The following is a 115,343-nucleotide window of genomic DNA, read 5'->3' on the forward strand; positions in this document are numbered from 1 at the left end:
GAACTGCTTCCTGTTGGAGCCGGGGTGATATTGATATGAGCAGTTACATCGAGTCTGGTGGCCGACTCACAGCCTGATACTGTCTGCGAAGCAAAATAATGCGTACCGTCTATCAAAGGCGTATTCGCGGCCAAGGGACTTCCCCCACTTGATGCCGAATACCAATTGATCGTACTTCCTGTGGCGCTTAAATTGCCAACCGTTGAAGCCGAGCAGAAACTCTGGGAACTGCTTCCTGTTGGAGCTGGGGTGATATTGATATGAGCAGTTACATCGAGTCTGGTGGCCGACTCACAGCCTGATACTGTCTGAGAAGCAAAATAATGTGCGCCGTCTGTCAAAGGGGTACTCGTAGCCAAAGGACTTCCCCCACTTGATGCCGCATACCAGTTGATCGTACTTCCTGTGGCGCTTAAATTGCCAACCGTTGAAGCCGAGCAGAAACTCTGGGAACTGCTTCCTGTTGGAGCCGGGGTGATATTGATATGAGCAGTTACATCAAGTCTGCTAACCGACTCACAGCCTGATACTGTCTGAGAAGCAAAATAATGCGTACCGTCTGTCAAAGGGGTACTCGTAGCCAAAGGACTTCCCCCACTTGATGCCGAATACCAGTTGATCGTACTTCCAGTGGCGCTTAAATTGCTAACCGTTGAAGCTGAGCAGAAACTCTGGGTTGCATTGCCTGTTGGAGCCGGAGTGATATTAACATGAGCAGTTACATCGAGTCTGGTGGCCGACTCACAGCCTGATACTGTCTGAGAAGCAAAATAATGCGTACCATCTGTCAAAGGGGTACTCGTAGCCAAAGGACTACCTCCGCTTGATGCCGAATACCAGTTGATCGTACTTCCTGTGGCGCTTAAATTGCTAACCGTTGAAGCCGAGCAGAAACTCTGAGAACTGCTTCCTGTTGGAGCCGCAGTGATATTAACATGAGCGGTTACATCGAGTCTGGTGACCGACTCACAACCTGATACTGTCTGCGAAGCAAAATAATGCGTACCGTCTGTCAAAGGGGTACTCGTAGCCAAAGGACTTCCTCCACTTGATGCCGCATACCAGTTGATCGTACTTCCAGTGGCACTTAAATTGCCAACCGTTGAAGCAGAACAGAAACTTTGAGAGCTGCTTCCTGTTGGAGCAGGTGTAGATGCAATTGTAACAGAAGCGGTATTCACTAAATTTATTGAACAGGAAGTCCCTAATTTAATAGCTTTTACAGTAAGAGAAGTCGAACTATTCAATGCTGCAGAGGTTAGAGTTAGATTAGTACCCGTACCTGATTTTGAAGAACCACTCATTGAAGCTCCATTAAATAACTGATAAATAATTCCACTTTCTGAACCCTGAACGGTTACAGCAGCAGTTGAACCGGAACAAATAGATGTCGAAGCCAAAGTGACGTTCAGACTATTTGAAGGATTCATACATACAATTGTAACTCCTGCTGATGCACTTCCTTCACAATTTGAACCTGTAGTCGCTTTTGCTGTAATTACACCTCCCATATATAAAGAACAATCTGAAGACAAACTGCCAATAGTCCACGTACCACCCGAAACAGTGGTAGTTCCACCAACTTGAAATCCATCTACAAAAAGGCTAATAATATCTCCATTTGTTCCCGTACCACTTACTGAATTTCCACATTCGTAAACAGATGAAGTAGTGATTACTAAAGCATTTGATGATTTTGTACCGACAACAATCGAATTTGATACATTACTTAACGAAAGACAGGTTCCTAGTGCCCTGGCCGTAATAGTACTGCCAAGAGCAATACTGATTCCAGTTGAAGCAGTCCATGTTCCGTTAGCAGCAACTGTTGTAGTTCCTTCTAAAACTCCATTTTCATATACTTGTACGATTGTACCTGCCGCCTCTGCTAATGAACCGGAAACACTAGTAACAGCAGCTGTTGAACAAATAGGACCATTAACAATTGGTGTGTTTGCTTTTCTTTGTACTATTGCCATTACAGACCCGGTAGAAATACATTTTCCGGAAGCAATAGCAGTCACAGACAACGTTTGACATTCTCGGTTTGACAATGATAAACCACTAATAGTCCATGCTCCTCCAGCCGTAGTTGTTGCTGTTCCTATCTGTGTTCCGTTTGCCAGAAGATTTACAGTAATTCCCGATACATTATCAGGCGAATTTACTGATCCGGAAATAGAAGTTGTCGAGGATAGAACCGGACTTGTTGCTATAGTAGGATTTGCAGTGGCAGTAGCGCTGGAATATTGACAATCATAAGTATAACCCGACTCGCATTTTCCTGGTTCTTGATAAGTAAAAAGATAAACAGCTGTACAAAAACAGTTACCTGTCTGACACTTGAAAAGTACGGTTTGAGGATTCGAAGTTGTGGTTACCGTATTTAAATTATAGGGGGCTTCTAAAATTAACGCAACTGGATTTATAAGAGTACCATTGGCATTATAGCATCTAACAATGGTACCAACTGGTCGATTTACAGTAAGCGAATACCCCTTACTTCCTGATATCTTAGTAATATCTCCTGCTGCAGGTACTGTTGTTGACAAGGCGCAACTTACAACAGTTACAGGATTACAGTTTGCTATAGACTGTCCTTTGCCGGGGGCGGTTGATGTGGCAGTAATAATCTGTCCTGTGGTTAAAACCGGAGAAATTCCCGTAAGAGTCCATACTCCTAAACTAACAGAAGTTGTACCAATAGAAGCTCCATTCTTATATACCGTTATCACTGTACCATCAGCTTCAGTAGAGGTGCCCGATACCGATGAATCTCCCGTACTAACACCTGAAATACCCGGACAAAGTGAACGATCCGGACATACCACACCAGGAGCGCAGGGAGTATAATTATCAATAATATGTACAAAGCAATTTTCAAGACTGCCACAACTGGAATCAATACCAGCAATATCAGAAGCAGATGCAGGATTACACAGAGTCGATTTTTGAGCTCCCATATTATCAACCATTGCCATACGGATGGCTGTACTTGAATTGATGATCGTGGATAATGGCGCAAACGTAGTTGTCAGGTCACTCATCTTTACGAAAAAATCATAAAAATAATCCGGATTACTGCAACTTGTGGTCAGGGCAATCGACTTTTGATAATTTGTAGTTCCAGCATACGAAATAACAGGTGTACAATTATTATTATTTACATCATATACAAAAACGCCAAAATTTGTGGCTAACACTATTTCTATCTCAAAACCCGGATTTGAATTTGAATATTGCGGATCGGCATTAGGTCCAACTCCGCCAAATTTACCATCGGTGTCAATCAGAATACTATAACTTTTTGAATTAGGAGAACTACTTCCCATCCTCATCCTAAAAAGCCAATTACCATTACCATCTAAATAAGATTGAACAGGATCCTGATCTCCCTGATCTACAAAATCAGTAAAACTACAATTTGGTCCTGCACTAAGATCACTGTTTGGCTCTATCATAGGAAAAACCAATGATTTATATGGAATCTCACTTTGAAGCTGATCATCTGTTGTAAAACCGTTTGCAGTAGCCGACGTAAAACCATCTCCATTGGGATCAAGTACTGTAGTTCCCGCTCCTGTAGCAGGATTATAAATCATTCCCGGAGTTTGGGCAGTAACTTTACTAAAACTCAATAAAACAAACAATGCAATAAGTGAAATTTTTCTCATAATAAAAAGCTTTTATTGTACAGAATAACTTTTTTAACATAGGCCTTATAAAAAAATATCAAAACAATTTTGTAGAAATATTACTGCAATTCAAACCGTACTGTTCGCAATAGATCAATTAACTTAGCATTAAATAAATTCACTCAACAAATAGCATGTAGAAAAAAAACTGACCTTTTTATGAATCAGTTCAGGAAATAAGAAAGGGAAAAAATAGGTTGTGGCAATAAGTGATTTTGACACAATAACTTAGCTGACAAATAATAATTTATCATGCCATAAAAACAACAAATAAATTGTCGTGTTTAAAAAATCAATTTGCAGAAATGAATTAAACGATTATACTCCGCTTAATTTTTTTACATACAGTAAGCAGGTAACATTAGAATCAACTATTTTAATTCTAAAAAAATCACACTTTGGTTGTGTGAAACAAAATTCAGAGTAAATAATTCTTTTCATAGGTACAGATTTTTTTAATGATAGATTCCGGCTTGTGTAAATGTAAGAAAAAAGAACGAAAAAGCAAGTTATAATTTCCAATAAATCAGCATTTTCTTTAATATGATTATCTAATATAGAAAACAATTATGATACCTAGAGCTCTCATTTTAATTCATTTCTAAAACACTACACAATATTTCTCAATCAAAAATAAATATTTACTTTTAATTGTTTATAGGTAAAAATACGCGTTTCTTATCCTAAAAGAGAGAGAGTACTTCCGTATCTTCAAGCTTCACTCCTTTAAAATCAGCTAATCAGATATTTATTTTTATTCTTATATTTTTTTATGGAAACAAGCATTGTAATAAGAATTAACCGAAAATATGCAATTTGTATATTTGTGAATTAACAGAAATTACTAAATGATAATGCATCAAAAATAGAGAACTATGTCAATAACAAAAGAATCGGAGTTATTAGGAATGCAAAAAGCAAGTGATGCTGTTGCCTATACTCTCAAAGAAATGATAGATTATGCTCAGCCTGGAATGAGTACAAAAGAGCTCGACCAATACGGAGCAAAAATTTTATCTGATTTTGGAGCAAAGTCTGCACCACATTTGACTTATGGCTTTCCAGGTTGGAACTGTATAAGTGTTGGTAATGAATTTTGTCACGGAATTCCTTCTGTGAAAAGAATTCTAAAAGAAGGCGATCTAATAAACATTGACGTTTCAGCAGAACTTGACGGATTTTGGGCAGATAATGGAGCTTCATTCGTTTTAGGAAAAGACATTCACCAACATCAAAAAATTGTTAATGCTTCAAGAGAAATCTTAGAAAAAGCAATTAATAATATAAAGGACGGTGTTAAAATTTCGGATATTGGATACATAATGGAAACGGAAGCAAAAAGAAGAGGCTTTAAAATCATTAAAAATCTAAGCGGGCACGGAATTGGAAGAAGTTTACACGAACAACCTGATGAAATTTTGAATTATAGAAATCGTTTTGATCAAAGACGATTTAAGAAGAATGCCGTAGTAGCAATTGAGACTTTTATTTCAACTAATTCAACATATGCTATAGAATTAAATGACGGCTGGACAATGGTTGGGAACAATGGTGGTTTTATGGCACAACACGAGCACACAATTGTTGTAACGGACGGAAAACCGATAATACTAACAGAAAAAAACGGAATTTTTAACTAAAGTAGTTTTCATACATAAGCAACTTATCAAAATTGTGTAGTTTTTCAATTAATTAAAAATAACGTTTCTTTGATTTTACTGCTAAAATGGACAAAGCAGTTTTAAACCGATTCATTTTTTTGACGCTATAATTTTAAAAATGAAAAAAAAGTAAGTTTAGATGCGGGAGACAACATAAATAACAATATAATTTTTATAGTTCCTCAGTGTGAAACGCCTGATGTATCACTTAGAAAAATTTAACAAAATACTATTGATTCAATACAATAGTATCTCAAAATTGGGTTGTACTTATTATTTATTGCCATAATTAGAAATGATTGGGCACTCATTCTCTGTCTTCTTTTAATCAGAAGAAAATCTACTGTGTTACCCGATTTATCTACAGCCCTATACAAATAATACCAAATACCTTTAACTTTTATATCGGTCTCATCCATTCTCTAGCTCATTCCCGCTCTAATCTCTCTCTTTTTCATTTGAAATTCCATGATTGGAGCAAATTTAAATACCCAACGCTGAATCGTAGTATGATCAACCTGTATTCCGCGCATTTTCATTATTTCTTCAACATCCCTGCAACTCAATTTAAATCTCGATTTAAATCTCAATTTGAAATAAACAGCCTGAAGAATAATAACTTTGGGATAACAGTGACCTTTGGCATTCATTTAATATATTTTCAAGCATTGAGAATAATAGTTATTAATAGGTGAAACAGAACCCACAAATAATATTACTAATAAGAAATTAAATACTTTGTCCTAATTACTGTTTTAGCAGCAGTTTTAAGTTTTTTTGGTAGTGTCTAACTAAAAACTAAGATAATTCTTCCATTTCTAAGTCTGTAGTTTTTGTCAGCATATCCTGCTTAGATTTAAATACAATATTTAATATATACTGGCAAATAAAGTTACTCTCAACTTTATTTGGCAATTTATTTTTTGCGATTAATATCGGTTTGTCTTCTTTTTTGTCCGGAATACAGCCATGAGATCCTTTAACCAAACTGGCGTCCAATGGAATAACATTCATAAGGGTGCGAAACCCCAGTTTCTTTTTAATCAATTTAAAAAGGATGCGGGGCAAAATAAATCTCTGCTTAGGATCTAAAAACAACTCCACCGGATCATAACCTATTTTTTTATGAATTTCCACAGTACGGGCAAAATCGGGGGCCTTGTTATCCTCCATCCAGTAATAATAGGTGAACCAACTGTTATGATCTGCAACCAGAACAAGATCTCCTGAACGTTCGTGATCCAGATGGTGCTCTTTTTTTCCTTTGCTGTCCAATACTTTTGCAATTCCGGGTATCTTCTGAATTAATTCTTTGAGCTCAACAATATCTTCATTCTCTTTCACATATAAATGCGCAATTTGATGGTCTGCCAATGCAAAAGCCTTACATTCCCCGGTATCCAGTAATTCTAATCCTCGTTCTTCTCGTATTTGCAAATATCCGTGTGTGCGTAAAAATCGATTAATATGTATGGGATTGTTAACTTCAGTAATACCATACTCAGACAAAACAACAACTTCCGTCCCCTTACTTTCAAAATATTCGATTAAGTCTTTGCATACTTTGTCAATCGCTTTTACATCTTCATTGATTTCGGGTGACCCGGGTTGAAACTTTTGACAGCAGTAATCTAAATGTGGTAAGTAGATTAAAGTTAGTGTCGGATTATGCCATTGGTAAACAAGTTTTGCAGCATTGGCGATCCATTGGCTGGAACGGATTGTTGTTTTTGGTCCCCAAAAATCAAAAAGAGGAAATGTTCCCAGTTGAGCCTGGAGACGATCCCGTAAGTCAGAGGGTTTTGAATAACAATCAGGCTTCTTCTGTCCATCTGCCCAATATTGCGGACGCGGTGTCACTGTAAAATCAGCATCAGAATACATATTGTACCACCAAAACAAATTAGCACAAGTAAATGACGGATCTATTTCCCTTGCTAAATCCCATATTTTTGGTGATTGTACCAGTTTATTTGACTGTTTCCACATTTTTACCTCCATATCATTCCTGTCGTACCATCCATTTCCCACAATCCCATGTTCCGAAGGCCATTTTCCGGTTAAGTAAGTTGCCTGAGCTGAACAGGTGAGCGCCGGAAGTACTGGTTCAATAATACTTAAATTCCCCTTTTTCTTTTGCCATTGATGCAAAAAAAGATCTGGATTTTGAAGTAGGGAACTCGTAAGTCCTACTACATTTATAACGACTGTTTGCTGCATGATTTTGGTAGTATAGTTTTATATAGCCGGCATTTTTTTACCAGAAATTATATAGATTAAAATGATTTTCACATTGCACATTTTACAATCATCATTTCAAAATTTATCAAGTACCCATTTCAGCTCTCTCTCGATGGATTGATCTAAATCGGTTTGTAAATGAATCGGCAATACCTGCCAGGTATAGGTTTCGATTTCCAGATGTCTGGTAAACTCATTTTTGTGCCAACTTCGCAAAATTGTTGTAATATCATTTTGAGTAGATTGCAAGAGCTGATAATCTTCAACAAATATGGGTACATGAAAATGAGTACGAAGCTCCCGAAAATCATCACGGCTTATCGCTTCTATTCCATTTTTCAAATCCTTAAATTTGAGTAATGCTCCTTCTTTTGTTTTAATAACTGCCTGGTGCAGATAGGTTGGTTCATCAAAAGTTTTCAGGCATTTTTGGAGTTGTTCAACTGTTGTATTTTCTGAAACTGTACATTTGAGCGCGGCACTAATTTGTAATTTGCCAATATTCAAACCGTGCTTTTGCATTTTTCTGATGACCTCATCACTTTCTTCAAATCCAATGGAAAAATGGCAGATATCATAACAAAGCTGTATGTGATTACGAATATATTCTTGTGCCTGAGTTAAACTGCATAAAAGATTTTTGACTAATAATGAAGCTCCTTCCTTAAGTAAATAATCCTCGAAAAAAGCGATATATTCGTCGCTGCTTTCAATTATGCCATCGGGTTCCGGTTCTATATCCAAATGCATCATTTTACCTTTGGATTCCTGTATTTTAACCAACTGAGCCACTACTGTGATCAACTGGCTTGTGGCAGTTCGTTTTGCTTCTGTTAAACTGTTTTCAGTAGCATACCAATGTTTATAAGAAAGCGGTGAAGTCGAAATTCCTCCTTCGATATCAGGTGGCAAAAGTTGCGATAAAATGTTAAAAAGCAACTCTGTGTAATTTAATCTGTCAGGGTTTGTCCAATCTGGTAAATGAACTTTATCCTTAATGACCTCGTTATGAAAATTTCCATACGGAAATCCATTCATCGTAAATACATACATTTCGTTTTTCTGTAACCAGTCTTTAAAAATCAAAAGATGATTTTCTGCTATCAATTCAGAAGCAGCCTGATAAGAAAGCCGTAAACCTATACCAAAAGGCTTATGTGGAGAGACTTTCTTTTTAAGTGGAATACAATACGTTTTTACACTTTCAAAAACAACTTCCCAGGATTCGCCCGCATGAATATTGGTACAGTAACTTAAATGACTATTGGAACCAATTAACATACTTCTGTATTTAGCTGACAAAATGAATTGAGATACTGAACCGATTGTATAATTATCTCTTTATCCAGTGCATGTACCTCTTCACCAATACCTATTTCATTTATCAACATGATCGTAAGCCGGCCGCCAAGATGCTCTCTGAACTCTTCTAATCCTCTAATTACCTCCTCTAAATGAGCATCAAGAACCGGGTGTGTTATTGCAAAACCCAATGTTAGGAAACATTTTAAAATTCGTTCCAGACTCAGTGCATCAATTCTATGTATCAAAAAAGAGTAAGTAACATCGAGGGCTATACCAATTGCTACGGCTTCTCCGTGGGTAATTTCATAATTAGTAAGCTGTTCCATTTTGTGGGCTGCCCAATGTCCAAAGTCTAATGGACGAGATGAACCTTTCTCAAAGGGATCCCCATTTTTAGAAATATGATCGGTATGCAAAGCAGCACAACGAATAATAAGCGTTTCCATAACCGAAACTTCTCTGTTATTGAGAGCCTGCGCATTATTCTCTATCCAGTCAAAAAAAGAAGCATCTTTTATGAGCGCCACTTTTATAGCTTCGGAAATACCGGATCGCCAGTCCCGTTCCTTTAGCGTTGTTAAAAAATCAGAATCATTTAGTACTGCATACGGTGGGGCAAATGTGCCCAGAAAGTTCTTTTTACCAAAATAATTCATACTGTTCTTTACCCCAACTCCCGAATCGTTTTGAGATAAAACGGTCGTTGGTATCCGGATCAGGCGTACACCGCGATGTGCAATTGCCGCAGCATAACCTACGGCATCGAGTACAGCGCCCCCTCCTATTGCAATAAGAAAAGAATGCCTGTCTATTTTATTGTCATTGATTAATTGCAGAACCGATTCAATAACATCCAAACTATTCTTAACGGCTTCTCCTCCCTGAACGACATTGATACTATGTTCTGAAATTCCAAACTGATAATGATTAAAATAGTGAATCACATTTGCGATGAACTGACTTGTTGTTTCAACAACTCCTCTATCTATTACTATAGCAATTTTGGGCTGTTGGAAAGCGGGTTCTTTTTTGATCACATCAATAAGTGAGGTATTGCCGGTATCAAATAAAGAACGGCTAAAAATAATGTCATAATTAAATGTGACCTGAAAATTCTGCTGAAGTATCTGTTGTTGTTTCATTTTGATAAAGTATAAATCAGGTTACGGCAAACTTTTTAGATAATAAAATCGATATTGGCAACAAGGCCAGTACAAACAATGCGTATACCAGTCCTGCCGAACCTGCTACATAACTTGCATTAAGAGGAATTAGGGATAATACCCCTGTTTTTACCGCCTTTTGTATCGCAACCGGCTGATTGTAAAGGAAAGCTTTGTATTTTGCAAAAAAATTAATTCCGTACCAAAAAAGAAGAAAAGGCAGGAGCTGCCAAAATCTAAATTCAAGCTTGTATCCTATAAAAATAAACAGAACAACTACTATTGCATCGAGTAGCAGAGCAGTCAGTATAGCGGACTTATTATTTCCCGAAGCTTCTTTTTTAGCCGTAAGTGTGATGGCTGCAATAAATAAAATAGGAATAATGCCAATGTACCAATAAGTAAAAACGGCGTCATTATTGATGCTCATCCCTAAAAGCAAATTTCCTCCCCGACAAAGTCCCATGTTTAATGGACCTGCAATGGAATAATGTTTACTTATTTTATCATAAGTAAGAGCCAATACACCAATTACCGCTGCCAGCATACCACTGAGAACTGATACCGTAAAAGCAAATCCGATTCCTGCCAGTAACATAAAACTGCCCAGTAAAATAGCTTCATCTTTGCTCACCAGCCCACGTGGGAGTACTCTTTCCGGCCGATTTATGGTATCTGCTTCCAAATCGAAAATATCATTAAATACAATACCCCCTCCATACAAGCCAATTGTAGAAAGCACGAGCAGCAACACATTCTGTATCCCATTCTCATTGTTGCCATTCAAAACTAAAAGCCCGGAAACAGCAATCCCCGCAAGAATATCAGTCACTGCCGTAACAATATTTGCGGGACGCACTAAGGTTACTAAATAGAATAACTTACCTGACATCTAGTTTTCTATAATGATTTTTGGATATACAATTTCTTTAGATTCCTGTCCTCTGAGCACACTGCTTCCTTCAAATAAAGAATCCTGAGTGATGGTGATTTCATTTTTCCAGTCTTCTTCATTCATTTGCCCGCTTTGAGAATAAGCCGTTAAGGCATTTTTATAGCAGGTTAGATGAACATCCTCTTTAGCAATTCCTCTTTCAAGCATTAAAGCTGCCGTTTTAGGAACAGATAAAGGATCACTTACTCCCCAATCGGCAGAACTGTCTACAATAATACGTTCAGATCCGTACTGCTTTACAACCTCTACCATCCGTTCATTCCCCATTTTGGTATTGGGATAAATGGTAAAAGCAGCCCAATATCCGCGATCTAAAACCTGTTTGGCTGTTTCTTCGTTATTGTGGTCGATTACCACCATATGAGGAGCCACTCCATGTTCTTCCAGCACATCCATACTTCTGATGGTTCCATTTTTTTTATCCCGATGCGGGGTATGAACCATTATCGGCAAATTAAATTTCAAAGCCAAATCGATCTGTAGTCTGAAATATTTATCTTCGGCCGGAGTCTGATCGTCATAACCAATTTCTCCAATTGCCACTACTCCTTCTTTTGCTGCAAACAACGGTAATAAATCCATCACTTTTTCTGCCAGAGCTTCATTGTTGGCTTCTTTAGAGTTTAGCCCTATAGTACAATAATGCTTAATTCCGAATTGTGAAGCTCTGAATCTTTCCCACCCCACCAAGGTGCTGAAATAATCCTTAAAAGAAGAAGCTTCTGTTCGTGCCTGGCCAAGCCAAAATGCCGGTTCAATAACAGCTACAATACCTGCAGCACGCATTGCCTGGTAATCATCTGTTGTTCTGGATACCATGTGAATATGTGGGTCAATGTAATACATGTACTAAATTTTTAATAGTGAATAATATTGGGTTCCTATTTCATCCCATGTTGCCGTGCTTTGAGATAATACCTCTTCAGAAATTTCATTTTCTTTAAAAAAAGTACTCTCTTTCAGCACTTTTACCGCAGCCACTTGGGTCAATAACTCTCCGGTTCCTATTGCTTTTGTCAGATCGTCTGCTATTTCCCGGTTTACAAAACCGGCTGTCAATCTCCAAATTTCCGGTGATACTAATCGTCCTGCCGACCAGCGTTCGTGAATATAATCGTGTATAATTAAGGCCAGCTTTTCATTTTTACGTAGTTCTAAGTCAATAATTTGATACAATGGACGCCCCATAAAAAGGGCTTTCAGCACCAACTGATTCCATGCATCAACCGGCAGGTATTTTGCTGCAAAAGGATTCCCTAAGGCTATAGCATCAAACACTGCAACCATATTGGTTCTGATTCCTTCCTGAATTGTCAAAATAAATTCCTTTGCATTTTTTAAGAAAAAAAGTCCCTTATACAAACTGACTAACTCTTTTATGTCTGCCATTTCTGCCAGGTTCTTTATTGTTTCAATATTTTGATGCTCTGGAAGGTGCATCATTAACAAACTACGGCAAAGCTGCTGCAGATCCCAATTAGCTGTTGTAAAGCCGGGATACAATTCTTCCAGCAAAATAGTTTCCTGCAAGGTCCATTTTGGAATTATTGGCGAAATTTTCCTGGTAACTAAACCAAAAGTCTGAAAAAACTGTGTGTTGTTCTCAAACCAGATATGGCTTTCCATCCAATCTGATTCAGCTTCTGAAAGTTTCTGTCGAATTAGAGTTCGTATTATTTCTGCTGAATTAATTCTTATTGCTGTTGCTGTCCTATCCGTTTTCATTTTATAAATCTTTTTAGGCTCAGTTACTTTAAAATGTTTTCCCTGACAACCAGTGAATTATTATCCGGATCTCTAAAAAAGAAAAAACGATCTTCATACCCGTCATCTGAAGTATTAGAATTGATTACAACACCGTCTATTTCATCGATCACCACTCCATTGACTCTAAAATAATCAAGCGTTGCCTGAATATCCTTTACAATAAAGCTCGGAACTGTTCCTGTTTCCGGTAGTGGGTAAAAAGGAGTGTCAATATCTTTGTATAATCCCAGCATAAAACCATCTTTGTTCTTATGCTCTAAATACAGTTGTATAAAGGATTCTGTGCCAAAATTCCCATCAGAGTTGAGCGTATATCTACCATCTGTTTTAAAATCAAGGATTTCCTCATAGAATTTTTTAGATTTAAGAATATCACTGACTGATACTTTTATCACTACTGTTTTTGACTTAAATTTCATTTCTTTTTTACTTTTAAATCAACACATTATTCCCCAACAACATATTCAAAACTAGGCCCCGCTACAAAACCAGGGTGATTAGGATCGGGAATCGCCAGCAACTTAAGAGCATATAATCGCAAAGAATACATTACCCCCATTGCGGTACTAATCTTCTCTGGTTCTCCATTAAAAGTTTCATGCAAACTATTAAGCAAAGAAGTGTAGTTGTAATTAAAGAACTTACTATTAATATAAGCCTGAGAATCCTTTGGATAATCATTCATTTTAGGATTTGGCCACATATTTGGTACTAATTCAGGATTAAACGGAATTAATGGATCCCCAAACATATACCCTCCCTCAGGGTCTGCCTGTATTGTTTTACCCTTATAAATTTCTTCAAAACGGTAGTAGTGCGCCAGTTCAGGAACATTTCCATCGTCTGCAGAACTTACAAATGGATCTGTTGTTGTTCCTTCACCCTGATCAATAATGATATCTATACCTCTTAAAGCAGTTGCCTCATCGACAATAGGGAATAATAAAGATGCATCATAAAATTTTTCAAAGGTCATTTGATAGTTTGGATTTCCAACAAATATTGTTTTTCCTTCCGCTTTTGCAGCAGCTTCAAGTTCTACTATTATTTCTTTTATTCTGGTATAAAACACTCCTATGGTAATTACATTAGAGACCATCAAACGATTATGGATATCAATTGGATCTTCTGGCTCTTCAATTGACATAAAAACATCTTTCACAAGATCTAAAGAAAACTTTTTGAGCGGCACCTGTAATCCATCAACTACAGAGCCTGGTAAAGGCCCCGGGTATAGTGGTATAAAACCAGGTTTATTAATAACCGGACTTCCTCCTACAGCATTCAATATATTGCAGGCTATAGATAAATGTAGCATTTCTTCACGAACTACAGAACCTATCAGGTTTGATATTTGATCATTACCGGTCTCAAATAGCGTAAAATTTGCTGTTAAGTAGGGCGGAATTGTGGAATGTTCTAACTCAATGGCAGTTTGCAGCGCATTTTTTAGATCGGAGAGAGTCTCAATTTTTATCGTTTTTAAGAATATCATAATCAGATTTTTATTTTATGAATACTATGCTTTATTTGCTGTTGCAGTTTTATCGATGACATCTTGTAAATAGTTCAAAATAACCGTCTTTTTATATTTAGAAAGATCTCTTGTTGCAGGCATATAATTAGGATCATCAAGATCTTTACTAAAAACTAAATGCAATATTTGCGCATTTTTATCAACCACCGTTTTATCTGCCAGATTAAAAATTCCTTTTGACATCAACGGATACAAATTGGCATATTGCTGCATGATGGGCTGAATAAAGTTGTCCCAGTCAGGAATTATTTTTGGGGTTGGAGCACCTGAAAAAATCAAAAGACTAATAAAATTAGACTGATTACAATCGTCAAAACTTTGTGTGCTCAGATTATAGCTGATAGCATAAATTTGTCCATCAATGTATACTCTCGGATTTCCGGGATCGGGAGCTGTAAACCTAAGTACAGCTTTACCATTTGCATCTGTTGTAACTTCAGCGGGTTTATTTCCTGAGAAATAAGGTATTGGAGGAGTACCAACTGCAGGTACCACTGGCGGTGGTGGCGAACCCAGTAAATTTTGTGTATTATCTTGTGCCTGAATGATTGCATTTGGAAGTGCTTTTCCAAGATGAGTTGCGTAAAAATTAATTTTACACTTATCTTCAGGATCTAATCGAAATACAAATTGATCAGCACCTACATAATCAATAGACTCTGTATAAATTAATATCCCCGTCTTAGATTTTTTTAAACTAAAAACATCATTGATACTGTCTGTCATATTTGTAACAATTGCCAATGGGTATTGGTTACAAAGATCCAGCTGTTCGTCTGAAAGTGGAAAAGTAAAAATTCCTGATGTATTCATATACCAATCCAAACCTGAATAATTTATTTGTCCAATGACTGATATCCCTGTATTGGTATTGATAACAAGGTGTAAATTTTCACTTGTATTGACCCCTTCTGCATTAAATTGTAGCGCATTACCAAAATCAAGTACAACTTGTTTTAATTTCTCATCGACTAATGCGGTAGCATAATTATATTTTTGTCTTTGTCCCTGCGGTAAATATTGAGGAAGTGGATTTGGAAATAATTGTCTTCCCAATACAAAATGTTTAGGTTCTCTATTATTTGAAGGTCCTATTGAGCCAACTATTCTGCCTAAAGTAAATTGGTCTGAGGTGTGATCTCCATTAAATCTATCCACCGAAAAATGTATAGATAATTGCTTAGCACTTACCGCTTTTAATTCGTTAAGATATCTTGAGTTAGATATTTTAAAATTCCAATCAATATTCTTTATAACAGACTGATAGGTTGCCCCTGCTCCTGAACTACCTCGTAAATCAACCGATCTTGAAAACCAAATATTGCTAAATGGTGCCATCTCATAATCACCTTTCACCAGTGTATTACCCTCATTATTTACAATTCGTACCACAAACCCCCAAAGTTGAGAAACCATTTGTTGCTGACTATCTAAATCTACAATTTTTCCTGCGGTACGTGCATCGGTATCCATGACAGACATACCAATAATAGGATCTAAAAGTGGATTATCCGTACTCGTTCCGTCCTGATAGGTAACACTCGTAATTTTACAGCCTAGAAATCGCCAGTTTCCGGTACCATCCGGATTCCACCAACCATTTTCCTGGCCCGGACCGTAATTTTGATATTTTGGCTCAAATGTTTCATTGTTAAAATGTGTGGGATCATTATTTACAGTCGAAGGATCGGCCTGAAACTGACCAGAAAATGTAAGACGCGGGACGTTTAAATAGGACATAGTTTTAGTTTTGTTTTTTAAATTTTAGAATAATCAGCTTTTTAACATCAATAACATTTTTTTATATTATTTTTTAATAGTTTATGTATCAAATTTAAATCACACTCCCGTAGATCTGTAATAAAATGTTACAGGCAACTTTTTTTCTGCCATAGAGTATAAAAAACTAAGCATGAAATTGATTTTATAGCAGTTGGACAAACAAATAATAAATGTGGAATTACCTCTATTTTGTCGTAAAAAAACAACGTTCTCAATTTTTCGAATTTATCAAAAGGAATTTTTAATTTTTAAAACTATTGAAGAGTTTAATAAATAAACTAATTACAAAAATCTAGCTTAACTTTTTCTCTGCTATTTGTTTGTAAATTCAAAATAGCTATATATTGGAGTTCATACCATAAAATGGGCACAGAAACTCAAGACCATTGGTTATAAAACAAAAGAAATGGAAAAACCAAAGCAAAAGTATACATTAGAATTTAAGCTAAAGGTAGTAGAACTCAGCAACAGGTATTACAGCATCATACGGGCAGCTAAAGAAGTAAATACAAGTCCAGAGAATATCAGACGATGGAAAGTCCAACTTCAAGATGGAATACTTGGCAAGAAGAAAAAACAAGCAGCACCAAACAGGCTTCTTCAATTAAAAATTCTGAGAAAAGAGCTTACAAAAGTCCAAATGGAAAGAGATATCCTAAGGAAAGCCGCCCACATTCTATCCGGTGATACAATTACTAAATTTAAATTCATAAAACAGCATAGAGACCACTACCCAATTGCAAACACCTGCCAAATACTTGAAGTAAGCAAGATCAGTTACTATTATTGGGACAACAGAAAATCAGCAAAGAGAACTTTACTAGTTTTAATTAATATTGTAAAACTTGTCAACCTATTTTAGGCCGACTCAATCCAATAAAATTCAAGACAACAAAGAAAACAGAGCTTCTATGCGATTAAAGGTTCTTGATTCAGTATTGAAACTTATGAAAACAGAGTCACCTTATCCCAATGATATGGAAATTATTTCAATGAAAGAGGTTGATTCTATAACAAGGTCTGAAATTGCTCAACGCAGTCTAAGGCAGTCTGAAGGGACATATAAAGGCACTACCTATTACGTAGATCTCCGTATAAAACCTGAGCTCAAAAGAATAGCTTTGGATAAAAGTATAAAAGGATATGTATTATATTACAAAATGCGTTACAGGGTCAATGATGTAAGAGTTGATGTACAGGATTATGTCGTAATTTTTGATGCTGTTAAAAACAATATCATATATCATGACAATTATTTAGCCAGCCATGATATACTGGTACATCAATTAATGCTGGGCTTAGAAAATCATCTGCTCAAAACTATTAAATAGCCCTTCATTTGTATTAACAAAACATTACGGCATCATAGACAAAAAACTTATAACCATAGCCTTATTGTAATATAAAAAGTATCAATTCATACCAAAAAGATGTAGGTCGTACGCGAAAAGCTAGAAAACGAAAAAAGTTTCAGAGATCTCTTTGAAGCTTTTGCTTTGATAGAAAATACAGAACTCAGACCCTGTCATCATGTAAATTTCATTCAATCATTTGAAATCAAATGACGACAAAAAAAACGCCCATTCAAATAAAACAACCACTCCTACCAACTCCTCATTCACCGGTCAAAATCAAACTAAAAAAATCTAAATTAGCAAAATCTATTTTTAAAATTAAAAACTCCCTACTGATAATGTTACAAAAAATATATTCTAAACATTATTAAAATGAAAGATAGTAAATAATCGTACTCTGGGTTTTATGGCAAAATCATGGCACAATCTATTTTGAACAATTAAAAAAATCAGTTAATTAAAGCCCTAAGAAGATTAGGTTTGAAACTGTATTACTATTATAACATTCTACGTCTCAAATATTATTTGTTTTTCAATTGATGCCAGAAATTGGTTTATTTCAGGAAAAGAAAAAACACAAATTAGAAAAAGAAAAGCAACTAACTAAATAAATAACTATTTAATAGTCTATTTCATTTAAATAAACTCCCTGCCCCCCAGCATCGAAATTACTGCCCGAAAATACCTAGTAAAACAACCCCAAAGAGATGGCTTATAGCAAAACATGACTGCACAAATCCATACCATTGCCTGCACAAAAGGTATCGATCAAATAAAAAATATCGTTAATTATTTATGAAATAAAAATCCTATTTTTACAATCAGTAAAAACTGATTTTTATCATTCATACTAGCTCACTTTAGGCTATCTGAACAGAGGGTAATTTCAATGTCAACCTGCAAAAAACAATTTAATTAAATGGGAAAATTTATTACGGGAAAAAATCTTGAAAATGCAATTTATGAAATAATTTGGGAAGCAGAACAAAACCTTTTAATTGTTTCCCCATTTATAAAACTAGATGACTATTTTATAAGACTCTTTGATAATCATCTTAATAATCCAAACCTCCACATATTAATTGTTTTTGGAAAAAACGAACGAGAAATCAACAGAAGTTTAAGCAAAAATGATTTTGATTATTTTAGAAAATTCTTGAACATCAGCATAGTTTATGTTCCAAATCTACACGCAAAATATTATGGAAATGAAAAAAAAGGAGTCTTAACTTCTATGAACTTATATGACTACTCTTTCAAAAATAATGTCGAATTTGGAGTCTATTCTGAAACTAGCATTTTAAGTAAATTCACAAAAAATGCAGACGATGAAGCTTATCAAGCCTGTTATGACCTTGCAGAAAAAAGCGAAGCTATCTACATAAAACGACCAGTATATGAAAAGAAATTATTAAGTTCACTACTTGGTAAAAACTATATAAAATCAGATGTACTGCACGATACAACTGATAAATTTTACTCTTCACCCAATAGAAATAAATTACGTGATATTACAACATTAAATGATTTTCCTTTTGAATTGGAATTAGGGGCAGAATCAAAATCAAGACCAAAAAGAGAAGAAATTGAAAATCCAACAAATGGATTTTGTATTAGAACAGGAGAACAAATAACGTTTAATATGAAAAAGCCATTTTCGTATCAAGCATATAGAAGCTGGGCATCTTTTGGAAATGAAAACTATCTGGAAAATTTTTGTCACAAAACAGGTAAACCTTCTCACGGCAAAACATCAATGAGAAAACCAATTCTATAAAAAGAAAACTGCGACAGAAGTAAATACAAAATTTAGGATAATGAAATTGATACTTTCCCTCATCATTTCGTAAATAGATTTTCAAAAACAATTACCATCTCCTCTCAACGCAAAACTCAAAAGAATATCTGCATCAAAAAAAACACTATTGAAGTTTTACAACTGCGCTCCAAAATCTTCATAGAAAAACAGTAAAATCCAGATCTAACAAATTTTAGATTCGAAACTGTATTACATTAATAGATGCTTCAGATCTACCTTATAGATCTACAAGAGCATTCTAGTGGTTAATCTCAAATATTACCGTTTATTATTGTATTTCCAAAATCCAACTTTATCCTATACGAATACATTGAAAATTGGTACAATAAGAAAAGAAGACATTCAGCTATAGGTTATATGACAATTGAAGAATTTGATAGATTGTATTCTTTATAATTATATACTTATATCATCTCTGAAATCATTTAGAAGCATCTAGGATGATTGTTTAATTATATACATATATAAATATAATTTTAAAACAATATAATCATGAAAACACTTTCGAATCACATCCCAGAAAGTTTTACTACTGTAAAAGAAAATCAGGAAACAATTGTAGAAAATAAAATGGACAACACAGAAGAAGTTGTTAATGAAGATGAATCTGTAGAAAAAGAAAAACCGTCTGGTGGGACAGACGGCTTATAAGCTCTTTTTAATTTGCAAGAAAATAGAGCATTAAAAGAAATTTAAACAATTCTAGCAGTAAATTTTCTGCTAATTTTTCCAGAAATTTTTCCACTATTAAAAGTAGAAATGATTTGAATTTGCGCAAAAATTTTTGATTCATGATATATAAAAATTTTAAAATGAAATCTATATATCAAGCACTTTTAGTCGCTCGGGTATTTTTCTTGTTAATATTTTTTTATTTCTTTGTTAAATTTTACAAGCCCTTTATTTAATGGGCTTGCAGACTTTTTAGACCAAAACTACATCCCCAAAACTCCTTTTGAAGCACCTAGATTATCTGTGAATTGCCTTCTCAAACCGGTCATCTGATCAAACGGTGTGAAAGAGTAATTTCCGGCGATAATGATGCACTTGGTATGTCATTATCTTTTATTAAACAACTTCCTAGCTGTATTGAAAATTTAGAGTTGGTACACTGGGTATATTATTATCTAAAAAAGCTTTAAAAAGTTTCATTGAAACACTAACTAAAATTGTATTCTAAAATTTAGAATCATTCTACAGATTTTAAATCATTCTTTTACAACAGGTTGATATAATTTTATAATATGAAAAAAATATTTTAAATATGGGTATAATTAGAGATGATAGAAATCTCCACATTATTCTAAAAAAGGTTGACTTAGATATCCATAAGCTTAATGATCAAAAAATAAAAGCCTTTATTGAATTTTTAGGATTGAAATACCGTGAGGATATCCCTAAGAATTTTCTTGATTGGGAAAACATTCTTGTTGTAGTGCCAAATCGCGAAATGTTAAATGAGATTAAAAAATATAAGGATTCAATATCCCGAATTTCATTTGTTACAAACGCAAATGCAAAGCAGATTCATATTTATGATATCAATGACTGGAAAAACGCTACACAAAACAAAACAACATTACAAATAAGACAGTTTCTAAAAACTAATTTTGGAGGCGTTCCAACAACCTCTTAAGATCCGGATTGGATTAAACTACTATAAATTAAAATTATGCACGTTGAAAACCATTATATCAATAGAAGCGGGTGACTCAGGGCAGCTGTCCTGGGGGCAAACGACGGAATTTTATCTACTACCAGTTTAGCCATTGGTGTGGCAGCAGCAAGTGTCACAAGAGAGCCTATCTTACTGGCTGCCATAGCGGGTCTAACAGCAGGTGCACTTTCCATGGCTGCAGGTGAATATGTTTCGGTAAGTTCCCAAGCTGATGTAGAAACTGCAGATTTGAAAAGAGAAAAAATTGCTCTTGAAACCCTGCCGGAAGAAGAACTGGAAGAATTAACGGATATGTATATTCAAAGAGGATTAAATAAAGAACTGGCCAGGCAGGTTGCTGTGGAATTAACGGCTCATGATGCGCTTGAAGCCCATGCGCGGGATGAACTCGGAATTAATGAAATCACACAACCCAACCCGCTTACAGCAGCTTTTGCATCGGCCATATCCTTTATTATTGGTGGTTTATTGCCGCTTTTGGTGGCTATTTTTGCACCTATCAAAGAAATGGTATTTTATCAGTATGGTTTTTCGATACTCTTTTTGGCACTATCAGGAATACTGGCAGCAAAAGCTGGCGGATCACATACTTTAAAAGCGGTATTACGTATCTGTATCTGGGGTACTTTTGCAATGGTAATGTCGGCACTAGTGGGCTATATTTTTGGCGTTCAAACTGGTTAGTGAAAATATGTTTTTATCATTGGTAAGCATCATCCACAGTATGACTGAACTTGTCCCACTTCACAAAAGAACCAGATTAATTTTATTTTTGTATTTTTTTTGATTGACAAGATTTTTTTTCCATTGAAGCTTCTTAAATTTTTTTACTGAATGATCTTCATAAATTACGTTACGTATCTGTATTTGGTTTATGCTGCAATATTTTCTTAGCATTTCTCCTAATTACGCTTTGAAAACCCCTTCTCTGCCTGCTCATCAGTACTTACTCTGACATGCCGCTATAAATACAAAAACAGAAAACAAGCCGGAAAATCAATTCATGACTATATTGAAAATTTCTTTAATACCGTGCGAAGACATTTTGCTCTTGGAAATTTAACAATGGAAGAATTTCAAAGTAAATATCTAATTTCTAAAAAGCAAACCTACAAGCCTTGATTTTAATATGTTACTAATTATACTTTCAAAAATTAAATTAGTAGCATTTTGTTATTGAAAATAGATTTGTTAAAACTAGTAATTTACCCTCTATTAAGTTCTACTTTAAAATATTGTTGATTATTTACACTATTTCAACTCTTTTAATACATCTTCCAGTTTATATTTTTCCCGAACATAGTCTTCTTCTAATGAGTCAATTGTATGCTGTAGCGATAGGTCATAATGCTTAATATCTCCTGCAAACACTTTAGTAAATTTTACTTTTTTCTTCAATAAGTCAAGCTCCCGCTGAGCATCGTCAATACAAACAGTCATATATTCGCGCTCGTCCTGCGGATGAGATTCGACTTCCTCTCTCTGCTTATCAATAATTAGCTGTGCCGATTTAATTATACTGTCTGATTCTTTATTCAATGCGAACCACTTTCTAAGTAGATTATCATTGATGCCGGGCATTTCAGCTGAGTCTATTTCTATTTCATTTTCATTTGGATCTATCCAATCCTTTTTCTGGCAGCAATATAAAAGCATAATGATGGCAATTGGTATATAGAACTTTCTTTTCATAATATTACTTATTTAATTTCTTAAGAATCTTTACTTTAAAGCATTATTTATAAAGATTTTATTTTAACTCAATATCTTCAACTAGCTGATGTTTTCTTTTTACGATTATTTTCTGAGGGCAATTTTTTATCAAGCTTTCGTTGCAATGTAATACTTTCCATTACGGGCATATTCTCTGGCAATGTATTTCCGATGTCTTCAATTGCCTTACGAGCTTTTAATCCAACCGCAAAATGAATAGTATCAGCCTCGGCACTATCCTGAACATTTTCATCATTTAGCTTTTCAGCGGTTTGAGTGACACGAAATAAATTGATTGCTAATTCTGTACTATCCATATGATCGAGAATGTTTTCATCAGAATCAAGACCTCTAATCTTGCGTATCGCTTTTACATCCAAACCTCCATAAAGTCCTCTATATCCATGGTTTTGAAAAAAGGCATAATCTGCAGGGGTAACAATACCAGCTTTTCGTGCGGCTCCAGCCAACTGAAGATTTCTCTTAGCCAATTCTCTGCGAAGAAAATATCTTCGGTTTTTTACCATTTTAAAATTATTACTTTTCCGCTGCTGACTTAATTCCTGCAGACGAGCTTGTATTGCAAAATAGGCTTGTCCAAGCGCTACCGGTTTTAAAGTAGGATCTGCATTTTGAATTATAAGATAACAGCCATAGCGTGATAATTTTACGTTTACCCAATTCCTTTGCAAATCATTACCAACTGATTTTATTGCACTAAAATCTTTAAAATGTGATGCTGTCTCCTGACCTGCATTAATACAGGAAGCCTTTGCCTTATCTAGCACTTCAATAAATGAACTATATCTGGAATACCCTAGCAATTTTGCAAGATCCTTGGCACTCCAATACTCATTACCAGCCTTATCTGTTTTTTTGAGTTTCTCAAATATCGATATGCTTTTGCTTTGTGATTTATTTGCTTTCATTGTGCTTTTTATTTAAAATCTGAGATTATTTTCTAAACTTATTTTAAATTAAAATTATCTTCAATACATTTTAGCTATAATCGAATACAGCAAATATCATTTAATAATTTAAGCAGAAAAATGATTTGTATCACCTTATAAGAAAGCTATAAATATTAAAAGATGATCACAATCATTTTTAATTTTTACATGTCAAACTATCTTTAAAATAAAATTAAAAGCCATCAAAAGAGAGATTTAAAAGAAATGAAAATGGAAAAATATATTTTAAAGTTTAGTGAGATCGGAATTAACGATATTAATAAAGCAGGAGGCAAAAATGCTTCTCTTGGAGAAATGTACAATAATTTTGGTCCTCATGGTATTAGAGTTCCCAATGGTTTTGCCATAACAACAACGGCCTACAAAGATTTTATAGAATACAATCATTTAAGTTTTGCGCTAAATGAATTAATGCAACTTTTGGATAAGAAAGACTTTACCAACTTAACTGAAATTGGCTCAAAAGCAAGAAAGCTGTTACTTGATGCAAAATTCCCCCTGGATCTTCAAACTGAAATTTCAAATGCGTACTCCTTCTTATGTGAAAACAAAGAACTCGCTGTTGCCGTTAGAAGCAGTGCTACCGCAGAAGATCTAGCCAATGCAAGTTTTGCGGGACAACACGATTCACTTCTAAATATTAAAGGTACAGTATATTACCTTTGCAATAACGGTCAAAATAGATAGTATCAAAAAAATTATAAAAAATGTATTGTATAAACGACAAAGAGTATCCCTGCAGCACCAGCCTTACAATGAAATATATAGGCGGAAAATGGAAGTCAGTTATTTTGATTCATTTAATAGAAAAGAAGCGCTATAATGAATTAAGGAAAGAATTGTCTATGGTAACAGAACGAACTATAAGTCTGCAGCTGAAAGCATTGGAAGAAGACGGCTTAATTTCTCGCACCGTACACACCGCCAAACCTCCCCTAATAGTAGATTATGAGCTGACAGAATTTGGCAAAACTTTAATTCCGCTGCTCCAAAGTATCGCTCAATGGGGTAAAGAAACGGCCAAAACAAATAAACGGGTCACCATAATATAGATTACTCTATGATTATGAATAATCTAGTTAGCAATGTTCTATGTGTAAGAATCGTGACACATTAATTTATCGGTATTGAAATTAACCACAACATGTCGTGGTAACTTAAAAACTCAGCTTAAAAGCCAAAAAAGACACATGCTCCATGCGCACGTGCCTTTATTATTGAAATATTAAATCATCCAACTGATTATTCTCTGATGGTAGTTTTGTCGTTAAGAGCCATCTGTGCAATTTCATCTTTTCTTTTAAATGAAACTCCTTTGTGTCCCTGAACATATTTAATTAGATCTCGTGTAGTCTGCACCATCTGAGGAGTTCCTCCGATACGATCATGAAAGCTTATAGACAGCTGTCTTTTTTTAAACTCACTTTCTGCATACAGCTGGTCAAACTCTGCTTTCACTTGGGAGAAAAACTGATCCGTTGAAAAATTTTTGCCTTCAATAAGCAAAATATCATTACAGCGTATAGTATAAGGTACTATTACAAAATCCTTACTGTTCACCTTTATAATAAAAGGCTCGTCTCGGCTAAGGTCATCAATATGATAAGTAAATCCCAGTTCTTGCAAAATTTTTAATGTGTTTTCTCCTCTGCGCAGCCAGTTTGCATTATATCCGACAGGATTAAATCCAGTTGCCTTTTTAATGGCATCAACCCCATCTTTAATAAACTTCATTTCATCATCATATGACAGGTTGTACTGAGAGCTCCAGCTCATACCATGCGCAGCAGCTTCGTGGCCTCGATCCACAATTTCTTTTGCCAATGCCGAATTTTTAAGTACTGCAGTTCCAACCATATGTGAGGTAACTTTAATCCCCAATTTGTCCCAGTTGTCCAACATACGCGGTATACCTTCTTTGTATCCATATTGATACCAAGTTGACGCCGGTAAATCTTGATATCCTTTCTCCATATTCTGCGGAAAAGGACTTTCAGCATTACCCGGCTGTCCACCAGCTTCAAACTGCATGGAAACCGAAACAACCAGACGCGACCCATCTGCCCATTTGCTGTTTGTCTCTTTAGCAGGTATTCTAGCATCCTCCACAAATGGAGAAGCAAAAGCGGCTGAAGGAACCACAAGTCCTGCAAGTCCCACTATGCTGCTTTTCTTAATAAAATCTCTTCTATTGATCATATTTTTTACTTTTTTGAAAAAGTTTATTCAGTGTAAGTGTATTTACTTCAAAATATTGTAACAGTATACAGAAAAAAGCCAAATGAATTAATTGTGACGGAATAGCTTCCCAATTTTCTATCATCGATGTTCCAAACAGTAATAATAAAATAATTATTGCACCTGTAAGCAAAGCTGTCCTTGTGAAAAGACCCATCAAAAGCAATAGCCCAACTAAAAACTCTGCAAAAGGAAGAGCATAACTAAAAGGAATTACTATAAATTCAGGCAGGACAGATTTCTTAAATTCTATTACCAGCCAGTTACTGAAAGAATTTAATTTAAGGAGCCTGACTAAACCATGCCCAAACATGCTTATCCCGACACCAAGTCGTAATAATATATAAACTATTTTGTCCATTGCTTTACTATTTAATTAGTTTCTTTGTGTAAAACTCCCGCTCTTACATAAATGGGTAATCCGTATAACCACGTTTATCTCCACCTCCAAAAAGTGTATGATTATCAGTTATTTGATTCAATGACGCTTCAATTAGTACGCGGTTTGGATAATCTGGATTGGCAAGGAAGCTTCGTCCGAATCCGACAATATCTACAAGATTTGATTCCAGCAGCTGTTCCGCTGTTTCTGGTGTTTTGTTTCCTGTTGCGATAATAGTATTACTAAAAGTCTTTCTTAACTTTATTCTAAAATCCCTTGGAATTTCAGGCGCATCGCCCCAATCAGCTTCTGAAAGATGTAGATAGGCTATTCCAAGATCGTTGAGTCTATCTGCTGCAGTCATAATAGTATCTAATATCTGTGGATCATCCATATCTTTAAATTTGATAAATGGCGATACTCTTACACCAACTTTGTCTTTGCCTACTTCAGAGACAACTGCTTCAGTTATTTCTAATAGGAATCGTATCCGGTTTTGAATAGTACCCCCATATTGATCGGTACGGACGTTTGAATTGTTTCTTAAAAACTGGTCTATAAGATATCCATTTGCTCCGTGAATTTCTACACCATCAAATCCTGCTTCAATTGCATTTTTAGCACCTTGAGCAAAATCTTCAATTGTTTGCTTAATATCAGAATGTGTCATTTTTCTAGGTTCTTCGACAGGAACGAAAGTTGCATCCCCATTTGGAGCACCATCAAAGATATACACTGATGTATCCTTTGCTGTAAGATCTGATGGACCTGCGGGCTGTAGTCCATTTACTTTAGCGGAAGAAACTCGGCCGACATGCCACAGCTGAAGAAATATCTTACTCTCTTTTGCATGTACCGCAGATGTAATTTTTTTCCATCCTTCTATTTGCTCTTTAGCATAAATACCTGGCGTACGAGCATAGCCTTTCCCTTGAAGACTAATTTGTGTGGCCTCAGAGATTATAAGCCCAGCTGAAGTCCTCTGGCTGTAATACTCAGCCATTAAATCATTTGGCACATCTCCTTGCTCATCACTTCGGCTCCTTGTCATAGGAGCCATTAAGAACCTATTTTTTAAGTTAAGTCCTTTTAAATTGTAACCACTGAATAAATTAGGATATTTCATTTCTATAAAAATTATAACTACACAAAATTCAATCTTTTAGCTCTAAAATTATTGTAAAAAAAAAGGATACATTTGTAACAAAAATGGTTCATGAAAAGAATATTCAGCAAACACTCCATAAATGTATTTGAATTAGAATTAACAGATTGGCCGTATGGTCAGCACACCCACAACTTTTGTGAATTGATATTAGTTAGAAAAGGGCATGGACTGCATAAAATTAACGATACAATATTTACTTACAATAGAGGGGACATCTTCCTGTTAACTCCCGAAGATTCTCATCAACTAGAGATAAAAGATCCTACAATTTTACTATACATTAAATTTACTGAGCAGATATTCAATGACAAGCAAAGCTGGATTAAATCAGGCTGGTTTGAAACCAACAGCCGTTTCCTCTTTCGTTCAAATATGACCGCAGGAAGCCTAATAAAAAACAGACAGGATACTAAAAAAATATTTTTTCTCTCAAAAATGCTTTTAGAAGAATATAAATCTCCTAAGCTGCATTCTAGAGAATTAACATTAGAGTTTTTTGGTGCTATCATAGTTATTGTCTTGCGGCATCTCACCGAGCACTCTACAAAAAAAACTTTTGCCGAAAAGGAAAGAGATAAAGTAAATGACGTTTTGGCTTACATAAGATTGAATATAAACACAGAAAAAAAATTAACACTTGCAACAATAGCAGCAGAGTTTAATATATCTGCAAACTATGTAGGCGAATATCTTAAAAACCATACAGGGAATGGCTTCAAAAAGATTATAATGGAAACAAGACTGGAGCGCGCCACAGTGCTTTTAAAACAAAGTACACTGAGTATTTCTGAAATTGCAGAGAAAACCGGCTTTACAGACGCAAGCCATATGAACAAAACATTTCAAAAGTATAAAGAAATAAATCCTTCAGAACTTCGATTTAAGAAAATCTAGTTATCTCCAAAGATATTGGCTTTCTAAGCAGCAATTTAATTTTTTTTACCTATCTTAAAATTATCTTCTACAAATACCAGGTCAAATATTTTCATCTTAATTTGTACAAAAAAGCTAGACGTAACATAGAGATGCCTCCCATTTAGCCATAAAATGCTAAGGCAGTTTTTAAATATATTTCGCAAGTCTAAGTTTTATAGCAGAATTAGAGTTACCTTCATTTTTGCCACAAAAAGCTAAGGCGGTTTTGTAAAAAAGAAGTGCTTTTGTGGCTAAAGCGGTTTCGAAGGCAAAAACCTCATTATTGGCTAATAATTCATTGATTCCATTAAGCATTATCCTTCCCGATTCAAAGGCCTCTTTTTCAGGTTGGAAAGGAGAGAGTAATTTCCCGAGCAAACGGCTATTCTAAAAAAAAGTCCGACAATGCTTTGTTTGAAAAAACAGAAACAAAAAATATTTGTTACACACCACTATATGAATTAGCTAATACAGGCTTTTCAGACAAAAGGATTTCGCCCCAATCGTTCAATTTCCAAAGTACATCTGCCAATTTCTCGCCCAGCGGTGTAAGCGAATACTCAACGCGGGGCGGTAATTCATTGAAGATTTTTTTGCTTAAAATTCCGTCCTGTTCCAATTCTTTCAGATGCTGGTTCAACACACGCCTATCCACTTTTGCAATGCCGCGAAGCATTTCGCTCGGACGTTTTTCGCCTTCGTTTATACGCCACACAATCGGGATTTTCCATTTTCCGCTAATAGCATTAACAGCAAATTCCAATGGGCAAATTTTTTCTTCTATCGCTCGTTGCTTTGTTTTCATAAAATTGACTTTTTTGTCTCCTAGGGATAATTATATGCGGTATTGCATTTCTGGTTTTACTTTCAAAACTTTGCAAAAATATAAAACAATATATGAAAAATTTAGCACAGCAGATTGAAGAACTGAATGAAAATTTAGGGCATCAGCTTCCCAGAGAAGCCTTAGATGCATTCGGCAAATCCATTCAGGATTTGAGAGCCAGGAACATGGAAGGAAACAGCATCCAAACAGGCGATATGTTTCCCGATTTCAAACTGCCAAATACAAATGATGAAACGGTGCAGTTAAAAGAAATTCTAAAAAAGGGAAAAGTGATTGCAGCTTTTTTTCGTGGCAGCTGGTGCCCTTATTGCAGCCTTGAATTAAAAGCACTGCAAGACAGCCTAAAACAGATTACCGACAGAAAAGCAACCCTTGTGGCAATCTCACCGCAAAAGCTCGATTATAGCCAAGAATTAAAGAGCAATTACAATTTGGATTTTGAATTATTGACCGATAAAAACAATGCTTTGGCTAAACAGCTTGGCATTTCATTCGGGCTTCAGGACTATATCGTTCCCACTTACAGAGGTTTAGGCATTGACCTGTCGGAATACAACGAAAACGGCAACAGCGAATTGCCTATACCTGCCGTTTTTGTAGTAGATACAAATGGCAGCGTTAGGTACAAATTTGCTGATGCCAATTATATGAACAGGATAGATATTCAGGAATTGATTAAACAATTATGAACGAGATAAAAAGAAAAGGAGCAAGAAGTGCAAAGGATATTCCGACAGATATTTTAGCACAGCTAAATAGTGGTGAAATTGAAACTTCCAACCTTATGGAATGGTTAGCAGTTGACCAGCGGCTTTTATTGGAAAATTTACTTGCAGAAAATCAAAGAATGAATTATTTAAAACCCGTTCTGTCTAAAATCGACCAACTGAAAAAGCAGACTGTAAACACCATAAACGAAGCTATCGGAACAGGGATTCTTGAGCAGGCAATAAAGAATAATGATAGCGATTTCTTAACGACATTATCTCTTCACAAAGCCGATTTAGTTCGTTGCTGGGCAGCTTATACCATTGGCAAAAATGAAAATCTAAACATAAACGAAACGCTTAATCAAATTAAGCCTTTTTCAACCGATAAACATTTTGGAGTAAGGGAAATCTGCTGGCTGGCTGTAAGAGCGAAAGTCGCTCAAAATCTTACCAAAAGCATTGAAATACTTTCCAAATGGACGACAAACCAAGATGAAAATATCAGACGCTTTACCACAGAGACAACACGGCCTCGCGGCGTTTGGTGCGAACATATCGAAGAACTAAAACAAAATCCCAAATTGGCTTTGCCAATTTTAGAACCTCTAAAATCCGATTCAGCAAAATATGTACAAGACAGTGTTGGAAATTGGTTAAATGATGCAAGTAAAACACAGCCCGATTTTGTAAAGGAGCTTTGTAAACGTTGGGAAAAAGAAAGCGGTACAAAACAAACAAGGTACATTGTCAAAAAGGCATTGAGAACGGTCAATTAGTAATATTGCAACTGAAATGGCATCTCCATTAAACCATATTATTTCGGTGATACAGCGAAAAGAAAATGTCATTTCGCTGTCTGCACCTAATGCAATTGATAAAGCATTGGATGTGCTTGCTTAGCATGGAGTTGCTGTTAAGAACCAAATCTTAACTTTAGAGCATGAAAGAGAATCGAAAAGTTATGGCCGCAATTTTAAAGAGAAAACTGCCGATTCTGTCGCATCTCGAAGAATCAAATATAAAATTTTAAGCAATTTAAAATTTAGCCCGCCAGTTTGCAGAATGATTTAAACATAGATTTCCCTGGTTTGACCATCTGATTTTTTCTAAGCATATTCACAACTTCAATTCCGCTCAATGTTCTTTTGGCCGATTCAAAACTTTTGAAACCTAATCCATTTTGTATACGCCACTTTATAAAACGATGATCCTGTTCTACAATATTGTTGAGATATTTACACTGCCGGATTTTAATCTTTGAGAATGAACGTTTGTTATATACTTTGATCGCTGCGATATTAGAACTACTTTTATCAATTTTTATGACTCTTAGCCGGTAATTATTATCAATTGCTTTAATTAGAAATGACTGAGCACTCATTCTTTGTCTTTTTCTAGTCAAAAGAAAGTCAACCGTATTACCTAATTTATCTACTGCTCGATATAAATAACACCATATACCTTTTACTTTGATATATGTCTCATCCAATCTCCAACTCGCTCCCACTCTGCCTTTTATCTTCTTCATCTCTGACTCAATCAAAGGTGTAAACTTATAAACCCAGCGCTGGATCGTGGCATGATCCACAATGACTCCTCTAATCTTCATTAGTTCTTCAACATCCCGGTAACTAAGTGTAAATCTTAGCTTGAAATATACTGCCTGAAGAATTATGTATTTTGGATAACAATGACCTTTAGTATTCATCTTTTAATCGGTTTAAAGTTCTAAAGATAAAAGTTATTACCAGATGCGACAGAACCCTGCTGCAAAAATCAAAAACAGGTAAAAATACGTACATGCAAAATCAGGAATTTGTACTAATTTTAGTCTGATTTTAAAAATTTTCTATTACAAGCCGGCATTCTTAATAAAGACAAGATGCCGGATTCAGTACTCTGAGATCTGTAATTAAACCCAAACAATTATGAAAATTGGAATCATAGGAATCGGCAGCCTTACCCTTAAGCTGGCCATCCGCTCTGCCAGGGCAGGATATAAAATAACCCTGCACAATCCCCGGGGTAACAGCCTTATAAGGGAATCGGTTAAAACAATGGGCGCAACTGCGGCCCTTGGCACCCTTGAGCAGGCCGCGGCGGCAGACATTATACTTTTGTTCCTTCCAAAGGATGATCTGGAGTCTGTACTGCCAAACCTGCCTGATATGTCAGGGAAAATAATCGTACATACCAGCAGCCTGATCTTTGATCCCGGCTCGCTTTTATCGGGCATCACCCATGGTATGACCTACAGGATTACCGTCTGTTTAATTCCTGAGGCGCATATCGTAAAACTCTTTACCCCGGTGAGCCTAAAACCAGCAGTTAAAACCACAGCCCATACAAACAGGCAGGAGCTGTTTTTCATATCTAGTCATAAAGCTTCGGGAAATGGTATCCGGAATTTTCTTAAAACACTGGACTTTCTGCCCATTGACCTTACCGGTAGACTGAAGGTCCAAAATACAGCAATGAACTTAAAATCCATATCAGCGCCCCCGGCCGGCCCTTTTGCTGATCAACTGAATTAAAAATAGAGCATCCGGCGCGCAGTGTCAAAGCAAAAAAAGCCCGCCTGTGTACAGCAGGCGGGCATGAATAAAAAAAACTGAATTAAGTTAGTTAAGCTTTTGATATGGTCTGACAGAGGTTCTCCTCGCTGATAAAGGCCGCAATATACTGCTGCGCTTCATTTCGTTTACCCGCCGGGGTCTAAAAGTATTGAGATGAAACTCCTCGCCCTGGTCCCTGATATGTATAATTTCGGTGTAGCCTTTGGAAATAAGGCTTCCTTTTAATTTAATGACCCTCTGTTGCTCCTGCGGGTCCAGATCTTTTCTCACCTTGAATCGTACTTCTTTTTGCATTGTAAAAAAATCTGATGTTTATAAATGATGGTCTTTCCAGATCAAATATAATTATTAAAATGGTACGTATCAAGATCGGGGATGTTAAAAAACAAAGCCCTGCAGCTTAAAGTGCACCGTTTTGCCGCATTAAAGACAGACAGCGTAAAATCTGCAGTTATTTTTGTATTTTTGATAAAAACCAACGGCATATGTATACCCTAAAAGAAGCAGAGCAGCCTTCACAATATTATCAGGACAGGATTCTGGGAAAAGCCATTAACAAAAAAACATCAGAATCCCTTGCGATAACCGATTTAAAAATAGAAGAGCTCACAGAACAGAATTTTGATGTGATCTGCTATGCAAAATGTTCTTACAGCGTTGGCTTTTTCAGGAACATACGATCAGCGACCAAAGAATTAGGGCTCCCTGCCCCTTCACAGGTATTAGAAAACAGCCTCCAGCAGTGAAGTTTTCCCCTTGAAAATCGCATTTATTAAGCCTATGCCCATTACCGCGGATTGACTTACGTTAAGAAAAACACAATTAAAAATCTTTTTTCAGTTTCCTGTTATTTAATACGCTACATTTGTGTAAATTAAATATTTAACATGTAGGAAGGTACAGTAAAATTCTTCAATGAAGAAAAAGGTTTTGGTTTTATAACACCCACAGATGGCGGAAACGAAGTTTTTGTTCACGTTTCAGGGCTGTCGGAAAATATCCGTGAAAATGATCAGGTGCGTTATGACGTGCAGGAAGGACGCAAAGGTCCAAACGCAGTGAACGTAGTAATAGCATAATTTACTATAAAATTAGTTTATCAAGCATCTGCCTAAAGCAGATGCTTTTTTTATTTAAACACAGGCTATATGAATAAAAAAAACTCTTCATATAATGCCATGATTAAATATATCTAACGTGTTAATTCATTAATCATTCCATTGAAAATAAAACCATGAAAAGGCAGCACTGAATACCAGTACAGCCTGCCCAATATTCCCTTAGGTCTAAAAGTCGCGGCCTGGTACAATTTATTATTAATAATTTTAAATTCAAGCCACGCTTCTCCGGGCAGTTTCATCTCGGCATATAAAATTAATTTTCCTTCTTTCTTGTCAGCATATACCACACGCCAGAAATCGAGTGCATCTCCTGCATGAATTTCATGTCTACTGGTTCTTCCCCTTCTTGCTCCCACACCTCCGGCAATCTTATCCATAAAGCCGCGCAGGCTCCAGAGCCAGTCTGCGTAATACCATCCGGTTTCCCCGCCGATAGACCATATTTTAGATATCACAGCATCCCTGTCAATGATTTTTCTTTTTCTTCTGTCAATAAAGCAGTCTTTTTTAGGAACCTTTAGATAATAAGCCACACTTCCTTTAAACTGTCCGCTGATCTGTGAATCTTTCCAGCTCGAAGCCACTGCATCTTCGTTAATCTTTGTGAGTGCCCTCTGCAGCGCCATCTCGTAATTCATTGGCTTAACACTTAATAAATCATTAATCCTGCTGTCACTGCAAACGACTTCTACTTTCATACTGCTTACTAATGCCGAAGCCAGTTTAAAAGAAGTTGAAGTAATAAAATAAAGCCAGTACGATGACAATTTTGGCGTCATGACCGGCAGTGTATAAATATATCTTTTTAGTTTTTTTGCCCGGGCAAACCCCAGGAGCATTTCTTTATAGGTCAGAATATCGGGGCCGCCGATATCAAAACTTTCATTATAGGTTTTAGGGTTTAGCAGTGAGCGGATTAAAAACTCTAAAACATCCCCAATAGCAATAGGCTGGCATTTGGTATTGAGCCATTTTGGAGTAATCATCACGGGGAGTTTATTAACCAGATCACGTATAATTTCAAAAGAAGCACTCCCGGATCCCACAATAATCCCAGCCCTTAGTGTAGTGGTCGGGGTTTTTCCATTCTTTAAAATTTCCTCTACTGCTTTTCTGGATGATAAATGTTTGGATAATGATTTATCGTTTACAATTCCGCTTAAATAAATAATCTGTTTTGCGGCTGTTCTGTCTATTTTCTCCTTGAAATAACGAGCCGAAATACTTTCCAGCTCATCATAGTTAACCGCCCCTGACATGGAATGAATCAGATAATAGGCCGCATCGATATCATCAGGGATTTTTTCCACGCTTTTTGCATCTAAAAAATCAACTTCAAGAAGATGGATGTTTTTTGTATCTCTTTTGGGATAATAAAACCTGCTCTTATCCCTCACACAGCAGATTACTTCATGTCCCTGATCCAGCAGTAAAGGCAACAGCCTCTTACCAATATATCCTGTTGCGCCTGTGAGTAGAATTTTCATCTTTGTATAAATTACATTTTAAAACTGACCAGACCATAATCCATTTGAAAAATCTGGCCCGAAATTGATCCTGCCGCTTTAGAGATAAGATAATCTGCCATCTGCGCCACTTCGCGGGGTTTTAAATAATTTTTAAGCGGATGGCGCTCTATCATATTTTCTTTCATGCGCTCATTTCTGAGGATCGAAGCTGACAACGAAGTTTCGGTGATCGTAGGCGCAATGGCATTGATGCGGACTTTGGGAGCCAGTTCTGCCCCTAACGATTTTACAAGCCCCTCTACCCCGCCTTTTGCAGCTGCAATACTGGCATGAAAAGGCATTCCGAGTTTTACCGCTACGGTGCTGAAAAGCACAATCGACGGATTAGTTCCTTTTTTTAAAGCCGGCAGATAATGCTGAATGGCTTTTACAGCGCCAATAACATTAATTTCAAAATCATTTCTGAAATCATCAGCACCCAGACTTAAAATAGGTTTGAGGTTTATCGATCCCGGACAATAGATAAGGGCATCAATACTTTCAATTTCCGGAAGATCATCATGCAGAACATCAGCCCCATAATGGATTAAATTGGGATGGAAAATCTCAGGAGCAGTCCTGCTGATATTATAAACCTGCCTGTTTTCTAATTGCTGCAGCACTACGGCGCTGCCAATTCCCCTGCTGCCCCCAATAACTACTATTTTTTCCATTATTCTAAAATTTAAAGTATTGTACTTCCTTCAGATATCATCTTACTAAATAATTGATTTTCATTATAAAGATAGTGATTGTTTAACTTTTACCAAATAACATTAAACAAAATAAATCTAATTAAGTACCTTAGCACTATTACAAATGAAAAAAAGTTCGTAACAGCGTATCGATATGAATACAAAACAAAGCAGCTTTTCTGCCCTTGAACTGGACCGCATTATAGAAATGGCATGGGAAGACAGAACCACCTTTGATGCCATAAAGTTTCAGTTTCATTTATCTGAGGCCGATGTAAAGGCTTTGATGAAAAAAGAACTGAAATTCAGCAGTTATAAATTATGGCGCAAACGCGTGGAGAACTGCAGAACCAAGCATGCAGCGAAGCGTCCTTCTGAAATCGACCGTTTTAAATGCAGCAGACAGCGCGTGATTTCCAACAATAAAATTTCAAAACGAAGATGAAAAAAAGTTTCTGCATTCACAAGATATCGACATGCTGGAAAGCCGCAAAATAGCTCATCTGATCAATAGTATTGGCGGCTTTAAAAGTGTTTCGCTTATTGGAACCAAAAGCCATTCAAGAAATACGAACGTATCTATTTTTAGTTCTGTATTTCATATCGGAGCCAATCCTGCATTGATCGATGTAATTTTCAGGCCTAGTCCGCCGCAGCGCGATACTTTAAGCAATATTCTAGAATCCGGTTTTTATACCCTAAACCATATCAATGAATCGATTTATAAAAAAGCGCACCAGACTTCCGCGCGCTATGATGCCGCTGTATCTGAATTTGATGCAGTGAGCCTCACCCCTGAATTTAAAAACGGCTTTCAGGCTCCTTTTGTACAGGAAAGCCTGATTCAGATGCGAATTGAACTTAAAGAGAAAATTGATATTTCGATTAACAATACCACTATGATTATCGGCGAAATTGTTCAAATCTATATTCCTGAAGACTGCGTATCTCCAGATGGATTTGTTGATCTTGAAAAAGCCAATACCATTACCTGTTCGGGTCTGGACAGTTATCATAAAACCATACAGCTCGCCCGGCTATCTTATGCAAAACCCGATAAGGAAATTACATCATTGCTTTAAAATTGAATAAAAAAAAAGTTAATATTATGTGGTTCAAGCGTGATCTTCGTTCTACAGATCATGAGCCCCTTTTTATGGCGCAGCAGGAGAATATCCCGCTGCTTTTGCTTTATTTCTTTGAGCCTTCAATAATGACACGTAACGATTCAAATGTGCGCCACTGGAGGTTTGCGTATGAATGCTTAAAAGAAATGCAGTCTAAACTAAAATCAATTGGGGCGCATATCTATTATTTTCATGATGAAGTGCAGCCCGTTTTTGAGCAGTTTTGCCGTATTTACGAAGTTCAAACAGCCTTTTCGCATCAGGAAATTGGCACTAAAATCACATTTGACCGCGATATAGCCATGCAGTCCTTTTTTGACATCCAAAGCATTTTGTGGAAACAATCCCAGCTGCATGGCGTAATTAGAAAACTCAAATCAAGACAGGGCTGGGATGAGCGCTGGGAAAAGGTAATGCGGGCTGACCCAAAAATGATCGACCTGAATACTTTTAAATTTGAAGATTTAGATGCAGGTTTTTATCAAAACCTAAAGGGAAAAACACTTTCCGAAGCTATTACAACTCATAATAAAAACTTCCAGCAGGGCGGTGAATACTGGGCGTGGCGTTATTTAAAAAGTTTTGCCGAGGAAAGACACGTTAATTACAGCAGGCATATTTCCAAACCCGGTCTGAGCCGAAAAAGCTGCCGCAGGCTCTCGCCTTATCTGGCCTACGGAAATATCAGCATGCGGATGGACTATCACTATACCAATCAGTTTTATCAAGGTTCACCCAACCAGAAAGCCATGCTTAACTTTGTTTCCAGACTGCATTGGCACTGTCATTTTATGCAGAAATTTGAAAGCGACTGCCGTATTGAATTTGAAAACATAGACCCGAGCTTTGATGTACTGATAAAACCTAAAATTGAAAATTACATTAAAGCCTGGCAGAAAGGGCAAACAGGCATTCCCATTGTCGATGCCTGTATGAGGTGCTTAACTGCAACGGGATTTATCAATTTTAGAATGCGAGCCTTGGTAGTGTCCTTTTTTGTTTTTAATCTCTGGCAGGACTGGCGCCAGCTTCATTTTTTAGCGCTGCAATTTCTGGATTATGAACCGGGAATCCATTATCCGCAGCTGCAGATGCAGGCGGGCGTGACCGAAACGGGAACTATTAGAATCTATAATCCCATTAAAAACTCTGATCAGCATGACAGTGAAGGGATTTTTATTAAAAAATGGATTCCCGAACTCGCTAATATCCCTCCCCTCTTAATTCATGAGCCCTGGAAGTTAGGTTCGATTGATCAGCAGCTCTACGAATGTGAAATTGGAAAGGATTATCCGTTTCCGATTGTGGATATTGAAGAAACCAGAAAATATGCCAGTGATGCTATCTGTAGTATCCGAAAAAAACAAGAAAATATTCTCTAGCCATTTTTATGCGAAAAGTAAAAAAAGAAAACCTGCCAAGTAAAATCTGTCCGGTCTGCAATCGTCCTTTTTCATGGAGAAGGAAATGGGAAAAGGTCTGGGATGAAGTTAAATATTGCAGTGATAAATGCAGAATACACAAATAATATGGGCAGTAAAACTTTAAGGCTGATTCTGGGCGACCAATTGAACTGCAATCATTCATGGTTTGAAAAAACAGACGATTCTGTTACCTATATAATGATGGAAATCCGGACAGAAACGGATTATGTCACACACCACATTCAAAAAATAGCGGGCTTTTTTGCCGCAATGCGCCAGTTTTCCAGTTTCCTGGAATCCAAAAAACATCAATGTATTTATTTGAAAATAAACGATCAGGACAATTTACAGTCTCTTGAAGAAAATCTGTTTTTTATTATACAAAGAGATCATTACACAAGATTCGAATATCAGCTTCCAGATGAATATCGGGTAGATTTGATATTGAAAAATATTACTTCACAACTTTCTGTTGCTTTTAAAGTTTATGATACCGAGCATTTTTTCAGTAACCGTGATGAACTCGGAAAATTCTTTGAAGGAAAAAAAACTTTTTTGATGGAAAGCTTTTATCGTACCATGTGAAAAAAACATCAATTGCTGATCTCTGGAGATAATCCGATCGCAGGCCAGTGGAATTATGACGATGAAAACAGAAAAAAAATGCCTAAAAATCATAAGCCCACCACGCCTTTCGTTTTTAATAATAATGTTTCTGAAATAGTGCAGGAGATTTTAAAAACCGATATTAAAATGGAGTTGATACCTTTTTTGCGACTAAACGCTTAGGCAGTGTTTATCTGAGGCAGTAAAAAATGAGGATATATTGCCTAAAATTTCTGAATGGCAACTAATTTTATTCCTGCTAATTTTAACAGCATGAAAAATACAAGGAGAACCTTTACTTTAGGCTTCAAGATTCTGGCCGCATCCATGAGCATCCACTGCGGAAGAGTCTGTGACGTGGCAAGAGAACTCAACATCAGTACAAGTACCCTTCAGCACTGGAAGAAGCTTTACCAAGAAGGCAGATTTACCATAAAGAAAACTTCAGCTGAAATATCCCATAAAAATGAGCTGAAGAAGCTTCGGAAACAGATAAAAGAATTAGAAATTGAAAGGGACATCCTAAAAAAGGCTCAAAATATCTTCTCCAAGAGCGGCGGGTGAAATATGAATTCATCAGAGAAAATGCTGAAATATTTCCTGTCGAGAAGATGTGCCGGATTTTTCAGATTCACAAAAGCAGTTTCTTCCGATGGAGGAAAAGAACACCCACTGCAAAGTCTGTACGGAAAGACCATATAATAAAAGAAATTATAAGAATTTACCACTGGAGCCAGTGCCGGTACGGAAGCCCGAGAATTGCTAAAGAATTAGATTCCATCGGGATAAAAGTTTCCAGAAAATTTGTCGGGCAGATTATGAAGGAAAACCATCTGAGAAGCATTGCTAAATCTAAATATAAAAAGACTACAAACCCAACCCGTAATAACAGATCAGCAGAAAACAGATTAGAACAGATTTTTAAGGCAGCCAGAAGAAACGAAATCTGGGTATCTGATATAACCTACATCGAAACAGATGAAGGCTGGATCTATCTCACTGTGGTAATAGATCTTTTTGACCGTAAAGTGATCGGCTGGTCAATCAGCGAAACAATGAGAGCAAAAGATACCAGCATCACCTCTTTAACGAAAGCTCTTTTAAATCGTCCATTGCAGAACAATCAGGAACTACTCTTTCACTCAGACCAAGGAAAGCAATATGCCTGCCGTGAGTTTATTGCTCTATTAGACACAAATAAAATAACCCAAAGCATGAGCCGAAAAGGAAACTGCTATGATAACGCGATAGCAGAAAGCTTCTTCAAGACATTAAAAGTAGAACTGGTATACCAAAATAAATATAAGACTAAAGAGAAAGCAGAAAAATCAATAACCGATTATATCGAGAACTTTTACAACACCTGCAGAAGACATTCTGCACTCGGAAACTTAACGATCGAAGAGTTTCAGAATCAGCAGGCAATTAAATAATAGCTTTTCTTATGATGCTAGAGTTAAACTGGGTGCACAATCGATGCATTTAGATTTAACAAGAACTGATAATACTGTATTAAAACAATTTGAAGGCTCAAGTTCGAAACATTACTACTTATGATTGTTTATCTGGGAAATGAAGGTGCTCCAGAAAATGGAAAAATAGCTAAAAGAGTACCATAAAGAGAAAATTAACGGTTAGCACTGCAATGCGCCAGCTCTTGTATAGTGATACAGGCTTGATATTGTATTGAAAAATCACTGGCATCCTTAGTTCTGCGAAAACTGTATATAAACTAATGCCCCAGCGGCTGCTGTCATAATTATTAATGCCGCAAAACCGATACTGTTTGTAATCCATCCATTGACATTGGAGCCCATTATTTTTTTATTATTTGCTATGTGCAGGATCATCGCAATCAGCACCGGGGCAGTGAGTCCGTAGAGAACTGCCGTATAAATCAATGACTCAATGGGAGTAATTCCCATATAGTTCAAAGATAAACCAAGAAGCAGTGAAACGGCTATTATAACGTAAAATGCTTTTGCTTCATGAAACTTTTTTCCAAGTCCCTGCTCCCAGCCGAATGTTTCAGTAATGATATAGGAAATAGAACCGCTCAGTACAGGAATTGCGATAAGCCCTGTTCCTATTACCCCTGCTGCAAAAAGAAGATAAGCCAGGTTTCCGGCTAATGGCTTTAGCGCCAGGGCGGCCTGCTCAACGGTATCAATCTGATTGATGCCGCTTTTAAACAAAACAGTACCTGCCGTTAGAATGATAAAGTACATCACAAAACCTGAAACTGCCATTCCAAAATCGATATCCTTATTCATCTGACGGATCAGCTTTTTGTTTACAATCAGGTGCCTGGCCGTGCTTTCTTCAACTTCCACCGATGCCTGCCAGAAGAAAAGATAGGGGGAAATAGTAGTGCCGAGTATGCCTACTATAATGGCCAGAAACTTCCTGTCCAGCTTAATTTCGGGAATAAATGTAGCTTTGAGGATTTCAATAAAATCCTGCCTGTAGAAAAACGGGACAATAAAATATACCAGCATCACAATGCAGAGGTACTTTAAAACCGAAGCAATTCTCTGATAAGGCAGATAGATCATCAGTCCTAAAAGAATTATTGTAAAGAGGACACTGAAATAACCCGCATCAACAACCGGAAACAGCAGGTTTCCTACAGCCCCCATTGCCGCGATATCGGCCCCTATGTTCATCACAATGGCAGGAAAGCTGAAAACCAGCATCAGGTACAATACAGCTCTGGGATAATGTTTTTTTAGGGTTCCTGTAAGGCCATGGGATGTGACCAGACCAATTCTGGCGCACATCTGCTGAATGGCAGCCATCAGGGGAAATGCAATAAGGGCCGTCCATAATGTGGAAAGCCCGTATGCCCTATTTATGAAAATAGAAAAAGCAACGGTGCAAGAGAAGAACATCAACATAACATAATCCCCGAAAATTGGTATTTTGAAAGTAATATCCTTTATTTCTGCTTTTGGGCCAGTTACGTAAAAAATAAATTACCTTTATCCGGCATTACCACTTTATAAGAAATTAAAATTTATTTAAGCTTTAAATCCAATCCTATGAGCCAAGAAGAATTACTGGTACTAATCCGCAAAAAAGATGAAAGAGCTTTCACCCATCTCTACGATATGTACTCAAAAAGCTTATTTTCGGTCATAAATGTTCTAGTAAAAAACCGGGAAGAAGCCGAGGATGTCCTGCAGGAAGTCTTTGTAAAAATCTGGAAAAACATCGATAGTTACAGTGAAAGCAAGGGCAGGTTCTACACATGGATCCTTAATATTGCAAGGAACACATCTATTGACAAACTGCGGTCCAAAAATTTCAACAACAACCAAAAAAACCTTTCTTCGGATAATTTCGTAAATCTATTAGATGATAGCAACAAGCTCACAAACAGAATTGATTCTATAGGAATTCAGGAATTCGTAAAAAAACTGAAACCAAAATGTATCGAGATTATTGATCTGCTATTCTTTAAGGGATATACCCAGCAAGAAGCATCGGAAGAGCTTGCCATGCCGCTGGGCACTATCAAAACACAAAACAGAAACTGTATCAACGATTTAAGAAATTATTTAAAGATATAATGGAAGATAAGGAATATATTGAATCAGGCATTTTAGAACTTTACGTTTACGGCCTGCTGACAGAAAAAGAGAACCTGGAAATTGCCGAACTTGCTAGAAAAAACCCTGAGGTTGAAAGTGAAATCATTGCTATAGAAAAAGCTGTTTCAGCCTTATCATCAAGCTTCTCACCTTTCCATTCGGTTGCCAATTTCGAGAAAACAAAAGCGCTTTTAGAGCTTAACGATGGTAAAGTTATCAATATAAAATCAGCATCAAACCGTTCGCAGTACTTGAGCTGGTCGGCTGCCGTATTACTGCTCTTAGGTTTTGGATATCAGACTTTAGAACTGGCAAAATCTAAACAGGCAGTCTCTGAGGCTGGAGGCGAAAAAAATAAAATTGAAAGAGAATATGCTTTTTTAGACCAGCAGAATAAACAGACTGAGAAAAATCTGAGCATTGTGAGAGACATTAAAAACACAAGCGTTATTCTGGGCGGACAATCAGTATCTCCGGCATCATTTGCAAAAGTGTATTGGAACAAAGAAACAAAAACGACTTATATCGACGCGGCAGGTCTCCCAAACCCTCCAAAAGGAATGGTTTACCAGGTTTGGTCTTTAAAACTAAGTCCGGTGCTTACACCGACAAGTATTGGTCTGCTGGATAATTTTGAAGAAAACTCTCAAAAAATCTTCGCTGTAAGCCAAACCGATTCAGCTGAAGCTTTTGGCATCACGTTGGAACCTGCAGGAGGAAGCCTTACTCCTACAATGGAGCAGCTTTATACTTTAGGAAAAGTCTAATTCCATAAAAAGTCCTAACTAAAAAGCGCATATTGATACTATTCAATATGCGCTTTTTGGGATTCAATACTGCACTCTGGCGGAATTTTACCCAAACCCCTTAGCCATTGTAAAAAAATCTAAAATCATCGTCAAATTTTGATTTGAATAGTTTCTAATAGTTTAATTTTTTGCAGCCTACGTAGAATTTTAAAGCCTGCTTTCAATAATTAGATATTTTCGACTGATACTTTATTTGATTAAAAAGTTTAAGTTTAACATTTTTAGCGTTTAACGCCGACGATGTTTATAAACCATTTTTGACCAGCAATTTCAAATAGTAATCTTTCAACTTGAAAAATTAGATAAAGTACGTTAAAAGTTAACAGAATTCGAACGCCAAAAATGGAATAGACCCCATACTCCCTTTTTTAAAATTTCTAGTAATTGAAATAATGAAACCCCATTAAATCGTTAACTATTTATCATTTATTGAATTTTCCACTCTCACTCTCTGATTATCAATTATTGCTCAGCTGAGGCAGAAAATTAGTTTACTTCTCAAGCGTTTGGTACGCCGGCCTGCCTTTTTTATAACATGGATCAATGACGTGAGGCAATTTATAGTAAAAAAGCTAATTATAAAATTAATTAGTCTAACTTTACCAAATGAGGAATTGATTACTCCCATGCAGAATTAAGTAAACATTTTTTGGAAGATTATGTTTATGGACAAGCCCGTCGCAGCGTGCAGCGCAGCTGGCGGGTTCTATTTTTGTAACTTGCTTCAGAACTTTGCTGTAAGTTTGAAACTGAAGTTGATTAAGCATTTATGACAGATTGATTTTGTATTTTTCTTCTATTGGTGAAGAAGCCTTATTCGGTGCAAGCTGTCCTATCTGAAATACTTTTTCAATGAATTCAATGCTTTGATCCACTGAAGTGTTTTCATTTTTTAAATGGCTGGCAAAATGGTTTGTTAATTTTTGAATAATTCTTGAACTGATTAAATCCATCTGTGCATCATCAAAATGGGTTGTTTTCTTTTTTTGAAAAGCAAATTCTGCTGATACAATATCATTTAGCTTGGATTTTAAGGCATGGATAGTCGGAGCACATTTTCGGCCGTTCACCCAGGTATTCAGTTCTAATTTTAGATCATCAATAATGGCTTCCGCAGCAGGAATATGCTGTTTTCTCTTTTCCAGCGTGTCATCAGTAATTTGAGATAAATCATCCAGATGTATTAAAGTTACACCGGAGATTTCTTCTACATTGGTATCTACATTGCGCGGGATGGATAAATCCAGAATCAATAAGGGTTTCTGTAAAGCAAGCGATGTTTTGTCAATAGTGGGATTTTGTGCTCCTGTAGCTACAACCAGCACATCAGCCTGCTGCAGTTCCTGTTTTAAATCAGCATAATCTTTTACAATAACATTCAGCTTGCCGGCCAATAATTCGGCTTTGTTTTTTGTTCTGTTTATAAGGGCAATATGGCTGTTTTTAGTATGTTTTACTAAGTTTTCGCACGTATTTCTTCCTATTTTCCCCGTTCCGAATAACAAAATATTTTTGTTTCCAATATCGGCCACATTTCGGATAATATACTGCACTGATGCAAAAGAAACTGAAGTTGCACCAGAAGAAATTTTCGTCTCAGTTTTAACTTTTTTGCTCGCTTGAATAACAGTATTTACCAACCGGTCCAGAAATGTATTGACCAAACCTTCCCGTTTACTATTGCTAAAGGCGGTTTTAATCTGGCTGATGATTTCAAAATCACCCAGAATCTGACTGTCTAAACCTGTTCCTACCCGGAACATGTGGCTGACAGCTTCTTCATTCTTATATATATAAGCAGCCTGCTGAAATTCTTCTACAGAGCCATTGCTGTTCTCGCAAAGCAATTTGATGAGTTCATAAGGATGATGGGCAAAACCATAAATTTCAGTTCTATTACAAGTAGAAGTAACAATCAAAGATTCTATACCATCTGCTTTAGCTTGTAATAATAAATAAGATTGTGCTTTAGCATCTAGACTAAATTTTCCTCTGATAACTGCATCTGCTTTCTTGTAGCTTAACCCCAATGCATAAAAAGTGGAGGATCTGGACATATTAAAATTTTCCATATTTATGTTTTCCTTAAAAGGTTCAAAAATTATTGCCTGCAGAATTTATATAACAGCGCCGGAAGTGCTTTTTACATCACTATGGAATAAATGGATTTAAACTGCGGTTTTATATAATTTCCAAGTATTATAAAGCTGACAGGTTTTGAAAAATATTTATATACTTCAAATAGTATTGAAATATAAAACGCTGCCTTTTTCAGGCAGCGTTTTGAGAAAAAATTTATTTTTGAACTATAGGAGTTCTCAATGATTCTAAAACAGCAACAATATCAGTATAAAGTTCTGTATTTGAAGCAACGCCATTCGCATTGGCCGCAGCTCCAACATATCCTTCAAATTTTGTATAATCTGCACTGCTTGATTTTGTTCCCATACGAGGATTTTTTGCAGGATCATGCGCAGCTGACATACTCAAACCAGAATATGTATTTACAGCATTTGTTCCTCCCGTATTAAACGAAAAGAAATCAGTAAGGTTATCTGATAACTTAGCAATATTGGTAGACTGGGTAGTTCCAGTTTCTGCTAATAAAGGGGCAAAATGTGCCTGCAGATTACCTGACGCGTTCGATTGGATATCAGCAACAATCAATCCGATAGTTGAATTTACCACTTTGCGGAAACTCAAACGTCCCTGCTCGATCATCTGGCCGGAATTATCAGGATCAGAAACCATTTTAGTTCCGCCTAATCGCTCGTAGATAGAAGCCTTAACCGGTGCTGGGGTTTCGTCGTCATTACTGCTGCAGGAAATCATAGCTGCCGATGCAGCAATTAGTACACTAAGTGTAAGTTTTGAATAAACTTTCATAAATTTAAGGTATTAAAGGGTTAATTAAAAAAACGATTTATCTTTTGAGACAGTCTATAGCTCAAACTATTTTGATTCATTGGACACACTTCTTTGTCTGCTAAATTTGCTGGTAAAATATAACGCTGCGCATCATAACGTCCTTTAGCCATCAGCTCGTTGAAAACTTTCTCAGAGTTTGTAATTTTATTATTGTGGAAGTACACCACAACATTTCTTTTAACGATGATAGAATCTGATGTCAGGCCTTTTATGCTTCTCAGGTCGGCACAGATTTTTCTGGCCTGCAGAGAATCGATGTCTGATTTAAAATCGATTCTGCTTACCTGAAGATTTGGGGTGTCATAAACGGGCGGTTTGGCCGTTATAATGTGAAAAAGCAAAATCGCGGCAAACAGTACAAATATTCCACTTAGAATAAAAAGTCCTTTTTTGATTATTTTATTAGTTTTCATAATTTTTTTATGCTTTTAAAATTATCTACGTGTACTTCATCAATGCGGTTTTAGAAATAGCAGCAAATCGATCAATTTAGAATTATTATAAATACAGAAATTACCTAATAATTTAATTATAAAGGAGATACTAGAAAACTCTGGCAAGATTAAATCCAAAAAATATATCTCCTTTTGTCCAGTCGCCGGTGGTTCTTCCAAGATATCCGGCTTCATCAATTGCCTGGGAACTGGTAAAATGCATTTGAAAAACGTGTCCGCCGGTTTCTAAATCAAAACCTATAGATAGCGGATTTTTATAAAGTGAATTTGGCGCTCTGTTTAAATGCGCCGCATAATCCATATTTAAAGACCAGCGCTTAGCGAATTTATATCTACCTCCAAATCCTATCGCATATTGCGTATTACTTTGATCTACGTCTTCAACAAAATTTTGATGAAAGAATGACGGAACAATTTCTAAAGAGAGCTTTTCAGAAAATTTTCTTGAAATCAGCAGCTGCGCAACATAAGTCAGCCTGTCTTTAAATTGAAGTTTCGGATACAGACTTTCTTTTAATGTGTTATTAATAGACAAACTATTAAAACCAGCAATAGTAACAGGGAAACCGTCTTTTATTTGAGGAAACAGCATATATTTTGTTGCAAAGTCATAAGCAAATTCACTTCGGGCTGCACTTACATTAAATCCATTTGTTAAACCGTAAATAAATTTTATTTGTGTATTGGCATTATCCAATCCGTAGAAACCTTCAAAACCATCTTTAATAGAACCAAATCGGTGTGCAACAACAAAATACAAATCCCCTTTTGCGGCCAATTTTGTAGACTCAAGATTAACGATTTTTAAGGCTTTGAATGCAGATGTCACTTTTTCTTTTGCAGAAGGAGTTTCTACTCCGGACAGCAAATCGGTTTGAGAGAAGGTTAATAGCGGAAATAAAAAAAGTAATAGAATAAAGTTTTTCATGAGGTTAGTTTTAAATTGTTATTTGTATTAGTGTACAACTGAAGATTGGTCTATTTTAAATTCCTGGAGCAATTCGTCATATCCTAAAAAACGCCCTTTAATTTTTAGGGTTTTTCCAGATATAATATTTTGCGGCAAACCGTTTTTGAATGTCACAAATATTTTTTCGCTCATAACAATTCCATTACTGACTTTATCAATACTTGTTACTCGTGCAGATAATTCAATTGTTTTGTCCTGATATTTGATGTAAGCCAGACTATCGTTTGAAGTAAACTCTCTTTCTAGTTCGTTAACGGTTACAACATAATCGGCAGTTTCTGATTCTATATTTCTATGCCCTTTGTAGATGTAGAGGTACGCCGAAATTCCGATTATTATAAAAAGGGAAATTGTAATTAGTATTTTTTTTCTCATAACTGGTTTTTAGTATTTCAAATTATCTACGTTAAAAAATACCTATTGGATTTAAAACATTAAATATGCCTCTTGCCAAATCTGTATTATTCTTTTCAACGTATATGATTTTGAAATGCCTGATGATCCTTAAAAAAATCATGCATTTATTTATAACTAAAAACCAGCCTTATGAATTTAAAAACCCTTTTCGCCATCTCATCATTAGCATCAATTTTTGTAAGTTGTGCCAACGATGATCCAAGTACTTTAATTGACTCTACACCAATTAATGGTTTGGCAACATACAACCAAAATGTAAAATCTATTATTGATAATAACTGTGTTGTATGCCATGCGGCAGTTCCTAAAAATGGCGCGCCAATGTCTTTAGTTACTTATGAACAGGTGAAAAATGCAGTTTTAAACCGAGGATTGCTTACACGAATTTCTTTAGAAAATGGAGATAGTTCCTTAATGCCGCAAGGTGGACCAAGATTGCCTCAAGCTACTATCGACATTATAAATAAATGGAATCAGGATGGATTATTAGAAAAATAATCTATAACAGCAACATGAAGAAAATCATAATAATGCCAATGCTATTGGCTTCTTTTATTGTTTTTTCACAGGAAAAAATAGTAACAAAATCTGCAACAATAACTCTGGAAGCTTCAGTACCTGCTTTTCAGCCGGTTGCAGGAACTAACAGCAATGTAACTTTTGTTTTGAATCCCGCAACTGGAGAAGTGGCTAGTCTTGCCTTAATGAAAGGATTCCAGTTTGAAATGACATTGATGGAAGAACATTTTAATGAAAATTACATGGAAACCGATAAATATCCAAAAGCAGTTTTCAGGGGACAAATTGAAGGTTTCGACATTAAAAGTCTAACAGAAGATTATAAAGATTACACCATAAAAGGAAAACTAGAAGTACATGGAAAATCCAAGGATATAAGTGTCGATGCAAAAATTACAAGATCGGGTTCCAGATTCACCCTTATATCTGATTTTGAAGTAAATGCAAGTGATTTCAACATTCCAATTCCAGCGCTTATTAAATATAAACTGGATAATAAAGTCAAAATTCAAATTATTGCAGTTTTAAAATAAGACTTCGCAAAACAGGATGATTTTATAAAAAAATAAAGGCGAAATAATGAAAAAAACAATACTTATTGCAATGCTGTGTGTTTGCGCCATTGGCGTATCACAAGAAAAAATGGTCAGTAAATCAGCAAAAGTTACTTTTGAAGCTTCCGTTCCTTCTTTTGAAGAAGTTAAAGCAGTAAACAAGAATGTTACTTTTGTTTTGAATCCAGCAACAGGAGAGATTGCAAGTTTGGCCCTGATGAAAGGTTTCCAGTTTAAGGTTGCTTTAATGGAAGAACACTTTAATGAAAATTACATCGAAAGTGACCAATATCCAAAAGCAGTATTTAAAGGAAAAATAGAAGGATTTGATCTTCAAAGCCTAACAGTAAATCCCAAAGATTTTATCATTAAAGGTACATTAGAACTTCACGGAAAATCCAGGGATATAAATACTGCTGCAAGGATAAGCAGATCATCATCAGGGATTAGCATTTCATGTAATTTTAGTGTAAATGCTAGTGATTTTAATATTCAAATTCCAAATTTGGTTAAAAGTAAGCTTTCCAATAAAATAAATATCCAGGTTGCCGCAGTCTTAGGGTCCAATAGGCAATAACCGCCTAAAAACTATCTTGAAAAGTCAATAATTTTTTATATAAAAAAAATGCAGGAAGAAATAAAAATTGAGGACGGCCTTACCCTTATGCGGTTTCAGAACGACAGTTCAGAATCTTTTTTTGCACAGCACGAAATTAGTGCTGGCCTGTTACAGTTTCATTTCGGACTAAAAGGCAATAGCAGATTTTTATTCACTCAGAGTAATTATGCTTTAGAATTAAAAGAGGAAAAATCCCTGATTTTGTGCAATCTGCAGAAACAGTCATTGCTTCATTTAGAGCTTTCTCCAAATTCATGGGTGATTTCAGTTATTGTTTCGATTGAGAAATTTCATTCATTATTTTCTGTTGAAGCAGATTATATTACTATTTTAAGCCCCGATAATAAGAAAAAAAAGGATTATACCGAAGGGAACATTAGTCCTTCGATGGCTATTGTTTTGAGACAGTTGTTTCATTACAGCCTTCATCCCTCCCTAAAGAACCTTTATTATAAAGGAAAAGGATACGAATTGTTGAGTTTGTATTTCAATAAAATGGAAGATCCAAACGCAGGACAATGTCCATTTTTGATCGATGAAGATAACGTCCTGAAAATCAGAAAAGCCAGAGAAATCATTATCGCCAATATGGCCGAACCACCAGGATTACAGCAATTGGCAGATGAAATTGGACTGAACATGAAAAAATTAAAAATAGGTTTCAAACAAATTTACGGAGATACCGTTTATGGTTTTCTGTTTGATTACAAAATGGATTTCGCCAGAAAACTGCTTGACAGCGGTTCCTACAATGTAAATGAAGTGGGGCTTAAAATAGGTTACAGCACCGGAAGCCACTTTATTGCGGGATTCAAGAAAAAATTTTCCACAACTCCAAAGAAATACCTGATGTCTGTTAATACCAAATTTAAAACAGCGTCGATTTTGTAAATTACAGCATAAATAAAATTGATTTTTCCTTTTTCTAAAAGGCAGCCAATACTATTTTTAGCATCAATTTAAACAACAAATACTTAAAGCCTGAAGCTTAAAGTAAAAAAGCCAAAAAAAAAATGAAAGGTGTATTATTAGTAAATTTAGGATCTCCCGAAAGCCCGACACCAAAAGATGTAAAGCCCTATTTAGATGAATTTTTAATGGATAAATATGTGATCGATGTTCCGTATTTACTAAGAGCTTTATTAGTCCGAGGTATCATCTTAAGAAAAAGACCCAAAGAATCGGCACATGCTTATGCAAAAATCTGGTGGGATGAAGGTTCGCCCCTTGTGGTGCTTTCAGAAAGAATGCAGAAAAAAGTACAGCCTTTGGTAAACGTTCCGGTTTCTTTGGCAATGCGTTACGGAAGTATGACTATTGAAAAAGGACTGCAGGAACTGCATGAAAAAGGCGCAACGGAAGTACTGCTTTTTCCGCTGTATCCGCAGTATGCAATGGCTTCGACTTTGACTATTTTAGTAAAAGCAGAAGAAATTCGTAAAAAGAAATTCCCACACATGACTTTTACAGATGTTCCTGCGTTTTACAATAAACCAGATTATATAAGGAATCTGGCGGATTCAATTCAGAAACATTTAGCCGGATTTCAATACGATCATTTGTTATTCTCGTATCACGGAATCCCGGAACGTCACATCCGCAAAACAGATGTAACTAAATCACATTGCAAAATTGATGGCTCTTGCTGCAACACGCCTTCGGCTGCGCATGATTTTTGTTACCGTCATCAATGCTATGAAACAACCAAACAAGTTGTAAAATTATTAGATCTTCCTGAAGACAAATACAGTCTTACTTTTCAATCGCGATTAGCTGGAGATAAATGGCTGGAGCCTTATACTGATATTGAAATTGATAAAATGCCGGCAAAAGGAATTAAAAATCTGGCTGTTGTAACACCTGCTTTCGTTTCGGATTGTTTAGAAACGCTCGAAGAAATTGCCATGCGCGCCAAAGAAGATTTTGAGAAAAATGGAGGAGAAAATTTCATGGCTATTCCCTGTTTGAATGACGACCAGAAGTGGTGCCAGACTGTTAGCAGCTGGATTAATGAGTGGGCTGAATAATGCTATAATAGCAATAGGCAATATTGGAGTTTTCATTATTAATATATCAATTCGCCCCTTGTATCCATTTTAATTTATTTTTTTACCTCTTTTAAAACCAAAAAGAATATTAAAGCGTAAATGACTTTATAACTTAAAAAAAGTAATTATGAAAACTAGAAAATTTTTAGCAGCAGCAATCCTGGCATTAGGATTTGGATTGACATCATTTGCACAAAAAACAGTAATGGTTGGTGGAGCAGATATGTATCCTAATAAAAATATTATAGAAAATGCGGTAAACTCAAAGGATCATACCACCTTGGTAGCAGCAGTAAAAGCAGCAGGATTAGTTGAAACTTTACAAGGTAAAGGTCCATTTACTGTTTTTGCACCAACAAATGAAGCATTTAGTAAATTGCCGGCTGGAACTGTTGAAACATTATTGAAACCTGAGAATATTAAATCATTACAAACTATATTGACATATCATGTAGTAGCCGGTAAAATGAATAGTTCTGATATTGCAAAAGCAATAAAAGCTGGTAAAGGAAAAGCTTCTTTAAAAACAGTTAGCGGCGGAACTCTAACTGCCTGGATGGATGGAAAAGATTTGTACATTAGTGACGAGAGTGGCAATAAAGCTAAAGTTACAATTTCAGATGTAAATCAATCTAATGGTGTCATACATGTAGTGGATACAGTACTGCTTCCAAAAATGTAGTTTGCTGAAAATAAATTACAATTAAGCCCTGAAATTTCAGGGCTTTTTATATAATTACTATGCGACAAAATATTAATATTCAGTTGTATAAGAGATTTTGATTACCATTTTATTGCCACCTCAAAACTTTAAATGTAAGGAATTGATATCTTTTTTTTTTACAAAAAATTAAGGCTGTCTCTTTTTATTTTGGGTAAAATAATACATAAAACTAAATATATTTCTGCTTCAATCCCCAACAGGACATCTAAACCAAATTCTTAGTGCCGCTAAAAGACAGTACCTACTTCCAGTAAGCCAATCTCTTCAAATCTTCCACAAAATTTATAGAAATTTGTCCCGTAGAGGTCCCCCGACAGGACATACAAATCGATTATTTTTTATAACTAGGTACTAGTTAAACAGTAAAAAAACGAATAAAAAGAGTCAGTTTAGAAATGGACTTAAATTAAGATAATTCAATATTATTAATTACATATCCAGAAATTAAATTTCCATATTGTAATCACCCAATCTCTAAAAAAGATTTTTTTCCTCTTGAGTTTTCGTTTTCAAATCTTGAAATAATGTAATCATATTTAAAACTGTAAATATGTTAAACGAAAAGTTCAATCTGAAAAATCTGTGTAAGTGACAATTCCATTTAACCGTAAATATTAAGTATTTTTGGTATATTTGTAGTACAAAAAAGAATAATACTACTGTCAGTTATTCGTTAGTGTTTTAATTTTTGTGCATGATTTATTGAAATAGTAAAATTGAATTTGGGTGCAGAATCGGTGCATTAGGTTCAAGACATTTATAAATACGTAGCAAAGACGGGATCTAAACACATAAAGTTCGAATCCTGCTCTCCCCACAAAAAGGGTAAAAGAAGTAAAAAGGCAACTTTTTCAATCTTTTCAAAAACCTCAAAAAACATGGTAAAACCTGCAAATCGTAAGATTCGCAGGTTTTTTTGTTTTACGGCATTTTTCAAATTTTATAAAAGTACTCAAAAGTTTAGGTTGGAGTTACCTTCAAATTTGCCACAAAAAGCTAAGGCAGTTTTTATAACTTTTTTTTTGTAAAAATAAGACTGCGTAAAAACACCTAATTTATTCGAATTAAAATTTTGTATGATGATTCTTAATAAATAAATTATATATTAGCCTTAAGTAGGAAACTTAACAAATTAGGAAACTACAAGTAAACTGGGATTCAATTAAAAACTTTAAAAATGATTGACCAAAGTATAAATGCTTGTGTGGTAGCGCAAACTGGATTTGCATTGCAGCGAAATACTGCTTCATATTTATTATTAAGTAAGTGGAGTTGCCATCAAACTCACCACAAAAAACTAAGGCAGTTTTTGTAAAAAGAAGTTAACGGCTTGTTTTTTTGACGCTATAGTTCATAAATGGAGGCATAACTTTTTTACCACAAAACCTTGAGGCCGTCAACCACCATTTTATCATTTTAAGTTTTGTGGCAGAATCGTAACATAATACTCTCCGCAGAAATAAAATCTCAGCATTGATAAGGGGTAGCAAATTGGGGTTCGAATATTCAAAGTAATTTATTTTATTGGAGTAAATCAATTTTATTCACAACAAAAAAACATCCATTCACGACAGAAAAACCCTCATTAACGACATCTTTTTCATTTTTTTTATTTTCAATCATTAATTTCAGAAAATAAAATCAAGAGTTAGAAAGCGTTTTCGAGATTAACCCAAAGAAAATACGAATACCATAGAAATCAAAAATTTTTATTTTTTAACATAAAATTTATACAAAATGGGACAGTACAAAAGTCGTCAGGAATTTTTAAAAAACAATCCAAGATCAATTGCATTTGCCGCATTGGCTAAAGCAACAAAAACGCAAGAAAAGATTACCAGTCAAGCGATTAAACTTGGTCCAAATCAACTAGAAGGAAAGGAGGTTATAATCATCGGGTCTGGTGTTGGGGGGCTTACCACCGCGTATGAACTACTCGCTCAAGAGTCTGGTGCAAAAGTAACCATTCTGGAAGCATCTCATAAAACGGGAGGACGCTGCATGAGCTTACGCACAGGAGATACACTCATTGAAGATGCAAACAGTGATTTGTTCGATTCGAAACCCGGAAAACCACAAGTTGTTCGATTTAAACGCCCAGTGGGAGACTCAGAACCTTACCTTAATGCAGGTCCTGGTCGTATTCCAAGCAGTCACAAACGACTCCTTTCTTACTTAAAACGTTTTTCAGTAGACGTTGAAATATATGTGATGAACTCTGAATCTAATTTGGTTCAAAAGGACGAAAGTTTTGGAGGCGAGCCTATGGTTTACCGCCGTTTGGATCATAATACAAGAGGTTGGTTGGCACACATGGTATACAAAAATGCGGAAGAATTACTTCGCAATTCAGAAGTGGGAATTAGTGAAAGTAATCTTGAAACACGCATTGAAGAATTACAAAGTTTGATGGTCAGTTTCGGAGAGCTTGATGCAGATGGAACCTATAGCGCAACGGCTGGATCACCTGGCTTCGAAGATGGAAAAACACGCGCTGGATATGAAGTATTACCTGGTGTTGCGGCTGGAATTGTAGCCGATGTCTTGAGTTTTGATAAATTGCTCGAATCAAAATTTTGGGAAGGCACGAAATTCTACCAACCTATAGATTTTCTCTGGCAACCAACTTTATTTCAGCCTGTTGGAGGAATGGATCAGGTGCAACACGCTTTTGCTCAACAAGTGGCGGCTTTGGGAGGAAACATTCTTTTGAATAGTCCTGTAAAAAAAATAAAATGGGACTCAACTAAAGAGAAGTACATCATTTCGGTCGGACAAGTTGGAACAGAAGAACCGATCTATTACGAAGCTGATTATTGTGTTTGCAACCTTGCGATGCCTTTTTTGAAAAACATTCTAGATTCTGATCTCCTAAAATCGGGACTTGAACCTGAATTTAAAGATGCATTAGAAGCCGTTTTTGTGGCACAGTTTGAACCAACACAAGCTCCGGGTTATAAAGCGCGAAAAGACGGATACGTTCCGCGTTTCTTAGCCTGCACCTCTAAAGTGGGTTGGCAGGCAAATCGATCTTTATGGCAAGGAAGCCCAATAAATCCCAAGACAATGGCAGTTGAAAAATCCGAAGTGGGAGTTGTACCTATTTTTGGAGGGATCTCTTGGACAGACAATGAAATTCAACAAATTTGGTATCCATCTACGGCATATCAAGACGAAAAAGGCGTGCTGACAGGCGCTTACAATTTTGATAAAGTAGCACACGATTGGGGAAAATTACCCGTTGATGAGCGACTTACCAAAGCTCGAAATGATGCCAGTAAATTCGGTAAGAAATTTGCCGAAGGTTTGGGAGAAGGCGTTGCCATAGCCTGGCAAAACATGCCAAATATCAAGGGCGGCTGGGCATATTGGCAAGCCGTTGGAGATGCGAACTACTCAACGAAACAATTTAACGCTATTGCACAAGGATCTGGAATTATAGATCCGAAAACAAAAAATGCGGGCAATGCTAACTTTTTTATTGTTGGTGATCAAATTTCCTCCCTTCCCGGTTGGCAAGAAGGCGCTATTGCAGCTGCATTAAATGCAATTTCGAGAATGGCAAAACCAGAGGTTAAAATACAGCCATTGAAAAATTTACCAGACACGCGTTTGATGGTGGAAGGTATCTAAATCAATTAAATAGAAATGAATGGAACGACGTCGAAGGTATTCTTCGTCGTTTTTTTTTTTATTATACTGTTTGATTCGGATTCTGTCGCATCTGTCAGAATCAAATATAAGAATTTAAGCAATTTAAAAGTTAGCCCGCCAATTTACAGAATGATTTAAACATAGATATCCTTGGTCCAGCCATTTGATTCTTTCTCAGCATACGTACAACTTCAATTCCACACAATGTTCGTCTGGCCGATTCAAAACTTTTAAAACCAAATCCGTTTTGAATACGCCACTTAACGAACCGATGGTCCTGTTCGACAATATTGTTGAGATGTTACACTACCGAATTTTAATCTTTGAGAAAAACACCTATTATAAACTTTAATTGCTGCGGTGTTAGAACCACTTTTATCAATGTTTATTACTCGTGGCTTTTAGTTATTAATAATTGTTTTGGTTAGAAAAGACTGAGCGCGCATTGTTTTTAAAATAGCATGAATTCATTAATTACAACCGCGTTATCTTTACAGAGCTCTCTTTACTAGAGCTCCTATCACCAGGCTGTTTAGCTCCCTTTTTGTTTGTTTCTTTATTAACTTTTTGCCTCTCTATTGAACTACTGCCTAGTTTTACCAAGTTACTATTAGTACTATCTTCTGTTATCGTTGTAATCTCTCCACTTCCATTATTTGTCAAAAGTACAACTCCACTGTTTGCATCTTTATAATTTGGTGTGAAAGTTCTTTCTTGCGGCATAGGTTCAATATCAACCACGCATGTTTCTAAATTAGAAGAAGCATTATCCTGTTTTACTATATCCTTACTTGTAGCAATAGTTTGTGTAACACTTTCTGATAACTTATTAACTAATTCTACTGTATGGGAGGGATTGTTTAAACTCTTTAATGCGTCTGCTACACCTTTCTCTAATTCATGCATACGCACTCCTCTTACTTCAAATTGCTTATTATTTGCATTAGCGAAGCATGCATTTGCCAATGGTAAATTCTTTGAATTAGCTTGATATTGCTTGCGTATTGAGTAGCCCGTAATGCATGTTGACACTAAAGATCCTGCCATACCAACAGTTCCCAGAGTGAGCCCTACAGCAGCAGGGATACCAGATAAAAGTCCTAAAGTATAACCAGTAACACCAATTAAAGCACCACCTGCAAATAAAAACGGCATTGCTTTTAGACTACTAAGAGCTTTAGTGTTATTACTCCTAACTTTGTTTGCGGCTTCAAGACCTAAAGTTCGCCAATTATTTGCTCCACAAATTTCTTTCAACAGATTTTGAATGGAAAGATTTTCCTTTTCTACTTTAGAATAAATACTAACCAACTCTGCTGCAGCAAATTTTAATGCTTCGTCCGGACTTTTCCCACATGATATTGCACCAGTCAATATTTTATCGTAAAACATTTTATAAATTTGTTTTTTATCCAACAGTTCCTTATTTAAATCACTGCCTCCATCCAACATCAAAGAAGCAACGGCAAATTCGACACCTTTAGCCGTAGCCACAGGGCGATTGACAATATTCCAAATCAATGCCTTACCAACAGCTAATGCCCCCATGGCACCTAACTTTGTATTTGCTTTGGAAACTGTTTTTGTTATTGCCTGAGGAGAAGCATTTGCGGCATATAATGCTTCATCTGTAAACAAATTTTTTAAATAATTTATATCGCCTTCTTCTATGCTTTGTACATGTTCTTCAGTAGCACCCCGCATTTTTAAGTCAGCTTTAATAGAATCGATAGTAAAGCTATTTAAAAAAGAATCAGACAATATGACATTTTCATAAGTATCATTTCCTGTGGTTTCTTTTCCTAATAATGTTAAAGCAGATTTTCCGGAAGCTACCTGATTCAAAAACTGAGATGAATCTTTAGCAAAACAGCGCCAATAATTTGACGTACTTTCGTTTACTCCAAATGGTTCTGAGCAAACCGGTAAGTAAGGTAGTTTTGTTTCCAAGGAAAGGTACGTCAACTGCTCACTCAGAGCGTTGTCATTTCCTAAACATAAAATTTCCTCCAGGGTGACATGAAAATGAGGAAAATCATGAGATAGTTTCTCGAAGGAAATATTCATATCATCTATGTAAAGATGAGGCCCCAACAAATCTTTTAAGGAAATGGATTCGATTAATTCGATATCGGACATAGCTGTTGCATATCCGTTCCTCATAAAATGATCTTTAATCTTATCTTTATACGTTTTTTCCTTATTTCCAAGTCGCTCAAGCCATTGTGCTCTTACTGCTTGTTCGAATACATCTTTCTTTGGCCCTTCTAAACCTACCACTAAGATTCGCTCCAGAGGACTGGCATTCATAACCACTTTTCCAAGTTCTTGAGCGTTATAATCAGTTGCCTGAATAATTAAAAAGCGAGCCCTGCTGGTTGAGGAATTTAACCATGCAACAGGGTCGTAATCATATTCATTCCTCAATGCTTTGTCCATGACTTTAGCTTGCTCTATAAATATATTTTCAGCAAAACTACTCATTTTATCTTCAGTAATCTTTCCTTTAATATGAACGTCGATGTCAATCGCCGGAGATGTCTCTTTTAAAAACTGCAGTAGCTCTTTCCTGTTCTTCTCCCAAATTATCTCTTCCGTTGGTCCTACTTTCATTTCAGAAGAATTCGATTGTTCTATTTGATTTATCGAAGAAGGTATTGTCTCTTCTTTATATACATCAGTTTGTTGAATTGTTTTATTTTCGTTAGGCATAATAATTACTTTTGGTTACTACTACTTTTTTAATTTTAGTGCGTATTATAAATAACCTTTATAAGGGGTTATAGTTGCTATAAACACACCTTAATTCAATTACTATAATCTCATTTTTTTGTTAAAAGGAGGTTTAATAGACTTATCGGTATTCAATTTCCTTGTTTCTAAATCAGGTAATCTTTCTATGGTAGGATGCGTTAATTTCTGAACAGAACTTGTCCCTTGCTCTGATGCAACTGGTTCGGTATTCATTCTCAACTTACTTTTCCCTAAAAATTCTTCTTTGTTTACCTTACTAAGCAAACCTAGTTCCTGACACCTGTTCTCAATGCTTCTTAAATAGTGTATTTTAGAAATGGTCCCAGTGTTTGAGTTTTCAGATTTTTTTGAAACAATTGAAGTGTTATCTATCGGTTCGTTCCTTAGATTTTTTTCGTTATTTGCAACCTCGTGAATCATTTTGTTTAAAATTCCACGATTATCAGATAAGACAGCAGTGACATTTTTATTTACTGCTACGATATTTTTTAAAATTTCATCTGAATTTTGATCATTACTTATTAAAACAATTTTTCTATAAGTCCAATCCTTTAAATTTTCTAAAATACTATGCGGATATTTCTCAGATGATTGAATGAGTATATCTCCCGTTGACAATAAAACAACCGGTAGAACATCTATTTCAGGTCGGGAAATTAAACCAAATTTGACTAACTCTTTTCTTAATGTATCCATCTGCCTGGCTTTTTCCGCATCAAATACATATTCTACGGTCATTTGCTGCGCCGATTTTGAATTCGTTCCTAATATGTAAAAATTTTCTTTTCCTTTTGTTTCTTCAGGACTATTACAAATCCTGGTAGCAACATCCGGGCTTGTAGAACTATAATTGCATACACGGGCAGTATATCCATCAAAAATATTTTTTTGTAATTTTGCACTTAATGCAGCCAGAACTGCTAAATCTCCGGTATCATCTCCGGTATAACTTATCATTGAAGGAATTCTCGAAACAATTCCACTTAGTTCAATTTTATTTTTTGCCAATTTTTCAAAAGTTATTTTCTTTGATACCAGCTCAAGTGTTACCGCCGAGGCAGCATGGGGATCCAAATGCAAATTTTTATCTTTAGTTACCAACTCCTGAAAACCTTGACAAATTACTGTTTTAATATCCGCTAATTTCTCCATTTCATGAGGGTCACCGGAATGTCTGAAATGACAGGTACAACCAAAATCTTTTATTTCCAAACCTACAGCAAGTCCCCCTTTATTTAATTCTTTACTATCACAATAGTATGCTCCGGCAGCACGTGCAACTATTCCTTTAATACTTTCCTTAACTTTAGCAGACAAAGGTTCTGATTGGGGCCTTAACTCATCTGGCTTTACAGCACTCCTTATATAAGCACCATTTTCTGAAGCAAGAACTATTTTGGGAATTGCTCCATCGGGATCTGGATTGAAAGCATTTTTATAGAAGTCGTATAATTCTGAATCTTTTCTTCCGGAGAGAATCATGATCCCAATTTCTGGATTTTGAAAGCTGTATTCCCTAATACGTTCCAGAACTTCCTTAGAAGGTCTGGTAACTGTAGGATCAGAATGTAATGAAACTAATGTGCCGTCATTATCCGTTACCGTCCATGATGTAACCGGTATTTCTTGAAAATTTTTATTAGGCATAAATGCTATTATTTTTGATTCGTAACAATTTGTTTAATTAGTTCAAATTGCCTGTTAGTAGTTGTAAAATGTATAATGTATAATGTAATATGCTAGTCTAAAAGGGCAAATGCTTTTATTAGCGGATTTTATTGCCTTTAAGCCAAGCGTTAGAATTTAAGTGTATTATTGCAGTATTTCAGTGATCTGAGATAACTATATGTTCGCAAAATGTAAGATCGTAATCAATTAAACAAAACTTAATACAGTATACATTATTATTCAACTAGTAGCTTGAGTTAATTATTCACATGTATTATAAACAAAGAAACTTAATAGGAAACCGTTTGGTGATGACTGCAATAAACAGGCATTAATACAATTACATCTTTGGTTTTATGCTGACGCTAGATCTTTTATATTCCGGGCTCTTCGATAACCTTTTATTCGAAGTAGTTGATCTCTCTACACTAGAATGCGTTAATTTGTCTATCAAACTTGCCCTCTGTACCATTGTTAATGGTTTTAAGCATCTTATTCCATAGTTCTTTACATCTTGTATTTTAGGTGTTATTTGTATAAATTCTTCTTTGTTATGCGTTTTATCAACTCGCATACTTGTTATAGCATTAATTTGATTTTTAAGCGAATTCTTAATTTCTTCTACGGTAGGATTTACCAATGATAAACATTTTAAATCTGACTCTCTTTTTTCCCCTCCCAGATCCACCGATATCCCGGCTTCCCGACTAACAATAGCTGCAGATGCGCTATTTGCTTCTGGAAGCATGTTATTCTTTAAGGCATGAGTCCTGGCATGAATGGCTTCTCCTATTGACATAATATATCCATCCTTTTTAGAAGTAGCAATTAAAATATCGTTTGCAGCATTAAATAAGGGAAGCTTCTCAAAAGGAATCCCAGGAATATAGTTAACGGCTCCCGGAAATTCAGTATTAATTTCTTCCACAATTCTTAAGCACTCTTTTTCATAAATACTAAAAGCATTAATAACTCTCGCACTACTACAAACTAAATTCAATTGTAATAATTCTTGTGGTCGTCCGTCAATGTCTTTACCTTTAATTTCCTGAAGCAATTTATGATAGGCTTGCAATTGTTCATGAATTCCTTTTGTGTAATCCCATCTTTGAACAGATGAAATATGAATTTTCTTAGGATCAAAATATTTTCCAGACTCAAGGGTCTGTATATCGTGAAGAGATCCTTCTCCAAGTGAAAACCTCTCGGCAACTTCTTCCAGTACCATTTTTTCCTGATTTTCTGCCTTAGAAACGATGTTTGTTCTAAAGTTATCAACACGTTTCGAAATATCTGAAGGCGGCTTTTGTAATGCAGCAAGGGAGGTTGTTAAAATATCTTCTATTTTATTTTTAGGAATTCCTATTGGATTCACTGACAATTTTGATTCCCAATCTCCGCTACATTTAATTTTATACGCTTTTATGGTTGCTTTAAAATTATCAACGTCTCTTTTAGTATGAAAAGAAATAGAATCTGCCCACAACACATCTTCTAATATCTGTTTGGCTATTTCCTGATCATCAAATTTAAACCTATCGTTTATGTTTGATATAGTTTTGTCATCATATACAAGGTAATTGGTTTCTTCAAATGTAGTATGGTGAAAGTATGCCACTTTTATATTTTCATTCCATTTCTTTATATACATCGGTACGGAAGCTAAATGACTATCATGCACCCAGACAATTGTATCTTCCAAAGTTGTTTTCTTTTCTGCAATATCCTTTTCTATCGCTTTAACAATTGCCTCAGCCATTGCTTTATTTACATGCATATAATCTTTTAGGGAAGAATCACTTTCTATTTTCGATTCAAAACCATGAACATGTGGCCAAATTATACCATTTACACCCAGCTTATAAAAACTTTGTTGAATTTCCGGATCTAAATATAAAAAGCTAAACTTTTTCTGAGCCAGTAAGTCATTATTCAGTTTAAGTGATTTGTGGTCAATTTCATCTTGTTGTGGTAATTTAAAACTATCTTCGGGAGTTTGTTCTTGTGTTTCTTTTACTGACTCTTTTCTTTTTACTTCCAACATAGGATATTGCGCTATTCCTTTCCAATCCCGAAGCTCAAAATTACTATTATCCTTTTCAAAAGTAGCCTCTACTCCAACTCCTAAACCTCCAGGTCTCATATTAAGTTTTCTTTCTTCCTGATTCTGAACTATTTCAATTGGCAATGAGTTTGAACATACATATACATTTTTTTTCATACATATAATAATTTATTGATTTAAAAAGTGCTTGCTAAAAATGAAATTATGGAGTCCCTATAAGTTATAGTATAGTGATCTTCCATTTTGAAAGTATTGATTTTACAGACTTATTTATTTAAAACAAACAAGTCTGCTATCTCATTTTAGCCTATTTTTTAAACAGCATAACACAAAACACTGTTATTAAAAATATTCATTATTTAATCTGTGGTATTTAAACATATAACTAAAGAAAATTATATGCAGGGGAGGGTAAATTGATACTATAGCGAATCCGTAAAAATGATTCGATGTCTAACTTAATAAAGATATATCATTAAAACAAACTAAAAATGTTAAAAAGAACTAAAATACATACAAATAATCACAAATATGTAAGTATACACTTAATTAATTACTTTGTTTCAGCAAAAGAGATCAATTTATCGGTTACTCTTTTCGTAGTTTCATATAAAAGTTTTAGGCTTTCCGGTCTATACTCAGCTTGATCTTCATTGAGCAGGTTGTCTAATTCTTATGGTGATAAATTAATTGGACAGGCTTTAAACAAAGAAGGTGTGGCTGTACAAACAGGACATCATTGTGTGCAGCCAATTTTACGCAGAATGAGTGTTGAAACTACAGTTCGCCCTCCATTAGCATTTTATAATAAAACAGAAGGTGTCGATATTTTTATTAAAACGCTATGGGAATTAAAAAAATATGATTCTAAACTAAAGAAACTTCACCATAAAATTTTACTTAAAATGAGAAAACCGACAGTTATACGCTGTCGGTTCTCTCCTTTTTATATGGTTAAATAAATAGCCGATATCTTACTGCTCATCATTATTCATTGCGGCCATCAAAAGCGTATAAGAATTCTTAAATACAATTTTTGATGAATTAGAAACAGCATCAGATAAAATCTGAACCTGACCTTCGTTTTTAACCCCTAATTTAACTTCAATCATTTGAAACTGATTGTTTCCAAGAGCTATAAAAACATAAAATTTACCCTGCCAGCGCACCACTGCATCTTCAGGTACAGTTAATGCGTTCTTGCTTTCTGTCTCAACTTCGGCATTAATAAAAAGCCCCGGAAGAAGTTCTGCATTGTAATTATTAACTTTACAAATAATTTCTGCAGCGCGGTCTCCGTTTAAACTCTGGTTAATAAAGGCAATTTTAGCTGCATATTTCTTAGAAATAGAAGTATTTCCAAAAGCCGTAACCGATTGCCCAATAGCTAAAGAAGTGATGTCTTTTTCAAAGGCATTCAAAGTTAAAACGATATCTTTTTTATCGATCAATTCAAAAAGCATATCAGTTGGGTTTACGTATTTTCCGATATTTACATTAACCTTAGAAACCAATCCGTTAATTGGCGAAATTACTTTTATTGTTTTGCTCATTGAGTCGACATTCAACTTTTTGGCATTAATTCCTAATAAACTTAATTTGTGTTCCAAAGAAGACATTATAATACGCTGTGTTCGCATCTCTGTTGTAATTTGCTCTAAAACCTTGTCACTGCTTGCTTTATTTACATTCAGTTCTTTTTGTCTTTTCTCTTCGTTTTGTGCAAGCTTAAACCTTTCTTTCGCCATAAGATATTCCTGCTGTAATTCTACGAATTGCATATCTTCAATTACCGCCAAAATTTGCCCTTTTTGCACATTCATACCAGCGATTAAATTAGTACTTTTAATATACCCCCCAAGCGGAATACTGATACTTACCACACTTTTAGGCGGAACTGTTACAGTCCCTTGAAGTTGTAAAATCGCTTTTACATTTTTTACTGTCGGATTAGCCGTTTCAATTCCGGCATTTTTTACCTGCTCGGCGCTTAACTTCACGATATTAACACTTTTAATATCCGAGTTTTTAATTTCTTCCTTTTTTTTATCTTCACAGGAAAACAGAACAAAAGCGCTTAAAAACGCTGTGATATATTTTTTCATTTTTAAATATTATTTAGGTTTTGAAGTATTGCCACAGCTTTGTTATAAGCATTAAGCGCATCCAGATATTCGCTTTTGATTGTTACCGCCTGATTAACCACCAAAACCCACTGCAAATAGTCGATATCTCCATTTTGTAACTGACTGGCAGCGGCATCAATAATAGTCTGGGCATTTTTTAATCCCTCTTTTTCATAGTATTCCAGGCTTTCCTGATGCTTTTTTACTTCATAAAAAGCATTTTCGATATTGGTTTTGACCTCAATTTTTACAGCTTCGGCTGCTGCTTCGGAACTTTCGTAAACTGCTTTTGCAGCTTTTTTACGCTCAGACTGACTTGCAAAAAACACAGGAATCGTAAGTCCTGCATTTACATAACTAAATCTTTGTCTGCTATCATAATACACATCCTGTTCGGCTGCATTTGTTTGATTTCCTATAAAACTCAAGTTATTATAACCCAATGTAATTTCCGGAAGCAATCTGGCACTTTCTGTCTTCCAGCGCCATTTTGCCGATTCAGATTCGTACTGAGAACGCTTCACCGCTGGAAGATTTTCTGTTTTAATATTCTCAAAAGAAGCACTCAAAACCGCTTTTAAATGCTCCGGTTTCGGGCTGTAAATCGTTTTATCCTGGAGAACCGCATTAAACAGATTAAGCACAATTTCGATGTCTTTATTTACCATCCTCAACTGGTTGTTGTAAAACTGTCTTGCCGACTGCGAGGCACTTTTCTCCAAAACATTTGCTTCGCCCGCTTTAAATCGCAACTCCGATTTTTTCTCCATAATTCTGTAAATAGAATCAGCATAAACCAATAACTCTTTTTTACTGTCTAACCAGAGATAATCGTAATAAATAGTTCTGACTTTGGTTTTAATTTCCTGAGAGGTCAATTGCGTTTCTGCTTTAGCTTTATCAAAATCGGCTCTAAAAGCTTTTTTCTGATTGCTGTAAACGGTGGGAAAAGCAAAAGTCTGGCTGATCCCAAAGCGGGTATCTTTCTGCGCACTGTTAAATTGTCCAAAATCGGCATCAATTTGTGTTTTTGGTACATCGTAAGCCGATTTTTGAAGGTAGCTTTTAGATTGCTCATTCCATTTTGCCGATTTAATTGTCCTGTTGTTTTGAATGGCTATTGAGATGGATTCTTCTAATGAAACGGATACTTGCTGTGCATTAGTCATGCTTCCGATGAAAAGAAAAGCCAATAAAATAGTGAGGTTGTTCATTTGTTTTTTTCTCTTTTTAGAAAATGCTTTCGCATGATACGTCATTAAATAAATAGCAGGAAGTACAAAAAGCGTTAACAAAGTTGCGGTAATTAAGCCGCCGATTACAACGGTTGCCAACGGACGTTGTACCTCTGCTCCTGCTCCATTGCTTAATGCCATTGGCAGAAAACCTAAAGAGGCTACTGCAGCCGTCATTAAAACGGGACGGAGTCTGTTTTTTGTTCCGATGATAATGATTTGAAACGGATCTGTAATTTCTCCGTGTTTTTGAATTCGGTTAAATTCGGATATCAAAACAATACCATTTAAGACCGCAACTCCAAAGAGCGCAATAAATCCGACTCCGGCCGAAATACTAAAAGGCATATCACGGAGTACCAAAGCAAATACGCCGCCAATAGCCGATAACGGAATTGCCGTAAAAATGATAATACCTTCTTTAAAAGAACGGAAAGCAAAATACAACAAAGCAAAAATCATTAATAAAGCGGCTGGAACTGCCAGACCAAGTCTCGATTTTGCTTGCTGCAGATTTTCAAATGCACCTCCATAAGTGATATAATAACCGGGATCGAATTTAATCTGTTTGTGTACTTTCTGCTGTAATTCTTCTACAATAGACTGCACATCCCGCCCACGGACATTAAAACCTACAATGATTCTTCTTTTGGCATTTTCACGCTGAATCTGATTCGGTCCTTCTACTTCTTCAACATTTGCTACCTGATATAACGGAATCTGCATGCCTGAAGGAGTTGCAATAAGAAGATTACGAACATCTTCAATTCCTTTTCTTCCACTGTCTTCTACACGAACAACCATATCGAAACGTTTTTCTCCTTCATAAATATTTCCGGCTACGGCTCCTGCAAAAGCGGCATTAACAGTAGCATTAACATCGGCAACACGAAGGCTGTATTTTGCCATTTCTGCCCAATTATAATCGATTACTATTTGTGGCATTCCGGTAACTTTTTCTACATAAAGATCGGCTGCACCTTCGACCGTTTTGCTAATAGCTCCAAGCTTTTCAGCATATTCAGAAAGTTTTTTCAGGTCTTCTCCGTAAATTTTACAAACCAAATCTTGTTTGGCTCCCGTCATTAATTCGTTAAAACGCATCTGTACAGGAAATTGAAATCCTGTGGTAACACCGGGCGCAATTCTCTTAACGGTTTTGGTCATTTTATCGGCTAATTCGGGAAATGAAGAGGCACTTGTCCATTCGGATTTGTCTTTTAGAACAATAATCATATCACCGCCTTCAATCGGCATCGGATCGGTTGGGATCTCTGCACTTCCGATTCTTGAAACGACCTGCTGTACTTCGGGATATTCTTTTTTAAGCTGTGCCGATATTTTCTGAATGGTTTCTGTTGTAGTGGATAAATTGGTTCCAAGTAATAAACGGGTTTCTACGGCAAAATCTCCTTCTTCTAACTGTGGAATAAATTCTCCTCCCATTCTTCCAAACAATACCAACGCAATTCCGAAAAGTACAAAGGCAGCAATTACAATTGCTTTTCTAATGCCTAAAGCTTTTGTCAACCAGCCTTCGTACGCATTTTCGAGCCTTGCCATAATACGATCAGAAAGATTCTTTTTGTGGTTAATTTTTTTATTTAAGAATAAAGCACTAACCATTGGCACATACGTAAGCGAAAGTATAAATGCACCCAAAATAGCAAACGCGACAGTCTGTGCCATTGGTTTAAACATTTTACCTTCAATTCCCTCAAGTGAAAGTATTGGCAGGTAGACTATTAAAATAATGATTTGACCGAAAACCGCAGCGTTCATCATTCTCGCAGCAGATCCGGTCACTTCTTTATCCATTTCTTCCTGCGAAATAGCACCAACATTTCGATATTTTTTTGAACTGTGAAGATGATGTAGAATTGCTTCCACAATAATAACGGCGCCATCGACAATTAAGCCGAAATCAAGAGCGCCCAAACTCATTAAATTACCGCTTACGCCAAAAGCATTCATCATAATAATGGCAAAAAGCATCGCCAGCGGGATCACCGAAGCCACAATGAATCCGGCTCTTAAATTTCCGAGAAATAAAACCAGAATCAAAACTACAATTAAAGCACCTTCAATAAGATTCTTCTGCACAGTTCCAATAGCATTGTCTACCATTTTGGTACGATCAAGAAAAGGTTCAATTTTTAAACCTTCGGGTAGTATTTTTTCAATCTGGGCAATTTTATCTTTTACATTAACAATAACATTATTGGCATTTTCCCCCTTTAACATCATTACAATTCCACCAACAGATTCTCCAAACTCGTCTGTGGTTAAAGCTCCGTAACGTATCGCCGAAGAAATTTTTACATCGGCAATATCTTTTATTAAAATCGGAAGTCCGCCCTGTGTACTTTTAACGACAATATTTTGAATGTCTTTTATGCTTTTTGCCAGACCCGTACTACGGATGTAAGACACCGTCGGTCCTTTTTCTATATAAGCGCCACCAGTATTCTCGTTGCTTGTATTTAATGCCGTAAAAACATCGCTTATAGTAAGATTCTGCGCTTTTAGTCTCGCGGGATTTATCGCAATCTCATACTGTTTTAATTTCCCTCCAAAAGTCGAAACATCAGCAATTCCCTGAGTTCCCAAAAGCTGTCTGCGGATAGTCCAGTCCTGAATGGTTCTTAAATCTTCCAACGAATATTTTTCTTCATAACCCGGCATTGGTTTTAATACATATTGGTATATTTCTCCCAAACCTGTTGTTACAGGCGCCATTTCCGGTCTGTTGGCATTTCGGTCTATCTCGACCTGCTGTAGTCTTTCGGTAATCTGCTGTCTTGCCCAATATACATCGGTATCGTCATCAAACACAACACTTACCAGCGAAAGTCCAAAACGAGAAATACTTCTGCTTTCTTTAAGATTGGGAATATTACTAATTACCTGTTCTATTGGAAAAGTAATCAACCGTTCTACATCTTCTGCGCCAAGTGAAGGCGCCGTAGTGATTATTTGCACCTGATTATTAGTGATGTCCGGTACAGCATCTATTGGCAATTGGGTAACTTCATACACACCGTAGATAATCCACAGCAGTGTAAAGACGCCAATTACCAGTTTGTTCTTAACTGAGAACTGAATTACTTTATTAAGCATAATTTTGAATTAAAAATATAATAAATCAGTGACCGGAACACTTCAAATGTTCCAGCCACAGCAAAAATTTTAAAATCAAATTATGCTACAGGAGGCCTGAATAAAGAAAGTAAATTTGGATCTGAAAGAAGATTAGATCGGTAAACTGTATTTTTTAATTGTGGTAAAGCCGGATTAAACGGAATAGGTAACAGCTCTTTGTCTGTCAAAATAAAAACCAGCTGAAAAGAACTGCTGCTAATCGTTTTAAAAGGAAGTTGCATGTCACGGTCTTCATCATTATCTTTTAAATCTTCTCCCCAGTAGTGCATCGATAAAAAATCTACGAAACTTAAATCACTCAACTGCTTGTGCTCCTGAAAATGTTGTACCAGAATTGGAAGCTTATAAAACTGCTGTACAAAACTGCTGTTTGAAGCTATTAAGAAAATAAATATGTAAATAATTTGTTTCGGCACAAGGCAAATTTAATTTATTTATAGAAATCATCATAATTAAAAAATTGTAAATATTCATTATTGCCTTTTCTCACTTGAACACAAATCAATACTGACTATTTTTTAACCAAAAAAGCCATAAACAGGTCTCATTTTTTCTATCGCTAATTATTTTATCCTGCCAACCAAAAACCATTTTATAAATTTTCAATCCAAAACAAAACAATACCCCTTATCCCCCAAAAGAGAAGGTTTATCTTAGACAAATAGTAGTATCAGCACCAAACTTGAATAAAAAACTCAATAAACACAAAAAAAATAAACAATTAGTTGGTTTTTAAACATTTGACTTCCATATTTTACGAATCTGCCAGAACAAATCATTATTTTCTCACAAATAAATGATATATATATTTTTTTATTCTTAAATTTTTATTTAGATTCGGACTAATTAAGAACAGTTAAAAAATATTATCAAAACAACTGATTTTAAACAAACTAGCTTTTCTTGCTAACCCAATAGCAAACCTCTTAATCATTTTTTTACAAATAAATACATACAAATTATATATTTGAATAATTTTATTTATATTTGGTCTAATTAAAAATAGTTCAAATTATGATCTTTGAGAGCATAGGCTTAAAAAAAATAATAGCCTTTATTTTCTTATTTACTTTTTCAATAAAACGTGCCGATGCTCAAGTTACACTCAAAGTAATGAGCGAATCAAAGGAGCCGATTGTCGGAGCAACTGTTACCGTTAAAGAAAACGACTTTCTATTATTTCAACAGCAAACAGATGTGAACGGACAAGTACTAATTCACGAAAAACCGGGCAGCTATACCGTAGAGGTCGAAAATTTTTCATTCAAAAAAGCCAACTTCAAACTTCAGCTCAATAAAGAGCGGAAAACTCTGGACGTTATCCTTATGAAATCGACCCACGAACTTAATGAAGTGGTCATAGAGGAACCTAAACTTGCTACAGCACAAAAACTCCGCGAATCAGTCTATACACCTGAAGTAATCGATTTTAAAGAATTAAAAAGCACTTCAAAATCTGTAGTTGAAGCAATAAACCTGGCATCCGGAATACGGATACAGCAACAAGGTGGTACGGGCAGTGCTATAAACATCAATCTAAATGGTATTGATGGAAAAGATGTTCGTGTATTTGTTGATGAAGTCCCGGTTTACCTTTTAGGTCGTGGTTTTGAACTTCAAAATCTTACTACAAACATGATTGACCGCGTTGAAATATACAAAGGAGTGGTCCCCATTCAGTTCGGCTCCGATGCCTTAGGCGGGGTAATTAACATTGTAACCAGAAAAAGTGAAAAGGATATTTTGGGAATGGGATATTCGTATGGCTCCTGGAATACGCATGAAGCTACTTTAAGCGCTTTTGACCATCCACTTACAAACAAAAATTTCTTTGCGGCTTTTGACGCCGTTTACCGCCATTCCGACAATAATTACTGGATGGATGATGTAGATGTAGTTGCAGACCATTTATACAATACAAAAAAAGGTCGGGCAAGAAGATTTAATGACAAATATAATTTTGGTCTTGCCAAAATACAAACTGGATTTAAAAACTTAAGTTGGGCCGACCACATAAAACTTATTTCCTCTTTTACTTATACCCATAAAGAGTGGCAACACGGAATTACAGCTCTAAAACCTTGGGGAGAACCGTTTTCTGAAGAATATACAGGAGGTGTAGCGCTTAATTGGAAAAAATCAAGTTCACAAAAAAACAACTGGCAGATTGATGTAACCGCCGGATACAATTTTGAACAAACCTATTTTGAAGATATTTCTTCACGCATCTATTTTTGGGACGGCAATTTTATCGAAGGACAAACTAAAGGCGAAAGTGGCTTGTATAGCCAGGGCATTACACCAAAAACAATTCAAAAAGTCCTATACGCAAGAGAAAATGCTTTTTTTAGACTAGGAGAAAATTATAAAATAAATGTCAACCTGTTTACGACAAGAAGAGAATTAACAGGAGAAGACAAAGCAGGTACTGCTACTTACAAAGAGGATCCTTTTAAAATACCTCAAACACTGATAAATAATTTTTTCGGAACCTCACTTGAATCCAAATTTTTAGACGGACGCTTACTTGGTACTACTTCCTTCAAACATTATTACAGTAAAGTGCGAGGAGCCAGCTTTAAGATCAACAATGAATTTGATAAAATCAACTCCTCCTCCTCTTCCGATATCGGCTTTGGTCAAGTATTCAAATGGGTACTTACTCCACAAATAGCAATACTTCCCGGTTATGAATATTCCATTCGTCAACCGGACAGCAGAGAAATTTTTGGTGACTATATAACCGTTAGCCCGAATCCCAATCTAAAATCAGCTAAAAGCCACAACCTGAACTTTAAAATACAGTTTAAGTCAACAAGTGAAAAGATTTTTACAGGAATAGGTGGCTTTTATAGAGACTCAAAAAACAGGATTATTCTAACCTCATTTGCAAATGCACTTGCTGCTTATACCAATTTGTTACAAACCACGACAATTGGTGGTGAATGGTTTTTAGAATACAAACCAACTAATACGCTCGATTTCGGTATAAACGCAACTTATCAGGATATAAGATTAGCTGCTGTAGACGATCTTGGGATTTTTACAGATAACTATATTGGTGCCAGAATTCCAAACACCCCCTATTTATTCGGTAATGCTCAGGTATTCTATACCTTAAATCCCGGGAATAACCGAAACTACTTTATTAGATTTTTATACACCTCGTCTTATGTGCATGAATACTATCTCACTTGGGCTCTTAATGGCAAAAAATCTTCTAAAGCAACAATACCGTCACAATTTGCAAATGACTTTTCGGTCTCACTGCATTCAAAAAATAAACGTTGGAGCTTCGCAATTGATTGTAAAAATTTAACCAATGCGCAGTTATACGACAACTTCTCTGTTCAAAAACCAGGAAGAAGTTTTTACGGAAAAATTACTTATTCATTAACCAATCAACAATTATGAAAACAATGACAAACAAACTTACTCTTTTATTTTTTGCACTTTTAGCATTATCATCCTGTGATAAGGACGACAACAAGGAAGAGTCAACAACTAACGGATCTGCCAATTATACTTTAATTACAAGACCTCAGAATTCAGATGGAAGAACTTTTGCCGCCTACATGCAAAAAATTGAATCTCCGGATGCTACAGGAACAATAAATAATGCTAACGCACACGAAATCTCAGCTTCTCATTCCGGTGGGGTTTATGAGTTTAAGAAAGCGGTATATGTGAATGATTATCAGAATGGTTTGATCTCAAGATGGACCTTAACTAACGGAAATGTCGGAGAAAAAACAGGTACAATCAAGGTTCCGGAATTAGGATTCCAGGGAAATATTTTTTTCAAAGATGAAAACACAGCCTACATTGGCGGATCAGGAAAGATTGTAATCTTTAATCCTACTACTATGGTAAAAACGGGAGTTATAGATTGGTCTTCTATGTCAAGAGTTGGTAAAGTAACCGATTTTCCAAAAGCCGGAGCCAAGATTCAGGCAGATGGAGTGACCGAGATTATCGTTAGCGGGAATTATATGTACGCGGCTTTGTACTCTATGTATGACTTTAACACCTTTACACCAGCCGTAACTACCTGCGACATACTGGTAATTGATCTTACAAAAGTGAACAATTCTGCTACCGACAATTCAACTGCTTTAGTTAAAATTATTACAGATGAGCGTGGCTCTTTTACAGGTTCCTGGAATACCGGAGGTGGTGTTTACTACATGAATAAAACAGAAAATGGAGATATTTATGTATTGTGTCACAATGTATTTGGCGGAGCCAGAACTGCAATAGGTAAACCGGCCTGTTTACTAAGAATCAAAAACGGAGCTACTGCCTTTGATAAAGATTACTATTTTGACTTAGAAACAGCATCACAAGGAAGCGGTAACCCTGTAACGAATTTTGAATATTATGGAAACGGCAAATTCCTTGCAACTGTTCTGGACCCAACAAAACTGGATCCAAGCAATCCGTACTCTTATAATACAGATCCTGTATTCCGTTGGTGGAATTTTGACTTGAATGCAAAAACGGCAACGAAGTTAGACGATGAATATACAAACAGTGGTAAAGTAGCAAAATGCTTTTTTGCAAACGGTTATGCTTATGTTCCATTTGCTAATAAAACCAGCAATTACATTAATAAAATCAACTTAAGCAATTTGAGCAAAACCAAAACGGTCACTACTACCGGTATTTCTCATATTCTTGGATTGAAATAATAACACCAACTAATTTGAGCATCCGAAATAACTCCGGATGCTCATTAAGTCTTATTGCATCCTTTTTTAAAGTTTACAAATCCTCAATCAAAAAACAAAAATCCTATGAAAAAAACGATGACCATACTACGTTATGTTTTTGCTGTCCTTCTTTTACTTTTTGGCGCTATCGGAACATATGCCATGCTAACGGAGGGTTACAATCCGCAAAGTGAAGGTATTCTTCTATTTGGAAAAACCTTTCAAGACCTGCACAATGCCATCATGCTGAGCTATTTGGGAGTTTTTGTACGTTTAGCACAACTATTCGCCGGCATACTACTCTTAACAAAAAAATACTGGTGGATTGGCTTGTTGTTCTATCTTCCTTTTGCCGTCAATATCTTTTTAATTCACATCGTTCATGATACTCCTCCTGTGCACCCCGGCTTTTTCGCTTCGGGAATGGTGGTATCGATCTTGAATTTCATTTTAGTATTCTATGAAACTGATCGCTTAAAACAATTGGTAGTAACCGTACAAAACAAGTAAACAAAATGTCTACAAATCATATCGTTTACGACGCCTTAATTGTGGGGTCCGGATTTTCGGGCATTTCAATGGCAATCAGCCTGAAAAAACGCGGGATACATTCTTTTCTTATCCTCGAAAAGGCTGCAGCTATTGGAGGTACATGGAGGGACAATACTTACCCGGGTGCCCAATGTGATGTGCCATCTGCGCTGTACAGTTACTCATTTGAACCCTTCCCAAACTGGAAGAAAAAATGGTCAGATCAACCTCAAATTCTCGAATACCTCAAGTACAATGTAGAAAAGAACGGATTACAAGATCATATTCATTCTGAAAAAGAATTTTCCTCTTCCCAATTTATTGAAAAAGAAGGCTATTGGGAAGTGAAAACCAAACAAGGCGACACCTACTTGACCCGATTTTTAATCATGGCGATCGGCCAGTTAGATCACCCGAAAATTCCCCATTTTAAAGGTAAAGAGATTTTCAAAGGGAGTAGCTGGCATTCCGCAAGATGGAATCACGACATTGATCTAAACGGAAAACGTGTAGCCGTAATAGGAAATGCTGCCAGTGCCATTCAGTTTATTCCGGAAATTGTTCCGCAAGTACAAGCTCTTACCGTTTTTCAGCGAAGTGCAAAATGGTTATTACCCAAGAAAAACACCCCGTACACCGATAAAAACAGAAAGCTGCATAAAAAATATCCTTTCCTGCTTTATTGGGCCCGTCATTCGAATAATACATTCAACGGTCTGTTCTATCATTTGATGGGACAAAACAAATTTTGGAAAAAGGCTTGGCAAGGGGTAAGCATGGCGCATCTTAAAAAAACGATCAAAGACCCGGAATTATTGAAAAAACTAACCCCCGATTATCCCATGGGAGCAGTCCGTGTTCTTTTGTCCGATGACTATTATCCAGCTCTGGCAAAAGAAAATGTGACCGTAAATATGGACGGTATCTCTCATTTAACAGAAGACGGGGTTGTCACCTCCACGGGAACTAAAATCCCTCTGGACGTCATTATATATGCTACAGGTTTTGAAAGTAATCCTTTTCTAAAAGGTCTCAATATCTGTGGTTTAAACGGAATTTCAATACAAACTGCCTGGGAGAAAGCAACAGAAACTTATCTCGGAATCACCACAGCGGGTTTTCCTAACTTCTTCATGATGTACGGTCCAAATACGAATCTGGGCCACAGTTCAGTCTTGCTCATGGTAGAAAGTCAGGCCCATTATATCTCGGAATGCCTAAGTCTGATTTCAAAAAACAAATTGAAATACATGGACGTAAAACCGGACTTTCAAAAAGGATTTACACATGGAGTGAATGAAAGAATGAAAAAAACGGCCTGGTCACAGGTGAAGAACAGTTGGTATAAAGACGGTGATATTATCATCAATAACTGGCCCGGCAAAGCCAAAGAATACCAAAAACTCACAAAGGTGGTAGATCAATCTGCTTATACCTTTTATCACTAAAAAATAATCCATCAACAATACAAACAATATGGACATGGAAAAAAGTCATGCTCAACTTACTCTGGATAACCCCGATCATCAGCTAGTAAAAGATCATTCTAACAGCTTGATAGATTATCTCATCAAAGGAAGCATTAAACATCCTCAAAAAATAGCATTCAGCGATGTAGATATTGACCTTCGCGAGAGCCCCATGACCTATGCCGAGTTTTTATTTCAGGTACAGGAACAGGCTCAGGCTTTTAAAAATAAGGACATAAAAAAAGGCGATCGTTGTCTTTTGATATTTGATCAGGGAATTGAATTTATCATCGCTTTTTTCGCCTGTCAGTGGCTTGGAGCTATCCCTGTTCCATTAAACACGCCAGGGAGATTGAAACCTTTGGACAAATGGGAAAATATCGTCAAAGAATGTTTGCCTAAAGCTATCGTTACCGCAACAAAAAGTGCTTCAAGATTAATCCAGAGTTTAAGCAGATCAGAACTACTTAGCAACACACCGCTACTAACGGTAAAAATCAAATTCTCAGACCATTTAGAAACAGATTTTAAAGACCAACCCGATATTCACCCAACCGCCTTTTTACAATACACATCCGGCTCTACCGGGAATCCGAAAGGAGTGGTGGTTACACAAGACTCACTGATCAAAAATTCTAAAGAGTCTAAGAAAAACATGAATATCACTGCCAACAGCGTGTTTGTGAGTTGGCTTCCCTTCTATCATGATATGGGACTAATCTTATTTATAGTTCAAACGATTTATACGGGAAGCAGCCTTTATCTCCTGAAACCGGAAGATTTTATGAGCAGACCCCTTAATTGGGTGAATGCCCTAAGCAAATGGAAAGGTACTCATACCGGAGGCCCTAATTTTGCCTATCAACTGGTTGCGGATAAACTTTTACAACTTCATAGCGAACTTAAAAACTCAAACAACAAAACAGAAATCTCGCTAAAAAATCTAAAGGTATGTGCTTCGGGAGCTGAACCGATTCGTTTTAAGACTATTTGCAATTTTCAAAATGCAATTTCACTGTTTGGTGCGAGCAATAATGTAGTATCTCCCGGTTATGGTTTAGCCGAAGCTACCCTAACCGTTACCTTAAATAAAGAAGGTGAAAAGGTAAAGTGGCTAAAGGTTGACAAAGAAGCGCTCAAGAAAAATACCGTTATTCTGCAGGAAAGTGGTTTTATGGAAACCGGTCAGCATTTTCACGAAGAAGAAAACGCTGTTTATCTCGTAGGCAACGGACAAGTAATAGACCATCATGGAGTTGACATTATAGCTGTTACTGATCTTGAAACAGAATTACCCGATTCTATCTCAAAACTACAAATACAACCCTCTTACGTCATTGGCGAATTGTGGTTCTCAGGTCCTTCTGTCACAAATGGATACTATGAAAACAAAACGGCCACTTCTGAAAGTTATTTTTACTCCCGTTCCAATGACACTACTTATCTGCGAACCGGTGATTTAGCTTTCAAGGATGAAGAAGGGCAGATTTACATCGTAGGCAGAATAAAAGATCTTATCATCATAAGAGGCTTAAACTATTATCCTCAGGATCTGGAACGTACTTCCTGCTATTCGCATCCTGATTTAAGGATTGATGGTGCAGCTGCTTTTTCTATGAGCAAACAAGGAAATGAATGCTGCTACATCGTGCAGGAATTAACCCGAAATGCGGTTCTCTCCCCTAAGTTTGACGAATATGCAAAGGCCATACGTACAGCAGTTTTAAAAGAACATGGAGTAGCAATAGAAGCCATTCTTTTTGTTTCCCCTATGCATGTTCCCCGAACGACCAGTGGTAAAATTCAAAGACGACTTGCAAAACGTACTACGGAACTCAATGAATGGGCAAAAATTTTACATGCTTCCCATTTAAGTCTCCCAACTGCCAAAAAAGAAGCGAATCTTTCACAGCTTACTTTACAAGAACAGTCATTACAACAAATCACTGAGGAATTGCAACATTTTCTCCGCACCAGAGTCGATAGCTACACAATTGATGAAAGACGTACCATTCCGCCCTATATCATGACTGAATTTGCCCGCATGGGACTTATGGGGCTTATGATTTCTCCATTGTCCGGTGGTTTAGGATTCAATCTCAGTCAGACAAGAAAGATAATAGAAATGATCTCTTCTGCAGATTTAACGCTGGGATTATTCGCAAGTCTTCACAATTTACTGGGACTGCATCCTATCGCAAGATTTGCCAAAGAAGAAATCAAAGAAAAAGTGGTACGAGAATTAGCAACAGGCCAAGGAACAGCAAGCTTTGCGTTAAGCGAACCCGGGGCCGGAAGTAACCCTAATGCGGGTAAAACTTTCGCCCAAAGACTGCCTGACGGTAATTGGATTTTAAATGGTGAAAAATGCTGGGTAGGCTCTTCCTCCTGGGCAAGTTATCTAACGGTGATCGCACATACACAAGATGAAAATGGTAAATACCTGGGGCAATCTGCCTTTTTGATACCACAGGGAATACAAGGGCTGAGTCATATCGAAGAATGCATGACCATGGGAATGCGTGGCTCTGTACAAGGACATTTTGTGTTGAACGATGTTCAAATTCCGGAATCACATGTACTGGGAGAAATAGGCAAAGGTGCCGAAATTCTGCAAGAAGTTGTAGCAATGGGCCGTATCGGTATTAATTCTATGTGTATCGGCATCCTAAAAACCGTTTTATCCCGATCTAAAAGATGGACTGAAAACAGAAAAATCAATTCAGGATACCTTATTGATCAGCCAGTGGTACTGAAGCAACTAAATCAGCTACTGTGGGTTCTGGAAATAATTGAAACTTACCAATCAAAATTGGTAAAATGGAAAGACAATGGTCAACATATTCCGGACATCCTTATAAGTGCAGGCAAGATTTTCTCAACAGAAGAAACCTGGAAAGGGGTTGATTTTCTAATGCAGATTACAGCTGCCAGAGGATATTCAGAACACAATGGTATTGCTCAACTTTTCCGTGATACTCGTGTGTTGCGAATTTTTGAAGGGCCTACAGAGTCATTAATTGCAGATTTAGGAGGACGTACTAATGAAACAATTACAGAGACATTGCTTTTCCTGACCAGCCAACATGCAACTGTAAATGCTGAAATTCAAAAAGAAAAGATACTACATCTAAAACAACAATTAGAACCAAACAAAAAGGGTTCTGACACTCAGGATGATCTTCAGAAACAAAGAAAGTTTTCGAAGTATGCTTTTGGAGAAGTACTGACTTACCAATTGATTGTATGGATGTGCGGAGACGATATTTCATTGCACGCAAAAAAATGGCTCGAGAAAAAAATCACGACCATCACAACCGATGCACTCGAATTTGATACAAGCCTTCTCATCAAACAGCAGTTTGAAACACAATTTGACCATTTGCTCAAAGACCATCAGACGATTTACACGCAACCTGCTCTTAGGGATTCTTTTGTACACTCCCCTTTTCGGGATTTGCGTGCGATAGAAACACAAAATGCTAAAGAGCAAACCGAAGAAGAAAACGCTGCAATAAACAATGTTATCTATACTAAAGCCAGCAGTTCTACTTCCATAACACAAAACAATCCTCAAGCTCTTTTAAAAAATAAGGCTACTAAAGAAATAGAGGTTTGGATATACAACTGGCTAGAAAAAGAGGCAGAAATCGAAAGCGGTCAATTTACCCCTTCAACTTCTTTTTCAGAATATGGACTAGATTCTTCCTTGTCCATACGTTTTGTAAGCGACATCAATGCAGCTTATGCGATTCATATTGAACCCTCTATTATCTGGAGTTATTCAACAGTAGACGAACTGGCTTCGTATCTGTTTGAATTTGAAATAAAGTCTTCCGAACTGAATGATACAAAAGAAATTGAAGAAAACGGTGTGGATGATGACTTTCTGAAAGGACTATTGGAAGACTAAATAAAATGATAATCAAAAGCAAAAACGCATGAACAACATCAAAAAAAATAAGATAGCTGTCATTGGTTTAGATTGTAAATTCCCGGGACAATCCAATGGTCCTGATCAATTTTGGGAAGCGCTTTTAAATAAAAAAGATGGTATCATTCCAATACCTGAGGATCGTTGGGATCACTCCTATTATTATGATGCACAAGGAGACAAAGGAAAAACGTTTGTTAATCGTGCCGGTTTTATCTCCGATGTATTTGATTTTTCTCCTCACAGCTTTGGCATGTCCGAAAAAGAAGCTGCCGATATAGATCCACAGCAACGCCTACTGATTCAGTCTTCCTGGAACAGTATTCAAAATGCCGGCTACAAAATTGATGCTATAAAAGAAAAAACCGGGGTATTCTTTGGTCTTAGCTACCGCGATTACTACGATTTTGATATAGCACCTAATGGAGTAAACGGCTTTACTGCCGCTAATCCATTAGGAACTGTCAATGCGATTGCTGCGGGAAGAGTTGCCTATTTGCTGGGATTAAATGGCCCTGCGATTCAGCTTGATACTATTTGCTCTTCATCGCTCATGACCTTGCATCTGGCCTGTCAGAGTCTTCTAAATGAAGAATGTGATTATGCCCTTTCAGGAGGCGTTAACTGTATCCTTTCGCCTCATGCTTTAGTGGCATTGGCGCAGATGGGTGCTTTGTCAAAGTCCGCCAAATGCCAGGCTTTCTCAAAACATGCAGATGGCTATATCCGTGGCGAAGGTGTGGGCGTTTTACTTCTTAAACGACTGGAAGATGCTGAACGAGATGGAGATTATATTTACGGAACTGTAGAAGCAACAGCTACCAACCATGATGGTCGTAGCAATGGATTAACTGCTCCAAATGGCAAAGCACAGGTAAAACTAATAGAATCCTGTCTAAAAAAAGCCGGGCTTTATCCGGAGGACATAGGTTATGTAGAAGCGCATGGTACTGGCACCTACCTTGGAGATCCGGTAGAACTTGAAGGACTTCACCAAGTGTTTGGAACCTCAAGATCGGCATTAAATCCTCTTTATGTAGGCTCTGTTAAGTCTAATATAGGTCATCTTGAACCCGCAGCGGGAGTAGCTTCCTTAATAAAATCATTGTTGATTCTAAAAAACAATTATATACCCGCCGGATTACACCTGGAAGAACTGAACCCCGGTTTTAAGTGGAATGAAAAACCTATAGTACCCGTTAAAGAAAACAGAGCTTGGGAAAGCGATGAAAAATTTATCGGCGTAAGTGCCTTTAGTATGACCGGAGCCAATGTGCATGCCATACTTGGAAAAGCCCCTGACCAGAATTCGGACAATTCAACTGAAACATCAGCTCTGTATTGGCCCATACTCCTTTCTGCACAAAATGAAACCACATTAAAACAATACATTTCTTCGCTTCTGCAAAGTATAGACAAAAACATGTCTATCGCAGCACTCTCAAATCTGTTCCTAAACGGACGTGAAATCTTTGAAGAATCCATTTGCGCTTGCTTTACGACCACTTCCGAATTACTTCATGAACTAGAAAACTACCAAAATGGAGCGCAAAATATTTTTGAGAAAGTGTCATTGAAAGGAAAAAGAAAAAGTCATCAGACCGTTTTAAACATCGGTAACTTTACCGATTTTAAACCGGAATACCTTCAGATCTGGAAAAAACAGAAATTGTTTACACTCTCTATTGCAAAAACAGATCGCATCCTGACCAATCTATTAAACAAATCACTTGATGAACTTGTAAGAAATCCAACTACTGAACTGGAACAAAAAGTTATTCATTTTTGCCAAGCGTTTATTTGGTCTGATAGTGTCATAGCAGCGTTAAAAACCGATGTGTTATTAAACACATCAGGCGAAGGCGATTACCTGGGAGCTGTTTTTAGCGAACTATTAACTTTTGAAGAAGCTTTGCTCCTCTTTATATTAGAAAATGGATCAAAAAGAACACAACTCCTTGACAAAATTAGATTCCGCACCGGAAATAATCATTGGAAAAAAGCAAAAGAAGTCGCTAACAAAGAATTCTGGCTTGATAAAAAAGAGGATGATTCGTTAAAAGATATCACTCTGAACATTGTCAATGATACAGCAAATGTTTCCATTTTACAAACAGTAGTAATGAAACAATTGCCTGATTTTTTCCTGTACAGCTATGCTAAAGGAGTTGAAATGGACTGGACCGCATTTTTAGGAAACACCATTTTTAGAAAAATTCCATTGCCGCCAGCACCGCTTGCCACTGCCACTTACATCTCTGAGTCGTACAAAACCAACAGCAGAAAAGCTCCCGGAGACTTTCAGCAAGCACAAAAAAAGAATGTCATTGCTTCTATTTTGCATTATCAGTTAGGTATTGAACAAGAAAACCTAAAAAGTTTTAATTCTTTTTTTAGCCCTGAACAGGACCTTTTTATCAAAGACCATCTTGTCAACGGAATCTATATTTTTCCGGGTTCCGCTTACATTTCTATGATTTGTGAAGCGCTGTTTTATCTTAAAAGAAACCAGCAAATCAGTCTAAAAAATGTGCAGATCTTTCAACCGATGAGTTTTAATTCATTAAATGAAAAAAGAGAAGTAAAACTGGATTTAACCTATGAATTAAAAAACACAACACCGCTATCTTCTGCAAGTGGCACTTGGGAAATCAAGAGTCGAAAAGATCAGGAAGAATGGGCAACACATATAAAAGGTGGTTTTGAACTTCGTTCTGAAAACCTCTTAGCTGAAAACAAAAAAACGCTATTTACACTCGATGAGACAAATTTAACTGCTGTCGATAAAACAGCATTTTATAACCACTTAAACAATTGGGGCGTACAATATGGTCCGGAGTTCCGTTTGGTTAATCAACTGCGAGCCGATGATCAAAGCATGAAATCCCTGGTGCAACAAGATACGGCAACCAATGATTTATTTGCTTCTCCGGAATTACTGGATGCTTGTATGCACGGCCTGTTTTCGGCAAAAGTATTTGAGCACTATTCTGAACCTTTTGTGCCTTCGCGTTATGATGAAATTAATTTTTATCAACCGCTTCATGGCAGCATCCATGCCTCAGGTGTCCTATTAAAAAAAGATACCGATGCGATGAAAGCACAATTCAGTTTTTGTGACTCCGAAGGCAATCCTTTACTGGAAATTACCTCTATGGAAGTCCGTAAAATTTTGAGTGCCTTTTTGCAATCAGGAAAAGAAAATGAAACGGTATATGAAGAAAAATGGAAAAAACTTGAGACTGCTTTTGAAGACAATCAACAAAGAACAAATACCGATACTTCGTTAATTTCAAAAGAGACATGGGTTTTTCTAAATGCCCAGCAAGCACAAGAGTCTTTTGCAGATATCGCTAAAATTTCTGTCAATGTTCCTCAAATTGCCTTGATCGGGCAAAAAAGAACGACGCTTTTAGATGACAAGATCGCAACGTTTAAAACTATTTCGAAACTAATAAAAATTCAGGACAAAAACGAACAACAACTGGTCTTCTTTGCGCCACCTATTTACGACATTAAGGGATTGTCCGAACTGTTCCACTCATTCAAAGACCTGCTCTTGAATCTACCGCAGCATCTAAATTTCAGATTGTGTACGATTAACGGAGTAGCCATCGATTCTGAAGAGGAAGTTAATCCTTTTCAAACAGCGCTTTGGGGACTGGCCCGAACTATGCCAATAGAAGGAAAACAAAAATGGAAAGGGGTTATCGATATTTCATCTTTTCACGACGCTATCCTTTTATTAGATTCACAATTAAAAAATCATTTCGCGACACACGATCAGTTAGCTATAAGAGGGAAAAATATTTACACTCCAATCCTGACAAACGAAATTGAGTCCTATTCTGAAAACTTACACTCCAAAGGTGACTGGGCAAATCCTGTTTTAATTACGGGTGGACTAGGACAAATGGGACGTGTATTTACAGAACAATTGGTTAAACTCGGATGCAAAAAAATCTTTCTCCTTTCCCGAAACCCGGATTGGATTCAGGCAGAAGATGACCAGGCAGACCAGTTGGATCTAAAAAAATCACAGCTTGATTTCCGCGAGTACATTAAGAAATGTAAAGCAGCTGGTATTTCGATTTCGGCGCTCAGTGGAAAAGTAGACTCCAACAAAGATATGGCTGCACTCGCTGCGTTGCTAAAAAAACAAGGCATTAAAGAGATCAATCTGATTCACGCTGCAGGAGCCATTACCAGAGATAAAGTGGTTGACGCAAACCTTAAAGAACTCGAACTCGAATGGAAAGCCAAGTACGAAGGAGCCTTACAATTAGACAAACACTTTGATAAATTTAATGTCGGATTCACATTATACACCTCATCTATTGCTTCACTTTGGTCAGGAGACGGTGTAGCGGGGTATTCAAGTGCTAACTTGCTACTGGATGGTCTTGCCGTAAACAGAAATCGCGAAGGAAAAAGAACACTTTCTGTTCGATTTGGAAGGTTTGACGAAAAAGGGCTAATGAAAGAACATGAAGCACAGGAATTGGAATCCTTTGGGGTCCTGACAATACCTATGTCTTATGCAATAAACAAAGCTTTCGAACTCGCCAAAAAATCAGTTCTTACCACTCCAAGCATCATGCATGTCGATTGGGAGCGTTTTACACCACTGTACCAACTTCTCAATCGCAATCAGTTTTTATCCGTATTTACTCCTCTGGATACTACTTCAGAGAATAATACTGAACAAAATGGCAACGACAGTCTGGACAAATCTTTACACGAGATCATCACAGAACTGGTAGCTGAGGAACTTGAAATTGACTGCAATGATGTAGATTCTTCTATTCCGCTTTTTGAGTTAGGGTTGGATTCTGTACACTCCCTTAGCATACGAACGACTTTAGAAAAACTGCTCAAGATCAAATTGTCCGTAAGTCTTATTTACGACTACAATACCGTTGATCTTCTGAGTACCCATCTGGAAGAATTGACCCAAAAAGTCCCCGTTTCTTCTCCTGAAAGTAAAAAAGAAGAAAGTGAAGAGGATCTTTTACAACTTTTAATTCAGGAACTTAACTAGTATAAAAATAATATCCCCATGGAAAATAACAATACCACAGATCGTTCAGATATTATAAAGAAAGCGCTCGAAGAAATCAGAAGATTGAAGAAAAAAGTAGAAGAAAACCAATCTACACTTTTTGAACCGATTGCTATAGTAGGCATGGCGTGCCGTTTTCCAAAAGGTGCCAGCTCACCTGCAAAATTCTGGAAAGCCCTTCAGGAGCAAAAAGACCTGATCGGGCCTATACCGGAAAAGAGAACTAATAATTCATTGGGCGGAACATGGGAAGAAAGTCCATTTTTGAAAGAAGCGGGCTATCTCGAGGAAGATATTGAAGAATTTGATCACCGTTTATTTCGATTTTCCCCGAGAGAAGCGGAACGTACAGATCCTCAGCAGAGACTATTTCTGAAAGTCTGTTGGGAAGCTCTGGAAAATGCCGGTTATGCCCCGGATTCTTTACGAGGGAGCAAAACTGGTGTTTATGCAGGTATTATGCTTATGGAATATATGCAACAACTTGCCAACGAAAGAAAACTTAGCTCGCAGTTTGATCCTTATGATGTATCGGGTAACGGATTTTCTTTTTTATCAGGCAGAGCCAGTTACTTTTTTGGTTTTCAAGGGCCGGGCATTACAACAGATACCGCCTGTTCGTCTTCACTGGTAAGCATTGATCAGGCTTGCAAGGGATTATGGATGGGCGATTGTAACATGGCTCTTGCGGGCGGCGTAAACCTGCTGCTTTTTCAGGAATATACAGCCTTATTTTCTTCATTAAATATACTCTCACCGGATTGCCGTTGTAAATCATTTGATGCAGAAGCAAACGGAACCGTTCGCGGAGAAGGATGCGGTATCGTGGTGCTAAAAAAATTATCAGATGCCGTACGAGACGGTGACCACATTCATGCGGTCATTAAGGCTTCAGGTGTCAATCAGGGTGGATTGTCTTCCGGACCTACTGTCCCACACGGACCATCACAAGAAGCGCTTTTAAAAGAAGTCTGGAAAAAAGCCGGTCTAAGCGAAACAGGTCCTGACTACATTGAAGCACACGGTACAGGTACCGAAATTGGCGATCCAATTGAAATGAACTCCATCATCCATTTACTGCCCAAAGAGCGAAAAACACCTGTCTTTGTAGGTACCGTTAAATCAAATCTCGGACATCTTGAGGCCGCTGCGGGAGTCGCAGGGTTTATTAAAACCGTTTTGGCTTTAGAAAATAAAAAAATTCCCGGTAATCTGCATTTCAATACCCCTTCCGGTCATATCAACTGGTCTGAATCCTGTATTGAGATCCCGCGCAAAACAGTAGAATGGACAGAATCAGAAAAACCACGAACAGCTGCTATCAGTTCCTTTGGTTTAAGTGGTACGAATGCACATATCGTATTGGAAGAGTATGACACAACCGACGCTCATTCAGAAGATAAATCCGCTTACACAGACCGCAAATGGCCTATTCGTTTCAGTGCGAGAAGTCTTCCCTACATTAGAGAGCAATGGATTGCTTTCGCTTCTTTCTTAAAAGAAAACAAAAACATCGCTATAGCTGAATTGTCTTATAGTCAAAACATTTCCAGAGCTGATTTTAAAGAAAAACAGGTCATCTGGGCCGCTACTACAGAAGAAGCTCTTCACATTTTAGAAACTGCTCTAGCAGATGAATCCGATGAAATCCCGGTTAAAGGCTTGTGGAGAAACACCAATGACATAGCTGAACTATCTAATTCTTCGGAAAAAAGTTCGCAAGAGATTTCCTTTTTAAACACTAAAGCAAACCCGGATTTAGAACAAGACGTTTTTGCTGACTGGCTAAAGGGGGGAAAAATCGACTGGAAATCTTATTACCGTGGATCCGGTATACGAAAAATTGATGTTCCGAATCATCAGTTTAAGGAAAAAGTATTCGGTTTAACAACAATCCAAAGCTAGGTAGTAGCATTTGTATCACGAAACAAGATCACCTACAAACTATACTATGATAACTATAGAACAAGAACCGCAAAAAATTACACTTACAAGTGTCTCAGAAGCTTTTGAATATCTGCAAAAGAACCTGAAGGAAGATTTGAAACTCGATGATGACGAGTTAGAAGAACTTGAAAATGATGAAAACCTGTATACCATAGGATTAGATTCCATTTCGATGACCGATCTGACCAGCCGTTGGAAAAGAGAGTTGGGTATTGAAGTAAAAAATACGGATTTTTTGAGAGAACCTACTTTAAAAAGCTGGGCAGCCTTTCTTATTGAAAAAATAAACGAGCAACAAAGTCCGTCATCTTCGAATGAGACTACATTTCAACTATACAAAACCAATGAGGAACAACGATTCGAACGTTTCAAGCTGGGTGATATACAAAACGCCTATCTCATAGGCAGAAATGCTGAACTCCCATGGGGTGGTATCAGCTGTTATGGGTATTTTGAAATGAATACAAAAGACCTCAACATAAACCTTTTAGAGCTTGCTGTTAATGATTTGGTCAAAAGACATGAAATGCTTCGTGTAAGGGTTGATGAAAACGGATTCCAGAAAATTCTTCCTGAAATGACTTATTCTCTTCCTGTTTACAAGCTAGAGCATAATCCTAATTTGCAAAATCACCTGACTGACATTCGCGCACAGATGGCCAACCAAATTATCCCTCTGAATACTCCCCTGTTCGACCTTCGCGTAAGCGAGATGAATAACAAGGAATGGCGCATTCACTTTGGTATGGATTTTATTGCCAGCGATGCCTTGAGTCTTCGTTTATTTTGGAGAGATTTATCGATTTTGTATGCTCAGCGTCTGGAAAACTCTTCCGGCAAAACACCTATGCCGGAAATTAAAGCTTCTTTTCGTGACTATCTGCAATACATAGAACTCAGAAAAAAAACGGACCGATACGAAGCAGATAAAACCTATTGGCTCAGCCGAATAGAGAATTTACCTGCTCCTCCCAAATTGCCTGTTAAAAAGCAAATCAATGAATACGGCCATACCGCAAAAGAGTTTACTCACTTTGAAAAAACCTTTGAAAAAGAGCAATGGGAAAAATTCTGTAAACATGCCGCACACAAAAAACTAACCCCTACAGCTGCTTTAATGAGCCTCTTCTCTGAGGTACTTTCTGCCTGGGGGGCCGGACAACATTTCGGATTAATGCTAACGGTTTTTGAACGAGATGCTGTTCACCCGGATATTGATAAAGTAATTGGTGATTTCACGCATCTGTCACTTTTAGAGGTCAACAACCTTCAACGCAGCGTTGGCGAAAACGCTCAGGCTCTGCAATGGCAAATGCAGGAAGATTTGGAACACAAAAGTTTTTCTGCTCTTGAAGTAGTCAAGGAACTAAACCGCGCAAACCCAAAAGCCAACCTTTTTTACCCTGTAGTTTTTACCAGTGCATTAGGTTTAAGCAAGGATGAAAATGATTTAGGTGATGCTACTGTGTTTGGCGAAATTGGATACTCCTCTTCGCAAACGCCCCAAGTTTGGCTGGACTCCCAGGTGATGACCAAAAACGGGAATATGGTAGTAGCATGGGATGTTTTGAACACCATATTCCTCAACGGACTCGCAGCCGAAATGTTTGAAGCTTATACAAATCTAATTGAAACGGCTGTTCAGGAAGTCTCTTTTTGGGAATCGACACTCGATGACTTAAGGCCAGGCCACCAACGTTATCTACACGGACTGGTAAACCAAACCCAATACAGTTATCCGGAAAGCCTTCTGCACGAGCAAATTCTCGAACAGGCAAAAGAAGAGCCCAACAGAGTGGCTATTGTATTCAAAGAAAAGTCTTATACGTACCAACAGTTAGTAGAAAAAGCCAATCATATTTCGACATTATTACAGCAAAACAACATTCAAAAAGGAGCCAGAATTGTGGTTCAGATGCAAAAATCTTTTGAATCTATAGCGGTAATTCTCGGTATCGTTCAATATGGTGCCTCTTATATTCCGATGTCGCACAACAACCCGCAAGCCAGAACTGTTGAAATTATTCAGCAAGCAGAGGCACAAGGTTTTATTACGGATCAGGAATTTAAAACAGACGAAATACAGACTAAAAACTTTCTACATCTTAGAGATTCTGATATTACATGGGAGAAAGTTGATTTTAAACAACCTGTTATTCTTCCCGAGGATACTGCTTACATCATCTTTACCTCAGGGTCAACAGGAAAACCCAAAGGTGTAGTCATTACGCACAAAGCAGCCAATAACACGATTTTAGATGTCAACAAGCGATTTGGTGTCACCCAAGACGATGCTGTACTGGGACTCTCAGCCTATAGCTTTGACTTATCTGTTTATGACATTTTTGGAATCTTGGGAATAGGCGGAAAACTTGTAATCCCTACAGAAGAAGAACGTATTGATCCTAAAATATGGAAATCTCTTATCATCGAACATAAAGTTACGTTGTGGAATACTGTTCCGGCATTGTTCAATATATTACTGGATTCCATTTCCGAGCAAAACAATATTACCTTAGAAAAAGTCTTTTTATCAGGAGATTGGATTCCGCTCTCGACTTTTGACCGCATGAAAAAACTGCTTCCAAAAGCCAACCTGATCAGTATGGGTGGTGCTACGGAGGCTTCGATTTGGTCCAATTTTTACGAAGTAAAACAAATAAAAGAAGACTGGAGCTCTATTCCGTACGGATATCCCCTATCTAATCAGGAATTTTATATTCTGGACGAGTCCGGGCGTCCGTGTCCAACATTTGTAAAAGGAAAACTACACATAGCCGGAAAAGGTCTTGCGGTAGCATATTGGGGTCGTGAAGACTTAACGCAAAAAGCCTTTTATGTACATCCTACACTCAACATCCGACTTTACGATACTGGTGATTATGGACAATATATCGAAGAAGGAATTATAGAATTTTTAGGGCGAAAAGACGATCAGCTCAAAATTAATGGGTATCGCATTGAAATTGCCGAAATCCAAATGGCTTTTCAGAAATGCAATCCAAATTTAGATCCTGTTATTCTGCCTATTGGAGAAAAAGCAGCAAACAAAAAACTGGTGGCCTATGTGAAAACAACTGTGGAAACTTTTTCAGAATCTGATTTAAAGAAACAGTTGGCAAACTACCTTCCACCCTACATTATTCCGGACAGCATCATTGCTTTGGCAGACTATCCGGTAACAAGTAATGGAAAAATTGACCGAAATAAACTTATCCAACAAGCCACTGAACAATCGTCATCACGATCAGAAAAATCCGGTGCTAAAAAAGAAAATAAAGATTCAAAAAAACAATACGGGCTTATACATCCTGTCCTGAAAGTTGTTCGGGAAGTATTTGACTTACCGGAATTAAATGAACAAGATCAGTTTAGTGAGCTCGGAATTTCTTCTATAGACATTATTCGTCTTGCCAATCAATTGGAGACCAGTTTTCTGGATCGCCCCGCAGTAGGTGATATGGTGAGGTTGGATTCAACAGCGGAACTCATCGATTATTACGAGGAAAAAAACATTCGCTTTGAAGAGGTTGCTCCTGTCAACGCTCAGTTGGTTTCTGGTGATATACAGCCTATTCCTTCTCAGTTCTTGCTTTATACGCCGGAGCAGATGAAATATCTGAACGAATTAAAATTAATTGACAAACTGGATGACAGACAATTGTATAAAAAAAGTCGTATAGCAAAACGCAAAGATCTCGCTTCCAACAATAGAATTTCGCTTGCAGAAATAAAATCACCGGATTTATATAGCCAGTGGAGAAAAAGCTACCGAAGTTTCATCGATAAAACGATTTCATTCGAAGAATTCAAAGGGTATTTAAATCTTTGCTCTGCTCAGGCTTTAGATCAAAAGCAGCGATTTAACTATGCCTCTTCGGGTGGAATATATCCGGTACAGATTTACCTGACCGTTTTTAAAAATAAAGTAGAAAACGTAAAAGAAGGTTATTATTACTTTGATCCGTACAGTCAGGAACTTGTGCTTATTTCAGATGAAAATAGTATCTCACCCACACAACTTAACTTTAATCATGAGTGGTTGGATCAGGGTGCCTTTGCTGTACACATGGTAGCCGATATGGAGGCCGTTTATCCTGTTTATCAGAAAGAATCACTTAAATTCTGTATGCTCGAAGGTGGTCTTATTTCACAATTGCTGGAAGCAGATGGTGTACATTATAATGTAGGATCTTGTCAATTGGGAGGATATGATTTCGAACAAATCAGAGCACATTTAAAACTTTCGGTACAACATTTCTACATTCATACACTGATAGCCGGTGCTATAGATTTTCAATCGGAAAAAACGATCATGCTAAAAGAGCGTGAATCACTGGAATGGCAAAAACATACCGCTATTCTTAATTCTTTAATCGCTTCTTGCGACCAAAAAGAAGTACAGCTTTGGGTAGAAGAAGACAAACTAAAATTTAAAGCCCCTGAAGGAGCGTTAGATAACGAATTACTTGAAAAGCTAAAATCAAATAAAGCTTACTTAATCGCCTATTTACAATCTGAAACTTATAAAACAGATCAAAAACGCTACGAACGATTTGAACTAACGCCTATACAATCTGCTTTTTTAATGGGCAGAGATGCCAATTTTGAGTTAGGAAATGTAGGATCACATTATTACAGTGAGCTAAAATGGCCAAACCTGGATGTGCAGAAACTAGAAAAAGTAGTCCATCATATTATCGGACTGCACGATGCGCTTAGGACGGTAATTTATGAAGATGGTACACAAAGAGTTTTACCGGGACAACCCGAGTATCAGATTAAAATTTCAAATGAGAATCCTGCGGAAATCAGAAACCAACGTTCTCATCATAAATATCGATTAGGACAATGGCCTATGTTTCACTTTGAAGTAAGTCAGCCCGATACTGCTGATACCATTTTGCATCTGAGTGTTGATTTACTTTTACTTGATGCCTGGAGTGCTGACCTGCTAATGAGGGAAATCATTAAAGCCTATCAGGATCAGGACGTAAAAAAACCGGCCTATACTTTCAAACAGTACATTGCTGATGAAAAGAAATGGCATATAGAGCATCCGCAATTTATTCAAAAAGCAGAAACGTACTGGGCTTCTAAACTCAATGATATCCCTGCAGGGCCTTCATTGCCCTTTAAAAAACCACTTTCTGAAATTGAACAGCCACAATTCAGAAGGTATAAGTTTGCCGTGTCGGACGAAGCAATTGAAATTCTAAATACAAAAGCCGCACAATACAAGCTAAGTGCCACAGCAGTATTTGCCACCGTTTTTTCAAAACTGCTATCCCAATGGAGCGGAGGAAAAGCACTCACCTTAAATATGACTCTTTTCAATCGTTTAGGCCTGCACCCCGATGTAAACGAGGTGATGGGTGATTTTACCAATGTCGCTTTAATCTCCTATTTTCCAGAGGACAAAGCAACCTTCTTACAGGAAGCCACCGCTATACAGGAGCAAATATGGCAAGCTGTAGAACACCGAGCTAAAAACGGATTGGAAGTATTGCGCAGCTTAAACAAAAATAATCCCGGAAAAGCAGTAATGCCGGTAGTTTACACCAGTTTGTTAAGCAGTGAATCAGCAGCTATTGAAAATAATTTCTTCCCTGAAGGAGTCAAAGAAGTATACGCTGTAAGTCAGACTCCACAAGTGGTAATTGACCATCAGATCTACCGCAGAGGCGATGAATACCTCATTAATCTGGATGTGGTCGAAGAGGCCTTTGATCTGCAACAGCTTGAAGAAATAATCGGCCTTTATGAAGCATGGTTGCATCAAATTGTAAAGGCAGAAAACTGGGAGATTCAGCTCCATTCCATTTCATTTAAAAATCAACTTTTAAAAACCAATATAGATTAAATATACATGGACACACTACAAAAATGGTTTCCCTTTAATCATAAAAAAATACGAGAGGAAAATGAAAAAAACAATTCGTTCAATAATTCAGAAGAACTAATTCAGGTCTTTTGTTTTCCTTCGGCCGGCAGTGCTGCCAGTTTATACAAAACCTGGTGTAACGCTACAAAAAATGTTGACGATATAGATTTTATACCGGTTGAAATTCCCGGACGCGGTAACCACATTACGTCCCCTGTCGCTGCGTCAATTGATGAACTGGTAGAAGGTTTCCTGGCTGTGTTTTCAAAAATAGCACCTCAGCCCTATATTTTATACGGACACAGTTTTGGTGCGGTAGTAGCATTTCAGGTGGCACATACCCTACAACAAAGAGGATTCCGTTTACCCGAAAAACTTATAGTAGCAGGCCGCCATGCTCCTCATATGAAAGACCCCAACCCACTGAGCAGTGTAAGTACGGATCAGGAAATTGTTGATGAAATTAAAAAAATGGGAGGTACTCCGGAAGCCGTATTGAGTCATCCGGAAATGCTGCAGTTTACTCTTTCTCAATTACGTGGCGATCTGCGTACTCACGAATCGTTCAGATACACAGGACAGAAAGTTCAAATCCCGATAGAAGCGCATTGCGGTACCGAGGATGATGCCAATAAAGAGCTTGTGGAATACTGGAAAGAGGTAACCGAAGAAGAGTTTACTATTAAAGAATTTGAAGGCAATCACTTCTTTATTAAATCCTTGGGTGACACCTATCTCAATTCCCTGATTGATACTATTTCAAAAACAAAAGAGTCCTTCTCCTAAAACTATTTAATCCCCATGAAAACTGATTTAATCCCTTATAAAACAACCTCCCAAATCCTTCAAGAAGGAGATTGGCATACGGAAAAAATTCATATCTCTTCTGACAGTTATAAGGCGCTTCGAGAGCAAGCGAACGAACATAACCTGTCACTAAAGGCTGTATTAGCACTTACTGCCCTACTCTCTTTAAAAACGGGTCTGGATCTGACGGATCAGGAAACGGGCGAAGAAATTACGATCTTTACTAAAGACTATTTTTCCTCAATTCCCCTCCACTCAGATTCAGAGAATACCAAATTTGACAACATTTTTATGGATCTCTGCACGGAACTACAACATTCCATTGTATCCAAAACAGGCAAAAATGTAACATCACCGCACAATAAATTTCTAGTGATATTGCACGAGAATCCCTCTGATCTTGAAGTTCCGGAAGTTACGCCTTCGGTTCTTATCACTATTACGGTTGCAGAGACCCTGCAAATCGACTGGCAGGTTAACCGTGCATTTTTAAGCGAAGAAAGAGTAAAATCTTTGGCTGAAACACAAAACCGTTTACTGCACTGGACAGCAAAAGAAAACCTGCAACAGTCTGTGCCGGATCTTTTAAGCGAACAAAAAAGAAAAATAAGGGGCGAAGTAAATCAGACCTCAGCGATTATTGAGCCCCAACTTATACATCAGGCCTTTTTTCAGCACGCCAAAAAACACCCGCTGGATATTGCTCTTTACTGGGAAGACAATCAATCTTTCCAGATAAGTTATGGAGAACTGGCCAACACTGCTTTAAAACTAGCGCGTGTTTTGACAAACAACGGAGCTCAAGAGGAAAGTCGTGCTGCTATTGTATTACCCAAAGGTTCTTCACAGATTCTTGCTGTGATGGGAATTTTGGGAAGTGGTGCTCTCTATATTCCGATAGGTGTAGAACAACCCGCTGGTCGTCAGGAGAAAATCTTTAAAAAAGCCGGAGTGCAATTTATCGTTACCGACACTGCTACACTATTGAATTTTCCTCACCTCAAAGATTTAGCAAAAGAGCAGAATATTATTATTGTAAATCTGGATGAAATTTCAGAAGTCAATCCGTTAGAAGCGCCGGTAAGTTCAAATGTGCAGCAACTGGCTTATATCATTTTTACTTCAGGATCTACCGGTGAGCCTAAAGGTGTTGAAATAACCCATGCAGCAGCCTGGAATACGATTCAGGACATTAATACAAAGTTTAACGTCAGCGCTTCAGACAAAGCCATAACCCTATCTGCTCTGGACTTTGATCTGTCTGTTTATGATATTTTTGGACTCTTAGCAGTAGGCGGATCGTTAGTCTTAATTAAGGAAGAAGAGCGAAAAGAAGCTTCACTCTGGCTGCATTTAGTTGAAAAACACCAAGTGACAGTCTGGAATTCAGTTCCGGCACTTTTTGATATGTTACTTGTCATGTCTACAACAGAAAATGATTTGTCGAGCCTTCGTTTAGTTTTAGTCTCCGGAGACTGGGTGGGACTGGACTTGAAAGACAGAATGATTGAAAAATCTTCCAATTGCCAACTCATTGCTCTTGGAGGAGCTACCGAAGCATCGATCTGGTCTAATTTCTTTCCGGTAAACGAAGTAAAACAAGACTGGAAATCAATTCCGTATGGCAAACCACTTTCCAATCAAAAATATCGCGTGGTAAACCATATGGGTATGGATTGTCCTGATGAAGTTATTGGCGAATTGTGGATTGGAGGAAAAGGAGTCGCTTCGGGCTATACCAACAACAAAGAGCTTACAGCAAGCAGATTTGTTACAGCCAATAACGAAAGATGGTACCGCACAGGCGATCTCGGACGTTATTGGCCAGACGGCAATCTGGAGTTTTTAGGTCGCATCGATCATCAGGTAAAAGTAAATGGTTTTAGAATCGAACTCGGAGAAATAGAGTCTGCTCTTAAAACTTTCCCCGGAGTAGCTCAGGCTACTGCAGTTGTTCTTTCCATCAACCAATCGGCACATTTAGTTGCGGGCATAGTCGGTGAAAAAAATCTTTCGACTGACACGCCCAATGAAGTTTTATCGATCGTAACTGCCTCTGCTGTTGCTAAAACGGAATACAAAACTCAAAAACAGGTAGTTGCTTCTTTTCTGTATGAATTATTAGAATTATCCAAACACACAAAAGAGAACGCTGTAAATAATACCGATAATTCTTCCTCAAACCTGCCGTTACCAATACAAATAATACAATTACGGGCACAACTTATTAAAGAAATGAGCATTGCTCCTGAACAGATTTCGGTATTAGACATGTGGCTTAACTGGATGTATGCAGAGAATGTTTTAACTGTAAATGATGGTCAGCTTTTCTTCGATACTCAAACTAACCCGGTTACTAATAATGATAGTTTCTTTACTGGTTTTAAAGAGAAATTAAAGGAACGCAAACCTCTATTTCGTCAAATATTGTCCAATGTTGTTCCCTCTGTTGCTTTGCTGGATGATCAAATACTCTCACCGGAAGTATTAAGCACACACGACAACGGCACCCTGAGCGGAATTGAACGCATTGCTGAAAAAATCAATCAGGAACTTAGCCAATCTAAAAAAACAATAAAAGTGGCCATCCTTGGTGGTCGTACAGGTGTATTAACTGAAAAGCTACTTCAGGCAATTCACGGAGATCAGATTGAATTTTCGGTAATTGATGAAGGTCGTGCAATGGTGCGCAGTTTTACTGAACGGCTGTCAGAATCCGGATATCAGGTAAACGGAATTGAACTAAAACACAATCAGGTTCCCGAAGAATATTGGTATCATTTTGACTTTGTAGTTAGCATTAACACGCTGCACCGTTTTCCTGAACCCGATCAGGGCGTCTTTATAAGCAGCCTGCTTTTAAACAACGGAGGCCGTCTTTTAGCTCTTGAAGCCGAACTATTAATGCCTGCAGCATTGATAAGTTCAGGTGTAATTGATCGTGGGTTTCAGCACTTCAATCCGCAGCGCAGTGAAGTGTTCAGTCCAATGTTAAATGAAAAAGCCTGGAGAAACTATTTTATAAAAACCGGATTAACCAAGGTTCATGCCGAAAACATTCCCGATTCTTCTACCATTTTGTATGATACCGGCAGTCCTGAGAATCGTTATCAGTTAAAAGAAAGTACTATCCTGTCTCACATTCAAACCTTACTTCCTCCGCACATGATACCCGAAAAGTTGGCTATCCTTCCGTGGATGCCCTTAAGTGCAAATGGAAAAATAGATCGAAAGTCATTTACCGAACTGCTACGAACTATAATTGAAGCTGATGTTCGAAAAAGTATGGAAGACTTTGAAAAACCAATCAATGAAATGGAAGAAGGCATTGCCGCCATATGGAAAGATTTACTGGCACTGGAAGCGATCAGCAGAAACGATGTGTTCTTTGAAATTGGAGGCGACAGCTTATCGGCTACACGTTTTCTGACAGAGGTAAAAAAACAATTTGAAGTACAATTATCACTGAGAGAGCTCTTTGGAGCAACTTTAAAAGATACGGCTGCTAAAGTGCAATTAGAATATTTGAAACTACAGCAGGAATTACAAACCATGGAAATAGGAGAAATTTAAGATGATAGGAATAATTGGAGGTTACGGAGAAGTAGGTCATCATGCCTGCCTTACATTACAGCAATATGGAATTGGTCCATTGAAAATTGGAGGGCGAAATCCTGAGAAAGGAAAAGCCAAACAGGCTGCTTTTTTACCCGAAGCCATCTGGGAAAAAGTAGACGTAGAAGATGACCAAAGTCTTTCTGACTTTATTGCCGGCTGTGATTTGATATTAAATTGTGCTGCCCCATCTCATCGTTATTCCAGACGCATCGCTAAAATTTGTTTACAACATCAGGTAAACATGGTAGATGCGGGAATAGACAATAATTACGAAAGTGATCCACTGGATACCGGAGAAAATGTAATTGTCTACGCAGCCGGAGCAACCCCAGGATTCTCGGGACTTTTTCCTTTGTGGTTTGGCAAGCAGTTTCATAAAGTGCAATCACTACTTAGCTATTATGGTACTTCCGGCCAAATAACTCCTGCCGGTGCAGAAGATTATCTCGAAGGGTCTCTACATTCAAACAATAGCCCACGAGCAGCCTGGAGAAATGGCATAGTTCCGAATGTATTGTCGCGAAAAAGCGGAGTCAGACTCCCTTTTTTCCCGGGAGAAATTACCTTGTTTCCCCTATTTGACGACGAAACCCATCTCGTAGCCAAAAGACTTGGGCTCGAAAACGGAGAATGGTATGCTGCAGTGGAAGGAGAAAAGTCAATTGCGGCACTTGACAGCGCCAGTTTTGAATACAAAACAAATCCAAAAGCCATGATTGAAAAATTATGCTTTGCAGTAGAAATGGACACCCTTGGAAGAAGTCCTTATTTCATTCTTATGGTTCAGTTAAAAGGAGAATCCGACGGCACAGAAAAAACACAAACTGCCATTTACGAAGTCAGTAAAATTATTCCGTTCTGCGGAAAAATAGCTGCAATTATGGTAAAAGCAGTACTGGAAAACAAAATAAAACCCGGACTACATCACACCGCCTCCATCGAGGATGTCAATTATGTGATGGATCATTTGGAAAAAACAACTGACACACATAGTATTCAAATCATTGACTACTCCATCGAAGAACTTTCATTTGAGGAGGAAGGAACCTTATAAATATTTCAAAAAAATGACTAATAGCAACGGAAATTATAAACCACGAAAAATTAGAACAGTAGTTTTTGGTTCTACTTTCGGGCAATTTTACCTCGAAGCACTAAGCAACCTCAGTGATGACTTTGAAATCAAGGGACTAATAGCCAGTGGTAGCGAACGCTCAAAAAAATGTGCTGAAGCTTACGGAATACCTCTTTTTAATGATATCAGAGAAATTGATCCAAACGATATTGATCTGGCCTGTATCATCCTGCGTTCAGGAGTTATGGGCGGTAAAGGAACCGAATTTGCTCTTTACTGTATGGCAAACGGAATTCATGTCATACAGGAGCATCCCATTCACCACAAAGATTTGACCACTTGTTTACGAGTGGCAAAATCCAATCAGGTGCATTTTACTACGGGAAACTTATACATTCACCTGCCCGCTTTTAGAAGGTTTACCGAAGTAGCCAAACACCTTTTTGAAACAAAGAAAGTAGTTTATCTTGATATTGCGCTGGCAACTCAGGTGTCCTTTCCGTTGGTTCAGATGATGATTGCGCTTTTACCGAACCCAAGACCGCTTAAAATACATCATGTTCTAAAAGATTCGGGGCCTTTTCAAGTGCTCACAGGCGAATGGGGAGGCTTGCCTTTTACCCTTCGTGCCCATAACGAAGTAAATCCAAACGATCCCGATAACCATCAACATTTATTGCACACGATTTCGATCGGATGCTCCGGAGGTACTTTGTCGTTGACAGACACTCATGGTCCGGTAGTTTGGAAAACCCAACTGCATATTCCGCATAACGAGTTGCTAAAAAATGTCTCGCCCGAACATCAGCTGACTGAAAAAAGCACCTTGATTCTCGGACCTGAATTTCCACCAAGTTATCAGGAAATACTTCAAAAACAGTGGCCAAGAGCCATTGGAAAAGACCTGCAAATGATAAAAAGTTTCATCACAGGAGAAAAAAAACCGGAACAACGTGCCCACCTCGAACTATTGTGTACCCAACTATGGCATGATTTAACACATGCCTTGGGAGCCCCTCAATTAAGACCTGATGCGCTGTATCAGCATGTAGAAGTAAGTACCTTAAAAGAACTAGCCGATAAAATTCCGGCTGAACCGGAAGAAACAAGCGTATACTAATCCGGCTAAAAATCAAATAATATTAATAACTCGACTATTGTGATATGATTGCGTATATAGAATCGGCTGATGTTCAGGAACTGATTAGCAGCATGCGAAAAAAGAAAATTCAGCTTTGGACAGAAGATGGAAAATTAAAATTTAAAGCTCCCAAAGGAGTGATGGATGAGAATACTTTAGAACTACTCAAAGAAAATAAAACCAAAATCCTCGAGTATCTGGAGTCAGAGAATAAGGCCATTACAATTCATGACGATCTCCCAAATCGTTACAAACCTTTTCCGCTCACAGATGTGCAATCGGCTTATCTATTGGGAAGAAATCAAGGCTTCAGGTATGGAGGGGTTGCCTGCCACCTCTACATGGAATTAAAATATAATGCTCTGGATCACAAACTTGTCGAAAATACCTGGAATATCTTAGTTCAAAGACACGAAATGTTAAGAGCTACAGTTAGTAATCAGGGTTTCCAAACCATCCAGAAAGAAACACCACGTTTTAAGGTGAGTTATCAGGATGCTTCTATGTTAGCCGTTCCAAAACAAGCCTCCGTTCTTGATGAGGTACGAGATCGTATGAGCCATCGTGTTTACGATACAGAACAATGGCCTCTATTTGATATTGCTTTAACGACAACGCAGTCCGGACAGCAGAAAGAGGCTGTACTACATTTTTCTATGGAATTCCTCATTGCAGATTGGATCAGCATGTGGATGCTGATGGCAGAATTTGAAAAACTATATTTCAATCCCAACACACAGCTTCCTGCGCTAAACCTGAGTTTCAGAGATTATGCAATTGCGGAAAGAGGAGTACGTGAAACCGCTGCCTATGCCAAAGACCGCAGTTATTGGCTAAACCGGGTAGAAACATTACCGGCAGGTCCAAATCTGCCTATTCACAGACGTGAAAATACTTCTTCCAATCACTTTACACGTAACAGTACCCTAATCGAAAAAAAGAAATGGGAAAATTTTAAAACAACCGCAAACTCGCATGGTGTTACTCCTACTTCGGCAGTAGCGGCCGTTTATGCCTCCGTGCTCGAACGCTGGAGCGAAACCCAGCATTTTTGCCTGAACCTTACCGTGCTAAATCGCATGCCTCTTCATCCCGAGGTAAACCAAATTGTAGGCGATTTTACTTCGGTAAGTTTACTTGAAGTAGATTGGAGAGACCAAAAAGCATTCTGCGAAAAAGCAAAAGATATGAACATGCAGTTGTTTGACGATCTGGATCATACCTTATTTACCGGAGTTGAGGTACTACGTGAAATGACAAAAAAGCAGCAAAACGGAAGAGTACTTTTGCCTGTAGTGCTAACCAGTGCTATCGGGTTACTGGACACGGGTGAAGAAGCAGGATTAAAAGGTCAGATTGGCGATTACAACATCAGTCAGACACCACAGGTATTTATTGATTGTCAGGTTGTAGATACTGCACAAGGCTTGTCTGTAAACTGGGATGTCCGCGACGGTATTTTCCCTGAAAATATGATTGACGACATGTTCGCTACCTTTGAAACACTACTCAACGAACTTGCCGATAATACCGGATACTGGAATAAAAAAGACCTCATTTCGTTACCCGCCCGACACCAACAAGAAAGAGACCAACTGAATCATGAACCGGCAAAATTACCGGAAGAATTACTGCATGAACCTGTTCTCAAAAGTTTTAGAACTTTAGCAGACAAAACCGCTATCGTTGATCAGCAGGGTTCATTTACCTATAAAGATGTAGAGCAAAAAGCAGTAGCCATTGCTTTAAAATTAAAAGAATTAGGTTGTTCCGAGCAAGATAAAGTAGCGATTACACTTCCAAAATCGCACCATCAGGTAACCGCTGTACTGGCAGTACTTGCATTAGGTGGTGTTTATGTGCCAATAGACGAAAACCAACCCCTTGAGAGACGAGCAAAGATTATAAAAAATGCAGGTATTCGCTATGTACTTACCAACAACGAAATTAATCAGCTGGGCAATGAAATTGAAGATAGCGTGAATATTATTGCTGTAGATGCGTTGCAAGGCCCTACAGAAATAAGCCTTGAAGAGATTTCGACGAAAACAAAACAGAATCTAAATGCCCCCGCTTATGTAATTTATACTTCAGGTTCTACCGGTGAACCTAAAGGAGTGGTCATTTCACATCTGGGTGCTATGAACACGATTGAAGATATAAACAGACGCTTTAAAATTGATCAAAAAGATAGTGTACTTGCCTTATCACAACTTGGTTTTGATTTATCAGTATACGATATTTTTGGGCTGCTGGGACTTGGTGGTACGATCGTCTACCCTCATCCTGATCGTCAGCGCGATCCTTCGCATTGGCTGGAATTAATCCAAAACTATGAGATAACGTTATGGAATACCGCACCGGCGCTGATGCAAATGTTTATTAACTTTCTTGAAAATGAAAAGCAACCGATTAACACCTCACTTACTCATTTCAGACTCGCCATGTTATCGGGAGACTGGATTCCTTTGAATCTTCCTGACACCTTATTGCAGCTTGTGCCTTCTGTGCAGCTAATAAGTCTGGGTGGTGCTACTGAAGCCTCTATTTGGTCTAATTTTCATGTGTACCAAGGTTTACAACCTGATTGGAACAGCATACCCTACGGCAGACCCCTTTCTAATCAAGGCTTCCGAATTTTAGACGAACAACAGCGAGATTGTCCGGAGTGGAAATCGGGAGATTTATTTATCACCGGTTCCGGATTGGCATTAGAATACTTCAATGACCCTGTGCTCACCAATGAACGTTTTTTTCCTCATTCGGTTGATGGTGAAAGACTGTACAAAACCGGAGACTTAGGCAGATATACTCCCGGAGGTGAAATTGAATTTTTAGGACGAAGAGACAAACAAGTAAAAATAAGAGGCCATCGTATCGAGTTAGGCGAAATTGAATCGGCTCTGACCCTACATCCTGCTGTTTCTAATGCCGTTGTTATTGCAAAAGCCAATACAGAGAATAATAAAATCAAAACCTTATTTGCTTTTATCGTTTCTGCGGACCATCAATCTGATACGGATCTTGTTTCCGAATTGTTTTCACTTTTGGGCAAAAAAGTACCTTCTTATATGGTTCCTTCCCATATTCAAATTATTGATAAGATACCCGTAACGGCAAACGGCAAAGTGGATATTAAAAACCTGGAAGCTCTATGTGTCTTTGAAACGGATCAGCACGCTACCGGAAATCAGGATTTTCAGGATGAGACTGAAAAAACCATCCATGACTTATGGTGTAGTTCATTAGGTATGGACAGTATTGGAAAACACCAGAACCTCAATGACTTTGGAGCGGACTCTTTAATATCGGCTCAAATGGCCGGAAAATTACGTGATATTTTTACCGAAAAAGGGCATACTAATCTAAGTTTTGATCTGATTCTGAGACAAATTCTGACTTCTCCTACCATTGCCGGTTTAGCAGATTTCTTTAGAGATCAGAGACAAAATAATAGCATAGAGGAAAAAGTTCAGGAAACAAAAAAACCAACTCGCATTGGAACGCTAACGCATTTTGGCGGCGATCCATCCGGGACTCATCGCATTATACTTCATGCAGGTGGCGGTACACTGGATCGATATAAACATCTGATCCGTGAAATGGTCAACCAGCATTCGGGAGCGGTATACGGGATTTCTGTGGGTGATTTTGATGCCTATTGTTCGATAGACAGCGATCAGCTGGTCGAACGTATCGCAGATGATTATTGTGCTTCGATTATTGCAAATGATCCGAAAAAAGTACAACTGATTGGGTATTCCATTGGTAGTATGGTAGCGGTAGAAATGGCCCGAAGACTAAGTGAAAAAGGAATCGAAGTAGTTGATTTGTGCATTATAGATGCCATCCGTGTTCCATTTAAAGTATATGATGATTTATTTGTTGAATTCCGTTTCCTTCCTAATTTAGGTCTTACCCCCGCCGATGCCGGTTTTGGTAACATGAACGGAGCTATATTTATGGACTGGGTCACCAATACACTTCAGGAAAACAGAAACGAACTTCCAGAAGGAGCTATTTTTAACATACAAGGCAACAGCGAATTGGTTCAAATTAGTTCGGTTTTCAACAATATGAAAGCAATGAGCCAATCCGATCGTTTTGATGCTTATCTGAGTGCCATGAAACGCCTCTCCGGACGTGAAATGCCAAAAGAACTTCTGGAACGAACGTACAGTACTTTTGCTCAAAACTTTAAAGCTTCGAGGTTTATCTCACCACCTTATTTTGGTGATATCCGCTATTTTAAAGCAAAAGAACAAGGAAGTACAACCGCTACCGGAATCAATGACGACATCGTTGAACTGTGGTCTGAAATAAGTCTTGGAAAATTGCAGATCACAGAAATTGAAGGCGATCATTTGGGTTGTGTAGATGAAGAATATGCTCTTGATCTCGCCAACCATTTACGAGAAGTTTCGCCTAAATAATCCTTCAATAGTATGAATACCAGTATTGAACAAAAAGATAAAATCCTCAGTGGTAATTTATGGAACTTAGCGTTGAGCTTGTCATGGCCCATCATCATAGCAATGGTCTTATACGGACTTAATATGGTCTTAGATGCGATTTTGGTCGGGTTATTTATCGGTGAAAATGCTTTAGCAGCTGTTGTTATTACCTATCCCGTAGTTTCTTTAACTATGGGTATCGGCTCCCTCATTGGTGTGGGGGCCGGTTCTATACTCAGCATCGCTATTGGTGAAAAAGACTATCAAAAACAGGCATCGCTATTGGGCAATGTCAATTTTTTATGCATCATTCTGTCAATGGCCTACTTGGTCTTTGCTTACTTTTCCTGCGGCATTATTTTGCAATTTATGGGTGCTGAAGGTGAAGTACTAAGTCTTGCTCACACGTATTTTCAGCATACCTTATTTGGTGTTTTCTTTTGGGTATATGGTTTTGCTTCTAATATGATTGTGAGAGCAGAAGGCAAAATGAAACTTGCTGCACTCATCATGGGAACAGGTTTAGCAGTGAATGTACTTGTTAGTTATTTCTTAATAGATATATTCAAACTTGGAATAACAGGTGCTGCCTGGGGCATGAATGTAGGTATGCTGGTTTATTCTGTTTTTGGACTCTATTATTTCCGGAGTAGATTTATTTCTTTTCCTGCAAAACCGCTCTCATTAAAATACGATACCGGCATTCTAAAAACGATAACTTCTTTAGGAATGGCTTCCTTTGTTATGGTAGCCATGAGTCTGATACAGGCGATAGCCATCTTTCAAAGTCTTTCACGATACGGCAGTACGCTCGATTTGGCTGTCTACGGAGCAGCCTATCGCATCTATACTTTATTGTTAATGCCTATTGCCGGCTTTATGAGAGCGCTGCAACCCATCGTCGGAATCAATTATGGTGCAGGAAAATACAATCGAACGGTAAATGCTTATTTAATTTTTGTCGTATTATCAACAGCACTCATTTTGCCTTTATGGATTCTGTTAATGGCATTCCCCGGACAAATACTTTCTTCGATGATTAACGTAGCATTATTACAAAACCTGCATTATAAAAATTTTCAGGTTTTATTGTGGGCTACTCCCGTCATTCCATTTTTATTTATGACTATGAGTTTTTATCCATCCATCGGCAAAGGTAAACCGGCAGTATTTCTGGCCATTACCCGGCAAATCATTTTTTACGTACCGGCCATGCTTATTTTACCTGTACTATTTGGAATAAACTGGATTTACCTTGCTTCAAGTGCCATCGAGTATATAGTAGCTATTATTGCTATTATTATGATTAGCCGCGAATTGAGGCAACTAAATAAACTATAAGCCAAATAATTTATGACTTCTATAATCGTCCTTTTAAACCACTCAAATTAAAACAATGATCAACTTGCCTAAAAACCTCCACGCCGCTTATTTTGATGTGGATGGTACACTAACCAAAAGCAACATTGTCGAGCCGCTAATGTTCATCAAAAAACAGCTACTATCCCCCTCTATGTACAAACTTTGGAAAGCGGTTCTGCCATTTCGATTTATTTATTGGACTGTACTTGACAAAATCAATCGCGAAATGTCAACGGCTTCCATCTATAGGCAATACAAGGGTATAACTGTCGAAGAAATGACTACCCTGCAATACCAATGCTATGAGGAAAACTATAAAAAGAAACACTATTCAAAAGCATTTGAAACAGTCCATTCCTTCAAAGAACAAGGTACTCAGATTGTTTTAGTTTCAGGTTCCTTAGATATCTTTTTGCAACCCTTAGCGACGGAATTGGATGCAGCATTAATTGCAACTTGTTTAGAAATAAAAGACGGAATTTATACCGGAGAAATTACAGGCCGTGCCGTTTCCGGAAAACAAAAAGCCGAACTGGTAAACGAACATGCACATAAAAACCAACTCAATCTCGAAAATTGTGCTTCTTTCGGAAATTCTACTGATGACATTCCCATGTTGTGCTCCGTGAAATATCCTGTGGCCATTAATCCCGATAGAGGGTTAATTTCTATAGCCAAAAAAAACAACTGGGATACACTTATTTGGTCTTAAAAAAGCATATATAGTATCAAGAGTTTGATAAACTCGATCTTCCACAACACCCCAATCTTCAATTTAGTATTTCACATTTCGGAGATTGGGTAATGGGTGTGGTTTCAGCAGTTTTGGTCGGAATTAATATCGAAAAAATAGCTACTGTAAAAACAGATACCTTTCCATTGTATAGAAGAATATAAATTTTCGCTTTGTTCACTAATTGAAAATTTTTCGAAAAATATAAAGTTACTCCGGCTTACTTAATTTAGTGAAGAGGTAAAAGAATTCTTTGATCTCTTAAATTACAACACCAAATTTGACTTCAAATAGTAAGCAAATTCCTCATACATTTTATCCCGAAATCAAAATCCAATAAAAAAATTAAAACCAGTTTCATAAAACCAATGAACTCAATTATAATTTTTAATGGCAGATAACATGGCAAACCTCTGTATGTTTTTGATTTTCCTGAAAATTTCTAACTACAATTCTTGTCTTTTCGCGTCAAAAATATTCCTAATCACGTCACAAATTCCCTAAGGGCATAATTTATTTTTGCTTCATTTAAAATTATTCTAAATAAATTATAGCAAAGCCATTTATGAAATTAAAAATTGTGATTACACGTTTATTTTTGCTGTTGTTTTTTTGTGCGTCACTTCATGCACAGCAAAAATCGATTAAAGGAAGTGTGCAGGATACCTACGGAACAGCACTAATCGGAGCCCTCCTTACTGTTAGAGAAACCCATCAAACCGTAAAGTCCAATGAGTATGGAGAATTTGAATTTACGGTTTCCGGTCAGCAGACCATACATCTTAAATGCACTTATTATGGTTACTATGAGGCAGAAAAAAAAATTGATTTAATTTCCGGAAATTTAGAAAGAGTACAATTTACTCTTAAAGAAAATACAACAGCACTGGAAGAAGTTATCATTACTGCTGAGAAAAAAGAAACCAAACTTCAAAGAACACCTATTGCCGTTTCTGCCATTTCAGCTAAAGAAATCGAGCAGCGAAAAATAACAGAAATGACCGACCTGGTTATGAATGTACCCAATCTGATTACGATGAGCGGTGGCTCTCCAACCCTTAATATTATGTCGATAAGGGGTATTCTTACTTTTTCAACAGACCCGGCTATCGGTGTTTATATCGACGGCATCCCAATGTTTGATGGGTATGCTTCCTCGATGCAGCTGCAGGATATTGAACGAGTTGAAGTTTTAAGAGGACCTCAAAGTACACTTTATGGCCGAAATGCTTTAGGAGGTGTCATTAATATTCTTAGCAAACAGCCCGGTAATACCTCCAAAGGATTTGCCGAAGCAGGTTTCGGAAATTACAATTCCCAGGAGTATAGGGCCGGGATTTCCACTCCACTAATTAAAGACAAACTTTTTACTTCGATAAATGGCTTTTATACGGCGCGAAATGGCCTGTATGAAAACGAGTTTACCGGAAAAAAATTTGATAACTATAAAAATTACGGAGGGAATTTCTTTTTGAAATATCTCGCTTCTGATCGTCTTTCTTTTCTTTTAAATTCAAAACTGGAAAAAAATGATATCATCGGAACCTTTGCTTACGCCATGAATGCCGCATATGCTAATGAAAAGCCCTATAAGGTAAATCAAAACGGGAAAAACATAGAGAACCGAACATTATCTACAACTTCTCTCCTTGCACAATATAAACTAGACAACTGGGAACTGTCCTCCTTGACCGGTTACAGTTATCTTAATGATATTTATGATGCTTATGATCAGGATTTCACACCTTACGATATTATAACTTATCTGGCGCCGACAAGACCACAGCGAACCTTAACGCAAGAACTAAAAATAGCATCACGCAATTTAAAAAAATGGGATATAACAGGTGGATTATTCGCATTTCTTGACAACAAAAAAGCTGAATCTCAATTTTACTATGGTCCTGATGCTGTTACGGCAGATCCTAATGCCCCTTACTTATACTCTACTATTTCTGAACAGAAAGGAAAAGGTTTAGCAGCTTACGCACACCTAACTTATGCTTTAACTGATAAACTAAAACTAACTGGTGGAATTCGTTATGATTATGATGAAAAAAAGATGGTTCTGCATGATGAGTTTGAAAAAAAACCGGCGCCCGTTCAGGTGTATCCCGAAAGAGAAGCAAGTACTTCATCAAATGCTATTTCGCCTAAGCTGAATCTGTCTTATCTGGCTGCAGAAGATATGACGCTTTATGCAAATTATGCAAAAGGCTTTCGTCCCGGAGGAGTTAATCAATACGGTAAGGCATCCAGTACACATTTGAGTTATGAACCGGAATATACTGACAACTACGAAATCGGGGTTAAGACCGAATGGTTTCAGCGAAGACTAAGAGCCAATTTTGCAGCATTTTATACCTATTGGAGAGATCAGCAGCAGACTCTTATGGCCCCTGAAACGTATGTTGCCAATATTGGAGAAATGAACAGTAAAGGAATAGAAATTGAACTGACCGCGCTTCCTGTAAAAAACCTTGAGATACGTTATAATCTGGGAGTGGTAAATACCCAATATAATAAACTGCTGCTGCTGAATGATGACAAAAGTGACAACATAGATTTTAAAGGCAACAAACAGATTTTTACTCCCGATTTTTCTTCGTCCTTATCCGTTACTTATTCCGGAAAAATTACTAAAGATGTCAATTTCTTTATTGTTCCGGAATGGAAATACCTTGGAAAATATTATCTGACTTATTACAATGATCTGATTCAGGATCCTTTTTCTCTTGTTAACATAAATGCGGGAGTAAAATATAAAAAATACGAACTAAAATTCTGGGTTAAAAACCTGACGGACAGCCGTTATTTCTCCTTTGTATATGCTAATAACAGAGGAAACAATTCTCCTGTTTCCCTTGGATTACCCACCACACTTGGAACAAGTTTAAAAGTAACTTTTTAATTAAACACATTATGGAATTAGAAATAAAAAACCTTTTCAAGACCTATAATAAAGATAAAAAAGCACTAGCCGATATTTCACTGACGATCAATAAAGGAATGTTTGGATTGTTAGGTCAGAACGGTGCAGGAAAATCTTCGCTTATGCGTACAATAGCCACTCTGCAAGATCCCGATTCGGGGAGTATCACTTTTAATGGCATAGATGTTTTGAAACAGCCTCAGGAAATGAGAAAAATATTGGGATACCTTCCACAGGATTTTGGGGTGTACCATAATGTCAGTGCATTTGATATGATGCACCATATTGCTAAAATGAAAGGAATTACCAATAAAAATGAGAGACAGCAAATCGTAGATGAACTTCTTCAAAGAGTAAATCTTCACGATGTAAAACACCGCAGACTTTCTCATTATTCCGGCGGAATGCGTCAGAGATTTGGTATTGCACAGGCATTACTTGGAACTCCAAAAATAATTATTGTAGACGAACCGACTGCCGGGCTTGATCCTATGGAACGCAACCGTTTTTATAACCTATTGAGTGATATTGGCGAAAATACCGTTGTAATACTCTCTACCCATATCGTAGAAGATGTATCAACACTATGCAATGATATGGCCATTATTGGAGACGGAAAAGTACTTAAGTACGGGAAACCTGCTGCGATTGAAAATGAATTGAAAGGCAAGCTTTGGACTAAAAAAATAGAAAAAAGCCAGCTCCAGTCTGCATTGTCGGATTATCAGGTCATTTCTACTTATTACGAGTCCGGAAGCCCAGTCCTAACAATTCTTTCAGAGAGCAGACCTCATGATTCTTTTGCAGAAAAAAAACCTACACTTGAAGATGCTTACTTCAATCTTATGTTTGAGCAACAAATTAAATAGTAAAACATGATTAAAGCAATATATAATTTTGAAATCAGACAGCAATTAAAAAGACCCGTCAATTGGGTTATCTGCTTTTTAATGCTCTTACAAGGTATTTATTACATGCACCACAGTGGCGAATTTTATGCCAACGATGAAACATACGCCAATGCTTCTGCTATATTTTTTACCGTTTTTGCCGGTATTGGCTATGTCGGTTTTATTGTCACGGCTATTATTGCCGGAACGGTTATTACAAAAGATCTACAGTCGCGTTTTTCATCCATTATTTTTACCACATGGGCGTCCGAAAGCGGGTATTTCTGGGGTCGGTACTGGTCGGGTTTTACTATCATGCTGGGCCTTAATTTCTTTTATCTGCTGGGGGCATTCTGCTATTCTTTCTTGCCTGTAAAAAATCTGGGGCCTGCAGATTTTCCGGCCCTACTTTCTGCCATCTCCTACATTCTTATTCCAAATACCTTTATTTTATACACGCTATGCTTCAGTGCATCGGCATTAACCCGTGATATAAAAAGTTCCTACATGGCCAGTATGTTTGTAATGCTGATTATGATCTTTTCGGTTTCTATGCACGAACTCAACCGTGCAGCAGCACTGTATGATCCTACTTCCTTTGGCGTTCTTTTGGATGAACTTGAGCATATGTCAGCTGCTGAAAAAAACAATTTTATGCCTCCCTTATTTGGAAATCTGATGTGGAACAGATTAGGATGGACTGCAATAGCATTAACAATTCTGCTTATAAGTCGCAAAAGATTTTCTTTCAAAAAATTCAGCATGTCGGTTTCCGGCAAAAAACAGAAGCAAATCAATGATGAAATTTTTTCTAAAGACAAGAAGAATGACGGGCATAAAATCCAGTTAAAATCCCTACCGGCGTTCTCTGTCTTTCAGGATTGGAAAAATGTCTTCTCTCTTTCACTAACAGAATTTAGAAGTGTTGTCGCACCATCCGGTTTTAAGATTTTTCTAAGCCTGCTCCTTGTTATTTATATTTTTTACATTGCTGTCTGGCAACAACAGTATTATTCTGCTGCACCAACACTTCCTGTAACGGTGGAAATAACAAATGTAACTATTGCTCTTTCCTTTTACTTTCAGCTTTTCATTATTATAAACACGGTAGAACTGTTGTTTAGAAGCCAGTCCAGCGGCTTTTGGAAAATAGCTGATGCGCTGCCCGTTCCTTCATGGGTAACTACCCTTTCAAAAATTAATGCCATGATCATGGTCAGCATACTTTTATCCTTATGCCTTATTGTCTTTGGGATTTGTGTTCAAGCTGGAAAAGGCTACTTTAATTTTGAACTACTTGTATATATAAAAGAAGTAATACTGAGGTGGTTTCCTAAGTATTTGGGATATATTTTAATCTGCACCGCTATTGCCGGAATAACAGGAAATAAATACATCACACATGGTCTGACTATTCTCGTATTAGTTCTAACTATAATCCTCCATGAGATTGGTGTTTTGGAGCAATTCCGTCTTGCCTTTACATTAGCTCCCGGAACTCTGAAGTATACTGATATGAATGGAAGCAGTTTCTTTGGAACTGCAAACTTATGGTACAGCTTTTACTGGATATCATTGAGTTTAGCATTAACTTTTTTGGGGCTTTTAGTCTGGCCAAGAGGACTAACTGCTCCTTTAAACAAAAGGTTTCATTTTAAAGGAAGAACCGCAAAACTACTGGCCGCATTTTGTTTTATCTGCATTACCTCATTTGTTTTTGCTGCCAATCATATTTATCAGACTGTCAATGTACAGAATCAATTCTCATCCAGAGAAGAGGAGCGTCGTTCTGATGCAGATTACGAAAAAAAATATAAAAAATACGAAAATCTGCCGCAGCCAAAAATACAACATATAAATCTAGTCCTGAATCTATCCCCCGAGCAAAGACTTCTGCAGTATCATGCAGCTATTAAGGTTACAAATCCGTATGATAGTCCTATCATTTCCTTACATATTGAATGGGTCGACTTTCTTAAGATCGAAAATATTTCCTGTGAAGATAAATCACTTAAAAAGATTTCGAATGATGATTTGTTCGGACATGCCATCTATCAATTAGAAAAACCGCTTCTTCCCGGAGAAATAATGTGGCTGAATGTGAAAGCTGAAAAACATTACAGTGGCTTTACTAATAGTGAACCACAGGCGGATATTGCTTTTAACGGGTCTTTTATTTCTGAAGATTTTCTGCCTTTTATTGGAGGCTACGACAACCGTCGCGAACTGGCCGATAACAAATATCGAAAAGATTATAAACTCAAACCAATAGTATCATCATTACCAAAAACACCTGCTGACAAAGAAAAGAATTTTTCGTTTGCTTCAACACAATCGAATGGTTTTACATTTGACTGTACAATAAGTACACCCGATACCCAGCAAGCAGTTATGCCTGGCTTACTGGTAAAGGAATGGAAAGAAAATGGAAAGAAATACTATCAGTTTAGAAGTGAAAAAGCGATTCCTTTTCAATGGAACATCCTTTTGGCAGCATATGCTTCTAAAAAACAACAAGTACAGGTAAACGGAAAAAATATTGATATTGAGGTTTACTATCATCCGGGTCATCCATACAATGTAACTGCCTGGATAGAATCAGCTAAAGAGGCACTGGTATTTCTCAATAAGCAGCTTGGCGAATATCCGTATTCAAAACTTATTATTGCAGAAAGACCTCGATACGATGAAGATCTTCATATTTCAGGAAATCTGATTACGCTTCCTGAAAATCATGGATGGATCGCAGATATACGCCGAAACGAAGACAGGGATTATCTTCGTTATATTACAACCAGCCTAATTGGACAACAGTATTTTAATAACGGGAATTTTTCCAGAGTTCAGGGTTTTCCATTGCTCACCAATTCAATTCCTTCCTACTTAGCTCTCGTGCAGATGGACCAACTTTATGGCAAGACTTCTGTTTCTCAATTTTTGAAAAAGAATCATGATAAATATCTAGCGGGAAGAGCGGTATCCGGAATAAAGGAACAACCTATTCTTTACTGCGATATAAACCAGGAATATATATACAATTATAAAGGTATTGAGGTACTGTATCAAACCAGTGAAGAAATCGTAGATAACAAAATCCTGCTGGCTCAAATCAAATCGTTTTACAATCTGGCTGCTGTATCAAAAATCAAACTGACAGCAGAAGACTGGTATCATGATTTACAGCGCATAACTCCCAAAAATAAACGTGAGTTATTAGATGCTAAATTCATAAAACTACTATAATAAAAAGCCCGCAAAAGCGGGCTTTTCAAACTAGATTTTTAAAACTTGTGTTTTTAAATTACTCGGACGAAAACCAAATTTCCGCTTAAATGCAGCCGAAAAGTGTGTTACATTTTTATACCCCAACCATTCGCTGATACCGGAAATATTCATTTCTTCATCATACAGCATTTGATGTGCTTTTTCCATTTTGTAATTTTTTATAAACTCAAAAACGGCACATCCGTAAATCTCCTTAAATCCTTTTTTTAACGTACACTGGTTTGTTCCTACCAAAGCTGCCAGTTCTGAAATGGTAAACCAACTTTTGATAGAACTTGTGATGATTTTTTTTGCTTTAAATATTTTTTCTGCTTCTGATTTTTTAAGAGAACAGAAAACTTCACAATCGTGATTTTCAATCTGCTCAAACTGCAGCGTAAACAGACGAAGAATTAAAGATTCTAAAATAAGTTTTAAAAACATTCCTTTTCTTTCAGAAAAAAACATTTCATTTATGCATTCGCTCATAGGAGGAGTTATGGGCAACTGATGTTTATGACACATAAAAGTCATGAGTTTACTGTCATAAAAATGATTCTTCCATCGCAGAGTCATCTCTTTTAAATAAGTTTCCACAATCTTATTTTTGACCTGAATAACAACGCATATTCCTTGGGGGCCTAAACTTAAAATCTTTTCATTTTCTGTATTTAGAAAAAAACTCTGTTCCTTATTTTCAAATTTAATTTTATCGTTGTTGATATACAGTGCCCCCTGACCCTCAAACTGGTAATAAAATAGAATAGAATCTTCTATCGGAGGTATCGGAAACTGAACTATTTTATCTGACTTGTTCTCTAGCCGGAGAATCAGCAAATTCTCCAATGCAATTTCACGAGCCGCTACACAACGAGTTTCCTTTGGGCATTCTTCTATTAAATTTTCCATCCTCCTGATTTTTGCTGTATCTCCCACATACTATTATATTTTCCTTTCTGATCAAGTAACTCGCTATGGATTCCTCGTTCAATTATTTTCCCGTCATCCAAAACTAAAATCTGGTCGGCTTTTTGAATAGTTGCCAGCTTGTGTGCAATGACGATTACCGTTTTATGCCTTACCAGTTCCTGAATCGCCTGCTGAATATAAATCTCATTTTCGGGATCAAGACTGGCAGTAGCTTCATCAAGCAGGATAATGGGCGCATCTTTAAGCAACGCACGGGCAATACTTATACGCTGTTTTTGTCCACCGGATATTTTACTTCCCCCTTCGCCTACTCTGGTGTCCATTCCTTCTGCAAAACCATTTGTAAAATTAAGTACCTGGGCTTTCTCGGCAGCTTTCATTATTTCTTCCCTTCCTGCACTGGGTTTTCCTATCTTTATATTGTTGTAAATTGTATCATCGAATAAATAAACATCCTGAAAAACTTCACTAATCAAAATATAAAAATTTTCCTGATTGATAGTACGGATATCAACTCCTCCAATTGTTATACTTCCTGACTGAACATCCCAAAAGCGGGCAATGAGCGAGGCAATTGTAGTTTTTCCTGAACCCGAATGACCGACTAATGCCGTCATTGATTTTTCCGGAACAGAAAAATTTAGATTTTGAACCGTCAGCTTGTTTTGATAAGCAAAGCTAACATTCTTAAAATCAATATTGTAATGAGTTGGAAATTCATTCTTATCCGTTTCCATAGTTGGTTCATCCAGTACAGTAATAATTCTCGAAAGGCTTTCATTCATATAGCAGAGCATCAAATAGTCTACCATTATCACTTTTAGCGGATTGTATAAATTATATCCCATTATCAGAAATGTTATAAGCACAGGAACTGTTATAGTATTACCGCTTAGGTAATAGAGACCAAGAGCGATCATTGCCAAAAAACAAATTTCAAATACAACTACTGCCGTAACTATAAAAGGTCCCGGAACCGATTCCATTTTTATACTTTTACTACGCAGTTCCTCAAATGCTTTTTCCAGTCCCTGGTGTTTTTCTCCTGTTAATCCATACGCTTTTAAGTGCCTTATTCCCTGAACATATTCAAGAAATTTTGCACCAACAGTATTTCTGGCAGCAATCTGCTTTTTCCCCAAAGTACTGACCAAGTAATCTGCCACACGAAGAAATGGGTATATGAGTGGTATAGCCGAAATGAGGCAGAGCGCCAGACGCCAGTCATAAACAAACAAAAAAACAGACAGAACCAGCGTTCCAAAAAAACCTGAAGCAAGATTGCCGGCACTATGACCAAATATACTTTCAAAATTAGCAACATCTTGTAAAATAACCG

Annotated in this window: 86 protein-coding genes and 2 pseudogenes (1 of these 88 running past the window's edge); 51 read left to right on the forward strand and 37 right to left on the reverse strand. The window is 37.1% G+C overall.

Annotation, left to right across the window (positions count from 1 at the left end):
- The coding region (locus tag G3A47_RS17660) for an Ig-like domain-containing protein (RefSeq protein ID WP_166924774.1) at positions 1–3,674 on the reverse strand (3,674 nt) is incomplete at its 3' end.
- An 896-nt stretch (positions 3,675–4,570) separates the two neighbouring features.
- On the opposite strand from G3A47_RS17660, the gene map reads away from it, so the two are divergent.
- Positions 4,571–5,335: a type I methionyl aminopeptidase gene (gene map / locus G3A47_RS17665; protein ID WP_070906602.1), complete on the forward strand. Its 765-nt coding sequence runs from the start codon at positions 4,571–4,573 to the stop codon at positions 5,333–5,335.
- Positions 5,336–5,574: 239 nt separating this feature from the next.
- On the opposite strand, the gene G3A47_RS24015 is transcribed toward map, so the two are convergent.
- From G3A47_RS24015 to G3A47_RS17720, 11 genes are all read right to left on the reverse strand, one after another.
- Entirely contained in the window at positions 5,575–5,775 is a 201-nt protein-coding gene (locus tag G3A47_RS24015) for a DDE-type integrase/transposase/recombinase (RefSeq protein WP_166924776.1), read from the reverse strand.
- A gap of 3 nt (positions 5,776–5,778) precedes the next feature.
- Complete coding sequence (locus tag G3A47_RS17675; RefSeq protein WP_166924779.1) at positions 5,779–6,006, reverse strand: IS6 family transposase; 228 nt, start codon at positions 6,004–6,006, stop codon at positions 5,779–5,781.
- A 148-nt stretch (positions 6,007–6,154) separates the two neighbouring features.
- Entirely contained in the window at positions 6,155–7,576 is a 1,422-nt protein-coding gene (locus G3A47_RS17680; RefSeq protein ID WP_166924781.1) for an alkaline phosphatase family protein, read from the reverse strand.
- A 96-nt stretch (positions 7,577–7,672) separates the two neighbouring features.
- The gene (gene eboE, locus G3A47_RS17685) at positions 7,673–8,878 is read right to left on the reverse strand and encodes a metabolite traffic protein EboE (protein ID WP_070906606.1); all 1,206 of its coding nucleotides are present in this window, start codon (positions 8,876–8,878) and stop codon (positions 7,673–7,675) included.
- The gene (locus G3A47_RS17690; RefSeq protein ID WP_166924783.1) at positions 8,872–10,044 is read right to left on the reverse strand and encodes a 3-dehydroquinate synthase; all 1,173 of its coding nucleotides are present in this window, start codon (positions 10,042–10,044) and stop codon (positions 8,872–8,874) included. The genes eboE and G3A47_RS17690 overlap by 7 nt, the downstream gene beginning before the upstream one ends.
- A gap of 16 nt (positions 10,045–10,060) precedes the next feature.
- A complete protein-coding gene (gene eboC, locus G3A47_RS17695; RefSeq protein WP_070906608.1) occupies positions 10,061–10,957 on the reverse strand; it encodes a UbiA-like protein EboC in 897 nt (298 codons plus the stop codon).
- Complete coding sequence (locus G3A47_RS17700) at positions 10,958–11,866, reverse strand: TatD family hydrolase (protein WP_070906609.1); 909 nt, start codon at positions 11,864–11,866, stop codon at positions 10,958–10,960.
- 3 nt (positions 11,867–11,869) lie between these two features.
- Entirely contained in the window at positions 11,870–12,745 is an 876-nt protein-coding gene (locus G3A47_RS17705) for an EboA domain-containing protein (protein WP_070906610.1), read from the reverse strand.
- A 23-nt stretch (positions 12,746–12,768) separates the two neighbouring features.
- Positions 12,769–13,206: a VOC family protein gene (locus G3A47_RS17710; protein WP_070906611.1), complete on the reverse strand. Its 438-nt coding sequence runs from the start codon at positions 13,204–13,206 to the stop codon at positions 12,769–12,771.
- Positions 13,207–13,232: 26 nt separating this feature from the next.
- On the reverse strand, positions 13,233–14,282 hold the full coding sequence (locus tag G3A47_RS17715) for a ferritin-like domain-containing protein (RefSeq protein ID WP_070906612.1): 1,050 nt from the start codon (positions 14,280–14,282) through the stop codon (positions 13,233–13,235).
- Between the two features lie 24 nt (positions 14,283–14,306).
- Positions 14,307–16,064 (reverse strand): hypothetical protein, encoded by a 1,758-nt coding sequence (locus G3A47_RS17720; protein WP_166924785.1) that lies wholly within the window; start codon positions 16,062–16,064, stop codon positions 14,307–14,309.
- Between the two features lie 448 nt (positions 16,065–16,512).
- On the opposite strand from G3A47_RS17720, the gene G3A47_RS17725 reads away from it, so the two are divergent.
- The 7 genes from G3A47_RS17725 (at position 16,513) to G3A47_RS24020 (ending at position 22,080) form a co-directional block, all read left to right on the forward strand.
- Positions 16,513–16,968 carry a transposase gene (locus G3A47_RS17725; protein ID WP_070906614.1) on the forward strand — a complete coding sequence of 152 codons (456 nt, stop codon included), beginning with the start codon at positions 16,513–16,515 and terminating at the stop codon, positions 16,966–16,968.
- An 85-nt stretch (positions 16,969–17,053) separates the two neighbouring features.
- The gene (locus G3A47_RS17730; RefSeq protein WP_166924787.1) at positions 17,054–17,437 is read left to right on the forward strand and encodes a hypothetical protein; all 384 of its coding nucleotides are present in this window, start codon (positions 17,054–17,056) and stop codon (positions 17,435–17,437) included.
- A 943-nt stretch (positions 17,438–18,380) separates the two neighbouring features.
- Positions 18,381–19,238, forward strand: a complete 858-nt coding sequence (locus G3A47_RS17735; RefSeq protein WP_166924789.1) for a phospholipase D family protein — start codon at positions 18,381–18,383, stop codon at positions 19,236–19,238.
- A 534-nt stretch (positions 19,239–19,772) separates the two neighbouring features.
- Positions 19,773–19,931 carry a hypothetical protein gene (locus tag G3A47_RS17740; RefSeq protein WP_165607915.1) on the forward strand — a complete coding sequence of 53 codons (159 nt, stop codon included), beginning with the start codon at positions 19,773–19,775 and terminating at the stop codon, positions 19,929–19,931.
- Between the two features lie 613 nt (positions 19,932–20,544).
- Entirely contained in the window at positions 20,545–20,916 is a 372-nt protein-coding gene (locus G3A47_RS17745; protein WP_070906617.1) for a hypothetical protein, read from the forward strand.
- A 90-nt stretch (positions 20,917–21,006) separates the two neighbouring features.
- Positions 21,007–21,642, forward strand: a complete 636-nt coding sequence (locus tag G3A47_RS17750; RefSeq protein WP_233431372.1) for a VIT1/CCC1 transporter family protein — start codon at positions 21,007–21,009, stop codon at positions 21,640–21,642.
- 267 nt (positions 21,643–21,909) lie between these two features.
- Positions 21,910–22,080 (forward strand): IS3 family transposase, encoded by a 171-nt coding sequence (locus tag G3A47_RS24020; RefSeq protein ID WP_083342489.1) that lies wholly within the window; start codon positions 21,910–21,912, stop codon positions 22,078–22,080.
- Between the two features lie 129 nt (positions 22,081–22,209).
- Here G3A47_RS24020 and G3A47_RS17760 read toward each other — a convergent pair whose 3' ends face one another.
- Both G3A47_RS17760 and dinD read right to left on the reverse strand, forming a co-directional pair.
- Positions 22,210–22,650 (reverse strand): aldo-keto reductase family protein, encoded by a 441-nt coding sequence (locus tag G3A47_RS17760; RefSeq protein ID WP_070906618.1) that lies wholly within the window; start codon positions 22,648–22,650, stop codon positions 22,210–22,212.
- 77 nt (positions 22,651–22,727) lie between these two features.
- Positions 22,728–23,600, reverse strand: coding sequence for a DNA damage-inducible protein D (gene dinD / locus G3A47_RS17765; RefSeq protein ID WP_070906619.1), 873 nt, complete (start codon positions 23,598–23,600; stop codon positions 22,728–22,730).
- A 252-nt stretch (positions 23,601–23,852) separates the two neighbouring features.
- Here dinD and G3A47_RS17770 point away from each other — a divergent pair, with 252 nt between their 5' ends.
- The gene (locus G3A47_RS17770; RefSeq protein WP_165607916.1) at positions 23,853–24,329 is read left to right on the forward strand and encodes a PEP/pyruvate-binding domain-containing protein; all 477 of its coding nucleotides are present in this window, start codon (positions 23,853–23,855) and stop codon (positions 24,327–24,329) included.
- Between the two features lie 20 nt (positions 24,330–24,349).
- On the forward strand, positions 24,350–24,694 hold the full coding sequence (locus G3A47_RS17775; RefSeq protein ID WP_070906621.1) for a winged helix-turn-helix transcriptional regulator: 345 nt from the start codon (positions 24,350–24,352) through the stop codon (positions 24,692–24,694).
- A 190-nt stretch (positions 24,695–24,884) separates the two neighbouring features.
- On the opposite strand, the gene G3A47_RS17780 is transcribed toward G3A47_RS17775, so the two are convergent.
- From G3A47_RS17780 to G3A47_RS17790, 3 genes are read right to left on the reverse strand one after another with little or no spacing between them, the layout of a single operon-like run.
- Entirely contained in the window at positions 24,885–25,841 is a 957-nt protein-coding gene (locus tag G3A47_RS17780; RefSeq protein WP_070906622.1) for a polysaccharide deacetylase family protein, read from the reverse strand.
- Complete coding sequence (locus G3A47_RS17785) at positions 25,831–26,241, reverse strand: DoxX family membrane protein (RefSeq protein ID WP_070906623.1); 411 nt, start codon at positions 26,239–26,241, stop codon at positions 25,831–25,833. Before G3A47_RS17785 ends, G3A47_RS17780 begins: the two co-directional genes overlap by 11 nt.
- Positions 26,242–26,284: 43 nt before the next feature.
- A complete protein-coding gene (locus tag G3A47_RS17790; protein ID WP_166924791.1) occupies positions 26,285–27,388 on the reverse strand; it encodes an alkene reductase in 1,104 nt (367 codons plus the stop codon).
- A 90-nt stretch (positions 27,389–27,478) separates the two neighbouring features.
- Here G3A47_RS17790 and G3A47_RS17795 point away from each other — a divergent pair, with 90 nt between their 5' ends.
- The gene (locus G3A47_RS17795; protein ID WP_070906625.1) at positions 27,479–28,324 is read left to right on the forward strand and encodes a helix-turn-helix domain-containing protein; all 846 of its coding nucleotides are present in this window, start codon (positions 27,479–27,481) and stop codon (positions 28,322–28,324) included.
- 168 nt (positions 28,325–28,492) lie between these two features.
- Here the strand turns inward: G3A47_RS17795 and G3A47_RS23670 are convergent, their stop codons facing one another.
- Both G3A47_RS23670 and G3A47_RS17805 read right to left on the reverse strand, forming a co-directional pair.
- Entirely contained in the window at positions 28,493–28,723 is a 231-nt protein-coding gene (locus tag G3A47_RS23670) for a hypothetical protein (protein WP_207544114.1), read from the reverse strand.
- A gap of 64 nt (positions 28,724–28,787) precedes the next feature.
- Complete coding sequence (locus G3A47_RS17805; protein ID WP_166924793.1) at positions 28,788–29,150, reverse strand: winged helix-turn-helix transcriptional regulator; 363 nt, start codon at positions 29,148–29,150, stop codon at positions 28,788–28,790.
- A gap of 92 nt (positions 29,151–29,242) precedes the next feature.
- On the opposite strand from G3A47_RS17805, the gene G3A47_RS17810 reads away from it, so the two are divergent.
- Both G3A47_RS17810 and G3A47_RS17815 read left to right on the forward strand, forming a co-directional pair.
- A complete protein-coding gene (locus G3A47_RS17810) occupies positions 29,243–29,881 on the forward strand; it encodes a peroxiredoxin-like family protein (protein ID WP_070906627.1) in 639 nt (212 codons plus the stop codon).
- Positions 29,878–30,678: a DNA alkylation repair protein gene (locus tag G3A47_RS17815; protein ID WP_070906628.1), complete on the forward strand. Its 801-nt coding sequence runs from the start codon at positions 29,878–29,880 to the stop codon at positions 30,676–30,678. The genes G3A47_RS17810 and G3A47_RS17815 overlap by 4 nt, the downstream gene beginning before the upstream one ends.
- Before the next feature lie 266 nt (positions 30,679–30,944).
- On the opposite strand, the gene G3A47_RS17825 is transcribed toward G3A47_RS17815, so the two are convergent.
- Complete coding sequence (locus tag G3A47_RS17825; RefSeq protein ID WP_070906629.1) at positions 30,945–31,610, reverse strand: IS6 family transposase; 666 nt, start codon at positions 31,608–31,610, stop codon at positions 30,945–30,947.
- Positions 31,611–31,830: 220 nt separating this feature from the next.
- Between G3A47_RS17825 and G3A47_RS17830 the strand changes: the two genes are divergently transcribed.
- From G3A47_RS17830 to G3A47_RS17840, 3 genes and pseudogenes are all read left to right on the forward strand, one after another.
- The gene (locus G3A47_RS17830; RefSeq protein ID WP_166924795.1) at positions 31,831–32,436 is read left to right on the forward strand and encodes an NAD(P)-binding domain-containing protein; all 606 of its coding nucleotides are present in this window, start codon (positions 31,831–31,833) and stop codon (positions 32,434–32,436) included.
- Between the two features lie 527 nt (positions 32,437–32,963).
- A complete protein-coding gene (locus G3A47_RS17835) occupies positions 32,964–33,224 on the forward strand; it encodes a hypothetical protein (protein ID WP_070906631.1) in 261 nt (86 codons plus the stop codon).
- A gap of 147 nt (positions 33,225–33,371) precedes the next feature.
- Positions 33,372–33,557: pseudogene (locus G3A47_RS17840) on the forward strand (cold-shock protein); the annotation flags it as partial.
- Positions 33,558–33,670: 113 nt separating this feature from the next.
- Here G3A47_RS17840 and G3A47_RS17845 read toward each other — a convergent pair.
- A complete protein-coding gene (locus tag G3A47_RS17845) occupies positions 33,671–35,086 on the reverse strand; it encodes an SDR family oxidoreductase (protein WP_070906632.1) in 1,416 nt (471 codons plus the stop codon).
- Positions 35,087–35,097: 11 nt separating this feature from the next.
- Complete coding sequence (locus G3A47_RS17850) at positions 35,098–35,781, reverse strand: SDR family NAD(P)-dependent oxidoreductase (RefSeq protein ID WP_070906633.1); 684 nt, start codon at positions 35,779–35,781, stop codon at positions 35,098–35,100.
- Positions 35,782–35,956: 175 nt separating this feature from the next.
- Between G3A47_RS17850 and G3A47_RS17855 the strand changes: the two genes are divergently transcribed.
- The 7 genes and pseudogenes from G3A47_RS17855 to G3A47_RS17885 all read left to right on the forward strand — a co-directional run bounded on the left by G3A47_RS17855 (position 35,957) and on the right by G3A47_RS17885 (position 40,392).
- A complete protein-coding gene (locus G3A47_RS17855; protein ID WP_070906634.1) occupies positions 35,957–36,247 on the forward strand; it encodes a TIGR03643 family protein in 291 nt (96 codons plus the stop codon).
- A 31-nt stretch (positions 36,248–36,278) separates the two neighbouring features.
- Entirely contained in the window at positions 36,279–36,884 is a 606-nt protein-coding gene (locus G3A47_RS17860; RefSeq protein ID WP_070906635.1) for a flavin reductase family protein, read from the forward strand.
- Positions 36,885–36,886: 2 nt separating this feature from the next.
- Positions 36,887–38,311 carry a cryptochrome/deoxyribodipyrimidine photo-lyase family protein gene (locus G3A47_RS17865; RefSeq protein WP_166924796.1) on the forward strand — a complete coding sequence of 475 codons (1,425 nt, stop codon included), beginning with the start codon at positions 36,887–36,889 and terminating at the stop codon, positions 38,309–38,311.
- A gap of 8 nt (positions 38,312–38,319) precedes the next feature.
- Complete coding sequence (locus tag G3A47_RS17870; protein WP_083342491.1) at positions 38,320–38,457, forward strand: DUF2256 domain-containing protein; 138 nt, start codon at positions 38,320–38,322, stop codon at positions 38,455–38,457.
- Between the two features lies 1 nt (position 38,458).
- A pseudogene (locus tag G3A47_RS17875) lies at positions 38,459–39,142 on the forward strand (cryptochrome/photolyase family protein).
- 54 nt (positions 39,143–39,196) lie between these two features.
- The gene (locus G3A47_RS17880) at positions 39,197–39,523 is read left to right on the forward strand and encodes a transposase (RefSeq protein WP_243860499.1); all 327 of its coding nucleotides are present in this window, start codon (positions 39,197–39,199) and stop codon (positions 39,521–39,523) included.
- Positions 39,520–40,392 carry an IS3 family transposase gene (locus tag G3A47_RS17885; RefSeq protein ID WP_166924798.1) on the forward strand — a complete coding sequence of 291 codons (873 nt, stop codon included), beginning with the start codon at positions 39,520–39,522 and terminating at the stop codon, positions 40,390–40,392. The genes G3A47_RS17880 and G3A47_RS17885 overlap by 4 nt, the downstream gene beginning before the upstream one ends.
- A gap of 273 nt (positions 40,393–40,665) precedes the next feature.
- Here the strand turns inward: G3A47_RS17885 and G3A47_RS17890 are convergent, their stop codons facing one another.
- On the reverse strand, positions 40,666–41,856 hold the full coding sequence (locus tag G3A47_RS17890; protein ID WP_166924800.1) for an NRAMP family divalent metal transporter: 1,191 nt from the start codon (positions 41,854–41,856) through the stop codon (positions 40,666–40,668).
- Positions 41,857–42,000: 144 nt separating this feature from the next.
- Between G3A47_RS17890 and G3A47_RS17895 the strand changes: the two genes are divergently transcribed.
- Both G3A47_RS17895 and G3A47_RS17900 read left to right on the forward strand, forming a co-directional pair.
- Positions 42,001–42,531: an RNA polymerase sigma factor gene (locus G3A47_RS17895; RefSeq protein ID WP_166924802.1), complete on the forward strand. Its 531-nt coding sequence runs from the start codon at positions 42,001–42,003 to the stop codon at positions 42,529–42,531.
- Positions 42,531–43,319 carry an anti-sigma factor gene (locus G3A47_RS17900; RefSeq protein WP_166924804.1) on the forward strand — a complete coding sequence of 263 codons (789 nt, stop codon included), beginning with the start codon at positions 42,531–42,533 and terminating at the stop codon, positions 43,317–43,319. The genes G3A47_RS17895 and G3A47_RS17900 overlap by 1 nt, the downstream gene beginning before the upstream one ends.
- 809 nt (positions 43,320–44,128) lie before the next feature.
- Here the strand turns inward: G3A47_RS17900 and hemA are convergent.
- The 5 genes from hemA to G3A47_RS17925 form a co-directional block, all read right to left on the reverse strand.
- Positions 44,129–45,433, reverse strand: coding sequence for a glutamyl-tRNA reductase (hemA, locus tag G3A47_RS17905; RefSeq protein ID WP_166924806.1), 1,305 nt, complete (start codon positions 45,431–45,433; stop codon positions 44,129–44,131).
- A 223-nt stretch (positions 45,434–45,656) separates the two neighbouring features.
- Positions 45,657–46,247 carry a globin family protein gene (locus G3A47_RS17910; RefSeq protein WP_095955078.1) on the reverse strand — a complete coding sequence of 197 codons (591 nt, stop codon included), beginning with the start codon at positions 46,245–46,247 and terminating at the stop codon, positions 45,657–45,659.
- Between the two features lie 20 nt (positions 46,248–46,267).
- Positions 46,268–46,702, reverse strand: coding sequence for a hypothetical protein (locus G3A47_RS17915; RefSeq protein WP_166924808.1), 435 nt, complete (start codon positions 46,700–46,702; stop codon positions 46,268–46,270).
- Positions 46,703–46,832: 130 nt separating this feature from the next.
- Positions 46,833–47,672, reverse strand: coding sequence for a DUF5777 family beta-barrel protein (locus G3A47_RS17920; RefSeq protein ID WP_166924810.1), 840 nt, complete (start codon positions 47,670–47,672; stop codon positions 46,833–46,835).
- Positions 47,673–47,699: 27 nt separating this feature from the next.
- A complete protein-coding gene (locus G3A47_RS17925; RefSeq protein ID WP_166924812.1) occupies positions 47,700–48,089 on the reverse strand; it encodes an OB-fold protein in 390 nt (129 codons plus the stop codon).
- Between the two features lie 171 nt (positions 48,090–48,260).
- Between G3A47_RS17925 and G3A47_RS17930 the strand changes: the two genes are divergently transcribed.
- The 7 genes from G3A47_RS17930 (at position 48,261) to G3A47_RS17960 (ending at position 56,228) form a co-directional block, all read left to right on the forward strand.
- Positions 48,261–48,629 (forward strand): hypothetical protein, encoded by a 369-nt coding sequence (locus G3A47_RS17930; protein ID WP_053471238.1) that lies wholly within the window; start codon positions 48,261–48,263, stop codon positions 48,627–48,629.
- A 14-nt stretch (positions 48,630–48,643) separates the two neighbouring features.
- Positions 48,644–49,183, forward strand: coding sequence for a YceI family protein (locus G3A47_RS17935; RefSeq protein WP_166924814.1), 540 nt, complete (start codon positions 48,644–48,646; stop codon positions 49,181–49,183).
- Between the two features lie 46 nt (positions 49,184–49,229).
- Positions 49,230–49,781 carry a YceI family protein gene (locus tag G3A47_RS17940; RefSeq protein ID WP_166924816.1) on the forward strand — a complete coding sequence of 184 codons (552 nt, stop codon included), beginning with the start codon at positions 49,230–49,232 and terminating at the stop codon, positions 49,779–49,781.
- A 48-nt stretch (positions 49,782–49,829) separates the two neighbouring features.
- Positions 49,830–50,714, forward strand: coding sequence for an AraC family transcriptional regulator (locus tag G3A47_RS17945; protein ID WP_166924818.1), 885 nt, complete (start codon positions 49,830–49,832; stop codon positions 50,712–50,714).
- 122 nt (positions 50,715–50,836) lie between these two features.
- A complete protein-coding gene (gene hemH, locus G3A47_RS17950; protein ID WP_166924820.1) occupies positions 50,837–51,850 on the forward strand; it encodes a ferrochelatase in 1,014 nt (337 codons plus the stop codon).
- A gap of 148 nt (positions 51,851–51,998) precedes the next feature.
- Entirely contained in the window at positions 51,999–52,553 is a 555-nt protein-coding gene (locus tag G3A47_RS17955; protein WP_166924822.1) for a fasciclin domain-containing protein, read from the forward strand.
- A gap of 1,779 nt (positions 52,554–54,332) precedes the next feature.
- Complete coding sequence (locus tag G3A47_RS17960) at positions 54,333–56,228, forward strand: flavin monoamine oxidase family protein (protein WP_166924824.1); 1,896 nt, start codon at positions 54,333–54,335, stop codon at positions 56,226–56,228.
- Positions 56,229–56,358: 130 nt separating this feature from the next.
- On the opposite strand, the gene G3A47_RS24025 is transcribed toward G3A47_RS17960, so the two are convergent.
- From G3A47_RS24025 to G3A47_RS17980, 4 genes are all read right to left on the reverse strand, one after another.
- Positions 56,359–56,538: a DDE-type integrase/transposase/recombinase gene (locus tag G3A47_RS24025; protein WP_166924890.1), complete on the reverse strand. Its 180-nt coding sequence runs from the start codon at positions 56,536–56,538 to the stop codon at positions 56,359–56,361.
- A gap of 185 nt (positions 56,539–56,723) precedes the next feature.
- Positions 56,724–58,961, reverse strand: coding sequence for a hypothetical protein (locus G3A47_RS17970; protein WP_166924826.1), 2,238 nt, complete (start codon positions 58,959–58,961; stop codon positions 56,724–56,726).
- 102 nt (positions 58,962–59,063) lie between these two features.
- On the reverse strand, positions 59,064–60,650 hold the full coding sequence (locus tag G3A47_RS17975; protein WP_166924828.1) for a trehalose-phosphatase: 1,587 nt from the start codon (positions 60,648–60,650) through the stop codon (positions 59,064–59,066).
- Between the two features lie 361 nt (positions 60,651–61,011).
- Positions 61,012–62,892: a trehalose-6-phosphate synthase gene (locus G3A47_RS17980; RefSeq protein WP_166924830.1), complete on the reverse strand. Its 1,881-nt coding sequence runs from the start codon at positions 62,890–62,892 to the stop codon at positions 61,012–61,014.
- Between the two features lie 506 nt (positions 62,893–63,398).
- Between G3A47_RS17980 and G3A47_RS17985 the strand changes: the two genes are divergently transcribed.
- A complete protein-coding gene (locus G3A47_RS17985) occupies positions 63,399–63,698 on the forward strand; it encodes an aminotransferase class V-fold PLP-dependent enzyme (protein WP_243860502.1) in 300 nt (99 codons plus the stop codon).
- A gap of 12 nt (positions 63,699–63,710) precedes the next feature.
- On the opposite strand, the gene G3A47_RS17990 is transcribed toward G3A47_RS17985, so the two are convergent.
- From G3A47_RS17990 to G3A47_RS18000, 3 genes are all read right to left on the reverse strand, one after another.
- Positions 63,711–64,841 (reverse strand): efflux RND transporter periplasmic adaptor subunit, encoded by a 1,131-nt coding sequence (locus tag G3A47_RS17990; protein WP_166924832.1) that lies wholly within the window; start codon positions 64,839–64,841, stop codon positions 63,711–63,713.
- 2 nt (positions 64,842–64,843) lie between these two features.
- Positions 64,844–69,217, reverse strand: a complete 4,374-nt coding sequence (locus tag G3A47_RS17995) for a CusA/CzcA family heavy metal efflux RND transporter (RefSeq protein WP_166924834.1) — start codon at positions 69,215–69,217, stop codon at positions 64,844–64,846.
- Positions 69,218–69,297: 80 nt separating this feature from the next.
- Complete coding sequence (locus tag G3A47_RS18000) at positions 69,298–69,675, reverse strand: hypothetical protein (protein ID WP_166924836.1); 378 nt, start codon at positions 69,673–69,675, stop codon at positions 69,298–69,300.
- A 697-nt stretch (positions 69,676–70,372) separates the two neighbouring features.
- Between G3A47_RS18000 and G3A47_RS18005 the strand changes: the two genes are divergently transcribed.
- The 18 genes from G3A47_RS18005 (at position 70,373) to G3A47_RS18090 (ending at position 113,053) form a co-directional block, all read left to right on the forward strand.
- Positions 70,373–72,673, forward strand: coding sequence for a TonB-dependent receptor (locus G3A47_RS18005; RefSeq protein ID WP_166924837.1), 2,301 nt, complete (start codon positions 70,373–70,375; stop codon positions 72,671–72,673).
- Positions 72,670–73,950 (forward strand): DUF4374 domain-containing protein, encoded by a 1,281-nt coding sequence (locus tag G3A47_RS18010; RefSeq protein ID WP_166924839.1) that lies wholly within the window; start codon positions 72,670–72,672, stop codon positions 73,948–73,950. The genes G3A47_RS18005 and G3A47_RS18010 overlap by 4 nt, the downstream gene beginning before the upstream one ends.
- 117 nt (positions 73,951–74,067) lie before the next feature.
- Complete coding sequence (locus tag G3A47_RS18015; RefSeq protein ID WP_208328374.1) at positions 74,068–74,481, forward strand: hypothetical protein; 414 nt, start codon at positions 74,068–74,070, stop codon at positions 74,479–74,481.
- Positions 74,482–74,486: 5 nt separating this feature from the next.
- On the forward strand, positions 74,487–75,950 hold the full coding sequence (locus G3A47_RS18020; RefSeq protein ID WP_166924843.1) for a flavin-containing monooxygenase: 1,464 nt from the start codon (positions 74,487–74,489) through the stop codon (positions 75,948–75,950).
- Between the two features lie 34 nt (positions 75,951–75,984).
- Positions 75,985–79,884, forward strand: coding sequence for an AMP-binding protein (locus tag G3A47_RS18025; protein WP_166924845.1), 3,900 nt, complete (start codon positions 75,985–75,987; stop codon positions 79,882–79,884).
- A gap of 28 nt (positions 79,885–79,912) precedes the next feature.
- Positions 79,913–84,946 carry a beta-ketoacyl synthase N-terminal-like domain-containing protein gene (locus G3A47_RS18030; RefSeq protein ID WP_166924847.1) on the forward strand — a complete coding sequence of 1,678 codons (5,034 nt, stop codon included), beginning with the start codon at positions 79,913–79,915 and terminating at the stop codon, positions 84,944–84,946.
- A gap of 18 nt (positions 84,947–84,964) precedes the next feature.
- Positions 84,965–86,872, forward strand: a complete 1,908-nt coding sequence (locus G3A47_RS18035; protein ID WP_166924849.1) for a type I polyketide synthase — start codon at positions 84,965–84,967, stop codon at positions 86,870–86,872.
- Positions 86,873–86,918: 46 nt separating this feature from the next.
- Complete coding sequence (locus tag G3A47_RS18040; RefSeq protein WP_166924851.1) at positions 86,919–92,777, forward strand: non-ribosomal peptide synthetase; 5,859 nt, start codon at positions 86,919–86,921, stop codon at positions 92,775–92,777.
- Positions 92,778–92,783: 6 nt separating this feature from the next.
- Positions 92,784–93,584: a thioesterase II family protein gene (locus G3A47_RS18045; RefSeq protein WP_166924853.1), complete on the forward strand. Its 801-nt coding sequence runs from the start codon at positions 92,784–92,786 to the stop codon at positions 93,582–93,584.
- 15 nt (positions 93,585–93,599) lie between these two features.
- A complete protein-coding gene (locus G3A47_RS18050) occupies positions 93,600–97,178 on the forward strand; it encodes an amino acid adenylation domain-containing protein (RefSeq protein WP_166924855.1) in 3,579 nt (1,192 codons plus the stop codon).
- A 1-nt stretch (position 97,179) separates the two neighbouring features.
- The gene (locus G3A47_RS18055) at positions 97,180–98,277 is read left to right on the forward strand and encodes a saccharopine dehydrogenase NADP-binding domain-containing protein (RefSeq protein ID WP_166924857.1); all 1,098 of its coding nucleotides are present in this window, start codon (positions 97,180–97,182) and stop codon (positions 98,275–98,277) included.
- A gap of 13 nt (positions 98,278–98,290) precedes the next feature.
- Positions 98,291–99,418, forward strand: coding sequence for a Gfo/Idh/MocA family oxidoreductase (locus G3A47_RS18060; protein WP_166924859.1), 1,128 nt, complete (start codon positions 98,291–98,293; stop codon positions 99,416–99,418).
- A gap of 44 nt (positions 99,419–99,462) precedes the next feature.
- Positions 99,463–103,872, forward strand: a complete 4,410-nt coding sequence (locus G3A47_RS18065; protein WP_166924861.1) for a non-ribosomal peptide synthetase — start codon at positions 99,463–99,465, stop codon at positions 103,870–103,872.
- Between the two features lie 12 nt (positions 103,873–103,884).
- On the forward strand, positions 103,885–105,234 hold the full coding sequence (locus G3A47_RS18070) for an MATE family efflux transporter (RefSeq protein WP_166924863.1): 1,350 nt from the start codon (positions 103,885–103,887) through the stop codon (positions 105,232–105,234).
- Positions 105,235–105,289: 55 nt separating this feature from the next.
- Positions 105,290–105,967: an HAD family hydrolase gene (locus tag G3A47_RS18075; protein WP_166924865.1), complete on the forward strand. Its 678-nt coding sequence runs from the start codon at positions 105,290–105,292 to the stop codon at positions 105,965–105,967.
- Between the two features lie 586 nt (positions 105,968–106,553).
- Positions 106,554–108,899: a TonB-dependent receptor gene (locus G3A47_RS18080; RefSeq protein ID WP_166924867.1), complete on the forward strand. Its 2,346-nt coding sequence runs from the start codon at positions 106,554–106,556 to the stop codon at positions 108,897–108,899.
- Between the two features lie 11 nt (positions 108,900–108,910).
- Positions 108,911–109,789 (forward strand): ABC transporter ATP-binding protein, encoded by an 879-nt coding sequence (locus G3A47_RS18085; RefSeq protein ID WP_166924869.1) that lies wholly within the window; start codon positions 108,911–108,913, stop codon positions 109,787–109,789.
- Positions 109,790–109,795: 6 nt separating this feature from the next.
- Positions 109,796–113,053, forward strand: coding sequence for an ABC transporter permease/M1 family aminopeptidase (locus G3A47_RS18090; protein ID WP_166924871.1), 3,258 nt, complete (start codon positions 109,796–109,798; stop codon positions 113,051–113,053).
- Between the two features lie 30 nt (positions 113,054–113,083).
- Here G3A47_RS18090 and G3A47_RS18095 read toward each other — a convergent pair whose 3' ends face one another.
- Both G3A47_RS18095 and G3A47_RS18100 read right to left on the reverse strand, forming a co-directional pair.
- A complete protein-coding gene (locus tag G3A47_RS18095) occupies positions 113,084–113,983 on the reverse strand; it encodes a helix-turn-helix domain-containing protein (protein WP_166924873.1) in 900 nt (299 codons plus the stop codon).
- Positions 113,971–115,343: the 3' portion of an ABC transporter ATP-binding protein gene (locus G3A47_RS18100; protein ID WP_166924875.1), read on the reverse strand. It continues 346 nt past the right edge of the window; only the last 1,373 of its 1,719 coding nucleotides appear in the window; its start codon lies off the right edge, out of view — the gene reads right to left on this strand; its stop codon occupies positions 113,971–113,973. Before G3A47_RS18100 ends, G3A47_RS18095 begins: the two co-directional genes overlap by 13 nt.

The sequence above is a fragment of the Flavobacterium poyangense genome (genome assembly GCF_011751075.1).
GTDB classification, from domain to species: domain Bacteria; phylum Bacteroidota; class Bacteroidia; order Flavobacteriales; family Flavobacteriaceae; genus Flavobacterium; species Flavobacterium poyangense.

What these genes read in the sequence shown, in the direction of transcription:
- map (WP_070906602.1), top strand. Translation starts at nt 4,571, where the DNA reads ATGTCAATAACAAAAGAATCGGAGTTATTAGGAATGCAAAAAGCAAGT.
- G3A47_RS24015 (WP_166924776.1), bottom strand. Translation starts at nt 5,775, where the DNA reads ATGGATGAGACCGATATAAAAGTTAAAGGTATTTGGTATTATTTGTAT.
- G3A47_RS17675 (WP_166924779.1), bottom strand. Translation starts at nt 6,006, where the DNA reads ATGAATGCCAAAGGTCACTGTTATCCCAAAGTTATTATTCTTCAGGCT.
- G3A47_RS17680 (WP_166924781.1), bottom strand. Translation starts at nt 7,576, where the DNA reads ATGCAGCAAACAGTCGTTATAAATGTAGTAGGACTTACGAGTTCCCTA.
- eboE (WP_070906606.1), bottom strand. Translation starts at nt 8,878, where the DNA reads ATGTTAATTGGTTCCAATAGTCATTTAAGTTACTGTACCAATATTCAT.
- G3A47_RS17690 (WP_166924783.1), bottom strand. Translation starts at nt 10,044, where the DNA reads ATGAAACAACAACAGATACTTCAGCAGAATTTTCAGGTCACATTTAAT.
- eboC (WP_070906608.1), bottom strand. Translation starts at nt 10,957, where the DNA reads ATGTCAGGTAAGTTATTCTATTTAGTAACCTTAGTGCGTCCCGCAAAT.
- G3A47_RS17700 (WP_070906609.1), bottom strand. Translation starts at nt 11,866, where the DNA reads ATGTATTACATTGACCCACATATTCACATGGTATCCAGAACAACAGAT.
- G3A47_RS17705 (WP_070906610.1), bottom strand. Translation starts at nt 12,745, where the DNA reads ATGAAAACGGATAGGACAGCAACAGCAATAAGAATTAATTCAGCAGAA.
- G3A47_RS17710 (WP_070906611.1), bottom strand. Translation starts at nt 13,206, where the DNA reads ATGAAATTTAAGTCAAAAACAGTAGTGATAAAAGTATCAGTCAGTGAT.
- G3A47_RS17715 (WP_070906612.1), bottom strand. Translation starts at nt 14,282, where the DNA reads ATGATATTCTTAAAAACGATAAAAATTGAGACTCTCTCCGATCTAAAA.
- G3A47_RS17720 (WP_166924785.1), bottom strand. Translation starts at nt 16,064, where the DNA reads ATGTCCTATTTAAACGTCCCGCGTCTTACATTTTCTGGTCAGTTTCAG.
- G3A47_RS17725 (WP_070906614.1), top strand. Translation starts at nt 16,513, where the DNA reads ATGGAAAAACCAAAGCAAAAGTATACATTAGAATTTAAGCTAAAGGTA.
- G3A47_RS17730 (WP_166924787.1), top strand. Translation starts at nt 17,054, where the DNA reads ATGAAAACAGAGTCACCTTATCCCAATGATATGGAAATTATTTCAATG.
- G3A47_RS17735 (WP_166924789.1), top strand. Translation starts at nt 18,381, where the DNA reads ATGGGAAAATTTATTACGGGAAAAAATCTTGAAAATGCAATTTATGAA.
- G3A47_RS17740 (WP_165607915.1), top strand. Translation starts at nt 19,773, where the DNA reads ATGAAAACACTTTCGAATCACATCCCAGAAAGTTTTACTACTGTAAAA.
- G3A47_RS17745 (WP_070906617.1), top strand. Translation starts at nt 20,545, where the DNA reads ATGGGTATAATTAGAGATGATAGAAATCTCCACATTATTCTAAAAAAG.
- G3A47_RS17760 (WP_070906618.1), bottom strand. Translation starts at nt 22,650, where the DNA reads ATGAAAAGAAAGTTCTATATACCAATTGCCATCATTATGCTTTTATAT.
- dinD (WP_070906619.1), bottom strand. Translation starts at nt 23,600, where the DNA reads ATGAAAGCAAATAAATCACAAAGCAAAAGCATATCGATATTTGAGAAA.
- G3A47_RS17770 (WP_165607916.1), top strand. Translation starts at nt 23,853, where the DNA reads ATGGAAAAATATATTTTAAAGTTTAGTGAGATCGGAATTAACGATATT.
- G3A47_RS17775 (WP_070906621.1), top strand. Translation starts at nt 24,350, where the DNA reads ATGTATTGTATAAACGACAAAGAGTATCCCTGCAGCACCAGCCTTACA.
- G3A47_RS17780 (WP_070906622.1), bottom strand. Translation starts at nt 25,841, where the DNA reads ATGATCAATAGAAGAGATTTTATTAAGAAAAGCAGCATAGTGGGACTT.
- G3A47_RS17785 (WP_070906623.1), bottom strand. Translation starts at nt 26,241, where the DNA reads ATGGACAAAATAGTTTATATATTATTACGACTTGGTGTCGGGATAAGC.
- G3A47_RS17790 (WP_166924791.1), bottom strand. Translation starts at nt 27,388, where the DNA reads ATGAAATATCCTAATTTATTCAGTGGTTACAATTTAAAAGGACTTAAC.
- G3A47_RS17795 (WP_070906625.1), top strand. Translation starts at nt 27,479, where the DNA reads ATGAAAAGAATATTCAGCAAACACTCCATAAATGTATTTGAATTAGAA.
- G3A47_RS17805 (WP_166924793.1), bottom strand. Translation starts at nt 29,150, where the DNA reads ATGAAAACAAAGCAACGAGCGATAGAAGAAAAAATTTGCCCATTGGAA.
- G3A47_RS17810 (WP_070906627.1), top strand. Translation starts at nt 29,243, where the DNA reads ATGAAAAATTTAGCACAGCAGATTGAAGAACTGAATGAAAATTTAGGG.
- G3A47_RS17815 (WP_070906628.1), top strand. Translation starts at nt 29,878, where the DNA reads ATGAACGAGATAAAAAGAAAAGGAGCAAGAAGTGCAAAGGATATTCCG.
- G3A47_RS17825 (WP_070906629.1), bottom strand. Translation starts at nt 31,610, where the DNA reads ATGAATACTAAAGGTCATTGTTATCCAAAATACATAATTCTTCAGGCA.
- G3A47_RS17830 (WP_166924795.1), top strand. Translation starts at nt 31,831, where the DNA reads ATGAAAATTGGAATCATAGGAATCGGCAGCCTTACCCTTAAGCTGGCC.
- G3A47_RS17835 (WP_070906631.1), top strand. Translation starts at nt 32,964, where the DNA reads ATGTATACCCTAAAAGAAGCAGAGCAGCCTTCACAATATTATCAGGAC.
- G3A47_RS17845 (WP_070906632.1), bottom strand. Translation starts at nt 35,086, where the DNA reads ATGAAAATTCTACTCACAGGCGCAACAGGATATATTGGTAAGAGGCTG.
- G3A47_RS17850 (WP_070906633.1), bottom strand. Translation starts at nt 35,781, where the DNA reads ATGGAAAAAATAGTAGTTATTGGGGGCAGCAGGGGAATTGGCAGCGCC.
- G3A47_RS17855 (WP_070906634.1), top strand. Translation starts at nt 35,957, where the DNA reads ATGAATACAAAACAAAGCAGCTTTTCTGCCCTTGAACTGGACCGCATT.
- G3A47_RS17860 (WP_070906635.1), top strand. Translation starts at nt 36,279, where the DNA reads ATGCTGGAAAGCCGCAAAATAGCTCATCTGATCAATAGTATTGGCGGC.
- G3A47_RS17870 (WP_083342491.1), top strand. Translation starts at nt 38,320, where the DNA reads ATGCGAAAAGTAAAAAAAGAAAACCTGCCAAGTAAAATCTGTCCGGTC.
- G3A47_RS17880 (WP_243860499.1), top strand. Translation starts at nt 39,197, where the DNA reads ATGGCAACTAATTTTATTCCTGCTAATTTTAACAGCATGAAAAATACA.
- G3A47_RS17890 (WP_166924800.1), bottom strand. Translation starts at nt 41,856, where the DNA reads ATGTTGATGTTCTTCTCTTGCACCGTTGCTTTTTCTATTTTCATAAAT.
- G3A47_RS17895 (WP_166924802.1), top strand. Translation starts at nt 42,001, where the DNA reads ATGAGCCAAGAAGAATTACTGGTACTAATCCGCAAAAAAGATGAAAGA.
- G3A47_RS17900 (WP_166924804.1), top strand. Translation starts at nt 42,531, where the DNA reads ATGGAAGATAAGGAATATATTGAATCAGGCATTTTAGAACTTTACGTT.
- hemA (WP_166924806.1), bottom strand. Translation starts at nt 45,433, where the DNA reads ATGGAAAATTTTAATATGTCCAGATCCTCCACTTTTTATGCATTGGGG.
- G3A47_RS17910 (WP_095955078.1), bottom strand. Translation starts at nt 46,247, where the DNA reads ATGAAAGTTTATTCAAAACTTACACTTAGTGTACTAATTGCTGCATCG.
- G3A47_RS17915 (WP_166924808.1), bottom strand. Translation starts at nt 46,702, where the DNA reads ATGAAAACTAATAAAATAATCAAAAAAGGACTTTTTATTCTAAGTGGA.
- G3A47_RS17920 (WP_166924810.1), bottom strand. Translation starts at nt 47,672, where the DNA reads ATGAAAAACTTTATTCTATTACTTTTTTTATTTCCGCTATTAACCTTC.
- G3A47_RS17925 (WP_166924812.1), bottom strand. Translation starts at nt 48,089, where the DNA reads ATGAGAAAAAAAATACTAATTACAATTTCCCTTTTTATAATAATCGGA.
- G3A47_RS17930 (WP_053471238.1), top strand. Translation starts at nt 48,261, where the DNA reads ATGAATTTAAAAACCCTTTTCGCCATCTCATCATTAGCATCAATTTTT.
- G3A47_RS17935 (WP_166924814.1), top strand. Translation starts at nt 48,644, where the DNA reads ATGAAGAAAATCATAATAATGCCAATGCTATTGGCTTCTTTTATTGTT.
- G3A47_RS17940 (WP_166924816.1), top strand. Translation starts at nt 49,230, where the DNA reads ATGAAAAAAACAATACTTATTGCAATGCTGTGTGTTTGCGCCATTGGC.
- G3A47_RS17945 (WP_166924818.1), top strand. Translation starts at nt 49,830, where the DNA reads ATGCAGGAAGAAATAAAAATTGAGGACGGCCTTACCCTTATGCGGTTT.
- hemH (WP_166924820.1), top strand. Translation starts at nt 50,837, where the DNA reads ATGAAAGGTGTATTATTAGTAAATTTAGGATCTCCCGAAAGCCCGACA.
- G3A47_RS17955 (WP_166924822.1), top strand. Translation starts at nt 51,999, where the DNA reads ATGAAAACTAGAAAATTTTTAGCAGCAGCAATCCTGGCATTAGGATTT.
- G3A47_RS17960 (WP_166924824.1), top strand. Translation starts at nt 54,333, where the DNA reads ATGGGACAGTACAAAAGTCGTCAGGAATTTTTAAAAAACAATCCAAGA.
- G3A47_RS17970 (WP_166924826.1), bottom strand. Translation starts at nt 58,961, where the DNA reads ATGCCTAACGAAAATAAAACAATTCAACAAACTGATGTATATAAAGAA.
- G3A47_RS17975 (WP_166924828.1), bottom strand. Translation starts at nt 60,650, where the DNA reads ATGCCTAATAAAAATTTTCAAGAAATACCGGTTACATCATGGACGGTA.
- G3A47_RS17980 (WP_166924830.1), bottom strand. Translation starts at nt 62,892, where the DNA reads ATGAAAAAAAATGTATATGTATGTTCAAACTCATTGCCAATTGAAATA.
- G3A47_RS17990 (WP_166924832.1), bottom strand. Translation starts at nt 64,841, where the DNA reads ATGAAAAAATATATCACAGCGTTTTTAAGCGCTTTTGTTCTGTTTTCC.
- G3A47_RS17995 (WP_166924834.1), bottom strand. Translation starts at nt 69,217, where the DNA reads ATGCTTAATAAAGTAATTCAGTTCTCAGTTAAGAACAAACTGGTAATT.
- G3A47_RS18005 (WP_166924837.1), top strand. Translation starts at nt 70,373, where the DNA reads ATGAGCGAATCAAAGGAGCCGATTGTCGGAGCAACTGTTACCGTTAAA.
- G3A47_RS18010 (WP_166924839.1), top strand. Translation starts at nt 72,670, where the DNA reads ATGAAAACAATGACAAACAAACTTACTCTTTTATTTTTTGCACTTTTA.
- G3A47_RS18015 (WP_208328374.1), top strand. Translation starts at nt 74,068, where the DNA reads ATGACCATACTACGTTATGTTTTTGCTGTCCTTCTTTTACTTTTTGGC.
- G3A47_RS18020 (WP_166924843.1), top strand. Translation starts at nt 74,487, where the DNA reads ATGTCTACAAATCATATCGTTTACGACGCCTTAATTGTGGGGTCCGGA.
- G3A47_RS18025 (WP_166924845.1), top strand. Translation starts at nt 75,985, where the DNA reads ATGGAAAAAAGTCATGCTCAACTTACTCTGGATAACCCCGATCATCAG.
- G3A47_RS18030 (WP_166924847.1), top strand. Translation starts at nt 79,913, where the DNA reads ATGAACAACATCAAAAAAAATAAGATAGCTGTCATTGGTTTAGATTGT.
- G3A47_RS18035 (WP_166924849.1), top strand. Translation starts at nt 84,965, where the DNA reads ATGGAAAATAACAATACCACAGATCGTTCAGATATTATAAAGAAAGCG.
- G3A47_RS18040 (WP_166924851.1), top strand. Translation starts at nt 86,919, where the DNA reads ATGATAACTATAGAACAAGAACCGCAAAAAATTACACTTACAAGTGTC.
- G3A47_RS18045 (WP_166924853.1), top strand. Translation starts at nt 92,784, where the DNA reads ATGGACACACTACAAAAATGGTTTCCCTTTAATCATAAAAAAATACGA.
- G3A47_RS18050 (WP_166924855.1), top strand. Translation starts at nt 93,600, where the DNA reads ATGAAAACTGATTTAATCCCTTATAAAACAACCTCCCAAATCCTTCAA.
- G3A47_RS18055 (WP_166924857.1), top strand. Translation starts at nt 97,180, where the DNA reads ATGATAGGAATAATTGGAGGTTACGGAGAAGTAGGTCATCATGCCTGC.
- G3A47_RS18060 (WP_166924859.1), top strand. Translation starts at nt 98,291, where the DNA reads ATGACTAATAGCAACGGAAATTATAAACCACGAAAAATTAGAACAGTA.
- G3A47_RS18065 (WP_166924861.1), top strand. Translation starts at nt 99,463, where the DNA reads ATGATTGCGTATATAGAATCGGCTGATGTTCAGGAACTGATTAGCAGC.
- G3A47_RS18070 (WP_166924863.1), top strand. Translation starts at nt 103,885, where the DNA reads ATGAATACCAGTATTGAACAAAAAGATAAAATCCTCAGTGGTAATTTA.
- G3A47_RS18075 (WP_166924865.1), top strand. Translation starts at nt 105,290, where the DNA reads ATGATCAACTTGCCTAAAAACCTCCACGCCGCTTATTTTGATGTGGAT.
- G3A47_RS18080 (WP_166924867.1), top strand. Translation starts at nt 106,554, where the DNA reads ATGAAATTAAAAATTGTGATTACACGTTTATTTTTGCTGTTGTTTTTT.
- G3A47_RS18085 (WP_166924869.1), top strand. Translation starts at nt 108,911, where the DNA reads ATGGAATTAGAAATAAAAAACCTTTTCAAGACCTATAATAAAGATAAA.
- G3A47_RS18090 (WP_166924871.1), top strand. Translation starts at nt 109,796, where the DNA reads ATGATTAAAGCAATATATAATTTTGAAATCAGACAGCAATTAAAAAGA.
- G3A47_RS18095 (WP_166924873.1), bottom strand. Translation starts at nt 113,983, where the DNA reads ATGGAAAATTTAATAGAAGAATGCCCAAAGGAAACTCGTTGTGTAGCG.